Annotated in this window: 107 protein-coding genes and 2 pseudogenes (2 of these 109 running past the window's edge); 59 read left to right on the top strand and 50 right to left on the bottom strand. The window is 61.7% G+C overall.

The features are described from left to right. Positions 1-739, top strand: the 3' portion of a protein-coding gene (locus tag BLT65_RS27455; protein WP_091783333.1) for an aspartate ammonia-lyase. The gene continues 674 nt to the left of window position 1, outside the view; the window shows 739 of its 1,413 coding nt (coding positions 675-1,413); its start codon lies off the left edge, out of view; its stop codon occupies positions 737-739. A gap of 75 nt (positions 740-814) precedes the next feature. Further along, a complete protein-coding gene (locus tag BLT65_RS27460; RefSeq protein ID WP_167306546.1) occupies positions 815-1,318 on the top strand; it encodes a prolyl-tRNA synthetase associated domain-containing protein in 504 nt (167 codons plus the stop codon). A 92-nt stretch (positions 1,319-1,410) separates the two neighbouring features. Here the strand turns inward: BLT65_RS27460 and BLT65_RS27465 are convergent, their stop codons facing one another. Beyond that, positions 1,411-2,322 (bottom strand): LysR family transcriptional regulator, encoded by a 912-nt coding sequence (locus BLT65_RS27465; RefSeq protein WP_091783339.1) that lies wholly within the window; start codon positions 2,320-2,322, stop codon positions 1,411-1,413. Positions 2,323-2,475: 153 nt separating this feature from the next. Here BLT65_RS27465 and BLT65_RS27470 point away from each other — a divergent pair, with 153 nt between their 5' ends. The 4 genes from BLT65_RS27470 (at position 2,476) to BLT65_RS27485 (ending at position 7,577) form a co-directional block, all read left to right on the top strand. Then, positions 2,476-3,345 (top strand): NAD(P)-dependent oxidoreductase, encoded by an 870-nt coding sequence (locus BLT65_RS27470; RefSeq protein WP_244186645.1) that lies wholly within the window; start codon positions 2,476-2,478, stop codon positions 3,343-3,345. A gap of 27 nt (positions 3,346-3,372) precedes the next feature. Continuing rightward, positions 3,373-4,881, top strand: a complete 1,509-nt coding sequence (locus BLT65_RS27475; RefSeq protein ID WP_091783342.1) for an aldehyde dehydrogenase family protein — start codon at positions 3,373-3,375, stop codon at positions 4,879-4,881. 60 nt (positions 4,882-4,941) lie between these two features. After that, on the top strand, positions 4,942-6,282 hold the full coding sequence (locus tag BLT65_RS27480) for a DUF3100 domain-containing protein (protein WP_091783344.1): 1,341 nt from the start codon (positions 4,942-4,944) through the stop codon (positions 6,280-6,282). Positions 6,283-6,383: 101 nt separating this feature from the next. Next, positions 6,384-7,577, top strand: coding sequence for a M20 aminoacylase family protein (locus tag BLT65_RS27485; RefSeq protein ID WP_091783347.1), 1,194 nt, complete (start codon positions 6,384-6,386; stop codon positions 7,575-7,577). 66 nt (positions 7,578-7,643) lie between these two features. Here the strand turns inward: BLT65_RS27485 and BLT65_RS27490 are convergent, their stop codons facing one another. After that, positions 7,644-8,864 carry an acetylornithine/succinyldiaminopimelate transaminase gene (locus tag BLT65_RS27490; RefSeq protein WP_091783350.1) on the bottom strand — a complete coding sequence of 407 codons (1,221 nt, stop codon included), beginning with the start codon at positions 8,862-8,864 and terminating at the stop codon, positions 7,644-7,646. Positions 8,865-9,330: 466 nt separating this feature from the next. On the opposite strand from BLT65_RS27490, the gene BLT65_RS48605 reads away from it, so the two are divergent. Then, positions 9,331-9,621 (top strand): SOS response-associated peptidase family protein, encoded by a 291-nt coding sequence (locus BLT65_RS48605; protein WP_229515796.1) that lies wholly within the window; start codon positions 9,331-9,333, stop codon positions 9,619-9,621. A gap of 45 nt (positions 9,622-9,666) precedes the next feature. Then, a complete protein-coding gene (locus tag BLT65_RS48610; protein ID WP_341865844.1) occupies positions 9,667-9,909 on the top strand; it encodes a hypothetical protein in 243 nt (80 codons plus the stop codon). A gap of 46 nt (positions 9,910-9,955) precedes the next feature. Here the strand turns inward: BLT65_RS48610 and BLT65_RS27500 are convergent, their stop codons facing one another. Beyond that, positions 9,956-10,255: a DUF1330 domain-containing protein gene (locus BLT65_RS27500; protein ID WP_007589537.1), complete on the bottom strand. Its 300-nt coding sequence runs from the start codon at positions 10,253-10,255 to the stop codon at positions 9,956-9,958. 165 nt (positions 10,256-10,420) lie between these two features. Next, positions 10,421-10,723 carry a putative quinol monooxygenase gene (locus BLT65_RS27505; RefSeq protein ID WP_091783357.1) on the bottom strand — a complete coding sequence of 101 codons (303 nt, stop codon included), beginning with the start codon at positions 10,721-10,723 and terminating at the stop codon, positions 10,421-10,423. A 110-nt stretch (positions 10,724-10,833) separates the two neighbouring features. Here BLT65_RS27505 and BLT65_RS27510 point away from each other — a divergent pair, with 110 nt between their 5' ends. Together BLT65_RS27510 and BLT65_RS27515 are read left to right on the top strand one after the other, a co-directional pair. Further along, positions 10,834-11,796, top strand: coding sequence for a GlxA family transcriptional regulator (locus BLT65_RS27510; protein WP_091783360.1), 963 nt, complete (start codon positions 10,834-10,836; stop codon positions 11,794-11,796). A 236-nt stretch (positions 11,797-12,032) separates the two neighbouring features. Continuing rightward, a pseudogene (locus tag BLT65_RS27515) lies at positions 12,033-13,122 on the top strand (IS5 family transposase). 136 nt (positions 13,123-13,258) lie between these two features. Here the strand turns inward: BLT65_RS27515 and BLT65_RS27520 are convergent. Together BLT65_RS27520 and BLT65_RS27525 are read right to left on the bottom strand one after the other, a co-directional pair. Beyond that, positions 13,259-13,996: an SEL1-like repeat protein gene (locus tag BLT65_RS27520; protein WP_091783363.1), complete on the bottom strand. Its 738-nt coding sequence runs from the start codon at positions 13,994-13,996 to the stop codon at positions 13,259-13,261. A 589-nt stretch (positions 13,997-14,585) separates the two neighbouring features. Continuing rightward, positions 14,586-15,278 (bottom strand): alpha/beta hydrolase family protein, encoded by a 693-nt coding sequence (locus tag BLT65_RS27525; protein WP_091783664.1) that lies wholly within the window; start codon positions 15,276-15,278, stop codon positions 14,586-14,588. Between the two features lie 953 nt (positions 15,279-16,231). On the opposite strand from BLT65_RS27525, the gene BLT65_RS27530 reads away from it, so the two are divergent. Both BLT65_RS27530 and BLT65_RS27535 read left to right on the top strand, forming a co-directional pair. Further along, a complete protein-coding gene (locus BLT65_RS27530; protein ID WP_091783365.1) occupies positions 16,232-18,283 on the top strand; it encodes an alkyl/aryl-sulfatase in 2,052 nt (683 codons plus the stop codon). A gap of 105 nt (positions 18,284-18,388) precedes the next feature. Next, the gene (locus BLT65_RS27535) at positions 18,389-18,820 is read left to right on the top strand and encodes a hypothetical protein (protein WP_208545810.1); all 432 of its coding nucleotides are present in this window, start codon (positions 18,389-18,391) and stop codon (positions 18,818-18,820) included. Positions 18,821-19,587: 767 nt separating this feature from the next. On the opposite strand, the gene BLT65_RS27545 is transcribed toward BLT65_RS27535, so the two are convergent. After that, positions 19,588-21,297, bottom strand: a complete 1,710-nt coding sequence (locus BLT65_RS27545; protein WP_091783371.1) for a purple acid phosphatase family protein — start codon at positions 21,295-21,297, stop codon at positions 19,588-19,590. A 414-nt stretch (positions 21,298-21,711) separates the two neighbouring features. On the opposite strand from BLT65_RS27545, the gene BLT65_RS27550 reads away from it, so the two are divergent. Together BLT65_RS27550 and BLT65_RS27555 are read left to right on the top strand one after the other, a co-directional pair. Next, positions 21,712-22,014, top strand: coding sequence for a hypothetical protein (locus BLT65_RS27550; RefSeq protein WP_091783374.1), 303 nt, complete (start codon positions 21,712-21,714; stop codon positions 22,012-22,014). A gap of 108 nt (positions 22,015-22,122) precedes the next feature. After that, positions 22,123-23,280, top strand: coding sequence for a pyridoxal phosphate-dependent aminotransferase (locus BLT65_RS27555; RefSeq protein ID WP_091783377.1), 1,158 nt, complete (start codon positions 22,123-22,125; stop codon positions 23,278-23,280). A gap of 18 nt (positions 23,281-23,298) precedes the next feature. Here BLT65_RS27555 and BLT65_RS27560 read toward each other — a convergent pair whose 3' ends face one another. Together BLT65_RS27560 and BLT65_RS27565 are read right to left on the bottom strand one after the other, a co-directional pair. Continuing rightward, positions 23,299-24,105, bottom strand: a complete 807-nt coding sequence (locus tag BLT65_RS27560) for an alpha/beta hydrolase (protein ID WP_091783667.1) — start codon at positions 24,103-24,105, stop codon at positions 23,299-23,301. Between the two features lie 123 nt (positions 24,106-24,228). Further along, positions 24,229-24,444: a hypothetical protein gene (locus tag BLT65_RS27565; protein WP_042306012.1), complete on the bottom strand. Its 216-nt coding sequence runs from the start codon at positions 24,442-24,444 to the stop codon at positions 24,229-24,231. 229 nt (positions 24,445-24,673) lie between these two features. Here BLT65_RS27565 and BLT65_RS27570 point away from each other — a divergent pair, with 229 nt between their 5' ends. After that, the gene (locus BLT65_RS27570) at positions 24,674-25,438 is read left to right on the top strand and encodes a ParA family protein (RefSeq protein ID WP_091783383.1); all 765 of its coding nucleotides are present in this window, start codon (positions 24,674-24,676) and stop codon (positions 25,436-25,438) included. Positions 25,439-25,551: 113 nt separating this feature from the next. Next, positions 25,552-26,280 (top strand): OmpW/AlkL family protein, encoded by a 729-nt coding sequence (locus BLT65_RS27575; RefSeq protein ID WP_042306010.1) that lies wholly within the window; start codon positions 25,552-25,554, stop codon positions 26,278-26,280. Positions 26,281-26,370: 90 nt separating this feature from the next. On the opposite strand, the gene BLT65_RS27580 is transcribed toward BLT65_RS27575, so the two are convergent. Beyond that, the gene (locus BLT65_RS27580; RefSeq protein WP_091783386.1) at positions 26,371-26,790 is read right to left on the bottom strand and encodes a hypothetical protein; all 420 of its coding nucleotides are present in this window, start codon (positions 26,788-26,790) and stop codon (positions 26,371-26,373) included. 185 nt (positions 26,791-26,975) lie between these two features. Further along, positions 26,976-27,752 (bottom strand): NAD(P)H-dependent oxidoreductase, encoded by a 777-nt coding sequence (locus BLT65_RS27585; RefSeq protein WP_091783388.1) that lies wholly within the window; start codon positions 27,750-27,752, stop codon positions 26,976-26,978. Positions 27,753-27,837: 85 nt separating this feature from the next. On the opposite strand from BLT65_RS27585, the gene BLT65_RS27590 reads away from it, so the two are divergent. Beyond that, entirely contained in the window at positions 27,838-28,731 is an 894-nt protein-coding gene (locus tag BLT65_RS27590; protein ID WP_091783391.1) for a LysR family transcriptional regulator, read from the top strand. 340 nt (positions 28,732-29,071) lie between these two features. Here BLT65_RS27590 and BLT65_RS27595 read toward each other — a convergent pair whose 3' ends face one another. After that, on the bottom strand, positions 29,072-30,154 hold the full coding sequence (locus BLT65_RS27595; protein ID WP_091783394.1) for an alkene reductase: 1,083 nt from the start codon (positions 30,152-30,154) through the stop codon (positions 29,072-29,074). Between the two features lie 372 nt (positions 30,155-30,526). On the opposite strand from BLT65_RS27595, the gene BLT65_RS27600 reads away from it, so the two are divergent. Further along, the gene (locus BLT65_RS27600) at positions 30,527-30,979 is read left to right on the top strand and encodes an Rrf2 family transcriptional regulator (protein WP_091783397.1); all 453 of its coding nucleotides are present in this window, start codon (positions 30,527-30,529) and stop codon (positions 30,977-30,979) included. A gap of 32 nt (positions 30,980-31,011) precedes the next feature. Here the strand turns inward: BLT65_RS27600 and BLT65_RS48040 are convergent. Then, positions 31,012-31,196: pseudogene (locus tag BLT65_RS48040) on the bottom strand (SET domain-containing protein-lysine N-methyltransferase); the annotation flags it as partial. Between the two features lie 169 nt (positions 31,197-31,365). Continuing rightward, on the bottom strand, positions 31,366-32,526 hold the full coding sequence (locus tag BLT65_RS27605) for a PI-PLC domain-containing protein (RefSeq protein WP_091783400.1): 1,161 nt from the start codon (positions 32,524-32,526) through the stop codon (positions 31,366-31,368). A 95-nt stretch (positions 32,527-32,621) separates the two neighbouring features. Between BLT65_RS27605 and BLT65_RS27610 the strand changes: the two genes are divergently transcribed. Then, the gene (locus BLT65_RS27610; protein WP_091783402.1) at positions 32,622-33,131 is read left to right on the top strand and encodes a LysR substrate-binding domain-containing protein; all 510 of its coding nucleotides are present in this window, start codon (positions 32,622-32,624) and stop codon (positions 33,129-33,131) included. On the opposite strand, the gene BLT65_RS27615 is transcribed toward BLT65_RS27610, so the two are convergent. Beyond that, a complete protein-coding gene (locus BLT65_RS27615; RefSeq protein WP_091783405.1) occupies positions 33,107-33,694 on the bottom strand; it encodes a DUF1643 domain-containing protein in 588 nt (195 codons plus the stop codon). The genes BLT65_RS27610 and BLT65_RS27615 overlap by 25 nt on opposite strands. Before the next feature lie 40 nt (positions 33,695-33,734). Between BLT65_RS27615 and BLT65_RS27620 the strand changes: the two genes are divergently transcribed. The 3 genes from BLT65_RS27620 to BLT65_RS27635 all read left to right on the top strand — a co-directional run bounded on the left by BLT65_RS27620 (position 33,735) and on the right by BLT65_RS27635 (position 35,224). Then, positions 33,735-34,001, top strand: coding sequence for a hypothetical protein (locus tag BLT65_RS27620; RefSeq protein ID WP_143036568.1), 267 nt, complete (start codon positions 33,735-33,737; stop codon positions 33,999-34,001). A 593-nt stretch (positions 34,002-34,594) separates the two neighbouring features. Further along, entirely contained in the window at positions 34,595-34,813 is a 219-nt protein-coding gene (locus tag BLT65_RS27630; protein WP_091783410.1) for a hypothetical protein, read from the top strand. 210 nt (positions 34,814-35,023) lie between these two features. Then, a complete protein-coding gene (locus BLT65_RS27635) occupies positions 35,024-35,224 on the top strand; it encodes a hypothetical protein (protein ID WP_042305956.1) in 201 nt (66 codons plus the stop codon). Positions 35,225-35,340: 116 nt separating this feature from the next. On the opposite strand, the gene BLT65_RS27640 is transcribed toward BLT65_RS27635, so the two are convergent. After that, the gene (locus tag BLT65_RS27640) at positions 35,341-36,306 is read right to left on the bottom strand and encodes a helix-turn-helix domain-containing protein (protein WP_091783669.1); all 966 of its coding nucleotides are present in this window, start codon (positions 36,304-36,306) and stop codon (positions 35,341-35,343) included. A 266-nt stretch (positions 36,307-36,572) separates the two neighbouring features. Between BLT65_RS27640 and BLT65_RS27645 the strand changes: the two genes are divergently transcribed. From BLT65_RS27645 to BLT65_RS27655, 3 genes are all read left to right on the top strand, one after another. After that, positions 36,573-37,817, top strand: a complete 1,245-nt coding sequence (locus BLT65_RS27645; protein ID WP_091783672.1) for a DUF1479 domain-containing protein — start codon at positions 36,573-36,575, stop codon at positions 37,815-37,817. A gap of 78 nt (positions 37,818-37,895) precedes the next feature. Continuing rightward, the gene (locus tag BLT65_RS27650) at positions 37,896-39,143 is read left to right on the top strand and encodes an ABC transporter substrate-binding protein (protein WP_091783412.1); all 1,248 of its coding nucleotides are present in this window, start codon (positions 37,896-37,898) and stop codon (positions 39,141-39,143) included. A gap of 122 nt (positions 39,144-39,265) precedes the next feature. Then, on the top strand, positions 39,266-41,158 hold the full coding sequence (locus BLT65_RS27655; RefSeq protein ID WP_091783414.1) for a beta-galactosidase: 1,893 nt from the start codon (positions 39,266-39,268) through the stop codon (positions 41,156-41,158). On the opposite strand, the gene BLT65_RS27660 is transcribed toward BLT65_RS27655, so the two are convergent. The 10 genes from BLT65_RS27660 to BLT65_RS27710 form a co-directional block, all read right to left on the bottom strand. Further along, entirely contained in the window at positions 41,153-43,093 is a 1,941-nt protein-coding gene (locus tag BLT65_RS27660; RefSeq protein WP_091783416.1) for an alpha-galactosidase, read from the bottom strand. The genes BLT65_RS27655 and BLT65_RS27660 overlap by 6 nt on opposite strands. 15 nt (positions 43,094-43,108) lie before the next feature. Then, complete coding sequence (gene hmuQ / locus BLT65_RS27665; protein WP_007583168.1) at positions 43,109-43,423, bottom strand: heme-degrading protein HmuQ; 315 nt, start codon at positions 43,421-43,423, stop codon at positions 43,109-43,111. A 110-nt stretch (positions 43,424-43,533) separates the two neighbouring features. Further along, entirely contained in the window at positions 43,534-44,796 is a 1,263-nt protein-coding gene (locus tag BLT65_RS27670) for an MFS transporter (protein WP_091783418.1), read from the bottom strand. 36 nt (positions 44,797-44,832) lie between these two features. Beyond that, positions 44,833-46,047: a YbfB/YjiJ family MFS transporter gene (locus BLT65_RS27675; RefSeq protein ID WP_091783421.1), complete on the bottom strand. Its 1,215-nt coding sequence runs from the start codon at positions 46,045-46,047 to the stop codon at positions 44,833-44,835. 125 nt (positions 46,048-46,172) lie between these two features. Then, on the bottom strand, positions 46,173-46,883 hold the full coding sequence (locus BLT65_RS27680; protein ID WP_007583165.1) for an SDR family NAD(P)-dependent oxidoreductase: 711 nt from the start codon (positions 46,881-46,883) through the stop codon (positions 46,173-46,175). Positions 46,884-47,000: 117 nt separating this feature from the next. After that, on the bottom strand, positions 47,001-47,927 hold the full coding sequence (locus BLT65_RS27685) for a LysR family transcriptional regulator (protein WP_091783424.1): 927 nt from the start codon (positions 47,925-47,927) through the stop codon (positions 47,001-47,003). A gap of 159 nt (positions 47,928-48,086) precedes the next feature. Continuing rightward, positions 48,087-48,707 carry a ubiquinol-cytochrome c reductase iron-sulfur subunit gene (petA, locus tag BLT65_RS27690; RefSeq protein WP_091783427.1) on the bottom strand — a complete coding sequence of 207 codons (621 nt, stop codon included), beginning with the start codon at positions 48,705-48,707 and terminating at the stop codon, positions 48,087-48,089. Further along, a complete protein-coding gene (locus BLT65_RS27695) occupies positions 48,704-49,159 on the bottom strand; it encodes a hypothetical protein (protein WP_042305946.1) in 456 nt (151 codons plus the stop codon). Before BLT65_RS27695 ends, petA begins: the two co-directional genes overlap by 4 nt. A 363-nt stretch (positions 49,160-49,522) precedes the next feature. Further along, positions 49,523-49,903 (bottom strand): VOC family protein, encoded by a 381-nt coding sequence (locus BLT65_RS27705; RefSeq protein ID WP_091783432.1) that lies wholly within the window; start codon positions 49,901-49,903, stop codon positions 49,523-49,525. A gap of 20 nt (positions 49,904-49,923) precedes the next feature. Then, positions 49,924-51,210 carry an MFS transporter gene (locus BLT65_RS27710; protein ID WP_091783434.1) on the bottom strand — a complete coding sequence of 429 codons (1,287 nt, stop codon included), beginning with the start codon at positions 51,208-51,210 and terminating at the stop codon, positions 49,924-49,926. A 101-nt stretch (positions 51,211-51,311) separates the two neighbouring features. Here BLT65_RS27710 and BLT65_RS27715 point away from each other — a divergent pair, with 101 nt between their 5' ends. After that, positions 51,312-52,184 (top strand): LysR family transcriptional regulator, encoded by an 873-nt coding sequence (locus BLT65_RS27715; protein WP_091783437.1) that lies wholly within the window; start codon positions 51,312-51,314, stop codon positions 52,182-52,184. A gap of 4 nt (positions 52,185-52,188) precedes the next feature. Here BLT65_RS27715 and BLT65_RS27720 read toward each other — a convergent pair whose 3' ends face one another. Further along, complete coding sequence (locus BLT65_RS27720; protein ID WP_091783440.1) at positions 52,189-52,347, bottom strand: DUF3563 family protein; 159 nt, start codon at positions 52,345-52,347, stop codon at positions 52,189-52,191. Positions 52,348-52,636: 289 nt separating this feature from the next. Between BLT65_RS27720 and BLT65_RS27725 the strand changes: the two genes are divergently transcribed. From BLT65_RS27725 to BLT65_RS27735, 3 genes are all read left to right on the top strand, one after another. Next, entirely contained in the window at positions 52,637-54,364 is a 1,728-nt protein-coding gene (locus BLT65_RS27725; RefSeq protein WP_091783442.1) for a serine hydrolase, read from the top strand. A 7-nt stretch (positions 54,365-54,371) separates the two neighbouring features. Next, positions 54,372-55,610: an MFS transporter gene (locus BLT65_RS27730; RefSeq protein WP_091783445.1), complete on the top strand. Its 1,239-nt coding sequence runs from the start codon at positions 54,372-54,374 to the stop codon at positions 55,608-55,610. A gap of 492 nt (positions 55,611-56,102) precedes the next feature. Further along, on the top strand, positions 56,103-56,921 hold the full coding sequence (locus BLT65_RS27735) for a flagellin domain-containing protein (protein WP_091783448.1): 819 nt from the start codon (positions 56,103-56,105) through the stop codon (positions 56,919-56,921). Between the two features lie 75 nt (positions 56,922-56,996). On the opposite strand, the gene BLT65_RS27740 is transcribed toward BLT65_RS27735, so the two are convergent. The 3 genes from BLT65_RS27740 to BLT65_RS27750 all read right to left on the bottom strand — a co-directional run bounded on the left by BLT65_RS27740 (position 56,997) and on the right by BLT65_RS27750 (position 59,905). Next, positions 56,997-57,809: a TlpA disulfide reductase family protein gene (locus BLT65_RS27740; RefSeq protein WP_091783451.1), complete on the bottom strand. Its 813-nt coding sequence runs from the start codon at positions 57,807-57,809 to the stop codon at positions 56,997-56,999. 192 nt (positions 57,810-58,001) lie between these two features. Next, a complete protein-coding gene (locus BLT65_RS27745) occupies positions 58,002-58,751 on the bottom strand; it encodes an SDR family NAD(P)-dependent oxidoreductase (RefSeq protein ID WP_091783454.1) in 750 nt (249 codons plus the stop codon). 38 nt (positions 58,752-58,789) lie between these two features. Then, positions 58,790-59,905: an alkene reductase gene (locus tag BLT65_RS27750; RefSeq protein WP_091783457.1), complete on the bottom strand. Its 1,116-nt coding sequence runs from the start codon at positions 59,903-59,905 to the stop codon at positions 58,790-58,792. Positions 59,906-60,048: 143 nt separating this feature from the next. Between BLT65_RS27750 and BLT65_RS27755 the strand changes: the two genes are divergently transcribed. Both BLT65_RS27755 and BLT65_RS27760 read left to right on the top strand, forming a co-directional pair. Further along, positions 60,049-60,936 (top strand): LysR family transcriptional regulator, encoded by an 888-nt coding sequence (locus BLT65_RS27755; protein ID WP_091783460.1) that lies wholly within the window; start codon positions 60,049-60,051, stop codon positions 60,934-60,936. Positions 60,937-61,130: 194 nt separating this feature from the next. Continuing rightward, positions 61,131-62,231 carry an NAD-dependent epimerase/dehydratase family protein gene (locus BLT65_RS27760; protein ID WP_091783462.1) on the top strand — a complete coding sequence of 367 codons (1,101 nt, stop codon included), beginning with the start codon at positions 61,131-61,133 and terminating at the stop codon, positions 62,229-62,231. Positions 62,232-62,269: 38 nt separating this feature from the next. On the opposite strand, the gene BLT65_RS27765 is transcribed toward BLT65_RS27760, so the two are convergent. Then, entirely contained in the window at positions 62,270-62,866 is a 597-nt protein-coding gene (locus BLT65_RS27765; RefSeq protein WP_042305934.1) for a nitroreductase family protein, read from the bottom strand. Positions 62,867-63,128: 262 nt separating this feature from the next. Here BLT65_RS27765 and BLT65_RS27770 point away from each other — a divergent pair, with 262 nt between their 5' ends. The 5 genes from BLT65_RS27770 to BLT65_RS27790 all read left to right on the top strand — a co-directional run bounded on the left by BLT65_RS27770 (position 63,129) and on the right by BLT65_RS27790 (position 67,243). After that, complete coding sequence (locus tag BLT65_RS27770) at positions 63,129-64,625, top strand: MFS transporter (RefSeq protein WP_091783465.1); 1,497 nt, start codon at positions 63,129-63,131, stop codon at positions 64,623-64,625. 115 nt (positions 64,626-64,740) lie between these two features. Continuing rightward, positions 64,741-64,986 (top strand): hypothetical protein, encoded by a 246-nt coding sequence (locus BLT65_RS27775; protein ID WP_091783468.1) that lies wholly within the window; start codon positions 64,741-64,743, stop codon positions 64,984-64,986. A 31-nt stretch (positions 64,987-65,017) separates the two neighbouring features. After that, on the top strand, positions 65,018-65,848 hold the full coding sequence (locus BLT65_RS27780) for a CmcJ/NvfI family oxidoreductase (protein WP_091783471.1): 831 nt from the start codon (positions 65,018-65,020) through the stop codon (positions 65,846-65,848). Between the two features lie 170 nt (positions 65,849-66,018). Beyond that, positions 66,019-66,930, top strand: a complete 912-nt coding sequence (locus BLT65_RS27785) for an alpha/beta fold hydrolase (protein WP_091783474.1) — start codon at positions 66,019-66,021, stop codon at positions 66,928-66,930. Between the two features lie 109 nt (positions 66,931-67,039). Next, positions 67,040-67,243 carry a hypothetical protein gene (locus BLT65_RS27790; protein WP_091783477.1) on the top strand — a complete coding sequence of 68 codons (204 nt, stop codon included), beginning with the start codon at positions 67,040-67,042 and terminating at the stop codon, positions 67,241-67,243. A 7-nt stretch (positions 67,244-67,250) separates the two neighbouring features. On the opposite strand, the gene BLT65_RS27795 is transcribed toward BLT65_RS27790, so the two are convergent. From BLT65_RS27795 to BLT65_RS27810, 4 genes are all read right to left on the bottom strand, one after another. Next, the gene (locus tag BLT65_RS27795) at positions 67,251-68,090 is read right to left on the bottom strand and encodes a VOC family protein (protein ID WP_091783480.1); all 840 of its coding nucleotides are present in this window, start codon (positions 68,088-68,090) and stop codon (positions 67,251-67,253) included. Positions 68,091-68,211: 121 nt separating this feature from the next. Then, entirely contained in the window at positions 68,212-68,967 is a 756-nt protein-coding gene (locus BLT65_RS27800) for an ABC transporter ATP-binding protein (protein WP_091783483.1), read from the bottom strand. Next, positions 68,964-69,830: an ABC transporter permease gene (locus BLT65_RS27805; protein WP_091783486.1), complete on the bottom strand. Its 867-nt coding sequence runs from the start codon at positions 69,828-69,830 to the stop codon at positions 68,964-68,966. The genes BLT65_RS27800 and BLT65_RS27805 overlap by 4 nt, the downstream gene beginning before the upstream one ends. 53 nt (positions 69,831-69,883) lie before the next feature. After that, the gene (locus tag BLT65_RS27810) at positions 69,884-70,915 is read right to left on the bottom strand and encodes an aliphatic sulfonate ABC transporter substrate-binding protein (RefSeq protein ID WP_091783489.1); all 1,032 of its coding nucleotides are present in this window, start codon (positions 70,913-70,915) and stop codon (positions 69,884-69,886) included. Positions 70,916-71,178: 263 nt separating this feature from the next. Between BLT65_RS27810 and BLT65_RS27815 the strand changes: the two genes are divergently transcribed. The 4 genes from BLT65_RS27815 to BLT65_RS27830 all read left to right on the top strand — a co-directional run bounded on the left by BLT65_RS27815 (position 71,179) and on the right by BLT65_RS27830 (position 76,389). Continuing rightward, positions 71,179-72,363 (top strand): acyl-CoA dehydrogenase family protein, encoded by a 1,185-nt coding sequence (locus BLT65_RS27815; protein WP_091783674.1) that lies wholly within the window; start codon positions 71,179-71,181, stop codon positions 72,361-72,363. Positions 72,364-72,535: 172 nt separating this feature from the next. Continuing rightward, entirely contained in the window at positions 72,536-73,786 is a 1,251-nt protein-coding gene (locus BLT65_RS27820) for an SfnB family sulfur acquisition oxidoreductase (RefSeq protein ID WP_091783492.1), read from the top strand. A 3-nt stretch (positions 73,787-73,789) separates the two neighbouring features. After that, positions 73,790-75,028 (top strand): SfnB family sulfur acquisition oxidoreductase, encoded by a 1,239-nt coding sequence (locus BLT65_RS27825; protein WP_091783495.1) that lies wholly within the window; start codon positions 73,790-73,792, stop codon positions 75,026-75,028. Further along, positions 75,028-76,389, top strand: a complete 1,362-nt coding sequence (locus BLT65_RS27830) for an LLM class flavin-dependent oxidoreductase (protein WP_091783498.1) — start codon at positions 75,028-75,030, stop codon at positions 76,387-76,389. The genes BLT65_RS27825 and BLT65_RS27830 overlap by 1 nt, the downstream gene beginning before the upstream one ends. A gap of 991 nt (positions 76,390-77,380) precedes the next feature. Here BLT65_RS27830 and BLT65_RS27835 read toward each other — a convergent pair. The 7 genes from BLT65_RS27835 to BLT65_RS27865 form a co-directional block, all read right to left on the bottom strand. Beyond that, entirely contained in the window at positions 77,381-77,677 is a 297-nt protein-coding gene (locus tag BLT65_RS27835; protein ID WP_091783501.1) for a hypothetical protein, read from the bottom strand. Positions 77,678-77,802: 125 nt separating this feature from the next. Continuing rightward, entirely contained in the window at positions 77,803-78,135 is a 333-nt protein-coding gene (locus BLT65_RS27840; RefSeq protein ID WP_091783504.1) for a 4Fe-4S dicluster domain-containing protein, read from the bottom strand. Between the two features lie 14 nt (positions 78,136-78,149). Next, positions 78,150-79,718: an FAD-dependent oxidoreductase gene (locus tag BLT65_RS27845; protein WP_091783507.1), complete on the bottom strand. Its 1,569-nt coding sequence runs from the start codon at positions 79,716-79,718 to the stop codon at positions 78,150-78,152. Continuing rightward, positions 79,715-80,578 carry an ABC transporter permease subunit gene (locus BLT65_RS27850; RefSeq protein ID WP_091783508.1) on the bottom strand — a complete coding sequence of 288 codons (864 nt, stop codon included), beginning with the start codon at positions 80,576-80,578 and terminating at the stop codon, positions 79,715-79,717. The genes BLT65_RS27845 and BLT65_RS27850 overlap by 4 nt, the downstream gene beginning before the upstream one ends. Continuing rightward, positions 80,575-81,354 (bottom strand): taurine ABC transporter ATP-binding protein, encoded by a 780-nt coding sequence (locus BLT65_RS27855; RefSeq protein WP_091783509.1) that lies wholly within the window; start codon positions 81,352-81,354, stop codon positions 80,575-80,577. Before BLT65_RS27855 ends, BLT65_RS27850 begins: the two co-directional genes overlap by 4 nt. A 9-nt stretch (positions 81,355-81,363) precedes the next feature. Next, entirely contained in the window at positions 81,364-82,371 is a 1,008-nt protein-coding gene (tauA, locus tag BLT65_RS27860; protein WP_042312009.1) for a taurine ABC transporter substrate-binding protein, read from the bottom strand. A gap of 51 nt (positions 82,372-82,422) precedes the next feature. Next, positions 82,423-82,830 carry a RidA family protein gene (locus BLT65_RS27865; RefSeq protein ID WP_091783511.1) on the bottom strand — a complete coding sequence of 136 codons (408 nt, stop codon included), beginning with the start codon at positions 82,828-82,830 and terminating at the stop codon, positions 82,423-82,425. Between the two features lie 216 nt (positions 82,831-83,046). Here BLT65_RS27865 and BLT65_RS27870 point away from each other — a divergent pair, with 216 nt between their 5' ends. Further along, on the top strand, positions 83,047-83,784 hold the full coding sequence (locus BLT65_RS27870; protein WP_244186647.1) for a GntR family transcriptional regulator: 738 nt from the start codon (positions 83,047-83,049) through the stop codon (positions 83,782-83,784). A gap of 143 nt (positions 83,785-83,927) precedes the next feature. Continuing rightward, on the top strand, positions 83,928-84,179 hold the full coding sequence (locus BLT65_RS27875) for a hypothetical protein (RefSeq protein WP_042311990.1): 252 nt from the start codon (positions 83,928-83,930) through the stop codon (positions 84,177-84,179). Positions 84,180-84,222: 43 nt separating this feature from the next. Here the strand turns inward: BLT65_RS27875 and BLT65_RS27880 are convergent, their stop codons facing one another. From BLT65_RS27880 to BLT65_RS27890, 3 genes are read right to left on the bottom strand one after another with little or no spacing between them, the layout of a single operon-like run. Further along, a complete protein-coding gene (locus tag BLT65_RS27880; protein WP_007576646.1) occupies positions 84,223-84,489 on the bottom strand; it encodes a DUF1488 family protein in 267 nt (88 codons plus the stop codon). Further along, positions 84,490-84,675, bottom strand: coding sequence for a hypothetical protein (locus tag BLT65_RS27885; protein WP_007576648.1), 186 nt, complete (start codon positions 84,673-84,675; stop codon positions 84,490-84,492). A 53-nt stretch (positions 84,676-84,728) separates the two neighbouring features. Continuing rightward, positions 84,729-85,046: a hypothetical protein gene (locus BLT65_RS27890; RefSeq protein WP_042311988.1), complete on the bottom strand. Its 318-nt coding sequence runs from the start codon at positions 85,044-85,046 to the stop codon at positions 84,729-84,731. Between the two features lie 284 nt (positions 85,047-85,330). On the opposite strand from BLT65_RS27890, the gene BLT65_RS27895 reads away from it, so the two are divergent. Together BLT65_RS27895 and BLT65_RS27900 are read left to right on the top strand one after the other, a co-directional pair. Continuing rightward, positions 85,331-86,206 carry a transglutaminase N-terminal domain-containing protein gene (locus BLT65_RS27895; protein ID WP_091783678.1) on the top strand — a complete coding sequence of 292 codons (876 nt, stop codon included), beginning with the start codon at positions 85,331-85,333 and terminating at the stop codon, positions 86,204-86,206. A gap of 24 nt (positions 86,207-86,230) precedes the next feature. After that, positions 86,231-87,040: a transglutaminase-like domain-containing protein gene (locus tag BLT65_RS27900; protein ID WP_091783515.1), complete on the top strand. Its 810-nt coding sequence runs from the start codon at positions 86,231-86,233 to the stop codon at positions 87,038-87,040. A 46-nt stretch (positions 87,041-87,086) separates the two neighbouring features. On the opposite strand, the gene BLT65_RS27905 is transcribed toward BLT65_RS27900, so the two are convergent. Further along, a complete protein-coding gene (locus BLT65_RS27905; RefSeq protein WP_091783517.1) occupies positions 87,087-87,536 on the bottom strand; it encodes a type II toxin-antitoxin system HicB family antitoxin in 450 nt (149 codons plus the stop codon). Between the two features lie 221 nt (positions 87,537-87,757). Between BLT65_RS27905 and BLT65_RS47315 the strand changes: the two genes are divergently transcribed. The 9 genes from BLT65_RS47315 to BLT65_RS27945 all read left to right on the top strand — a co-directional run bounded on the left by BLT65_RS47315 (position 87,758) and on the right by BLT65_RS27945 (position 103,922). Continuing rightward, complete coding sequence (locus tag BLT65_RS47315; RefSeq protein WP_167306549.1) at positions 87,758-87,934, top strand: hypothetical protein; 177 nt, start codon at positions 87,758-87,760, stop codon at positions 87,932-87,934. Between the two features lie 605 nt (positions 87,935-88,539). Beyond that, a complete protein-coding gene (locus BLT65_RS27910) occupies positions 88,540-88,797 on the top strand; it encodes a hypothetical protein (RefSeq protein ID WP_079492561.1) in 258 nt (85 codons plus the stop codon). 12 nt (positions 88,798-88,809) lie between these two features. Further along, positions 88,810-89,241: a hypothetical protein gene (locus BLT65_RS27915; protein WP_091783681.1), complete on the top strand. Its 432-nt coding sequence runs from the start codon at positions 88,810-88,812 to the stop codon at positions 89,239-89,241. Between the two features lie 115 nt (positions 89,242-89,356). Further along, positions 89,357-89,869 carry a CPBP family intramembrane glutamic endopeptidase gene (locus BLT65_RS27920; RefSeq protein ID WP_091783519.1) on the top strand — a complete coding sequence of 171 codons (513 nt, stop codon included), beginning with the start codon at positions 89,357-89,359 and terminating at the stop codon, positions 89,867-89,869. 351 nt (positions 89,870-90,220) lie between these two features. After that, positions 90,221-92,491 carry a DUF6603 domain-containing protein gene (locus tag BLT65_RS27925; protein ID WP_091783521.1) on the top strand — a complete coding sequence of 757 codons (2,271 nt, stop codon included), beginning with the start codon at positions 90,221-90,223 and terminating at the stop codon, positions 92,489-92,491. A 6-nt stretch (positions 92,492-92,497) separates the two neighbouring features. Further along, a complete protein-coding gene (locus BLT65_RS27930) occupies positions 92,498-95,053 on the top strand; it encodes a hypothetical protein (RefSeq protein WP_091783523.1) in 2,556 nt (851 codons plus the stop codon). Positions 95,054-95,060: 7 nt separating this feature from the next. Continuing rightward, a complete protein-coding gene (locus BLT65_RS27935; protein ID WP_091783525.1) occupies positions 95,061-98,657 on the top strand; it encodes a hypothetical protein in 3,597 nt (1,198 codons plus the stop codon). A 13-nt stretch (positions 98,658-98,670) separates the two neighbouring features. Next, positions 98,671-100,263: a hypothetical protein gene (locus tag BLT65_RS27940; RefSeq protein WP_091783528.1), complete on the top strand. Its 1,593-nt coding sequence runs from the start codon at positions 98,671-98,673 to the stop codon at positions 100,261-100,263. Beyond that, positions 100,263-103,922 (top strand): S8 family serine peptidase, encoded by a 3,660-nt coding sequence (locus tag BLT65_RS27945; protein ID WP_091783531.1) that lies wholly within the window; start codon positions 100,263-100,265, stop codon positions 103,920-103,922. The genes BLT65_RS27940 and BLT65_RS27945 overlap by 1 nt, the downstream gene beginning before the upstream one ends. Positions 103,923-104,048: 126 nt before the next feature. Here BLT65_RS27945 and BLT65_RS27950 read toward each other — a convergent pair whose 3' ends face one another. Further along, complete coding sequence (locus tag BLT65_RS27950) at positions 104,049-104,582, bottom strand: tautomerase family protein (protein ID WP_091783534.1); 534 nt, start codon at positions 104,580-104,582, stop codon at positions 104,049-104,051. A 713-nt stretch (positions 104,583-105,295) separates the two neighbouring features. Between BLT65_RS27950 and BLT65_RS27955 the strand changes: the two genes are divergently transcribed. Then, on the top strand, positions 105,296-106,246 hold the full coding sequence (locus BLT65_RS27955) for a LirA/MavJ family T4SS effector (protein ID WP_042311963.1): 951 nt from the start codon (positions 105,296-105,298) through the stop codon (positions 106,244-106,246). Between the two features lie 58 nt (positions 106,247-106,304). On the opposite strand, the gene BLT65_RS27960 is transcribed toward BLT65_RS27955, so the two are convergent. Together BLT65_RS27960 and BLT65_RS27965 are read right to left on the bottom strand one after the other, a co-directional pair. After that, positions 106,305-106,982: a carbonic anhydrase gene (locus BLT65_RS27960; RefSeq protein WP_042311960.1), complete on the bottom strand. Its 678-nt coding sequence runs from the start codon at positions 106,980-106,982 to the stop codon at positions 106,305-106,307. An 88-nt stretch (positions 106,983-107,070) separates the two neighbouring features. Then, entirely contained in the window at positions 107,071-107,763 is a 693-nt protein-coding gene (locus BLT65_RS27965) for a potassium channel family protein (RefSeq protein WP_091783537.1), read from the bottom strand. Positions 107,764-108,171: 408 nt separating this feature from the next. Between BLT65_RS27965 and BLT65_RS27970 the strand changes: the two genes are divergently transcribed. The 5 genes from BLT65_RS27970 (at position 108,172) to BLT65_RS27990 (ending at position 112,885) form a co-directional block, all read left to right on the top strand. Beyond that, positions 108,172-108,423 (top strand): hypothetical protein, encoded by a 252-nt coding sequence (locus tag BLT65_RS27970; protein ID WP_091783540.1) that lies wholly within the window; start codon positions 108,172-108,174, stop codon positions 108,421-108,423. Positions 108,424-108,707: 284 nt separating this feature from the next. Further along, positions 108,708-109,094: a hypothetical protein gene (locus tag BLT65_RS27975; RefSeq protein WP_244186661.1), complete on the top strand. Its 387-nt coding sequence runs from the start codon at positions 108,708-108,710 to the stop codon at positions 109,092-109,094. A gap of 213 nt (positions 109,095-109,307) precedes the next feature. Further along, positions 109,308-110,345, top strand: a complete 1,038-nt coding sequence (locus tag BLT65_RS27980; RefSeq protein ID WP_091783546.1) for a hypothetical protein — start codon at positions 109,308-109,310, stop codon at positions 110,343-110,345. A 312-nt stretch (positions 110,346-110,657) separates the two neighbouring features. Next, a complete protein-coding gene (locus BLT65_RS27985; RefSeq protein WP_091783549.1) occupies positions 110,658-111,839 on the top strand; it encodes a porin in 1,182 nt (393 codons plus the stop codon). Between the two features lie 290 nt (positions 111,840-112,129). Then, positions 112,130-112,885, top strand: a complete 756-nt coding sequence (locus tag BLT65_RS27990) for a DUF2459 domain-containing protein (protein ID WP_229515895.1) — start codon at positions 112,130-112,132, stop codon at positions 112,883-112,885. A gap of 227 nt (positions 112,886-113,112) precedes the next feature. On the opposite strand, the gene BLT65_RS27995 is transcribed toward BLT65_RS27990, so the two are convergent. Further along, positions 113,113-113,412 carry the 3' portion of a LysR family transcriptional regulator gene (locus tag BLT65_RS27995; RefSeq protein WP_042311942.1) on the bottom strand. 624 nt of this gene lie beyond the right edge of the window, so 300 of the gene's 924 nt are visible here — the last part of the coding sequence; the start codon falls outside the window, past its right edge — the gene reads right to left on this strand; the stop codon is at positions 113,113-113,115.

Raw genomic sequence — 113,412 nt, forward strand, 5'->3', positions numbered from 1 at the left:
TGAAAAGCTTCGCACGCTTCCGCTAGGCGGTACGGCTATCGGGACTGGCTTCGGTGCTCCAGCAGGTTATCGCGCGGCGGTGTACGCGCATCTCCAGAGCGTGACCGGCGTCGACTATCGGGCGCCGGCAAATCCATTCGACGCCATGCAGAACATGGATGTGTTCTCGCGCGTCTCAGCCGAACTTCGCACTTGCGCGGTGTCGCTCGCAAAGATCGCTTCCGACCTGACCGTGCTGTCATCCGGTCCTGTCGGCGGCCTTGCGGAACTGAAACTGCCGGAGGCACAGGCTGGCTCGTCGATCATGCCGGGCAAGGTCAATCCCGTCCTGCCGATGGCGATGATCCAGTTGAGCTTCGCGGTCGTTGGAAACGACGTCGCCGTTGCTCAGGCGGTTCAGTACGGCGAACTGGAAATCAATCATTTCGAGCCCGTTGTTGCTTCTCGCGTTTTCGACAGTATCGCGTTGCTGACCAACGGCATTCAGCGCTTTGGCGAAAAGTGTGTGAAGGGCATCGAGGCTGACGTGGCACGCAACGAGAAGCATCTGATGGAGTCGATGGCTGTCGCGACAGCGCTTGTTCCCAGGATTGGCTATGCTCGCGTTAGCAAGCTCGCACGGCAATCGGTGGCCGAGGGTCGCTCGATGGTCGCTATTCTGGACGAGTCCGGATTGCTTTCACCGGACGACACGATCGCCGCTATCCGCAAGGCATCGTATCCTGTGTTTGATGCCTGACCCAATGGTGTATGGAAAACCGGCTCTGAAATGGTTCTGGGGCCGGTATGTTTCTGGAACAACGCGAACGACAGCATGCCAGGAAAAGACGAAGTATTGAAGCTTCTTGAAGATCGGGAGATTCCATTTTCTTGCGAGGAACACGACTCGGTACACAACATGGCAGAGTCCGCAATGTTGACACTTTCAGTCGTAGGGGCTCGCTGCAAGAACCTGCTCCTGCAGGACAAGAAGGGGCACTACTTTCTGATCGTAACAACCGCCACCAAGTCGCTAGATCTGGCTGGTATCGCTGAAACAATCGACAGCAAACGCCTGTCGTTTGCGTCTGCGGATACGCTCTTCGAGTTACTGGGTATACGTACGGGCGCGTTGAGCCCACTTGCGCTGGTCAATGACGAAGCCAAACGGGTGCGACTTGTCATTGATGCCGAATTGACCGAAGAAGAAATCTTTCTGTTTCACCCACTCGAGAACAATGCGAGCGTATCGCTTTCCAGAGGCGCTCTGGACGCCTTTCTTCGCAGCATCGAACATCCAGCAGACTGGCTACCTCTCGCGGCAAGAAAATCAGATTGAAGCCAACGGGGCGTAGCCCGGATGCCGTCGCTTACTTCGGGCGACTGGCTTCAGCAACACGAACGTCACATACTTCGAAAGTGGCCGGTCGTCTAACGAAACGCGCGCATCTGCGAGTGCATCAGCTGGAGTAGCCGGTTCGAGGCGACGGACAGCTTCCGGCCGACGCGCGTCACAAGCTGCGCCTCCGCGTTGATAAGCAGCGGATGATCAATCGGAATCGCGAAGAGTTCCCCCGCGTCCAGTTCAGTCGAGACGGAAAACGCCGGCAAACATGCAATGCCCAGCCCCGATTTGACGAACTGCTTGAGGATGGATATCGAGTTGGTCGTGACGATGGGATCCAGGCGTATCTTTTCGGCAAACTCGACGGCCTCAAGCATCTGCCTGGTACCGAAGGAGGGATGCGCCGCCGCCAGCGGAAAGGACGCCAGCTCTCGCACTGTCATGGCTTTTTCACGTTGCGCGCGAGGAAAGCCCGGGCCGACGATCGCCATCAGTGGCTGCATGCGCGACGCCCGGCAGACGATCTTGGGTTCGGGCGGCGGGTTATAAACGAGCCCGATATCACCCTCGTCCTCGGTAATCTTGCGCATGACCTCGTTCGTTCCGGCGAGGTCGAGATTGACCTTGATTCCCGGATACTGTTTGCAAAACTGCTGCATCGGGCCCGACAGCATGTCGGATACGAATCCCTCGCCAAGCACAACGTTGACGTGCCCCGTGCGCAAGCCGCGCAGTTCCTGCAAGCGGCTGATGAGGTCGTCCTTGTGCGCCATCTGCTCGCGGTAGTACTCGATGACGTACTCTCCCGCCTCCGTAGGTTTCACCCCGCGGGCGTGCCGCTCGACCAGCGCGGCATCGAGTTCACGCTCCAGTAACCCTATCTGCCTGCTCACGGCCGAGGGCGCGACGTTTAGCCAGTCTGCCGCTGCGCGAATGCTGCCGAATCGTACGGCTTCGTAGAAATAGACAATCCTGCTCTCCGTCAGACTCTCTGCCATGAGACCTCACCGTTCGAATTATTAGAACACTTCGCAAATTGGCGTTTATTGATTATAGGTTTTCGAAAGTCCAGTATGGAAGCCATGCAGTCGGAAACGTGGAACAGCAGCCACGGTACGAACTGCGAAATCAAGAGACCTGGAGCTAGAAACATGAAGACGGTTGGTGTAATCGGTCTGGGCAACATGGGGCGCGGGATGGCGCTCTCGCTCAAGCGCGGCGGTTTCAACGTGCTCGGCTATGACGCCGCGCCCGGCGTTGCAGACAAACTGCAGGAAGAAGGCGTTCAGGCGCGCGCTTCGATCGCTGATATCGCGCGTGATTCCGACGTGCTGATTCTTTCGCTGCCGACTTCCGATATCGTCGAGCAGGTCGTGCTCGGTGAAGGCGGCGTTGCCGCCAGTGCAAAGCCGGGCCTGATCGTCGTGGACACGACGACGGCGGAGCCGGGCAGCACGCGCAAGGTTGCAGCCGCTCTCGCCGAATGCAAGGTGGGCTTCGTCGATGGTCCCGTCAGCGGCGGCCCCAAGGGTGCAGCGACCGCCACGATGACGATGGTTCTGGGTGGCGCAGACGAAGACGTCGCAGCCGTTGAGCCCATCCTCGCCGTGATGAGCGCGAAGCGCGTCCACGTCGGCCCCGTCGGTGCGGGTCATGTCACCAAGATCATCAACAACATGTTGACGGGTGTTCATCTTCTGGCCGCGAGCGAAGCCGTTCGGGCCGCCGAAGCGAACGGCGTCGACCCGCAAAAGCTCGTCGAGGCACTCAACGGCGGCTCGGGTAAGAACAGCGCAACGCTGACGAACTACCCGACGTGGATTTTCAACGGCAAGTTCGACTCGGGATTCACGATGAAACTCATGAGAAAGGACGTGCGCCTTGCGATGGCGCTGCTCGAGAGCGCACACGCTACCGCGCCGATTGCCAAAGAAGCCGGCCGTCTGTGGGCTGCGAGTGCGGACACCATCGGCGATGCAGAAGACTTCAACCGCATCGTCCAGTTCGTCGACAAACAGTAATCGCCAGATATCCGGAGCACATTTCAGATGAGCAAGAACGCAGAAGACCTTCTCGTGGCGTTTCAGCACTTCTTCCCGAATGCAAAGACCATCGGTTCGTATGTCGGCGGCGAACTGGTTGAAGGCGCGGGTGAAACGATTCAACTCTTCGACGCCGCTACGGGCGACGAGAGCATCGCGTATAAAGACGGCGGCGCGGCCGTCGTCGAACAGGCCGCCGCCGCAGCCGTGCGCGCGCAGAAACAGTGGTGGGCGCTCACGCATGCGGCACGCGGCCGTGTGATGTTCGAGATCGCCCGCGAAGTGCGCGCGGAAGCGGAAGCTATCGCGAGGCTCGAATCGCTCGGCTCGGGCAAGCCGATTCGTGATTGCCGCGGTGAAGTCGCGAAGGTCGCCGAGATGTTCGAGTACTACGGCGGCTGGGCCGACAAGTTCTACGGCGAAGTGATTCCCGTGCCGACCTCGCATCTGAACTACACGCGCCGCGAGCCGGCTGGCACCGTGCTGCAAATCACGCCGTGGAATGCGCCCGTGTTCACATGCGGCTGGCAGGTCGCGCCCGCTATTTCGATGGGTAACGCGGTGCTGCTCAAGCCGTCCGAACTCACGCCTACCAGTTCTATCGTCATCGGTCTGCTGTGCGAGCGCGCGGGTGCGCCGAAGGGCCTCGTGAACGTGCTGGCGGGTCTCGGACAGACCGTCGCGCAGTCGGCCATCGCGCACAAGGCCATCAAGAAAGTGGTGTTCGTCGGCTCGCCGGCGACGGGTGCGCGGATCGCCGAAGCGGCTGCGAAGCGCGTGCTGCCGTGTGTGCTCGAGCTGGGTGGCAAGTCAGCCAACATCATCTTCGGCGACGCCGACCTGAAGCGCGCGGCACTGACCGCGCAGGCGGCGATCTTCGCCGGTGCTGGCCAGAGCTGCGTGGCGGGTTCGCGCCTGCTCGTGCAGCGCAACGTTTATGACGAGTTCGTCGCGATGGTCGCCACGGGCGCGAAGAAAATCAAGGTTGGCGAGCCGCTCGACGACAGGACGGAAGTGGGTCCGATCAACAACCGCAGGCAGTACGAGCACGTCATGTCGATGATCGACAAGGGCGTGGCGGCGGGTGCAACGCTCGCATCGGGTTCGCAGGAACGCTCGAACGCGGGCTACTTTGTTTCGCCGACAGTGCTTGCGAACGTCACCAACGACATGGCAGTCGCGCGTGAAGAAATCTTCGGGCCGGTGGTGGCAGCGATTCCGTTCGATACGGAAGACGAAGCCATCGCAATGGCCAACGATACCGAGTTCGGCCTCGCCGGCGCAGTGTGGACCACCGACGTCGCGCGCTCGCATCGCGTGGCAGCGCAGGTCAACGCCGGCACTTTCTGGGTGAATGGCTACAAGACCATCAACGTGGCGTCGCCGTTCGGCGGCTTCGGTTTGAGCGGTTACGGTCGTTCGAGCGGTGTCGAAGCGCTCTATGAATACACGCAGACGAAGAGCGTCTGGGTCGAAACCGCGAAGGAACCGCCCACGGCCTTCGGCTACCTTTAATCGGCAAGGTATCCTCCCCGCTCTATCGGGGAGGATCGTCAATCTGGGGAGACCTGACCAATGAATAGCATAACAATGCACTCATCCGGCGGCCAAGGCGTGCGCACGGCCAAGCTACTTGTCTTCGCTGCGGGCGTGATTCTGCTTGCCGAACTGATCGGATCGTTCACGTTCAAGATTGGCCCGGGCAAGGTGGTTCTCTTGCCGATGATCTGGGCGCTTCTGCTCGGTGCGGCAATCGGCGTGGCCAGTGCGCGATCGAACAGCGCCGCGCGCCTCGACGTGAAAACGCAGTTTTACGCTGCGGCCATCCTGCAGCCTGCGTTGCTGCTCTTCATTGCAAAGCTCGGGTTGATGATTGGCAGTGCGTTACCCAAGCTCGCGTCCGCAGGCTGGGCGCTTGCCTTCCAGGAGTTGGGGCATTTTGTCGGCACGATCCTGCTTGGCTTGCCGCTCGCACTGCTGCTCGGGATCAAGCGCGAAGCCATCGGCGCCACCTTCTCGGTCGGCCGTGAGCCGAGTCTCGCCATCATCGGCGAGAAGTACGGGATGGACTCGGCCGAGGGGCGTGGCGTGCTGGCGGAGTACCTCACCGGAACCATCTTCGGCGCGGTCTTTATCGCCATCTTCGCGGGCTTCGTCGCAAGTCTGAATATCTTCGACCCGCTCGCACTCGCGATGGGTTCGGGCGTCGGTTCGGGCAGCATGATGGCGGCGGCGTCGGGCGCTATCGCCGCGCAGCAGACGCCCGAGGTGGCCAAGTCGGTGCTTACTTTTGCGGCTGCGAGCAATCTGATCACGACGACGGTGGGCACGTACTTCACGTTGTTCATTTCGCTGCCTATGGCATTGTTCGGCTACCGCATTCTCGAACCGCTGATTGGCCGCACGACCAGCGCATCGAACGCGTCCGAAGCGGCAGAAGCCAGCCGGCCACAACTCGGCGACGTGCAGACGGAAGCGCCGCATCTCAGCTATGGCGGCAAAGTGCTGGCATGGGTCGTCACCGCCGTGTTCGCACTGGTATGCGACTGGATGGCGCACGGAACGACGCCGCTGGCGGGACTGCCTGGGATGTTGATCATGCTGCTTGCTGTCGTTGTCGGCGACGCGCTTTCCACGCTGACTGGCCGCAAGATCCCCGCGGTTTGCTGGGTCTCGTTTGCAGCGATGTACGCGACGTCTCCCTGGTGCCCCTGGGGCGCACAGCTGGCCGATCTGAGCGCGCGGAACGATTTTCTTGGCGTGACCACGCCGATGCTGGCCTTCGCCGGCCTCTCGATTGCGAAAGACTTGCCCGCTTTCCGCCGGTTGGGGTGGCGCATCGTGCTCGTCTCGTTCGTTGCCAATGCAGGCACGTTCCTCGGTGCGACCGTCGTCGCGCAACTGTTCCACATCTAAGCGGCCGGAACCGCCTGCGGGAACGCGGCGGTCCGGCACACACTAGCTATGCGATCTGACATCGACGTCGATTGCCAGAAGGAATATCTGATCAAGTGAATATGAAGGCTATTGCCGAAATCCAGGCATTCTCAGAGGAGATGACTGCAGTCCGTCGTGACATCCATGCGCACCCGGAGCTGGGATACAACGTGAACAGGACGGCAGATCTCGTCGCCAGCAAGCTGGAGGAATGGGGCTTGCCGGTTGTTCGCGGAGTTGGCAAAACCGGCCTCGTTGCGAGCCTGAAGCGTGGCAACAGCACTCGCGCAATCGGACTTCGCGCGGACATGGACGCGTTGCCGATGCAGGAAGCGAACGTATTCGCGCATCGGTCCACCGTGCAGGGCGCAATGCACGCATGCGGGCACGACGGTCACACGACCATGCTGCTTGGGGCAGCAAGATATCTCGCGAAGTCGGGCGATTTCGACGGCTCCGTGCATTTCATTTTCCAGCCCGCCGAGGAAGAGGGTGCCGGCGCGCAGGCGATGATCGACGATGGTCTGTTCGAGCGTTTTCCTGTCGATGCTGTTTTCGGTGTACACAACTGGCCAGGCATTCCCGAGGGACACTTCGGCGTGCGGTCCGGCCCGATCATGGCATCGACGAGTCTCTTCAGGGTTACGGTGACGGGCGCGGGATGTCATGGCGCGATGCCGCACCTTGGCGCAGATCCGGTGTTTGCGGTGGCGCAGATCGTCAGCGCATTGCAGAGCATCCTGACGCGCAACAAGAATCCTGTCGATGCTGCCGCCTTGTCGGTGACGCAGATTCACGCGGGTGAAGCGCAAAACGTCGTACCCACCGACGCCTGGCTGGGCGGCACGGTGCGCACGTTTTCGGAAGAGACGCTCGACCTCATTGAAAGTCGCATGCGTGCCATCGTCTCGTCGATTGCGTTGGGGCTTGGCTGTCGCAGTGAGATCGAGTTCAGCCGGAACTATCCGCCGACCATCAACGACCCTGAACAAACGGCGCTGGCGGTCCAAGTCATGCGTGAAGTAGTCGGTGATCAGGCTGTCGACGCGGCGATTCAGCCCACGATGGCTGCCGAAGACTTCTCGTTCATGTTGCGTGCCAAACCGGGTTGCTACGCGTTCATCGGTAATGGCGGTGGCGACCATCGCATCGTGGGACATGGAGCAGGGCCGTGCCTGTTGCACAACGCGAGTTATGACTTCAACGACCGCTTGCTTCCCGTGGGGTCGACGTACTTCGCGCGACTCGTGGAGCGGTTTTTGAAGCGCGCCTGAGCCAGTGCAATAGCAGGCGATAAAGGCTCTGAACGCAGAGCCTCGCCTCGCTATGTCCGACGCATCTCAGTCGGACCTGAACGAGTCGATCGCGCGCTCCAGGCGTGCCAACCCTTCGTCAAGACATTCGTACGGAATGTTGAGCGCCGGGGCGAATCGCAGGACGTTCGGACCTGCATTCAGAATCATGACGCCGTGTTCGAGCGCGGCCGTCATGATGTCTTTCGAGCGTGCGTGATACGCGTCGCTCAACTCTGCGCCGATCAGCAAGCCTGCACCCCGCAGTTCGCGGAACACGCCGGTGCGGGAATTGATCGAGCGCAGGCTCGCAAAGATGTGCGCGCTACGCTCGCGCACGCCGTCGAGAACGTGTGGGGTGTTGATGAGTTCGACAACGCGGTCCGCAACGGCGGTCGCCAACGGATTTCCGCCGTACGTCGAGCCGTGTGTTCCAACGGAAAAGTGTTTGCCGATTTCCGCGGTGGTCAGCACCGCGCCGATCGGGAAACCGTTGCCGAGGGCTTTGGCTGCCGTGAGGATATCCGGCGTCACACCGGCGTCCATGTACGCGAAGAGCGAACCGGTGCGGCCGATGCCGGTCTGCACTTCGTCGAAGATGAGAAGCGCGTTGTGCCTGGTGCAGGCATCGCGCAGGCATCGCAGGAAGTCGGCCGTTGCCGGAATAACGCCACCTTCGCCCTGGACCGGCTCCACGATCACCGCGCAGGTCCGATCGTCAATCGCGGCCAACGCTGCGTCGATATCGTTGAATCGGATATGCGAGATGTCGCCCGGCAGCGGGCCGAATCCGTCCGAGTATTTCTGCTGGCCGCCGACGCTGACGGTAAACAGCGTGCGCCCGTGGAACGATTGCTCGAAGGAAATAATCCTGGTCTTCCTCGCCTCGGTTCCAAACCGGTCGATCGCCACGCGTCGGGCAAGCTTGAGCGCAGCCTCGTTTGCCTCTGCGCCGGAATTTGCGAAAAAGGCGTTTTCCGCGAAAGTCGCCTCGGTCAGGCGCAATGCAAGTTTGAGTGCGGGGATGTTCGTGAAGACGTTGCTCACATGCCATAGCTGCTCAGCCTGTCTGGTGAGCGTTTCGACCAGCGCGGGATGCGCATGACCCAGCGCGCAAACGGCGATACCGCTCGTCAGGTCCACGTAGTCCCGGCCCTCTTCGTCCCAGACGCGAGAGCCTTGCGCGCGCACGGGTATCACAGGTGCGGGCGCATAGACGGGGGCCATGACAGTATCGAACGTGTTGCGTGATGGATGTGGTGTAGTCACTGGAGGGTTTCGCTGCAACTGGATAGAGGAGTCGCGGAACAAGGGAGGCGTCGCAGGGGAGGCGGCTGACCCAGGCGTTCGACTGGTGTAGCAAGAGTGTGCCGCTATCCGGCCTGCTTGTGGCTAACTCAAAGTTGGAAACTTGTTCGAAAAAAGCGAACGCAGTGCGGGGCGGCACGCGGTCTTTACCCGGGCGAGCGCAAGCCCAGAATGGCTGCGTTATTCGGCCCTTGCCTCTCCGGCCGTGTACACAGCTACAGCGGGTCGATCAGTGCCCGACGGCATCGGGCACGAGTCGGCCACGAAGAGCCATTCGTTCCTACCGTTGCTCGGACGCTCAGAGGTCTGCTCCGCACCAAAAGCGGCCACTCCAATCCGCGACGATGAACGCTCACGTCTGCGACGATCATTTGACGTACTGGGTTCCCGCGGGATGCTTGATGCTTAGGCGTTGCCTAGCAGGCTGTTGAAATACCCATCGATCGGCCTGAATCCGATCGATGGGTATTTCAACGGCCTGTTAATCAGCTCACGCACAGGCGCTGACGGTTTGGCCAAAGCTGAAAAGCTCTCCACGTTCAATGCTCGATCTGAGACGGCCGCAAAGTCGTTCACTTTCGGCAATGCTTGGCGCCACGGGCAGCATTGCATCATTCCGGTCGAGGCCGTGTATGAACCGGACTGGCGCAGCGGAAGTGCCGTGGCTACACGCTTTTCCCACGTAGACGGCGTGCCGCTGGGCATCGCAGGTCTGTGAGACAGATACAGAGATACAGCGGGCCAGTTGCATGAGAGCTACACAATGCTGACGATCAATGCAGATCAGCACTCTCTTTTTCAAAACTATCACCGCCCTGGCGAAGAAAAGCGCATGGTCGTGTTCTGCGTGCCGGCGCTTATGGCGACTGGCTGGCCGCCGGCGCAGACGACACCCGAGACTTTCTACGCCCCTAACCGGAGTTCGTGGGCGGCCGCTCCGGTCCGCCGACAGGTGCGCTACGGCGCCCCACATACGAGCGCCGTAGCGATGCTGCCGATCAGCTAACCTCGAGCTGGGGCATGACGACAGCCGTGTCGGTCGGACCTGGAAGTTAGAGCCCTTCGGGCCACGACTCCACGATGAATGTGGTGCTCGTGGCCGCGGCCTGACGCATTGCCTTGAGGGGTGCGTACTCAGGGGATTTGTACCAAGCTTGCGCATCTTCGACGGTCGGGAACTCGAGGACAACGCTGGAGTCCACGGGGCCATTTTCCAGCGCAGCGCTGATGACAGGCCCGGCAAAGAATTTCACGCCCTGACTCTTAACGACCGGGATCGCTTCATCGCGATATTTCTGGAGCAATGCTTTGTCGTGAGCACTATGCACGACGAAGATCAGATAGGCACTCATAGTTTACCTCTGTTATTAAGTGAAATTTCTCAACGAGGCACACACTGCCTGGTCGAGCGAACCATCACCGGCTTTCGCGCCAGAAAAGGGCGCGTTCCAGTGAGCTAACTCTAGGCGGCATGCTTCATCGGCACTGTTGCCGTTTCCGTCACGCTGCCATGCCCATTACGCGGGCAGCTTGAAGGCGAGCAGATCCGCCATTTCGATGACCGGATCGCGAACGAAGAGATCCTTGGCGGAGGCCATCAGAGCCGCGGCGGCTTGACCGGTCAGGTGACCATCGCGGCCGGCTTCGTCGTCGAACGCGTCGAAAATGGCAAACGTCGACTTGCCGGTGCGGATCGCGAACCAGGTGACGGTGAACGCCTCCTTTTCCACGAGCCCCTTAGCGCCAGCCAGGAATTCGGCGACGGCCTCTTCCTTACCCGGCTTGGCTTCCATCGTCGCGAGGATTGCGAGCTTGATCATGATTTTCCTTTCGTCCCATATGCGGGAATGTGTGTAAGAAGCCTGTACTTTAGAGAGCTTGGTCGCTCACAATAAGTGGCAAATTTGCCTTTTTGGATATAATTCCTGCCATGGACATCCATGTTATTGCTATCAACGGCGTCGCGGACTTCGGCCTCTCGGCAATCGTGGACACGTTGAACTACGCAAACCAGCTCGCCCCAATGCTGGACCCTTCACCTGCGCCTCTGAACGTCACAATGGTTGGCGTCCGACGACGCGTTCGAACCGCCAATGGACTCATCGTTCCAGTGCAGTCCATCGACCGGCAGTCTCGGCCGGACGCGATCGTCACGCCTGCCCTTGGACCGGTGACGCCTGATGCCATTGAGGCCGCACTCGAGCAGCCAGAGCTATGCGACATCAAGGCAGCGATGGTCGCCAAGTCCAACGACGAGGTGTGGATCGGCGCCGCCTGCACGGCGACCTTACTGCTCGCAGAGACGGGACTTCTGAACGGACACACGGCAACAACATCGTGGTGGCTTGCGCCGCTGTTTCGCCGTCGGTATCCGCAGGTGTCGCTTGACGACTCACGCATGCTCATCGTCTCAGCGCCGTTCGTCACAGCCGGAGCAGCCCTGGCACACGTCGACCTGGCGCTTGGGCTCGTGAGGCGTCGAAGCCCCGCACTTGCAGCGCTCACGGCTCGCTACCTGCTGGTCGATTCGCGCGCATCGCAGGCCGCTTACGCCATCCCCGATCACCTGGCGCACGCCGACCCTTTGGTCGAGCGCTTCGAGGGATGGGCGCGTCGCAATCTTTCGAAGGGCTTTAATCTCGCCGACGCTGCGGCTGCGGTCGGAACGAGCGAGCGCACCCTGGCGCGGCGCATGCAGAGCACGCTCGGCAAGACGCCCCTCGGGTTCTTCCAGGACCTACGCGTCGAGCACGCGGTGCATCTGCTCCAGACGAGTCACGAAAGCGTCGATCGGGTGGCCGAGCAAGTGGGCTACGCCGACGGTGTGACTCTGCGAGGGCTACTTCGTCGCAAGCTTGGACGGAGCGTGCGCGATCTGCGTGCGACGCTCTAACCTGGTCGGAGAGGCCGCGACGGTCAGATGCGTCGCGGCAAGATCATCGCGATGCGTGACACCCAGGCCACGGTGCTCGAGCAAGGCACCAAACGAACATGGAAGCTACCGTGTCTGGCCATGCAGGGCTACACCGAGGTCGAGCGCCGAACGGAGCAAGCGCCTTAGCACGCCGTTGAAATACCCCCGCCGATCCGTCACGACATAGCCATCCGATCCAGAGACACGAAGAGCTCATGCGAGGCACCCACAGCTACACGAATCCCTGTTCAGCACCGTGAGACTGGAGGAGTTCGTACCGCAGACTCATCTGCTGCGCCCGATCCGGACGTGGATGAACAACGCGCTGTCGAAGATGGATACGAAGTTCTCGGCCATGTACGAAGCGGACATCAAAGGCGGCCGTCCGAGCATTGCGCCGGAGAAACTGATGCGGGCAATGCTGCTTCAAGTGCTGTACAGCATCCGCAGTGAGCGATAACGGGTCGAGCAGATTTCGTACAACCTGCTGTTTCGCTGGTTCGTCGGCCTGTCGATTGAGGACGCGGTGTGGAATCACTCGATGTTCAGCAAGAACCGGGATCGGCTGATCGAATTCGATGCGGTGACCGACCTGTTCAACGCGACAGTGGAAACGGCACATAAACGCGGCTTGCTGTCGGGCGAGCATTTCAGCGTCGACTGCACCATGATTCATGCGTGGGCTAGCCACAAGAGTATCCGCCGGAAGGATGGCGGGGACGCCGATCGCCCGCCGGGCAACTGGCATGGCGAATCGCGCAGCAACGAAACGCATGAGTCGATGAGTGACGGAGAAGGTCGGCTCTACCGCAAGAGCCATGCCGCGCCAGCCTTGCCGAGTTATCTGGGCCATGTGCTGACGGACAACCGGCATGGGTCGGTGGTGAACGTTCAGGCCAGCGAAGCGAATGGCCGGGCGGAACGCGAAGTGGCGGCGGACATGCTACGGGATGTATCGGGTTCGGGCGTGCGGATTACGGTGGGTGCGGACAAGGCGTACGACACACGTGGATTTGTGAAGGCTTGCCGTGAATACAATGTAACGCCGCACTTCGCACGTAATACCAGGCGAACGGGCGGAAGTGCCATCGACGGCCGGACAACGTGACACCCCGGCTATGCGCTGAGCCAGCGCAAACGAAATGCATTGAACAGTGTTTCGGCTGGGGTAAGCAGATCGGGCCAATTCGACAGGTGATGGGGCGGGGGCTGGAGAAAGTCGATCAGTTGCTCACACTGACGATGGCAGCCTACAACCTGACGCGACTGCGAACGTTGAGATTTGCGCGTCCAGAGGGCGCGTAATGCAAGAAATCGGTCGGGAAATGCGCTCGTCGGACGGATGCCAGCGCTGAATCCGGCGCCACGCAACAAAATCTCGGTGTCGTTGCGCGAATTCATGTCATCTGCGAGATCGGCCTGAATCCGATCGATGGGTATTTCAACGGCCTGCCAGGCGCGATTCGGCAATCCGCTTCAGCTCATCGGGAGTTGAAGCAGATTCAGCCAGCTGCTTGAGCAAATCAGCGGCTCTGTTTTCGTCTTTTGGTCCACCGTCGCCAAGCGTCAAACTCGTCGCGAGGTTAAGTATTGACCGGGGCATCCCTCGCGCCGCCAAAGCCTCGAGGAGGTGACGGGCCACTTCCGGCTCTCGGGTTCGGTTGCCGCTTAGCAACTCATCAGCAAGCGATTCTACAAACCTCAACGAGCTCTCATTTTTCGTTCCGTGTATGCCAGCGATGAGCGCTAGTTCGAAGTGGCCAACGGGATCGTGGGCGGCGTGTGCCAGCGTGCTCAGCGCGTCCTGGAAATTCAGATCAGCCTTTGAGCCTGCGAACGGCGTTTGTGTCTGGTCCCCGTACTCTTCTTGCGCATGGGCGGCCGATGGTCGCCACCATCGGACAAAGTCGTCCGCGGATTCACCGTGAAGATCAACTGACGATGCGGCCAGTTGCGACGCCTGATATACGCGCCTCTCGGTTACTGTCGCGCCGTCACATGCCTCATCGAGCGCGGAGGCTGCTTTGGTGCCCAGCTTGCTGTGGAGGTCGGCCCAGTCTTTATAGCCGAAGACCTCGGAGGTCACCTGTCGCGCCTGGGATTCCTTTAGCGAAAGGCGGTATTTGAGCCGATCGGCGGCCCGTGTCGGGATCGATGTGCTCTGAAAGTAGATACGCATGCCTTCTCCTAATCTCAGGGTGAGCAGAAACGGGAAACGGGGTCACATATTTTCCCGAACTCGGACCTGAAGTGACGAGCCGGCAGGTCCACCCAAGAGGCTCCGTGTGCTGCGGGGCAACCTTAATGTGGCTAATCACGGACCGGCCATGATAGTTGTCGCACGGGGGGGCAGTCATAATTGACAATCTACGCTTTTACCTTGGAAGCCGCCAATTCCCTTTCGCAGGCTCGAGCGGCCGGAGAGGGTCGGTTTCGGGCGACCGCGTCGGGCAGTGACCGGCCAATGCGCGTTGTTCGACGCTCCGCCATCTGGTTTCGGCCGCATCCCTATGCGGTCGCTCACGGATCGGCGCCGGCCAAATCAAAGCAGATGGCCCTCCGCGATTCCGGGGGCGAGATCACCGCGAGCGGATCTGACAAATTCACTCACTCGGCACTGGGAAAACGCCGCCGACGCGACAGGCGTCGCTTATCGTGGCTATGCGACAGACCATCTGCGGATAGCGAAGGGATTGAGCAGGCGAGTGCAGCACGGCGAGTTCGCCGGATCCCCGTCCCGACTCTGCTACAAGCATTCCTGCGCTTGCTCAGGTAACGCGCACGAACTCTGCTTCGGCGAAGAACCACGCCGCCATCGTCCGTGCTAGTTCGAGCACGACCTCGGCGTCGGTCCGGCCGGAGGACGCGCGCACGTGGAACGAATGATCTGCGTCGTCCACTACATGCAGCGTAGCGCGTGGCCCCAGCGTCTCGACGACGGACCTCAGCAGGTGAAGCTCGGCCAGCTTGTCGCGCGTGCCCTGGAGGAAGAGAATCGGCACCGTGACCTCCGCCAGGTGCCGTGCCCGCTCCACGCCGGGCGCGCCCGCCGGGTGCAGCGGGAACGCGACGAAAGCGAGGCCACGCACGCCGTCGAGCGGGGAGATGGCTTGGGCCTGGGACGTCATGCGGCCGCCGAACGACCTGCCGCCCGCGAAGAGCGGCAGGGCTGGCAGCCGCCGGCGAGCCTCTGCGACGGCTGCCTGCACGGCAGCATGTGCCACGGCCGGCGAGTCCACCCGCTTGGAGCCCCGCTCCATGTACGGAAACTGGTAGCGCAAGGTGGCGACATTGGCCGCCGCAAGCGCGTCGGCCAATGACGACATGCCGGCGTGCTGCATGCCCGCCCCGGCACCGTGCGCGAAGACATATAGGGCTCGCGCGTCCTCCGGCACTCGGAGGAGCGCAGAGACCTTAGAGCCATCGGGCAGTGCCAGGGAAAGCGATTCTGGGTCGTCCATCATCTTCAGGTCGTGTCGTTACGGCCTTTGCGCCGATTCTGCATCAATGAGGCATCGGGGAGCGCTTGTGGCGGCCTCCGGCAAGGCATTGCGCAGGTGGAGTTTGCCGGCCGATCCATGGAGCGCGCCCATCGTGAACGGCGCCGCAGTCGCGATGTGTCGGTTGACGACCGCAAGCCGGACCGCAACGTGATCCGCGCTTTGAGACATTTGCGTAATAGCACGCCTGCATCATTGTCAGCGAGCTGTTACGACACTGCAATCAGCGTCAAAGGAAGTTCTCGAAGGGCAGTTCATTTATCTGGCTCTCTGGAAGAGCATGTCCGGCTGTAAAAAGTTCTGGGTTCGGCCAGAAGCCGCCGTTGGCCGCCATGTCGACTTAAGACAGTTAAATATCCGGTCAAGCCTGAATGCCGACACTTCTTCATAGTCGTTTCGAGGGATTGTGATCGACATCGCCGGTTGTCGCGTGAAGTGAGCGTAACGAAGCAGGGCGAGGTGGCCAGCAGTTTGGCGGTAGAGGCTGCATTTCTAGCATTCTCGCGGGCATCTATATCTTCTTATCGCGTTACGCGCGGGGCACCCTCCCATCGCTAGAGCCCCCGAAAAGCGCGCATCAAACAAAAACCCGGATAGCGCCGAAACTTTTCCGATCCATGAACTTTAACGTTTATCTGTCGGGTCCTATCCTGCGACCGGGCCTCGGGCTATTGGACCAAAGGCCAATACCGAAACTGGCATGCGCTTATTAAGCTAACACAGCAGAAAACCGTCGTCGGCAGCGCGTACGGAGCGGTGTAGCCCAAAGGCGCGATCTTGGGAAGGTGGCGAGCGCTCGGCTCGCCAGCCGCTACCTGTCGGGAGGATTAATCGCAGGAGCAAGTGTTGTTCCTGTTGCTTCGTTGACTTCACTGGTTGTGCATAGCAACCATATACGAAGAGTGGAGGTAGAGATGTCTGAACCGAAAGAACCTGCAGATCCCGGTGCGCGCAGAACATTTCTGAAAAATGTGGCAGTTGCAGGAGCCGCAACCGGATTGTCGGGCGTCGTTGGGGAAACGTTAGCGCAAACCGCCGCTGTCCGGACGACCAGTGCGGCCAGCAAACCCGCGACGCGAGCAACGCTTGATATTAACCGGCAATATGCAGAGTTTCTTTCGTTCGCCGACGCGCAGGATTTCGAGGATGCCAGCCGTGGGTTGGTCGCGACGCTGCCCGAGCCCGTCATCATCAAGGGGACGGGTGACTATCCCGCGTGGAACCTGCAGCAGTTCGCTTTCATTAGCGGGGGCCCGGAAAACAACTCGCCGCCCACGGTCAATCCGAGCCTCTGGCGTAATGCCAAGCTCAACATGCACCACGGACTCTTCCAGGTGGTGGATGGCATCTGGCAGGTACGCGGTTACGACCTGTCCGTGATGAGCATTATTCGAGGCAATCAGGGCTACATCGTCGTTGACCCGTTCGTTACGGCAGAGGTCGCATCGACGGTGTGGAAGGAACTGGTCGTTCCTCATCTGGGCGACAAGCCCATCACGCACGTCATCTATACGCATAGTCACGTCGACCATTACGGTGGCGTGCGCGGCATTGTCAGCGAAGACGATGTGAAGGCTGGCAAGGTAAAAATCGTGGCACCGGTCGGATTCACTGAGGCTGCGGTGGGTGAGAACATCATCGCCGGCAATGCGATGGGACGGCGGGCAAGCTATATGTACGGGTCGCTCCTGCCGCGTAGCCCCACAGGCGGCATCGACGGCGGATTGGGCAAGACAACCTCGGTCGGCACCATTTCCATGATCACGCCGACGACATTCGCCGAAAAGACCGGACAGACCATGACACTCGACGGCGTCGACATCACCGTGCTGATGGCGCCAGAGTCGGAGGCACCGTCCGAGTTCATGTTTTATCTGCCGAAGTTCAAGGCTTTCTGCGCGGCGGAAGACGCGACGCATACGTTACACAATTTATATACGTTGCGCGGCGCCAAGGTACGCGATGCGCTGCTTTGGTCCAAATACCTGCAGGCATCAATCGACATGTTCGGTGGCGATGCGCAGGTATTGTTTGCGTCGCATTACTGGCCGACCTGGGGCAACGATCGCATCGTTTCATTCCTCAGTGCGCAGCGCGACATGTATCGCTATCTGCACGACCAGACCATGCGTCTGGCGAACACCGGCTACACGCCGCGCGAAATCGGCGAGACGATCCGGTTACCGGACAGTCTCGCGAAACACTGGTATTGCAGAAGTTACTACGGCACGGTCTATCACGATGTAGTGGCGCAGTACAACCTGCGTCTCGGCTTCTTCGATGGCGTGCCCGCAAATCTGCATCAGCTGCCACCTGTCGAGAACGGTAAGCGCTACGTGGAATTCATGGGTGGCCCCGCAGCAGTTCTAAGCAAAGCGCAGGCGTATTACGACAAGGGTGAATATCGTTGGGTCGCTGAGGTGGTGAACCATGTCGTATTCAGCAACCCGCAGAATACGGCAGCGAAACAGTTGCTGGCCGATGCCTATGAGCAGCTCGGCTATCAGTCGGAGTCCGCCCCGTGGCGCAATTTCTATCTGACCGGTGCGATGGAACTGCGCGACGGTATAAAGAAGGTGCCTGCTCCGGCGCCTGCAAGTCCCGATACGATTCGCGCCATGCCGCTTGAAATGTTTCTCGACTACCAGGGCATTCGACTGAATGGCGATCGTGCAGCAGGCAAGACCGTGCTTCTCAATCTGACGCTAACTGACACCAAGGAAAATTATGTCGTCGGCGTGGAGAACAGCGCGATTCACTATTCGAAAGGGAAGACAGCCAACAATGCTGACGCGTCAATAACGATGACCCGCGCCGATCTCAACAACGTGATGCTTGGCTCGACTTCAATGCAAAAGCTTGTGATGTCGGGTGGCACAAAGATCGACGGCAATAGCCAGAAGCTCGGCGAGTTCATCTCGTGGCTGGACAACTTCGATTTTTACTTCAACATTGTCACGCCTTGAGGTGTGGAAATGTGCGCAATCTGCAACTTCAAGATCGAGTTCAGCGTTAGTCATCCGCTGGCGCTCAGCGTGGCAGTCGCTACCCGAAACGCGATTGACGCAGGATTGATCGGCGAACTGGACATCGGCGATGGCCCGCTTTCGGCCGCGCGAAAACGCATGTCTGCGGTCGACACCCTGAATCTGCTACAGGCGAAAATCGAAGCCTCACTTACCACAGCGGAACTCCTGGGACTTCCGGACTTCTATGTGCTGCTGATCGAAGACGACACCTGGGGATTCTTTCACCCAACGACGGACGGTTTCGATCCGAATATCGTGCCTGAGATGCCCGACGTAACGACGACTGATGAACTCAAGCGCAGCAACGTCGTCATCACGTCGGAGGCCGCATTGCGTGCCTGGCTGCATGGCGCCTTCGATATCGAGAATGCGCTTCGCGACTCGATCTTTGTGATCGATGCGCCATCCGGCTATCACACGTCCCTGATGCAGATGTTTGTGACGGCAGGGTCAGTTGCTGTTAGCGGTGCCTGATGCTCGATGCGTGGGTAAAAGCGCTGACTTCATGCGGCGCTTGACCGTATTTTGCATCCTCCATGCACCACGCGGCGCGCGAAACGGATCGATGGCTATGAGGAAACGCTGGCTGGCAATCCGGTTGTGGCGCCACCATCATCGCAGATGAGACAAGGCTTCGAGCGGTGGATGTGAAAGGACCGGCGTGCAATTGATGTACTCGATTGGCGACGCGTGGGACAGTCCGCGATCTTGGATCGTCGTGCGAGTGTCCGCAGTACGTCGTGATCGGCCACATTCGCCTCGTTAGGTCGACGGTCCGGTCAGAGTCGATTTCACCCATTGACCAGGAAGATAGTTCCCGTTCGATCTGACTATGTGACCGATGACTGATCTGCATTGTTGAACGGCCGCTGCGCGTTGTTCGTTCAACCTCCGCTTAGGCCAGCGGCTGACTTCGGGCGTCCGCCAGGTTCCGAGGTGGCGCGCAAGCTCGAATGATTGCATCACGCGTTTAAGCGAACGACAGCTATTGTCCGGTTGCACCCGCTCAGCCACGACGCCATAAAACGGCCGCGAACGCACGGCCAATCCGTTCAAACGGCGACGCATCGTGAAACCGGCGAGCGTCAAACCGATTTCCGGCGCAAAGCGCAGGCGCGAGCCTGTGCTTTGCGCGACGTTCCTGATCGTCAAGGCGAGCAAGAACGTAGCCGTGTTTGACGCAGCCCGTCGAAGTCACGCGCTTCGCCTGATCATGCTCGAAGGCGACTCAACGAATTCAGTCAGCGTCGGCGCGGTTTCTCAAACACGATGGTCTCGAACAACTCGTAGTTGGCGGTCGCATTCTGATCCGCGCCCGGCGCGTGGTAGTAGTTCATCGTGATCGACGTGCTGCCATGGCGTTCACCGGGATCGACATCAAACACGGCGATGCCGTAGCCGGTGCCGGTGTCTCTCTGTGCGGACCAGATCGCGTCTTCCACCGCATCGGCGGCGGGCCGGACGAACACGCCCGCCGCTGCGCCCGCGACAGGATGGTTTGGCCTGGTGAAGACCATCGCCTGTGGCAGGCCCGTTCCCGCGTCGGTGCCGTAGACGTCGAGCGGCGCACTGGTGCCGCCACCGCCAAGAATCAGATGCACGGTGCCGCGCGAAGTGTCGACGGGGTCATTCGCGCGGTGCGACGTCAGGACGGGGCGCGGTTGCAGGGTGTCGACGCGATCGCCGGTGGTTGCGTCGCGGCCTGCGTAATGATTGCAGCCGCGCACCGGATGGCTGCGCTCATAGTCGTGGTCGTGGCCGCACAGCACGAGATCAACGCGGTATTGGTCGAACAGCGGCAGCCACGCTTCACGGATGCCCTTGTCCGAGCCATTGCCCGTCTTCGATGAACTGAGCGCGTCCTGATGCATCTGCACGACGATCCAATCGATCCCTTCATCGTGCGAGGCCTCGCGTAGTGTGCGTTCGAGCCAGCGTGTCTGTTCGCCATTGCTGTAGCCCCGCACATAGAACGACGTTCCTGGCTTGATCGGCGGATGACCGGTGCTCGCCGTGGGCACCAGCGCCGACGGTCCTGCGACGAATGCAGCTGCGTCCTGGTACACGACGTCGTCCGCGTCCAGCGAGATGAACAGAACGGAACTCACGCGGAAGCTATACCAGCGGCCCGGAAAGCGCGTGCCGTTGTGCGGTAGCGTATAGCGCGTGAGATACGAATCAAAGCCTTGCGCACCGTTGTTGAATTCGATTTCGTGATTGCCGGGGCACGGCATCCACGGACGATTCGCCGACGACGACTGATTGTTGTTGCCGAAGTCGCGCCAAACGTCCGGCTGATGCGTCGGGTTCAGGTTCGCGTAGCACAGGTCGCCGTTGAGCAGGTGAAAGAGCGGCTGGAAACGTTCGACGGCCTGCACCGCGAAACGGCTTTGCGGCGACGACAGCACCCAGCTGGTGTTGGGTGTCGCGAGATCGCCATAGCTCGTGAAGCGGAACGGAGCGCGGCCGTGCGGCGCGGTCTTGAACGACGCCGAGAAGGGCGTGCCCGCGTTGCTGTCGTTATCGGCTGTGACTTCGTATTGATACGTGGTCCCTGCATTCAGGCCGTGCAGACGCGCGTGATACGTGAACACGACTTCGCCATTCAGGCCGTCCGTGTACGTGCGTTGAACGGCGTGAACGGTTTCCTTCCTGTCGCCGGCTGCGCCGAAGCGCACGTGCGGATTCGCAGCAGCCGCCATCGACGCCCATGACACCACGACTTCGTTCGTGGGATCTCCGCCCCATGTGAGATGGACCTGCTCGGGCGTGCCATCGGGTGTCGACGGATCGGCTTGGGCGGCGCCCGCGAACGTGTTCGCGGCGCTCGCGAATCCCGATGCGCCCGCGAGCTTCAGAAAGCCACGGCGCGAAAAGATGGCGGACTGCGTGGCGGCCTGCGTGTTGTCCGGTTCGTCCGGCGTTGTATCGGGGAAGTTCTTTTTCGACATGTCTTTTGTTCTCGCTTGGGAAGGCAAGCGACGCGCGAATACGCAGCGGCGCGGGCGCGTCGGCGCTGGAAAGGAACGGGAAGGAAGCGTCATTCCGGGCAACACGATATTCCCAAACCTGTTACCTCGCTGTGACAGCGCGATCACGACGCATACGCGTTTGCGGCTGGCGCGGGTGTTGTAATGGGCGCACACATGGCAAGGCAATTGAACGCCGACGTTACACTTCCTCCCCGCACACGGTGAATCGCGCCGCGGAATTCACGTTTGCTTACACACGCACACATTTTCCCAGTGCGATTTGCATAGAGTGTCTCCCGAGATACGAAGCCGGGAGAGCACGATGAAAGCAACTATCACCCTGACGATGTCGCACCGCCTGCGTCGAACCGCACTTGCTGGACGCTGCTGATCATGGCGGGCGCATATGAACCGTCATCTGACGACGATGTGATCGTCAGCGTCGAGGAGCAGCCGTCGTCGAAGGGGACGTGCGTGACCGTGCAGACGAACGGCAAATCGATGTCGGCCGAATACAGCGAACTGACGGGACAACTGTGCCTGAGACGGGACGGCGTGATGGTGCAGGAATGGTTTCCGCCGCATTCGTGGTTCGCGATTGCATCGGTGGCGGGCGCGAGCGGTTGGGGTACGCAGCCTAGTGCTGACGACCTGCATGCGCTGATTCGCAATGAGTTGATGGCGAGGCGGGGGTAGGGCGCTTGCATCGCGTCGATCACGACGCCAACCCAACGCAATAGTATGATGCCCCGCATATCCGTTGATTCAGCGATGAACTCAGCCTGATGCGAGGAGGGCAGCACCGTGACAGTCTCCCGTTTGCGCAATATCCCGGGCATCGGCGTCGACAGAATGGGTGACGCTGCCGACGCAACGAAGAATCGCAACATCTTGCGGCTCGAGAACCTCGACACCGACCTGAGGCCGCCCGCCGAAGCAATCCGCCGCACGCACGAAGCCGTCGACGATGACGACGCGAACAGCTATCTGCCGTTCACCGGGCAGACAGCGTTGCGTCAGGCCATCGTCGCGCGGATGAAGCAGTCGACAGGTATCGACTACGACGCCAGCAGCGAGTGCATCATTTCCGCGGGCGGGCTCGCGGGCATTCTCAACGTGCTGTTGTCGATCCTAGAACCGGGCGACGAAGTCGTGCTGACCGACCCCACGTACGCGGGCCTCATCAATCGCGTGCTGCTCGCGGGTGGCGTGCCGAAGTTCGCGCGGCTCCTGCCTTGCGCCGATGGCTGGCGGCTCGATCTCGAATCGTTGGCGAGCGCAGTGGGGCCGCGCACGCGCGCATTCCTCATCATGTCTCCGTCGATGCCGAGCGGCTTCGTCGCCAACGAAACCGAATGGCACGCAATCGCCGATCATTGCCACCGTACTGATGCGTGGCTCGTCTACGACGCCGCGATGGAGCGCATCCTGTTCGACGGGCGCAGGGTGATTCATCCCGCGTCGTTGCCGGAGATGCGCGAGCGTACCTTCACGGTCGGCTCCGTATCCAAGGAGTACCGGATGATCGGCTGGCGCGTAGGCTGGATCGTCGGTCCCGAACGCATCATGAGCGACGTGCGGCTGACGAGTCTGTCGAACGTCGTTTGCCAGGTCGGTATCGGCATGCCGGGTGCGACGGCGGCGCTGACGTGCGCAGACGATGGCGTCGCGCAAGCGGTCGCCGTATGGCAGGCGCGGCGCGATTTTCTGTTGAGTGCGTTGCGCGATCTGCCGTTGGTGCGTCCCGATGGCGGATGGTCGCTGCTCATCGACACGGCGCAGTTCGGCATCGCGCCGCCCGATGCGTCACGCCTGCTGCTCGAAAAAGGCGAAGTCGCCGCGACGCCGATGAACGGCTGGGGTCCGCAAGCGCAACGGTATCTGCGCTTCGTGTTCGCCAACGAATCCGTCGAGCGTTTATCGGATATCCGCGAGCGCGTGCGCGCGGCATGGAGCGTCTGACGTATCCGGAGAGCGCGTTCAATCCGCGTGCAGCCAGCTCAGCACCTGGCGCCATTGCGTATCGTGCATCGCGCCAAACCAGTCGTCGTGATGCGCGTCGGGCAACACCATCAGCTGCGCGCCGGGATGCGCGCTCGCCAGCCGTTGAGCATGAACGATCGGAATCAGCGAGTCTTGCTGCGCAGCGATCACGACAACCGGTCCACTATAGCGTTCGATTGCGGCCACAGAATCGAATGGATCGTGCAGCATCCAGCGCACGGGAAATAGCCAGTACTTTTCCCCTGCGACGCTCGCGAGCGTGTCCCATGGCGTAATGAGCACGACGCCCGCAACCGCGGCTTCGTTGCCTTTGACGGCTTGCGCCGCCATGCCCGCGCCGAGCGACTCGCCCACCAGATAAACGGGCCCGCTCCATTGCGCGCGCGCTGCGACGAGCGCGTCTCGCGATGCCGCCAACGCCGCCAGCATCGTGCGCTTGCCTTGACGGTTGCCTTGCCCCGGATATTCGACCATCACGACGCGAAAGCCATCGCGTACGAAGACTTCGGCAACGGGCAGCTTGTTCTCCGCTGTTTCCGCGTTGCCGTGAAAGAGGACGAACGTGCCGCGCGGCGCTGTAGCGGCAGGCGTTGCGACATAGCCCGCGTAGAGTCCGTCGACATGCCACGGCTCGACGTCGTAAGCGCCGTGATGCCCCGTCGGTGTACCGGGGATATCGAGCGGTGCAGGCAGCAGCATGCGGTCCTGCATCAGGTAGAGCGCGATCAGCGCGACCACGTACGCGACGAGCGCGAGGCGGACGCAGAACTTGATCATCGACATGTCCGTGTCCGTCACAGGTTGTCATTTTTCTGGATCAACAACACGACGAGCCGTCGAAGCCGATGCCGGCTTCGAACAGCTCGTCGTGGACTGGTCTATGCCCGCCGCAGCGGGCGAGGGCGGTTACGCGTGCGCGTGACGGTCCTCGGTGATGGCCTTCAGGCGGGCGTCGCCTGCGTCTTTCGCGGCGGCTCGGGTCGAGTACTTTTCGTCGGAAACGAGCGTGCGTTTCACTTCGCGCGCACCGAAATCGATCAATGCAATCACCCACACAAAATCGCCCGCCTGCTCGGCCGTTTGCACGAAGGCGCGCACGTCGCCCTTGTCTTCTGCTTTCATCGTGACCTCCTGATATGTTCGCGCAATAGATGGCGCACATCCAGCATGACCGATGCCCGGCACGGTGTTGCGGGGCGTTCGGCCGCGATGCGCCTGAAACGATTCTAGGCCATGAAACCGCGTCACACGACCTGCGCGTCGTCCACGCGCTTTATGGCGCGCCTCGCCCGGTAGTCTGGCTGATGTATGCTGCTGGTTTTTCGGGCAGATCGACAGCAAGAGGGGACATATGCGGCGCGTCGTATTCAATCAGAAGGGTGGTGTCGGCAAATCGACCATCGTATGCAACCTGGCGGCGATCAGCGCGCGTGAAGGGCTGCGTACGCTCGTGATCGATCTGGATGCGCAAGGCAATTCGAGCCAGTATCTGCTCGGCTCGCGGGCGAGCGAAGTCAATCCGACCGTGGCCGGTTTCTTCGAAACGGCGTTGACGTTCAGCTTCAAGCCCGTCGACGTGACGTCGTTCATTCATCCGACGCCGTTCGACAATCTGGACATCATGCCCGCGCACGCGGATCTCGACACGCTGCACGGCAAGCTCGAGTCGCGCTACAAGATCTACAAGCTGCGCGATGCGCTCAACGAACTCGACATGTACGATGCCGTCTACATCGACACGCCACCCGCGTTGAATTTCTACACGCGCTCCGCGCTGATCGCCGTCGAACGCTGCCTGATTCCGTTCGACTGCGACGACTTCTCGCGCCGCGCGCTCTATACGCTGCTCGATAACGTGAAGGAAATCCAGCAGGACCACAACGATGCGCTGCACGTCGAAGGCATCGTGATCAACCAGTTCCAGCCGCGCGCGAGCCTGCCGCAGCAACTGGTCGACGAACTGGTGAGCGAGGGCTTGCCCGTGCTCGATTCGCGGCTGTCGTCGTCCGTCAAGATCAAGGAGTCGCACCAGCACGCGAAGCCTGTAATTCACCTCGATCCGCGGCACAAGCTCTCGCTCGAGTATCTGGCGCTGCATCGCGAGCTGGCGGGTTAGCCGGGGCCAATCCTTACCAGATTCCAGAGACAACTCACCAGATTCGATCTATCGATTAGCACGGTCGTACGCATAGAATCGCCTCCAGACCAACACAACAAAGGAGGAGATCGATGAGGCCATACCGGGCTATCACCCTTGCGGCCGCGTTGCTGACGGGCTCGGCCGCGCATGCGCAGAGCGCGGGCAGTTTCGTGGCGAATGTCGGCTGGTTCCACCTCGCGCCGCAGTCGTCGAGTCAACCGTTCAGCATCAATGCGCTTGGCTCGACGACGACCGCGAGCGGGTCGGGCGCCAGTGTCGACGGCGCCGATACCGTGGGGTTCACGGCGACGTATTTCATCACCGATCACATCGCGGCAGAAGGTGTGTTCGGCGTGCCGCCGAAATTCACGCTGTCGGGCACGGGCACGCTCGCGGGACTCGGCGAACTGGGCAAGGCGTATGAGTGGAGCCCGACGCTGTTGCTGAAGTATTACTTCAACGATGCGCAAAGCCATTTCCGTCCGTACCTCGGTGCAGGCGTGGCCTATGTCTGGTATAGCGGCGTGAAGCTCAGTTCGGCGATGTCGAGCGGCGCGTTTCTTTATTCTTCGACTTATGGCACCGCGCTTGAAGGGCAGACATCGGCGAAGTTGAGCAGTTCGTTTGCGCCCGTCATCAACGCGGGCTTCACGTACAACTTCGACAAGCACTGGTCGGCGGGCGTGTCGCTGTCGTATATGTGGCTATCGACGCGCGCCACGCTGACGACGCATTCGAGCGTCGGCACGGTGACGAGCACGTCGAAACTCCACGTGGATCCTATCGTTTCATTTGTGTCGGTCGGGTATCGCTTCTGACCAGAGCTTTAAAGTCATTCTCCAAAAAAGGCAACCAGGGGCCCGTCGATCGACGGGCCTTTGGCTTTTGGCGAACAGCAATGCGCGACGTCAGTAATCTTCGACAAGGGCGTTATCCAGGCCGAATGTCTTCAATATCCTAAGTGTACGGTCGGAGACGACGAGCCGCGAGTCGTCGGCAATGCCGAGATCGCTGCGTCCCGCCGTGCCCGTCACGCATAGCCATAGAAATTCCGGCAATATCCGCTCCGGATAAATTTCTCTAAAGGAGTCGCTAACCGTTATTTCAACTTCGCGGCATTCGAATCCGCTTGCGCCGGCTTCATTCAACGCCTTGGCGGCTTCGCGCGTGATGATCAACGCAGGGAAGCTCTCCAGTAGCGCATCGCCCAGCCAATTGATAATCTGGTAATGCAGTTTGATGACGGTTGGCGGATGGATGTCCGGATCCAGCACGGTATCCTTTCCAAGGCCGCCAGCGACTTCGGGTTCGACATAGTAAAACGCCATATCGCATCGAGATCGGAGTGATCGCTAGTTTTGGCTCACATTCCGGTTATAGCATAATAGGGATCAGAAATATTTTCTCGATGCGAAAGGCGATGTAATAACGCAGAGTATTTCGGAAATATTACGCATCACGCATAGAGCCCGATTGGCGGAATTGACCGTGGGTCAATGCACGAGCGTAGTCGTCATCCGAGATGCGCGGCGAATCCCGCTTTGCCGGGCGCGATATCGTCGCGTAACGTGAGGGCGGGAATCTCGTATGCCCCGGCATTCTGCGGATGAAATGGAATGGGCGGCACCGTCCATAGATTGTCCAGACGTTGCCCGAGCGTATCGCAAGTGGCTGTGTATCGAGCTTCGTCCATCTTGCCGGTTTGGTAGATCACGAACGGCGGCAGCACGTCGAAGCCCGGGTAGTACAGAATCCCATGATGAATCGGGAACAGGATATCGTCGATCGGGCCGTTGATGCCGCGCGGGCCATAGTGCGATTCCCAACCGCCCGTCGTCACGATCAGCATGGCGCGCTTTCCTGCCAGTGTGCCTTCGCCATAGCGGTCACCCCAGCGCGCGTCGGAATGCTCGCCGACGCCATACGCGAAGCCATACGCATACACGCGCTCCACCCAGCCTTTCAGGATCGCAGGCATCGAGAACCACCACAGCGGAAATTGCAGGATCACCGTGTCGGCCCACAACAGCTTCTGCTGTTCCAGTGCGATGTCCTCGCTTTGCAAGCCGTTTTCAAACGCGTGTTTCGAATCGAGGCTTGGGTCGAAGCGTTCACCGATGGGCGGGCTCACGCTGTCGCTTGCATCGAGCGGTGCCTTCCAGTTCATCGCGTACAGATCCGAGACCTGCACGGTGTGTCCGCTTTCCTCCAGACGTGCGACCGAAAAGTCCTTCAGCGCGCCATTCAGCGAGCGCGGTTCTGGGTGAGCATAGACGAGTAGTACATTCATGATTCGATCTCCGTGATTCACGGAACGCAGCATAAGCAGCGCTCAGGTATATTGGAAATGAATTTCTGATATTCCCGGTATTGCGATGAATAATCTCAGACGGTTGGACCTGAACCTGCTGGTGACGCTCGATGCGCTCCTCTCCGAACATAATGTGACGCGCGCGGCAGAGCGATTGAACTTCTCTCAACCCTCGGTGAGCGTGCATCTGGCAAAGCTGCGCGAGATCTTTGGCGATCCGCTATTGCTGCCCGGTCCGCGAGGCATGCGGCCCACCGCGCGAGCGGACGAGCTGCGAGAGCCGTTGCGCGAAGCCCTCGATGCGCTGGAGCACGTCATGTCGCCTGCGAAGGCATTCGATCCCGCCACGGCGACGCAAACATGGCGAGTGGCGGCGACGGACTACAGCGAATCGACGGTGCTGCTGCCCGCATTGAATGCATTGCGCTCGGCGGCGCCGGGCACGCGGCTTTCCGTTGTCGAGATGGTGCCGCCGCGCATCGCAAAGCAGGCGGAACGAGGGGAAATCGACCTCGCTTTTCATACCAGTGACGAGTCGCCTTTGGGCATGCATCGCCGCGTGCTGTTCATGGAGCGTTATGTGCTGGCGGGCCGCGCGGGCCATCCGCGACTGAAACGTCGGCCGACGCCGGCGCAATTCTGCGAACTGGAGCATGTGATCGTTTCGCCGGATGGCGGCGGGTTTCGCGGCGTCACGGATGAAGCACTCGGGCAACTGGGGCTCGCGCGGCATGTGGTGCTTTCCGTTCCGCACTTTCTGTTCATGTTGTCCGTGCTGGCGAGCACGGATCTCGTCGCGATGGTGCCCGAGCGACTGGTTCGGAACATGAGTGCATTGCGGATCGTCAAACCGCCTGTCGATGTGCCGGGCTATGAAATGGGGATGCTATGGCATGAGCGATGTCATCGCGACCCGGCGCATCGCTGGCTGCGCGAGCAGATTGCGAACGCTGCGTGAAGTCTCTGCCCTGTAATGTGGCGACGACACGAACATAAGACTTTCCTATTGCCCCAGAAGCATACAGTCTTTGCGGCGGATCACGGCACGGCATACCGTTATACCCGCGATGACCGCGCGAGGCTGCCCTGTCCGGCTGCAAGCGTCATCCATTCCCGCAGTATCGGCCGCAGTGCGACGGCCTTCAGTTCAGCTTGACAGATATAACGTGGTAGCGCCGCAATCCCCGCTGGAGCGCGAACAGTTGCACACACAAACATAAACCTAGCCGCATCGGGGGTTGCCCACCGACAGGCCGCCCCTTTGCGCATTCCAGCAGGTACTCTTGTTCCGCGGACTTCTATCCGCCTGCGGCTTCAGCGATTTCACCGAGCAACGGGTAGTCGTTATAGCCCGCTTCGTCGTCTGTATAGATCGTTTCCGGGTTGATGGCATTCAGCGCCGCGCCGCGTCGGAATCGTTCCACCAGATCGGGATTGGCGACAAAGGGACGTCCAAATGCCGCAGCGTCACCTTCTCCGCGTTGAATAGCCTGCTCCCCGCTTTCCTTCGTCAGTCCTTCATTGAGAATATATGCGCCATTGAAGACGCGCCGCACGTCACGCCCGATGCGCTGATCGCCACGATCCAGCGACTCGCGCGCAAAAATGAACGCGATGTGGCGTGCGTTCAGCTGCTCGGCGACATAGCGGAACAGCGCGCGCGGATTCGAGTCGTGCATCGAATACGAACTCGACATCAGGTTCAGATGCACACCGACCCGATTGGCGGGCCACACGGTGAGCAGCGCGTCGACGGCCTCGAGAAGGAAGCGGGCGCGGTTTTCAATCGAGCCGCCATAGCGATCCGTCCGTTCGTTCGAGCCGTCATGAAGGAACTGATCAAAGAGATAGCCATTCGCCGCGTGCAACTCGACGCCATCGAAACCGGCACGCTTCGCGTTCTCTGCGCCACGCCGGAAATCTTCGACGATGCCCGGAATCTCATCCGTCTCCAATGCGCGCGGCACCGAGTAGGCGCGCATTGGACGAATTCGCGTCACGTGGCCTTCCGGGGCGATCGCGCTCGGAGCGACGGGCGCTTGCCCGTTATGGTAGACCGGGTCGGAGACGCGACCGACGTGCCACAGTTGCGACACAATCAGGCCGCCCTCGGCGTGAACCGCCGAGGTGACTTTCTTCCATCCTTCGACTTGCTTCTCGCTCCAGATGCCCGGTGTGTTCGGATAGCCAACGCCCTGCTGTGTCACAGACGTGGCTTCAGTGATGATCAGCCCAGCGCTCGCGCGCAGCGCGTAATGCTGCGCGTTGAGTGGACCGGGCGCGCGTTCGTCGAATGCCCGCATGCGGGTAAGCGGCGCCATGATGATGCGATTCGGCAGTTTCAGTGCGCCGATCTGGATCGGATCGAAGAGTGTGGACATTGCGTGAGCCTCGTCTGGATATTCAATGAGAGGTGGCAATGCGCGGTTGGCTAGCAACTGTCATCACATATCCGCGCATTACAATCAGTCTTGATGTAACTAATGTTGTTACATCGTAGTCAAGTCGAATCGTACCGACAAGAATCAAATTTCGCAATAGACCGATGTTCCTTTGTATGTGGGCGGCGCTGATGGTAATTTATGTTAGAAAAGCCGTGTCTTGGTGTTATAAAATCTCAAATTTAAGCGGAATTGAGCATGACGTACTATTGTCCGCTGTCGGCAACAGGAAGCTGATGCGGTCCGATGGCAATTTGACAGGTTCAGCTGTAACTAATATAGTTATATTTGAATAGATGATTAGGTTGTGATATGAGCGCCAATAGCCGTCTTACGGTGGCAACCCACATTCTGGCCTGGATGGCGCTCGTCGCACGCGATCATCCTGATGACCCCGTCACCTCCGAGCGGATCGCCGCGAGCGTGAAGACCAATCCCGTTGTGATCCGGCGCACGCTCGGCGTCCTGTCTAAAGCTGGGCTTGTGCAAAGCTATCGCGGCATCAATGCGGGATGGCGACTCGCCAGGCCCGCTGAAAAGATCTCGTTGCTCGATGTGTTCGACGCGCTCGAAGAGGGCAGCCAGTTCGGGTTGCATCCGACGCAGCCGAGCCAGGTTTGCCCTGTCGGGCGGGGTATCGGCGCGACGTTGAGCCACGTCTACGATTCGATCCACGAAACCGTGAGAACGACGCTAGCATCGAAAACGGTCGCAGCCGTGCTCGCCGAGATCCTTGAATCCCAGCGTTCGAGCACGCGTCAATGAACTCGTGAATGCGTATGGGCATCAGCGTCACGCACATCATCACCGTCCGCGCTGGCCTCGCAGATCGGGACGCAATCATGGTTCAGGAGTCGTTGTACTGTTGTCACCGCGGCTGCCATCGATCACACGTCCGTCAGACAGAGGCGCGTCGCCAGTTGGTCACTTCACCCTTGCCCTCGACGAGGCGCTCGCCTGCGACGATCGCTACGTAGACAATTGGGCTCGCCGAGCCGCCAGCGGCTGCTCAGGACGGCACGCTCTCTCCGAGCGCAAGCGTCGCAAAGCCCGACAGACGCTGCCGGAGTTCGCGGCGCTGTGGCCGGCCAGTCTTGGGAAAGCAATTGAACGCGAAGTTGCCGGTCCCCACACTCCGGGTCCGGTGGAACTCAGAACAGACCGGGCCGCTGCTGGCGCCGGCCGCCGCCCTGGCCCTGCGCCAGCTTGCGCGCCTGCTCGATCTTGCGTGCGGTCTGGGTGAGCTCCGTGGTCGCCTTCGTGTTCAATTCGAAGATGAACTTGCCCTTGTCGATGTCGGCGAAATCGACCATGACGATGTTGGGCATGAAGACCTTCAGCGCGACACCGTTCGTGTAGTCGGTCGACGAGACGTAGGTCGGCAGTCGCGATTCGATCGCCTCGCCAAAGCCGGCCATCCACAGCTCGGTGAGCGCGGTCGGACGGTTGTCCGGCCCCCACATGGTCGAGTTGCGCTCCCGGATGCTTCGCTTCAGGCCGGTGGTCGTCCAGTACATCATCCCCATCACCTCGGGGGCGGAATTGCGGGCGCCGATCTTCATCAGCCCACTTTGCTTCTCGATGTTGGACGCGATCTTGCCGATGTCGCTGTCGCCGTTGAGGGCGTTCGTGCCGCCCTTGCCGACGAATTGCAGCCCGTCGTAGCCGCTGCTGTAGCCGGTGCCGTCCTCGAGGCGCTTGCAACCCCAGATCCCGGTCGTCGAAAGGTAGCCTTGGCCGGCGACTTCGTCGATGCCCTTCGGAGTGAACAGCACGACGACGCGCTTCTTCAGCTGGTCGAGCGTCTTCTCGTTGAGGCTGCCCGTGCCCGTGTAGAGAGCGGCGCCGAGTTCGCGCACGCAGATCTCCGCGATGATGGCCCAGTTCGTGCATTTGTCGAACTTCAGGAGCAGGAATTCGCTAGTGTTGTATTTCACGAAATCCCTCGCCTGTTGCAGCATGTCCACGAGCCGCATGCCGAACGCGCCGTCCAGCGGCAGCTTGGTGGTGGTGACGTCAGTCTGCCTGCCGCCCAGGTCGAAGACGGCCTTGTTCTTCTTTTCCTTCAGGTGCGTCAGCTTCGGGTCGGCATGGAAGGCCTTCAGCGTCACCGGCGCGGAGGACTTGGTCGAATTCTTGGTTCCCGCGATCCGCAGGTCGAACAGCCGCACGCCGGCCTTGGCCTGCGCGAAGATGTCGAGGTCCTGGGTCTGGACGTTGGCGTCGCCGCCCGTGATGCCCGCGTCGTGGCTGCCGGCGAAGACGATGTCGCAGAGCCGCTTGCCACGGCCCAACGTGTAGTAAAGGATCATGGCCGTCGTACCTCCGATCGAGAGAGTGCGTATTCGACGCAAACCGAACGCTCACTCCACGTGTAAGCGAATGCTGCGGACGTGGCGATGCGGGTCTGAGTGTTTTTACTCCGACGCTTCCTTGCTGGTCAAACCATTTCGGCGTTACCGTGAACTTCTGCAATGAAGCCCGGTTTGATCCGGGCGTACGTTTTCAGGCGAGTTCAACGGATGGTGTCATCGATCGCGTTTCGGCGGGGCGTGGCATCGCGATCGTCCCCGCCTCGGCCGCGACGTTTCACACGAGTTCCGTGACCTTCAGAAGACTCATCAACCCGGCAAGACCGGGCAGTATCGGGTTTCTCTGCCGTACGGGTGACACTGACGTAAGCATTGCGTTCGCGATTCCTGATAAGGCTTCATCGTCACTCGACACTGAAGAGAGCCGCCAGAGCCGAAATCGGTCCACGGATGAATGGGTCATTCTTGTCGAGGCGGTATCGGAGACGAGGTTGCTCGATTTCGTTCAAGCGGAGATGACGCAGCTTCGCCGCGAAAGGTGGGGTCTCTCGCCCGGAGATCTGTCGAAAATCTTTCAGCTTCAGGTGCGAGTGGGCCAGGAATAAGTCTGCGCACGCGATGCGATTAAGGGCAGCTTTCCGCGATAGGTTGACGCTGCACCTCCTTCAGCGATCTCGCGGTCTGCGTATTGGGGCGTCCACCTGATAAGGGGCTGGTCGGAGCGAACGTAAAGCGGATGGCGAGGCGAGCCGTCCTTCGTCGTGCCGAGACACCAGAGGCGCGCGCCGGCATCGATCAAGATGCTGGCGACACGAGCGGCGCGCTGAGGCTTGGCATTCGATCCCCACGCGCACACAACGTCACCACATTCGCGCGCGATGATCCATAGGTAGTCGTCGTTGTCGGGGCCGACTGGATCGTGATGCGCCCACAGCGCGGCTGGGTTGGTCGAGCGCAGCGCATACAGGTTCGCCACCGCGAGGCCATTGCAGTCCCAAAGCTTCGCGAAGCCACGGCACCGACGGACCGTTGGATCGTCGAGCGTGGCGTCCGCTGTGCTCGGGTTGAACATGATGAACAATGCGGTCGACTTCATCGGTGCCATCGATTCGGCCTGACGCTTCAGCAAGTAGCGGTACGCGCCGCAAGGGCTGATGATGGCGTTCATGCTAGGATTCCTGCGGTATGTAACCAGCCAGGAGACTGCCTTGGCCGATAACGTGTTCTTCGAAGAAAACGGTTACTTTGCGTGGGCCTTTGCTGCGCCGCTTGAAAACGGTAAATGGGAGGCTTTCATGTTTTTTGAGCGGAAGGCAGACCATGCGAAGGAGTTTGCGCCCTCTATTAAGCACCGGATCGTCGCCGAATTCGATAGTCGCGACGAGGCAATGTCTGAAGCCGGCTCCTGGGCGATCGAGCCCATGCAGCGCGATGAGACGAAGCTCCAGGGCGGAGGTTTCGTGAACAATGGCTGAGTCCGTTCTGCACATATCTTATATCCCTGCTCGGCGTACGCTGCAGGAGTTCTAACGTGGAACTCTGGATTCAACCGTGCGCACCATGCGCTGATCTTTACGGACAGCCGTCGGCGGTTCGTCCTCACGACACATTGGCTCTGGTCGGAGCCGGGGCAGTGAAAGACGCCCAGGTCGCGCAGCGCTATACCTGCACGCGATGCGGAGCCGCATTTGCGCGTATCCTCAAAGGCGAGCCGCGAAAACGAGTCTGGGTGCTGCTGAACGCGGGGCAACATTGAGTTGAAGCGCGCGCCCTTGCTAGCAAGCTGCTTAAAGAACAAGAGTCCTGAATTGCCGCGCGGCCCCCCGGAACCCAGGCAACCACCCAAGCGGCGCAAACGGCGGCGGAGATAGCCATGTGGACTTGCCGAAACTGCAATGCACGTTTCTCGTTCAATCAGGTCGAAGCCCAAGCCGACGAAAGCGGATTCTTTTTTATTTGTCGCGACTGTGACTACCGAAATAACCTGGTGAACGTGGGTCCAGATGCGGCGGGCCGGCCGCAGCTTATCCAGCGCGACGACAAGTAGAGAAACTTTTCGGAGACGGCCATGCAATTCGACTATAGGGAGTTTCACATCAACGCGTCGCCTCTTGATGAAGGCGGTCGTTACTACGCTCGAGCAAAGATCTACCGGCGTGACTCGGCGACCGGAGAGGCCGTCGAAGTGAAATATTCGGGCGACCTCGGTGACTATCCCTCTGACGCGGACGCTATCGAAGCGGGGCAGCGTTGGGCGATGCAGTGGTGCGACAACAACTCCGGATAGAGTACGCGTACGGTTCCTCGAAACGGCTCAGATATGCCGATGATTTGGTCTCCGTGAGCCGGCTTCGGAAAAGCGCCGCGAAACGGCCTCGCGCGAGTACTTTCTGTTCGTTCTTTATCAGGTTGGGCAGCCACTGCGCGGCATATGGGTCGATCTCGTTGTAATAGGCAGTCATGCTAGGATTTATCCAAAACCCGTGGCGAGACTGTCATGACCAGCAACAATTTCTCGTACAAAGACGTCACCTATAGCGTTTATGTGACGCAACAAAAGGACGGAAGGTGGGACTGGGCATACACGTTGACGAAGCCGCCCATCTACTGGAAAAACCCTGAAACAGCGGCAACCCCAGAGCAGGCGATCGAAGAGGCGCGTTTCGACGCGGAGCGTCGGATCGATGCGATGAAGTGATCTGTCGAAAATGACGCGGAGGTCGGAGTCATAGCCGCCGTTGGACGATGGTCGCGCCAACTGCAGCTCAGGCCGACATTCGGCCGTACGCACGCGTCAGCGTGCCGTGAATATGGTTACGTGCAGCTAGACTCGCGACGGTGTCGTTTTACCGCTGTGTGCTTCACGTCAAGCGATGGCGAGCGCTCGGTGAGTAGTGGAGAAGTATCGTTCTCCTTGCCGAAAAACTGCTGCCGATAGGCGGCGGGCGTCATCAGCTTCGTTGCCTTGAATTGTCGGTTGAAGTTGGCCACGTTCGCAAACCCCGAACGAGCGGCGATCACGGAGATAGGCATATCGGTATCTGTCAGCGTTCGACACGCGTGACCGATTCGCACGCGAGTGATGTATTGCCCCACGCTCTCACCCAAGTGCTGTGTAAAGTGCCTCGTCAGTGTGCGTTCAGACATCCCCGCGGCCTTCGCGAGTGTTATGAGCTTCAATGGACGTGCGAATTGCGTGTCGATCAGTGACAGTACCCGGTTGAGTTGGTCAGGCACGTATCGCGAGGTAGCGCCGATACGAGCGTCGAAGGCGCTGGGTAACGTCAGAGGCTCAGCTGGTACGTCTGACAACCAGACAAGAATATCGAGCACGGAGACCAGCCTTTCACGCGTATTTGCCGAGAGCAACCGGTCAAGCCGTGCGCGCATGTGGGTGCCAGTCCCTTTCTCGAATACAAGTCCGCATGCGGCGCGTCGAAGAAGATTGCGCAGGTCTGCGTACTCGGGGCACAGGTCAGCAAACCGGCGCACCCACGAGCCATCGAACCATACGACGATAGCCACCTGCGGCTGAGAAGCGTTGATGGACCGGTTTGATGACCATGTGTGCGGGAGGTCTGGCGGGACGAGCACCAGATCGTCGTCGCCATAGACTGCGACCGAGTCCCCGATGTAGCGTCTGCCTTGACTATTCATCGTCAAGGTCAGCTCATATTCCGGATGGTGGTGCCGCTCGAACGGAATTAGCGGCAGGCGCCGATGGTAAACACGCACCGAACAGCCTTCGCCGAAATCAACGTGCTCGTAAGCGGCTTTCATAATCCAGATAAGCGTCGCAGTATTCTCTAGAAGACGGATGCCGACTACGGCTCGTCGCTCCTCGCTAGAAAAGCACACATGCTGCAAACTCGAGTTCCGAAATCACGGGGTTTCGGGTAAACCCGGACCGAACAGTCCTCGCCGAACTCGACATGTTCGTAGGCTGGTTTCATGGCCGAAAACGCAAATTAATTGCCTGAATAGTATCACTACGGCTTGCGTGCGCGTCATATGCTACCGGACACGAAATGCAAACGGAGACGATCATGGCGCTGGAAATCGATGACTTGCCGGGCGCAATCCGGCAGGCAAAAAAGGAGCTGCGCGCGGCATTGCCGAATTACCGGGAGGTCTTTGCCGAAGTCGAGCAAGCGATTGGCGAAGAGGCGAAGCGGATTGCCAGCGAGCGCGATCGTGGGGAAAACGTCATTCCCGAGATCCAGTTCTCCGACATCGCCGGACAACGTGTTACTGCGGAACAGATCGCACTCGTCAAAGCACGGGGCGCGTGTGTGATTCGTAATGTCTTCCCCCGCGCGCTGGTTCAGGGCTGGGACGAAGATATCGCCGACTACGTGGAGCGAAACAATCTCGACAAGCGCCTCGAAAACCGCGCCGAAGACAAATATTTTGGCCAGTTGGCCTCGAGCAAGCCGCAGATCTATGGCGTGTACTGGTCGAAGCCACAAGTGCTGGCCCGTCAATCGGAGTCGCTGACGGCGGCACGCGTCTTCCTCAACAAACTCTGGCGAAACGAGAGCGACGGACGCGTTCACTTCGATCCGGAGCATGTGCCCGTCTATGCCGATCGTCTGCGTCGGCGGCCGCCTGGCTCTGCGTCGCTCGGCTTGTCGGCGCATTGCGACGGCGGGTCGGTCGAGCGTTGGATCGAAAGCAATTTTCGTAAGGTCTACCGCCACGTGTTTGCCGGCAACTGGCGCGATTACGATGCGTTCGACGCCGCTTTCCGGCCGGACGTAGAAGAGATCGCTTCGCCCGCCGTCTGCTCGATGTTCCGCACCTTCCAGGGCTGGACAGCGTTGACGCCGCAGGGACCCGGTGACGGCACGCTGCAACTCGTACCCATCGCCAATTCGATGGTGTACATCCTGTTGCGCGCGCTTCAGGACGACGTCGCCGACGACGACCTGTGCGGGGCCATGCCGGGGCGGGCGCTCTCGATCAAGCAGGAGTTTCATGCGCCATTGTTCGAGGCGTTGTCTTCCATTCCCAAAATGGAAGCAGGCGACACCGTGTTCTGGCACAGCGACGTCATTCATGCAGTCGAAGACGAACACAAGGGCGCGGGTTACAGCAACGTGATGTATATCGCCTCGCTGCCGGCGTGCGCCAAAAACGATGCGTATCTCAAGCGTCAGCTGCCGAGCTTCCTGAAAGGCGAAAGCCCGCCTGATTTTCCCACTGACCACTTTGAAGTCGATTTCACCGGCCGTGCGATCCCCGACGACCTGACGCCACTTGGCAAGGCACAACTCGGGTTTGATCTGTAGTAGAAGCGGGCACGCACGCGCGTTCGCTCTGATTGCGAATGCGTTGCTCCAACCATAAAGAAAAATTCGGAGACTGCAATGAAACGATCACTGACATCGGTGGCGACGGCCGCCGCGCTGCTTGTCGCCGGTACGCATGCTGTACTTGCCGCCGAACAGGTTTCGGTATTGCACTGGTGGACCTCTGGCGGCGAATCGAAAGCAATCCGGGTGCTCAAGGACGACATGAGCAAACAGGGCTACGAGTGGAAAGACTTCGCTATCGCGGGCGGCGCGGGTGCGGCGGCCATGACGGCGCTGAAGACGCAGGTTATCGCGGGCAACGCACCGTCGGCTGCGCAGATCAAGGGGCCACTGATTCAGGACTGGGCGGAGCAGGGGTCGCTGGTCACGATCGATCAGGCCGCGACTGATTGGAAAGCGCATATGCCTGCGCGAATAGACAGTGACGTGAAAGCAGGCGGGCACTATGTGGCCGCACCTTTTTCCGTACATCGCATCAACTGGCTGTGGATCAACAAAGCGGACCTGGACAAAGTCGGAGGTACGCCGCCCACGACATGGCCGGAGTTCTTCGCGCTCGCCGACAAGTTTCGCGCTGCGGGCATCACGCCTGTCGCGCATGGCGGTCAACCCTGGCAGGATATGACCATCTGGGAGGCAGTCGTGCTGTCACAGGGCGCGGACTTCTACCGCAAAGCGCTCATCGATCTCGATCAGAAAACGCTGACTTCGCCGCAGATGGTGCAGGTGTTCGAGACGGTCCAGAAGATCCGGACTTACTTCGATAAGGGCTACCACGGCCGCGACTGGAATCTCGCGACGGCGATGGTGATTTCCGGCTCGGGCGGCATGCAGTTCATGGGCGACTGGGCAAAGGGCGAGTTCACCAACGCGAACAAGAAGGCGGATGTCGACTATATCTGCGCGGCGGCGCCCGGCACGTCGAATGCCTACACATACACGGCGGATACGTTCGTGTTCTATCAGCAGAACGGCAAGAAGGACGCGACACCGGGACAGATTGCGCTTGCCAAAACGATCATGTCCGTTGATTTTCAGCAGCAGTTCAGTCTATACAAGGGTTCCATTCCAGTCAGGCTGGATGTACCCATGGACAAGTTCGATAGCTGCGCCAAAAAATCACGTGCAGACGAGCAGGCGACGATTCAATCCGGCGGGTTCCTGCCTTCGTTGGCTTTCGGTGAGCTTCAGTCTCCGGTTACTGCGGGGGCAATCACCGACGTCGTGACGAATTTCATGAACTCGAACGAGGATGCAAAAGAGGGCGTACGCAAGCTTGCTGCTGCTGCAAAGGTCAAGTGAAGGGGAGAAGCGGCTGGTTGCGAGGCGGTTCAACGCCGATTTTGGGTGGCAGGTTGGAACGCACCTGCAGCCCGGCTATGAAATAGGGATGCCATGTCTTCCGTCTGCGGAGCAGAGAGAACATGAAAAAGCGAGCGTCCATACAAGAGGCAAACACGGTCGGGCCGAATGGCCCGCACGTCTTCAGTTTCGCCGCGAATGGCGATGGCTTTCTGCTCGACGGCAAGCCATTCCAGATCCGAAGCGGTGAATTGCACCCCGCGCGCATACCCGTTGAGTATTGGCGGCACCGCATCCAGATGGCGAAGGCAATGGGGATGAACACCATTGCGTTGTATGTGATGTGGAATTATCACGAGCTAACCGAAGATAAATTCGATTTTCACACGGACAATCGCGACATCGAGGCATTCATCCGTCTTTGCCAGGCGGAGAACATGTGGGTGCTATTCCGGCCTGGTCCTTATGTGTGCGCGGAATGGGATCTCGGTGGCATTCCATCCTGGCTGTTGAAGTATGCGGATATCCGGCTGCGCACGGATCACGCTACGGATCCGCGCTACATGCACGCTGTCGAGCGCTACATCAATGAACTCCTGCCTCGCGTTAAGCCCTTGATGGCGGAAAGCGGCGGCCCGATTCTGATGATCCAGATCGAGAACGAGTTTGGATCATTCGACAGCAATTCCGCGTATCTGGAGGAGATAAGGCGGCTCTGGATTAGCGGGGGAATGCATGGACCGTTCTATACAGAAGACGGTCTTGTCCAATTGCAGCAGAACCGCTCATGTGTCGCCGGTGGTGCGATCGCATTGAGCAACGGCAACGCGGCGCAGATCGAAGCCCTGCGCAAGATGTTTCCGTCCGTGCCGGCGATGGCAGGAGAGGTTTACCCGGGTTGGCTCACGCACTGGGGCGAAAGCGCATTTCAAGGCACCTCAGTCGATCTTTCCGCCACGCTCGATGAATTGATGCGCAAGAACCTGTCGTTCAATCTCTATGTGATTCATGGCGGGACGAGTTTTGGCTTCTATGCGGGCGCGAACTTGGATGCGGACTCGGGCGAGTATCAGCCCGACATCACGAGCTACGACTATGCCGCGCCAGTCAGCGAGCAAGGCGTGGCAACTAAACGCTACATGCAGTACCGCAGCATCATTGCCGGATACCTGTCGACGCCTTTGCCGCCAGTGCCTTCTCCCATCGCAACGATTCCGGTGACGGACGCGAACGGGACTCGCCGGTTGATGCCGCAGCGCTATGCGTCCATCTGGGACAATCTTCCTGCCGCACTTCCTTCCGCGCAAACAGCGCATCCGCAGTCATTCGAAATGTACGGTCAGGCGTTCGGTTTTGTGCTGTATCGGAAGAAACTTGCGGGCTATGAAAGCGGTTCGCTGGATATAGCCAATGTCCACGACTACGCGACCGTTTTCATCGACGATCAATACGTGGGCGGGGTGTCGCGCACGCGTATGCCGGAAGAACGCGCGTTGCCGCTGAAGGTGGTGCATCGCGAGCCGGTTGCGTTGCCTGGTGGCTCTTCAGTGCCGGATGATGCCCGAGTGCTGGAAATTCTTGTCGAAGGCATGGGGCGCGTGAATTACGGGCATTCGATGATCGACCGAAAAGGCATTATCGATCCTGTCGTCCTGCATCATGCGTCGGGTGCGCCCGAGGTTCTGACCGGCTGGGAAGTGGTGCTCTTGCCAATGGATAAATCGTTTGTCGAGAACTTACGCCCGCTTTGTTCAAAGCCGGATAAAGCCGGCCTCTTCTTCATTGCGACACTTCCAATCGATGCTGTCGGCGACGTCTATTTCGACATGAGTGAATGGACCAAAGGCATTGTCTGGGTCAACGGGCATAATCTCGGCCGCTACTGGAATATCGGTCCGCAGACGCGGCTTTATTGCCCGGCTCCGTGGCTCAAGCCTGGCGACAACACCGTGTTGATCTTCGATCTGCATCAGTTAGAAGCCAAGCCGGTCAGTCTGGCATCGACCCTCTCATAGGCCGCCAGATACTACTGGCGACAATTCGATCGTCAGAACCTGAAATGGGTCAAGGCGAATTGCTTGCGGGCGGTCCGCGTCCCATAACGTCGGCACGTTCGCATCGCGGTCGACAAACGGGAAGCGCGCGCGGAACTGGCCTTCAATGCCACCCGGCAGTTCGAGATGCGTTCTCAGATCGAGCACGAAATCGTTCGCGCGATCATCCGGATTGCGCAGCGTGACGATTGCCTTCGATGGCGCCCACGCGGCCCATCCGTAGATTTCAAGCTGATCCGGCGCGCCGCCGATCCAGTGGCAATCGCTCAGCACGTCAGCATTGGCGCGCGCCCAGCGGGCAGCCTGCGCGAGCACGTCCCAGTGGCGCTCATCGAGTAACGACGGCGTGACATACAGTTCCTGCAATTGCGTGCCGCTGCCGAAGTACGATTGCACTTCATGGGCAAACGCATGACCGGGATCGGTATTGAGTCGCGTATTTTCCTGCGCGTAGATGATGCCGTGAAGCATCAGCGAATTGAGTGGGAACATCGGACTTCGACACACGACATTGCGATACGTTTGCGCATCGCGATACGTGATCCAGCGCTCGCGATCGCTGCCCGTGCCCGCGAAACCATAATCCGCGCCATCGCGCCAGATCGAATCGACGAAGCGCAGCCAGAACGGCGACGCTTGCGTGCCTGTCGAAAGATTGACGAACACATCGTGCTTGACGCGGCGCATCGCTTCGATGAGTTCGACAGCCGCGTCCCAATCGCTGTTGAAGCGGCTGCCGGGCACGACCCTGTTCGCGTTTCCGGTGCCATCGAGCTTGAAGTGATTGACACCGTGTCGCGTGAGCAGGTCCATCGCGACTTCATGGAAGCGGCGATAGTACGTCGGGCCCGAGAGCGCGAAGCCGTCGCCAATGGTCTCGAATCCGGCGGCGCGGCCGCGCGTCACGCGTTCCGTTCGCGGCGGGCCGTAGCCGCCCCACGGCGACAACCAGACGCCAGGCTCGGCTCCATATCGCGCGGCGGCATCTTTCAAAGGCAGGAAGCCATCGGGAAACGCAGGGCTGAACGACCAGCTGCCGCTATAGTCGTCCCAGCCATCGTCGAACAGGAAGGAGTCGAGTTGCACGCCGCGCTTTTCGTGCAGTTTCTGGCCGACTGCGTGAACGCGTTCGATGGCCTGATCCTGCGTGTACGTCGTCAGAAAGCCGATGTCGTACCACGAGTTGTAATGCAGAAATGGACGGTAGGGACGCGCCCGTTCGCGCTCGATGTAGGCTGCGAAGTCGCGCCGCGACTGGCCGTCGCGAAACACCCCGGCAACAGCCGAATAAGCGAGTGTTTTTCCTTTTTCGAGCGGCAGTATGCGGCTTACGCTAAAGCAGGCGACGCAGTCGCGCACTTCGCTTTCCGACATCGGAAGCTCGAAGCCCAGATAGAGATTGCCGTCGACAACCGGCACTGCCGCGAGGTCGCCGGCTTTTTTTGCATTACGTGTCTGCGCACGCAACAGCGAAACGGACGCGATGGCTTCGTCCTGCAAGAGCGCCGTAATCGACAGATGCTGACGAAGATAGCGCGAGCCCTCGCGCTGCTCCACGCTCCATTCGACACGCAAACGTCGTTCGCTATCGCCGAGCGTGGCAATCACGCGTTTGCCAGCAACACGTTCGGCTTTGCGCAGCGCATCCGGATTGGCAGGCAGTGCTTCTTCGCGCAACGGCGTGACGAGCCGCAAACTGGCAGCGTCGAGCGTGCGTCCATCCGCAAACGTGAGAACGAACGGAGCGTCGATAGCCAAACTACGGCCGTGCGCGCGATCCGCTACGCGAACACCGCACAGAGAACGGTCGGCAATCGTCCAGTGCAGTGCAATCGCGTCATTGCCGAACGCGTAGCTATCGTTTTGCGCCTGAAAAACGGGCGGACCCGCGTGCATGACGCGCCCCGTCCGCTACTTCACGGTCTGGAGTACCTCGAATCCCTCGAACTCCGGATGCCCGAGATAGAGCGCGCGCGACTCGCTCCCTGCATTGCGGTGCGCGGCGCGAAACGCTTCCGACTGCGTCCACGCCTCGAACGCCGGGCGATTCGCCCACACGGTGTGACTCGAATACAGCACGTGGTCGTCGCGTTGCGGTCCCTTCAGCAGATGAAACTCGACAAAGCCGGGCACGTCCTTCAGATGCGTGTCCCGTGTCGTCCATACTTCCTCGAAGGCGCTTTCCGAACCCAACGCCACTTTGAACCGGTTCATTGCAATGAACATGACTGTCGCTCCCGTATGACTGCGATGTCGCGAAGTTGCGGATGCTTCGAAAGTCTACTGGCGAAGTATACGCACAAGATCGCGAACGCGTGCATCAAGAGCGAACCCGGCTACCGTCCGCGCGCCCATTGCGCAAACCCCGCGCATACGACCAGCAGCGAACCGGTGACGAAGAATACGGAATGCATGCCGAAATGGACGGCAATCTGTCCGCCGATCACCGGGCCGATCACCTGTCCGCTGAACTGCGCGGATTGCAGATAGCCGAGCATCTGCCCCGTCTTGCTCTCATCGACGGCATGGCGCGCGAGCTTCGCGATGGCGGGCAACAACCCCGCGAGCGACATGCCCATCAGCGCGCGCAGCGCTGCGAGTTGCCACCATTGATGAACGAACGCTTGCGGAAGCATCAGCAGGCCCGTGACGATCAGGCAACCGATGATCACATTCCACCCGCCGATCCGGTCCGCGAGTGCGCCGAGCCGCGCTGCCGTCAGCATGCTGCCGAACGCGGAGCACGCCATCACGACACCCGCAATGCGCGCCAGTTCGTCCGGCCCAACACCGAGGCTACCGACGTACACGGTAATCACCGGCTCGATCGACATGTTGGCGAGCAGCACCATCATCGCCGTTGCGAGCAATGCGCCGATCACCGCATAGTGAGTGCGAGTCGGGTGCGCGGCTGTCGCGCCGCTGGCGGCTTTGCGCTTGGAGTCGGTGGCGGGGTGGAAGTCTTCCTTGACGACGAAGATCGTCAGCAGCGCCGCCACGGCGATCACCGCACCGCCCGCGAAGAACGTGCCGCGGATGCCGAGCCAGCCCGGCAGAAAGCCGCCAATCAGCGGGCCGACCAGCGCGCCCGCGAGCGCGCCTGTTGACAGCAGGCCGAGCGCCCAGCCGGCGCGCTCGCGTGGCGCCTGCGTGCCGACCATGACCGTCGAGGCCGACGCATAGCCGCCCACCAGACCCGCGATCAGACGCAAGCCGACCAACTCGTACACGTTGTGCGCAATACCGATCAGCGACATCACCACGGCCATGCCGACGGCGGCGCGAATCAGCATCGGCTTGCGGCCATAGCGGTCGGCCAGACGCCCCCACAGCGGCGCGGTGACGGCTGTGCCGAGGAACGTCGCGCCGAACGCGACGCCCGACCACTGGATGACATCCGCCTGCGATTCGACGCCGAGTTGCTTCACATAGAGCGGCAGAAACGGCAGCAGCATGCTGAGGCTGACGAGCGTCGTAAAAGAGCCGAATACGCAGACGAGCAGATTGCGCATCCAGTGCTGCTGATTGCGCTCCGTGTAGCCGAGTGAGGTGACTTCCGGCGCGGTGCGCATCGCAACGGTGGTCGTGGGCTGATTCATGCTGTGATTCCTTCGATCTAGTGTTGCAGGAAAGACTTAGCTGTTCTCCGGGTTGCCGCGAAGCGCGGCGAACAGGTCGACGGACAACGCAAGTGCGAGCGCCGCTGCGCCGATCGTGAACAACATCCGGTAGTTGCCGCCGTTCTGTGTGAAGAGGAACGACATGCCGTATGCAGCGCCCGCCTGCAACACCGCGAAGCCGGTGGTGGCCGTGCTCCATGCGCCTTTTTGCGCGGCGGGGTGATGCGCGAGCAGTTCATTCACACGGCCGAGCGCGAGCGGCACGATGCCCGGCACGGCCGCGCCCATCAGCAAGCTGGACGCGATCAGCAGCGCGGGACTCGTGCCGATCAGCGGCAATGCGACGGCGACGATCTGGATCACGAACGCGACCCGCAACGCAGGGCCGAAGCCCGCGCGGTCGGCGAGGTGTCCACTCAATAACGGACCGGCGATGGCGCCGAGGCCGAACAGCACCCAGTATTGGGCGCCCGTGTCGAGCCCCTTGCCGAGACCGCGCGATACGAAATCGACGAGAAACAGCATGTGCGGGACGAGGCCGATCGCGTTGAGCGCGTACTCCGCATACAGCGCGCGCAAGGTGAAGCCGCTGTGCTTCCGGTGCTTCGCGTGATGTGCGGGCGCCGTATGGGCAGGTGCGTCATGCTTCGGCCAGCCGTTCCATGCGGCGAGGGTCAGCAGCAGCGCGATGGCCGCGAGACCGAGCCAGGTTTGCTTGACCCCTTGAAGCAGCAACAGCGGCACGAGCGTGCCAGACGCCGCGATGCCGAGGCCGATGCCCGCGAAAATCGCGCCGCTCACGAGGCCGCGGCGCGACGGCGGCACATGCGCGAGCACAGTCGGCGCGGCGAGCACCATCAGTGCGCCGCCCGAAAGTCCCGACGCGAAGCGCCACATGAAGAACCACGAAAACGACAACGGAAACGCGCAAGCGACGAAGGCAATCGTTGCCAGCAGCATCATCGCGCGTAATACGTGGGTTGCATTTGCGCGCTTCGCGAGATAGCCGCCGAGCAGCGCGCCCGCCAGATAGCCGCCCAGATTCGCTGCGCCGAGATACGCCGCCGTCGATGCCGCAAACCAGTGCGCGTCGATGATGGCGGGAAGAAGCGGTGTATATGCGAAGCGCGCGAGTCCAATCCCGACGAGACTTGCGCTCGCGCCCGCCACCGTGCCACGCGTGATGTTGAAGGCGGGCGGCTTCGTGATCCTGATAGCTGCGTCCTGCATTGTTATCTCCGTGCTGCTGTCGCTACTGCTCGCTGCGACTCCTCGATTAAAACATTGATCTGAAAAATACTATGGCATCCGAAATAATGAATATCGAGGATGCCATGCCGGTAATACCCGCTCTCTCAAGAACCGACGTTACTGCCGCCGTCGACGTGCAAAATCTCGCCCGTCACGAAGCCCGCCGATTCCAGATACAGCACGGCTTCCGCAATATCCGTCACTTCGCCGAGATGCCCGATCGGGTGAAAGCGCGCGAGCGCTTCGTGCCGTTCGCGCGGGTGCATCGGCGTTTTGATGACGCCTGGCGCGACTGCATTCACGCGAATGCCTAGCGGCGCATACTCGATTGCCAGCGACCGCGTGACAGCATTCAGCCCGCCTTTGGTCAACGCGGCCATCGCCGCGGGCAGTCCGGCGCGTGGCCGGTCGACGAGGCTCGCCGTGATGTTCACCACATGGCCGCTGCGTTTCTTTTTCATCTCCGTCAGCACGCGCTGCGTGATATGAAAGAAACCGTTGACGTTGGTCGCCATGACGGCGTCGTAGTCTTCGGGTGTGTAGGCGTCGAAGGGCTTTGCGATGAAAATGCCCGCGTTGTTGACCAGCGTGTCGATCCGGCCAAAGCGTTCCAGCGCGATGGCGACGACCTGTTGCGCGGTCTTCGCATCGGCGATGTTGCCTTGCACGGTGGCAATGTCAGGATCGTCGCTTGGCTGAATCGAGCGCGACGTCGCGACTACGCGAAAATTGCGGTCGCGATACGCTTTGACCACTCCCGCGCCAATGCCCTGCGACGCGCCCGTAACGATCACCACTTTCTGTTCGGCACCCATTCACCTGCTCCTTTAACCAAATGGGCCGCGTGGCCCGATGTCGATGGAGCAAGTCTAGATTGAGTCGATCGCAGAGAGAATCCACGCAATGCGGCAGACATTCTTCCGCGCGGCGGTTCAATGGGTGTCGGTGATGCGCTGTAACTGCTTGAAATGCCGACGCAAACGCGGCGTGGCGAAATCGACGAAGGCGCGCACTTTTGGGACCGAGAGGCGGCCGTGGGGCGTCAGAAGATGAACGGGCAAGGGCGCATGCTCGCTGTCGCGCAGCACGATGCGCAGCTGCCCGTCCTTTACCTGCTGCGCGATGTGATAGGAGAACATGCGCGTGACGCCGCGTCCTTCGACGGCGGATGCCACGGCGGCGTCGATACTGTTGACGATCAGGCGCGGCGAGAAATGGACGACCTGTGCGACGGTCGAGCCTTCGGCGGGCGGAAAGCTCCATGAGTCGACGCCGAAGTGCGTCATCGAAATGATCTGATGTTGTTCGAGGTCCGCGGGCTCGCGGATCTGCGGGTGCTTCGCCAGATAGCGCGGCGACGCCGTCACGACGCGCCGCACTTCGCCGACGGGAATCGCGATCAGCGTCGAATCGGGCAGATGCGAAATGCGCAGCGCGACGTCGATGCCTTCGTCGACGAGACTGACGGGGCGGTCGAGCATATGCAGGCGCACCGACACGGCCGGATACTCGTCGATGAAGTCGTCGAGGATCGAGCGCAGCATGTCCTGGCCTGCGGCGACGGGCGCGGTGATGTTCAGCAGGCCGCGCGGCGCGGAACGCTCGCCCGCTACCAGCAGGTCGGCTTCTTCCAGGTCGGTCAGGATGCGCCGGCACGCTGCCGCGTAGCGTTCGCCTGCCTCGCTGAGCTTGATCGTGCGCGTGGTGCGGTGCAGAAGCGGCGAGCCGACATGCGCTTCGAGAAAGGCAATGGCGCGGCTCACCGCGGCGGGCGAACGGCCGAGCCGGCGGCTTGCGCCCGCCAGACTGCCTTCGTCCAGCGTCGCGACGAACACCTTCATTGCGTCGATGCGGTCCATGATGCATTGCTCGGGAAATCGTCGGCGAGGCGACGTTGCCCGGAAGTGTACAGCGGCGCGTGTGTTCAGGCCCTTCAAAGGCCTCGCGATGCGTCTGCTAGCGCTGCGCCGTCACGAGCCAGCGGCGCAGATCGACGCCTCAGCGGCCAACACTCGCGATCAGGCTTCGTCCTGTTCGTCTGCGCCGATCACGACATGACTCGCGGATTCAAATCGATAACGCGGCACATCGAGATTTTGCGGCGCGGGTTTGTCCTTGAACACGCGGCCTGCGAGGTCATACGTCGAGCCGTGACATGGGCAGAGAAATCCGCCTGGCCAGTCATTGGGAAGACTCGTTTGCGCGCCTGGCTGAAAACGCGGACTTGGTGTGCAGCCGAGATGCGTACACACGCCGACTACCACTAGCAGATTGCTATGCTCCGGGCGCGACCGGAACTCGTTGTTGCAGTAGGACGGCAGCGGCATCGAGAAAGGGCGCGTCGTGTGCGGGTCGGCGACGAGCGGAACGGCGGAGCGCACATCGGCGAGCATCGCGTCAGTGCGATTGACGATGAAGACGGGCTTGCCGCGCCATGCCGCCGTCAGCATGTCGCCGGGCTGCAGCCGGCTGATGTCGACTGTCACGGGCGCGCCCGCCGCCAACGCCGAAGCCGATGGCCTGAACGATTCAACGAAGGGCGTGACGACGGCCACGCCCGCAATGCCGCCCGCCACCGACGTCGCAATCATCCATCGACGGCGTGCTTCGTCGACGGGCGCGTTCGCGTCGGCGCTCACGACGTGCTCCCTTCTGTGTGCGTCGGCCATACGAACATCGCGCGAACGTGTGCTGATGAGTTGACGTCGACTACACGCTGCTGGGTCTTGCCATCATGGCTTGCGGTGATCTTGTAGCGCCCGTTCGGAAGCGATGCAAGCATGAATGGTCCGTGCGAGGTCGCATTCAAAAGCGTCTTTCCGTTCATGTCGGCGATGTGAACGGGAACGTCGGCGAGGTACTCATTCCCGTGACGCGTCGCGCCCGTAAACTCGAGTACGAGCGGGTATTGGTGCATGGCGTCCTTCAGCGCAGCCGATTGATCGCTGCCGACGCCACCCGAAAGATATGTGACCGCGCCTTGCTGATGAAGCGGCGGCAGATTCGTCGTCGCTGCGAAAGCGACACTGGTTGCGGATTGCGCGAACACGAGCGCGATGGCAACGAGACCTGCTTTGGTGAATGTGTTCATGACGGTTCTCCATCTTGAAGATCAAAGCCGTTTATTGCAGATACTTTGGAGCGCATACCCGGCGTCGTTCAACGAGCGCCGCGCCTTCGTTGATATTCGCCGGACCGGATACATCGGGAGCGCCACCATGCCCGTCGATAGGCCGGTCGCGTGCGCGATACGGCGGAAGATCGCGAACGCGTGTGTACAACGCGACATCGCAAGGGTTTGAGATTCAAGGCATTCACGATGCGACCTCAAAGTCTTCGTGTCTGCAATGTAGGCAACGCGAATTAAACGAGAATTAAAGCGCGTGATACGGACGAGTATGGGGAACACCCGTCGTCGGGCGGATAGCTGACGCAGCGGGCGCCGTGCAGGCGGCTAGCCCATCAGTTCGGAAATCTCGATCAGGTTCAGATCGGGGTCCCGCACATACACGGAGCGGATCTTCTGCGTCGCACCCGTTCGTTCGACGGGCCCTTCGACAATCGGCCAGTTGCATGCCGCGAGATGCGCGATGACCTGATCGAGCGGCACCGATGCGATAAAGCACAGATCTAGCGCGCCCGGCACGGGCAAATGCGCCTTCGGCTCGAATTCGCTGCCGCGTACATGCAGATTGATCTTCTGGTTGCCGAAGCGAAAGGCGATACGCCCGGCGCCGAATGTCTCCAGTTGCATCTGCATGACCTGCGTGTAGAACTTCGCCGTGGCTTCTGCATCGGTGCAGGTCAGCACCAGATGGTCGAGATGGTCGATCATGAAGAGACTCCTTCTGTGAGTCAGCGTGTACGCGCGTGTACGCGAATTTTGCGCGCATTCACGCGCGCAACGTACAACGTAAGCGTGCCGCAGACGGCGAGCATCGCAAAGCCAAATCCGGCGACGGACGGCCATGCGCCGTTTTGCCAGAACCAGCCGCCCCACGAACCGAGCACGCTCGAACCGAGATAGTACGCAAGCAGATACAGCGAGGTCGCGTGACCCTTTGCGCCATCGGCGAGTTGTCCGACCCAGCCGCTCGCCACCGAATGCGTGATGAAAAATCCAATGGTCAGCACGATGATGCCGAGCACGACAGGGATGAGCGCATGCATCAGCGTCAACGCAAGTCCCAGCGCAGCCACCACGACGCCCGCAATCAGGACCGGTCCGCGCCCACAGCGGTCGGCCAGCGCGCCCGCGCCGGATGCGGCGACGATACCGAACAGATACGAACAGAAGATCAGGCCGGTTTGCGTCGCGCTGAGATCGAACGGCGGCGCCATCAGCCGGAAACCCGCATAGTTGTAGACGGTGACGAACACGCCCATGACGAGGCATCCCGTTGCGAACACGGCGGGCAATGTCGCGGCCGTCAGATGCTTGCGCCACAGCGCGATGTGATGAACAGCGGTGAGGTCCGCGCGTTTCACGAAATTGCGTGAGCCTGGCAACAGCAACACGAACGCGATAGCGGCGACGACATCGACGATACCGATGGTCAACATCGCCGTGCGCCACGACAGATGATCGCTCATGTAACTCATGCCCACACGGCCGATCATTCCGCCGAACGCCGTGCCGCCGACATACAGCCCCATCGAAAGCCCCAGCCCGCGCGGATCGATCTCCTCCGCGAGATACGCCATCGCGACGGCGGGCACGCCACCGAGCGCCAGCCCTTCCAGCGCGCGGGCGACGAGAATGCTGTGCCAGTCCGCTTCGAGCGCGGCGCAGACGTTGAAGAGCGCGGCGAGTGTCATCGATGCGAAAATCAGGCCGCGTCTGCCGAACCGCTCCGATAGCGCGCCCGCGCAGAGAATCGAGAACGCGAGAAAGCCTGTCGAGAGCGATAGCGCGAGCGAGCTTTGCGCCGCGCCGATATGAAATTCGCTGGCGAAAACGGGCAGCAACGGCTGCACGCAATACAGCAGCGAGAACGTGGAGAAGCCCGCAAGAAAGAGCGCGATGCTGATACGGCGAAAGTCCGTCGAGCCGGGCCGCACGCCGGACGCGCCGGTGGTATTGAAACGTGTGCTGGATGTTTCGATGCGATCGGGCGTCGCAACGGATGGATCAGAGTTCATGGACAAGATCGGCGGTCGACTATGACGCAGGAATTGTCCTGCGCCAGAGCTATACTGTCCAATATATGAAACTGGCTAACCCGATATGTTTTAGCACTAGCATGGAACTGCGTCATTTACGATATTTCGTGGAGGTTGCGAGCGAGCGCAACTTCACGCGCGCGGCTGAAAAGCTCGGCATTGGACAGCCGCCGCTCAGTCAGCAGATCAAGAGCCTGGAGCGCGAACTGGGCGTCGAACTGTTTCGTCGAACGGCGCATGGCGCCGAGCTGACGGGCGCGGGCGAAGCGTTTCTGATCGAGGCGCAGCGCGTGCTGGGCGGCGCGCAACGCGCGGCGCACGCGGCGCAGCGGGCCGCGCGTGGCGAGACGGGACGGCTGCGTATCGGCTTCACGGGGTCGGCGGCGTTCAATCCCGTGGTGCCCGCGCTGATTCAGCGTTTCAAGAGCCGCTATCCGACCGTCGATCTGACGCTCGAAGAAGCGAATACGCCTGCGCTGCTGCAACGCCTGCTCGATGACGAGATCGATGCCGTGTTTTTCAGGCCCGGGACCACGTCGCCAGAGCACGTGCAGACGCATCGCTTCGCGGACGAGCCAATGAAAATCGTGTTGCCGTCAACGCATCCGCTCGCAGCGAAGAAGCGCCTGCCGTTGACGGCGCTGGCCGATGAACCGTTCGTGCTCGTGCCGGGGCCGGCGGGCGTGACGCTTCACGATGAAATCGTCCGCGCGTGCGGCGAGGCGGGCTTCAGTCCGCACCTCGCGCAGCCTGCGCCGCAGGTGTCGTCGGTGATCAATCTGGTGGCGGCGGGCCTCGGTGTGTCCATCGTGCCCGCCGCGATTGCGCAGGTGCAGGTGAAGGGCGTGCGTTACGTCGACGTGCAGGGCGCGAAAATGCGGGCGCGTCTAGCGTTGGGATGGCGTGAAGGGGACGCGTCCGCGCCGCTCGGCAATCTGGTCGGATTGCTGTGACAGCTTAATCTCTCGCCTCGATCAGCCGCATGCGGCGTTCGAGTTCGAAGAGATCGACGGCCGACGAGAGATACGTGTCACGGCGGCTGTGCTCGGCGCGGTCCAGCAGTTCCTCTGCGCGGTCCAACAGTTCGAAGATGAGCCGGAGGAAGTATGCGAACATGGCGTGCTCCTGTTGCGTTGGTTCAGGCGCAACCCTTTGCATCGAGCGTGCCATTTCGGAGATGTCCTTGTCTGGCGGGCTTGCGGGTTATCCAGCGGCCGTCGACGGATACGAATGTGTTCGGATAGAACCAACTTTCGCCCGGCAACAGTTTGCTTTCACCATGCTTCCATGCGGATAACCGCTCGCCAGATGCGGCCGCATTTCGACGGTATGCATTTGACGCGGCGGCCCGACTTCAAGCGCGTAGAAAGCCGGTTCATGAACATTCGACGCAAGGAGAATCCGATTGACACCGCTGGAGAGACTCGAAGGCTTTGACGACATCGTCGCTTCGCTATTGCAGCAATGGAATGCGCCCGCCGTCGGCGTCGCTGTCGTCGTCGATGACGTGCCGGTTCTGACGCGCGGATACGGCTTTCGCGACTATGACAAGCGCTTGCCGTTCGATGCGTCGACGCTCTTTCCCATCGCGTCAAACACGAAGCTGTTCGTCGCGCTGGCTGCCGGCATGCTGGTCGACGAAGGCAAGCTCACGTTCGACAAACCGCTTTCCCAGCACTTACCGGAACTGCGGTTTCATAACGACATCCTGACGCGCTCCGTCACGCTGCGCGATCTTCTCGCGCATCGCACGGGCATCACGCGTCACGACATGATGACCTACGGCGCAGCAGCGACGCCGAAGGATATATTCGATCGCCTGCATCTGATGAAGCCGAGCGCCGGCTTGCGCGAGACGTTCATCTACAACAACGTGATGTACTACGCGGTGGCGCACGCGATCGAACGGCTGGGCGGCATGTCATGGACGGAGCTGGTTCGCCAGCGCATGCTTGAACCGGCGGGCATGCGCGATACTTCGTTTCTCTATTCGGAGTTGCTGGACGAGCCGAATCTCGCCATCGGCTACACCGAGTGCCGCGACCGCCGCGAACTGCGCAAGCTCGACACGAAGCGGAAAAGCGATTCGCCGTGGCCGTCGGGCAGCATGGTATCGACGCTCGACGACATGTCGCGCTGGCTGTCGTTGCTCGTCAACGACGGCAAGGTTAACGACAGGCAAGTGATATCGAAGACCTTGCTGCGCGAGACGATGGCGCCCGCGATACCGCTGCCGAACTCGGCCCCGGAACTATATGGCTGGTGGGAATCGCTCAACGGCGCATATGGGATGGGAAGGCAAACGGAAGTCTATCGCGGGCATCTGTTGGCTTCTCACGGCGGCGATATTCGTGGGTTTCATTCGAAGGTATCGGTCATGCCGAAAGAGCGGATCGGCGTGAGCGTGTTCGTGATCGGCGACCATTGCGCGGCATTGCGCGACGTCGTCCACTATCAAATCTATGAGCGTTTGCTGGGTCTCGAACTCACGCCCTGGAACGAGCGTCTGCTCGGACTGATCGAACCCGCGCGGCAAGCGATGTCGCAGGCGCGTAGCAGCCGCTACGGAGACCGGATCGACGACACGAAACCATCGCATCTACTCGAAGACTATGCGGGCGACTTCACGCATGAAGCGTATGGCACGATCGCGATTGCGCTCAAGAACGGCCATCTGCGCCTGAAGTTTCGCGATCAGGATTTACAGTTGCAGCACTATCACTACGACCGCTTCGACGCCGAAGTAGAGGATCCCGAAGACGACGCACGCTGGCGCATCAACTTTCTGACGACACATGAAGGCGATATCGACCGCTTCGTCACGAAGATCGTCGAGAACGAAGTCGTGTTCGTGCGCAAGGAGTTTGCTCATGCGCCCGCCGTGTTGCAGCGCTTTGCGGGAGTCTACGAAACGGCCGTTGGTGTGCGCGTCGACGTGTTCCTGCGCGACGACGGCACGTTGTGGCTGCGCGTACCGGGACAACACGACGAGCGCTTCATTGCCGCGCGCGATCGCATGTTTCGCATTGCATCCGCGCCGGGCTCGACCTTGGAGTTCATCGAGCGTGACGGACAGATCGTCTCGCTCGATCAGATGACAGGGGCGGGGCGTTTCATTCTTCGCAAGGTGTGACGGCTATATGGACGAGCATCCAGCGTCCCCGGAAAAGCCGGCGTCCGGCCGGTCCCGCGTCAGCACCCTTCGGCAGATACCCGGCAGCGTCTGGGTGTTGGGCTGCGTGAGCCTGTTGATGGACATCTCATCGGAGATCATTCACAGCTTGCTGCCGATGTTCATGTTGGTGAGCCTCGGCGCGAGCGCGACGACGATCGGATTGATCGAGGGCATCGCCGAGGCGACGGCGCCCATCGTCAAGGTCTTTTCCGGTGCGCTCAGTGATTACCTCGGCAACCGCAAATGGCTCGCCGTCGCGGGCTATGGGCTCGGCGCGCTGAGCAAGCCGCTGTTTGCGATTGCACCGACCCTCGGCCTCGTCGTGACGGCGCGCGTAATCGACCGGATCGGCAAAGGCATTCGCGGCGCACCGCGCGATGCACTCGTCGCCGATGTCACGCCGCCGCCGCTGCGTGGGGCTGCGTTCGGCTTGCGGCAATCGCTCGATACCGTCGGTGCCTTTCTCGGGCCGCTGCTCGCGGCCGCGATCATGCTGATCTGGGCGAATAACTTCCGGCTGGCGTTCTGGCTGGCCGTCATTCCTGGTGTGCTGGCTGTCGCGTTGCTGGCGGTCGGCATCGACGAACCCGCGCGCCAACCTGGCGCGAAGCGCGTCAATCCGATCCGGCGCGACAGCATTCGTCAACTCGGTGGCGCGTTCTGGTGGATCGTCGCAGTCGGGGCCGCGTTCGCACTAGCGCGCTTCAGCGAGGCGTTCCTCGTGCTGCGCGCGCTGGATAGCGGCGTGCCCGTCGCGCTGGTGCCGCTCGTGATGGTCGCGATGAACGTCGTGTATTCGCTATCGGCCTATCCGCTCGGCAAACTCGCCGACTCGACGAGTCATGTCAGGCTGCTGGTCGCGGGGCTCGTGATACTCGGCGTGTCCGATATCGCGCTTGCGCACGCGGTTCACTGGAGCATCCTGCTTGTGGGCGTTGCACTGTGGGGCCTGCATATGGGCGCGACGCAAGGGCTGTTCGCGACGATGGTGTCGCATAGCGCGCCCGCGCATTTGCGCGGCACGGCGTTCGGCTTGTTCAATCTCGCGAGCGGGCTTGTGACGCTGGTTTCCAGCGTGATCGCGGGCGCGTTGTGGGACACGATAGGGGCGGCTGCGACGTTCTATGCCGGCGCCGCATTTTGCGTGGTCACGATCGTGCTGCTGCTGGCACGTCCCGCGCGACGCATCGAGCCGCGCAGCTAAACGGCGCGTGCGAACGAGGCTTGCGTTGCCTCACAGTGAAATAAGTTTGCTAACCCCACGCGGCAAGCGACAGGTTTTCTGCCTGAAAGATTCGCAGATGTAATGTCAACCGGACTGTCAGTAAAAGTTATTACCGCGTCAGCAATAAACGAGGTTTTATCGATTAATGCTTTCACTAAGCTATAAAGCTTGCATAATTATTCGTAACAATAAAAGCAGCGACATTCTCTTTGTAATGCCTGTGAATGAAAATGGAAGAAGTGCGAATGTATGTTAAAATGTGCATACATATCAATATGTTATAGAGCAATTTTCAGATGGAAACGTGGTGCTTCAGCATCCCGGTTCCGTATCCGTGTAAAGCGGAAATTACCGCGAGAAACCTAAAGCAATATTTGGAGACGTCGTAAACCCCGTCGAGTGGTGGCGCGAAATAGTGAATAAATTGCGTTGCCGCTTATGTCGATCTTTCTAGAACCGAAAGGGGTTGAAATGCTTAACATCAATACGAACATCATGTCGCTGACGGCGCAGAACAATCTGTCGGGTTCGCAAAACGCGCTCTCGCAGGCGATCAACCGTCTATCGTCGGGCAAGCGTATCAACACGGCCGCTGACGACGCGGCGGGCCTCGCAATCGCTACGTCGCAAACGGCATCGATCAATGCGTTGACGCAAGGCGCCGCAAACGCGAACAACGGCATTTCGATGGTGCAGACCACGAACGGCGCGCTGCAATCGATCGTCGACAACCTGCAGCGCATCCGCCAGCTGGCAGTGGAAGCAGGCGACGGCTCGCTCGACTCGAACGCGCTCGCCAACCTGCAGGCGGAAGTGTCGACGCGTCTGACGGAAATCACCCGCGTTGCGCAACAGACTACGTTCAACGGTCAGGCGGTGCTGAACGGTGTCGGCTCGGTCAACTTCCAGATCGGCGCGTTCAACGGCCAGCAGATCACCGCGAACTTCGGCACGCAGAGCTGGGACGCAAGCTCGCTGGGCATCAGCGGCTTGAGCGTGGCGACCGCTTCGGGCGCGCAAGCCGCCATGAGTTCGATCGATAGCGTGCTGACGAGCGTCAACACCTTCCAGGCAACACTCGGCGCGACGCAGAACACGTTCCAGGCCGCCATTTCGACGACGCAAACGGAAGCGACCAACATGAGCGCCGCCGAATCGCAGATCACCGACGCGGACTTTGCGACGGAAACGGCGAACCTGTCGAAGGCTCAGGTGTTGCAGCAAGCGGGTATCTCGGTGCTCGCGCAAGCGAACTCGATGCCGCAGCAGGTGCTGAAGCTGCTGCAGTAACGGGAACGGCATTGTGCATCCTGTGTCGGGCGAGCGGGATGCACGGTGTTTTCTTCGCTAAGGCAAGCTATGCGCTCAAGGTCTCGAAGATTCAAGTGACGGATAAAGCCGAGCCAGCATTGCATCGAAAGTCGCCTGCGATACGCGCCCCAAGTGCTTTTCCAGCAATCGTCCGTTGGCATCGTAAAAGAGCGTGGTCGGATACGCGGTGACATTCACGCTCTTTGCGAGTGTCAGTTGCGGATCAAAACGGGAGTTATCGATGTGCAAGTTGAGGTCTGCCAGAAACACCTCGACCGTGTGGCGGTCTTCTCCCTGATTCACGAAAACCAGATCGAGTTCGGGATGGTTTGTCTGCTCGCTGGCAAGCACGGGCATTTCGCCTCGACAGGGTCCACACCATGTCGCCCACAAATTGACGACAAGTGGCTTGCCGGTATTTCGATCAAGGCGCTGCGGCGTACCGGCCTCGTCGAGTAGCGTTATCGACGGCACGTGCGAAGGCTCGTCGGATCGTCCCATCACCGCACCAGCGATGCCCCACGCGACGAAGCCCGATATTACCGTGACGGCTAATGAACGTCGTATTGCCGATCGTCGTATTGCGGCAATCACCGCGACGACGATTCCAGCCGCAATGCCCGGTATCGCCGCGAATCCCGCGTCTCTGATATCGAGCATTTGCAGGAACTCGCCGCGATAGCTCGGCAGGTATTGAAGGACGAACACAGCACGCGCGACGAACAGGCCAATGAGTAACGCCGTAAAGAGGGCGCGCTCGACGTCGGATTGCTTCTCGCCAGAGAATCTACTGACGAGTAACGCTACGGCGATGCCAATGAACAGAGCAAGCGGTCCAGCAGGAAGAGCCAAAGGGCCGATATTCATTCGTTTGTTCCAGGTGCGCCATCGTGTTTCTGAATGACCCGGACTATACCGCCTGGAGCGCAACATCATGAATACCCTGGAGGATCAAGAATATGCTCGTTCGTCTCGTTCCACGCTGCGATCGATTTGCGCTCGTGAAGCAATCAGCAAATGGAGGCGAGCGTGACCGCTCGCCCCGACATCGCGACAGACTCACACCTGCGCGAGGCCACCGTCGACGAACAGGTCGATACCCGCAACGTAGCTGCTCTCGTCGGATGCGAGGAACAGCGCTGCGGACGCGATTTCCTCAGGCCGACCGATGCGGCCCAATGGCGTCGCGGCAGCGAACCTGGCGCGCAGTTCATCTGCTTCGGCGGCCGTCGCAACCTGGCTGTCGATGATCGGCGTGTCGATCGCACCTGGGCTGATGGCATTGACGCGAATGCCGCGGCCCTTCAGTTCGACGGTCCATGTCCGCGCCAGCGAGCGAACGGCTGCCTTCGCCGCGCTGTAAGTGTCGTGCGCCGGCAAGCCTTTGACGCCAGCGACCGAACTGGTCAGGATGATGCTGCTTCCATTGCCCATCAACGGCAGCGCTTTTTGTACGGTGAAAATGAGTCCGCGCACGTTGACGTCGAACGTGGCATCGTAATGCTGTGGCGTAATCGCTTCGAGCGTGCGATGCTCGACCGCCCCTGAATTGGCGAACAGAACGTCGATCTTGCCGCGTTGCTCTCCGACAATGGAAAACAGGCGGTCCAGCTCATCGAGCTTCGTCACATCGGCCTGCACGGCCGTCACGTTGCGGCCAATCTGCTGCACGGCTTTATCGAGTTCCAATTGCCGCCTGCCGACGATGAATACATACGCGCCCTCGTCGACGAAGCGTTGCGCGGTGGCAAGTCCAATGCCGCTGCTGCCGCCTGTGATGACGGCTGTCCTGTTTGCAAGTCGATTCATGATGTTGTCGTTCCTGATTCAAGCGGTATCAAGCTGCTTCAAGCGGTTTCGGTTTCGGCATGAAACGCATAGTCGGTATAGCCTCGCGCATCGCCGCCGTAGAAGGTCGAACGGTCGTAGCGGGTGAGCGGCTTGCCGGTGCGCAGACGGTCGGGCAGATCGGGATTCGAAATGAACATGCGCCCGAATGCGACGAGGTCCGCGTGGCCGTCGGTGACGATCTGCCCGGCGCTTTCGCCCGTAAAGCCGCCCGCGGCGATGATCGTGCCGTTGTAGAGGCGGCGCATGTCTTTCGACGTCACGTCCGACTCGCTCGTCTCCTGCTCGACGATGCCGCGAATACGTGGCTCGATGACATGCAGATACGCGAGGTCATAACTGTTCAGACGCTCTGCGACATAACCGAAGGTGGCATGCGGATCGCTGTCCGACATCGTGCCGTACGTGCCGCTCGGCGACAGCCGCAGTGCGACGCGGCCGGGCCCCCACACGGAGACGACGGCATCGAGCGTGTCGAACAGGAATCGCGCGCGATTCTCGATCGGGCCACCATAGGCGTCGGTGCGATGGTTCGTGCCGTCCAGCAGGAACTGCTCGAACAGATATCCATTTGCGCCGTGAAGCTCGACACCATCGAAGCCCGCCTCTTTCGCCAGCACGGCACTGCGACGGAACTGCTCGACAATGCCCGCAATTTCGTCGATCTCCAGCGCGCGCGGCACGATCAGTTCGGCTTCCGCGACGTTGCCGTTCCCGTCGCGGATGGCCGCATGTTCGAGCGAGCGCAACGCGGAAGGGGCAACAGGCGTGACGCCGCCCGTGTTGGCGGGATGCGCCTGGCGTCCCGCGTGCCACATTTGCAGGAAGATGCGCGCGCCCTTCGCATGCACGGCATCCGTCACGCGCCTCCAGCCCTTTACCTGCGCGTCCGTGTATATGCCCGGCGCGTCGACGTAGGCAATGCCAAGCGGCGAGACGGCCGTCGCGTCGCTAATCAGCAGGCCGCCTTCCGAGGCGCGCTGCGTGTAGTACTCGACCATCAGGTCGCCGGGCACGTTGCCTTCCTCGGTGCGCATCCGCGTGAGCGGCGCGAGCACGATGCGGTGACTGAGTTCGAAAGGGCCGACATGGGTACGGCTGAAGAGCGTGTTCATGCGTGCATCCTCTGGATGAGTGTTGAAGATGACGGGATCATGAGCGCCCGTAAAGCCGCGCAGAAGGGGCCTGGCGGGGATAACTGCCATTCCTTGAGAGAATAGGGCCTGACGACTTCGACGAAACCTGGGAGAGGCGCAGCATGGATCGACTGGCCGCAATGGAAATTTTTGTCAGCGTTGCCGAGGCGGGCTCGTTTTCGGCTGCCGCGAAGCGGATGAACGTGGGGCAGCCCGCCATTTCCAAATCCGTTGCACAGCTGGAAGAACGCCTGGGCGTGCGGCTCATCCTGCGTTCGACGCGAGGTTTGACGATGACGGACGCCGGCCAGCGTTTCTACGAGCATGCGAAGCGCGCGATCCAGGAGGCCGACGACGCGGAGCAGGTCGTGCGCGACGCCTCCGACAGCCTGTCCGGCAAGCTGCGCGTCAGCGCGGCGGTGACGTTCGCGTGCCTGCATGTGCTGCCGTCGCTGGACGCCTTCTTGAGCCGGCATCCCAAGCTGGAAATCGACCTCAAGCTCGAAGATCGCATCATCGATCTGCTCGAAGAGGGCATGGACGTGGCGTTGCGGATGGGGGCGCTGACTGATTCGTCGATGACGGCGCGGCGTATCGGGCGAAGTCCGCGGCTCGTCGTCGGCACGCCGGACTATTTCGCGCGGGCAGGCGTGCCCACGACACCCGCCGAGCTGCATCGACATCAGGCAATCGTCTACTCGCAGCGTGGCGGCGGCGAGACATGGACGTTCCACCAGAACGACAGCGACGTGGATGTGACGGTATCGGGACGTGTCCGCGTGAGCGCGGCGGAAGGCATGCGCACGGCTGTCCTCAATGGAATGGGGCTCGCCGTCGCGTCGCGCTGGATGTTTTCTCCCGAGTTGGCATCGGGCAAGGTCGAGGCCGTGTTGACCGACTGGACCTTGCCCGCGGTCGATCTTTGGGCCGTCTTTCCATCGGGGCGGCTGGTGACGGCGAAAGCGCGTGCATTCGTTGAATTCGTCGAGGAGGCGCTCGCTCGGGCGTAATGGCGAGTCGTATCCGCCAAACCCATCACTTGATGGAATAACTGGAATTCCGCGCCGCCTACTACTGAAGACTCCCGTTCAAAACTACATTTCGTTCGACCGACGGGATGTCGGAAGGACACTCAAACATGCCGCGTGATATGCAACGCGAAAGGTTTGAGTCGAAACGGAATGGATAGAACTGGAGAGCAGGAATGGGCACGAGCAGCAAGGTACTGGTAGCGGGCGCGAGCGGACTGATTGGTGTTGCCGCTATCGAGAGCTTTCTCTCTGCGGGTTGGGATGTGGTCGGCATTTCCCGGCGCAAGCCGGACCTGCCGAGCGGCCGCGAATTTGAATTCATCCCCGTGGACTTGCGCGACGAGAACGCTGCGCGTGAAGCGCTGTCTGCGCTCGGCGGCATTACGCATGTCGCGTATGCGGCAATCTACGAGAATGCGGATGATCTGGTGAGCGGCTGGTCGAACGCCGATCAGATCGAGATCAACAACGCGATGCTCCGCAATGTGATTGAGCCGCTCGTTTCAGGAAAATCGAAAGCGACGTTCAAGAACGTGTCGATCCTGCAAGGCACGAAGGCGTATGGCGTAGACCTGCATCCTATTGCCATTCCGGCACGCGAAAGCGACCCGCGCGACGACCACGCAAACTTTTTCTTCGACCAGCAGGACTACGTTCGCGACGCTGGTGAAAAACATGGGTTCACGTATACCGTGCTACGTCCGCAACTCGTGACGGGAAAAACCGCCGGCGCGCTCAATGTGCTTCCCGCTATCGGCGTCTACGCGGCTATCCGCCGCGAGAAAGGCGAGTCATTCGGCTTTCCGGGTGGCCCGTCCTTCGTCTGGGAAATGGCGGATGCCGATCTCGTCGGCGAGGTGATGGTTTGGGCCGCGCAGTCTCCGCAAGCGGCGAACGAGATCTTCAATGTCACCAACGGCGATGTCTTCGAATGGCGCAGCGTATGGCCGGCGATGGCGAAGACGCTCGGCGTTAATGCCGGAGCCGACGAGCCAACGAGCGTCGCGCAATACATTCGTGAGAATGCGGACGTGTGGGCGCAGATCGTCGCCAGGTACGGACTGGCGAGTGGCGATCTTCTCTCTTTTGTCGGACAGGGCGACCAGCACGCCGATTTTGCGTTTGCCTATGGCGCGCCGGCGGGGCCTGTCGCTTTCGTCAGCACGGTGAAGCTTCGCAAGGCGGGATTCAATGCGGCGGTCGATACGCGCGATGCGTTCTGCGACGCGCTTCAGTCTTTTATCGACCGCAAGCTGTTGCCGCCTGCGTTCTGACGGGTTTGTATTCGCCTGCGCAGTGAGCGCTTTCGCGATCAGAACGTGAACTGTCCTTCCGCGGCAAACGTGGAGAGCGGATTGCGCGGGCTCGGCGTCTCGCGTTTCTGCAGTCCTTCAGGCAACGAGGACTTGTCGCCGGGGCGGCCGATCGCGATCGCCGCTTCGACGGCATAGTCGTCGGGAATTGCCAGTTCTGCACGAATGCGCTCGCGTTCGATACCGGCAAGACCATGAGCCTTCCATCCGGACAGGCTCGCCTGCAGCGCGAAATAACCCCAGGCAGCACCCGTATCGAACGAATGCGACGCCAGCGCGACCTCGTCGGTTGCGCCTGGCGGCGTGAATGACCGCTTCGACAGCACGATCAGAATGGCGGCTGCATGTTGCGCCCAGCCTCGGTTGAAGTCATTGAGAAAGCCGAGAAACTGGGTCCAGTGCTCCGTATCGCGCCGTGCATAGACAAAGCGCCACGGCTGCGAGTTATACGAAGAAGGCGCCCAGCGGGCCGCTTCGAGGAACGTCAGCAGCGAGGCTTCCGGAATCGTGTCTTGCGCGAAGGCGCGCGGCGACCAGCGTTCCAGAAACTGTCTGTCGATGGGATGCTCGGCCGTACGTGTATTCGATGAAGTCATGATGGTGATGTGTAGCGTTTGATCGTCGTAGTTTTCGTGCCTGTGCCGGGATATTCCGAATCACGACGTTAAGTGGCCACACGCGCGAATCCAAACAATGTTTGCGCATATCGAAAGCAGCGAATCGTCGATATACGAGGCGCACAGCGCGAAGCGACGCGCATCGTAGCAACGTCAATTTGCATATATTCAATCGTCGTTTGGAAGACGTGATGGGCGTCGCTAGCATGCAGGAACTTTCTGACTTCCTGTTCGACTCATCATGTCTACCGTCGCTATTCCATCCACTCCGCTGGACTCGTCCGTTGCACACGATTCCGCTCGTCCAGCCGTTATCCGCTCCGCGCAGGACGTATCGCGTATCGTCAATGCGGGCGCGGTGAAAGGCAGTAATGCGCGCATCGTGATCGCGATTGCACTAGGCGGCGTGTTCCTCGATGCCTATGATCTGACCTCGCTCGCCTACGGCATCAAGGACATCGCAAAACAGTTCGCACTGTCGCCCGTGCAGGTAGGTTTCGTTTCTTCCGCGATTACGTTCGGCGCGATTCTCGGCGCGTTGTTCGGTGGCTATCTGACGGATCGGATCGGCCGCTATCGCGTCTTTATGGCAGACATGCTGTTCTTCGTCGTCGCCGCGATTGCGGCCGGTCTCGCGCCGAACGCCTGGGTGCTCGGCGGCGCGCGCTTCCTGATGGGGTTCGGCGTCGGGCTCGATCTGCCCGTTGCGATGGCGTTTCTGGCGGAGTTCTCGCGTGTGGCGGGCAAGGGCAACAAGGCGGCAAGCGTCGCTGCGTGGTGCCCCGCGTGGTATGCCGCGACGAGTACATGCTACCTGCTGATTCTCGGTCTGTACGCGATCCTGCCCGAGCACCAGCTCGGCTGGCTGTGGCGGCTCACGCTCGCGTTTGGCGCGGTGCCCGCCATCGTCATCATTCTGGTGCGCAGCCGCTATATCAGCGAATCGCCCGTGTGGGCAGCGAACCAGGGCGACCTCGAAGGCGCTGCGCGCATCCTGAAGCGTTCGTATGGCGTCGATGCCGTTGTCGAACGCGCGACGGCGCCCGTCGCGCAACCGCGCCGGGCTTCGTGGCGCAACTATGGCGTGCTGTTCAACGCCACATACCGCAGACGCACGATACTCGCGGCCGTGATCGGCAGCGCGTCGTCGTTCGGTTACAACGCGATCATCTTTGGCTTGCCTGTCATCATCACGAGCTTTTTCGCGCAAGGGCCTCTGACGACAATCGTCGCATCGCTCACGCTCAATCTGTTGTTCGCATTCGTGGGCGGGTTGATCGGCGTGCGAACCGCACCGACAATCGGTGCGTGGAAAATGACCGTGCTCGGTCATTCGCTGCAATTCGCTTCGTTGATCGGGCTTGCGCTGATCGGTCGTCCGAGCGGCACCGCGCTGGTGGTGGCGGCGATTCTGCTGCTGGGCGGCTATCTGTTCGGGCAAGGCTTCGGGCCCGGTTCGCATTCGATGACTTACGCATCCCTCAGCTACCCAACTTCACTGCGCGGTATCGGCGTGGGGTTCAACCAGACGCTCGTGCGCACGGCTTCGACGATCTCGCTGTTTCTGTTCCCGGTGCTGGCGGGCGCGCTCGGCACGAAGGTGTTCTGGGTCATCGCGATTGCTCCGCTGACGTCGCTGCTGGTGCTGCTCGCGATCCGCTGGGAACCGTCTGGCTACGATATCGACGGCGAGGATTATGTGAGCGTGCCGTCCGTCACTGAGCGCGCGGGCGCCTGAGGGTTCAGTCCATCCATCGGCGGTGCGTTGCAAAGCATTGCACAAATGCTTGTTTGTGCAATGCGCCGCCACTGACTAGATTCGATGAATATTGCCACGAGCAGGAGGACGCATCATGTCGATGAACCTCGCATCGTTTTATCGTCAGGCCGTATTTCATCCCTTCCAGGCTGTGCGTCAGCGGTTGCACGCGCGATCCGCCCACGCCGCTGAAGAACGCACCGACCGGCAGGCAGAGCACTCGCCGCGCGATGCGGGCGAGCGCCTCGAGCGTATAGCCGTCTATGCGCGAGCGGGCTACTTCAACATGGGCTACACGTTCGAGATGTTTCATGTGATCGGCGAAATAGCGCCGGACTAATTGAGTCGCGCGCATGCATGGAGCGTAAGCAATGAGCGATATCGTCGTCGAACAGCCAGCCGTTGTCGAAGCTGCGTTGAACTATCTCGTCGCGACGGGAGAAAAGCCCGCCACGTATGCCTATGAGCCGCCCGCAGGCGAACCACAGCGCAGCGGCGTGTATCGGACGCAGCGTGTGAATATCGTCAATGCACGCGTGTCGCCGCCGCCAGGTGGCTTGTCGCTGGACCGCAATGGCTTTGAACTGCGGCAGCACGCGAGCGCGCTCAGCGACTTCTCGGACCCAGCGGCGATTGAACGCATCTACTACCCTGAGGCCGAAGCGCTGCTCAAGCGCTGGACGGGTGCGAAGCGCGTCGTCATCTTCGATCACACGCTTCGCGACGGCCAGGCGGCGCGAGCGAGCGGTGTGCGCGAGCCGGTCAAATTCATTCACAACGATCAGACTTTCGTCTCGGGTCCGCGCCGCGTGCGCGATCATCTGCCGCCGCATGAAGCGGAAGCACTGCTGAAAGGCAGGGTGGCGATCGTCAACCTGTGGCGTCCTGTCGGATCGACGGTCGAATCGTCGCCGCTCGCATTGTGCGATGCGCGCAGTATCTCGCTGACCGATCTCGTGCCGTCGGATCTGATCTATCCGGACAAGATCGGCGAGACGTATGCATTCGTTTTCAATCCGCGGCACCGCTGGTACTACTTTCCGTTGATGTCGCCGGAGGAAGTCCTTCTGCTGAAAATCTACGATTCCGCGGGCGACGATATCGCACGGCTGACGGCGCACACCGCATTCGATGATCCGTCGTCGCCGCCCGATGCAAGAGCGCGACGTAGTATCGAACTGCGCTCGTTGCTGTTTTTCTGAGCTTACGCTCGCACCCAATCGGCGTGAATCATTCGTCAGCGAACGCGCTTACCAGAGTGTGGGCGTGAGCAACGCACGCCCGCAAAACACGACGATCGCATAAGCTTCGTCTAGCGCGTCGGTGTGTTCGTCCAGTTCGAGTGCCTGTCGCGTCGCATAAGGAGGTGTCCATGACGCACGGCAATGCTCAGCCTGCCGCAAACCGTTTTTTTTCCGGCTTCTCGAAACTCGACGTTGATACAGAGGACGTGTCGTTCAGTGGCGTGACAGGCGGCTCCGGCCCGCCCGTCCTGCTGTTGCACGGCTATCCGCAAACCCACATCGCCTGGCGAAAGGTTGCGCCGACGCTCGCGCAATCCCATACCGTCGTCGTGCCCGACTTGCCGGGATACGGCGACAGCCGCACGCGAAACGATCAGCCGCGATGGACCAAGCGTCGCGTTGCGCACGCGCTCGTCGCCTTGATGGACCGCCTGGGACATGAGCGGTTCGCCGTCGTCGGGCATGACCGTGGCGCACGCGTCGGATACCGGCTGGCGCTCGATCATCCTGCGCGCGTTGCCGCATACGCATCGCTGACTGTCATCCCCACGCTGGATGCGTTTGCGGGCGTCGACAAGGCCTTCGCGCTGAATGCGTGGCACTGGTTCTTTCTCGCGCAACCTTTCGATCTTCCTGAGCGCATGCTGGATGCGGACCCCGACGCATTTATCGATGCGGCACTGTCGAAGATGGCAGGCGGACTCGACGGAATCGATCCGCTGGCACTCGATGCCTACCGGACCGCGTTTCGCAAGCCCGAAGTGCGTCATGCGATCTGCGAGGACTATCGCGCCGCGACTGCAGAGGACCTTCAGTACGACACAGCCGATTTCGACGCGGGGAAGAAGCTGACATCTCCCGTGCTGGTGCTGTGGAGCGAGCGGGAGCAGAGAGCAAGAAAGACGCTGCCTATCGATGTGTGGTCGAAGTGGGCATCGCGCGTGACGGGAAGGGCGCTGCCTGGCGGTCATCTGCTGCCCGAGGACGCGCCGGATGAGGTGCTGTCTGCGCTCGTGCCATTCCTTGCGGAAGCGTTCTAGATATCCCGGCCGCTGCGCCAGCACGAAGCCTGCACCAGACGCGTCGCGCGTTTATGTATAATTGCGAACGATTCTCAATAACGCGTGCGAGCATCGTCGCTGAACCACTATGCAAAACTTTTTCTGCAAGGATTTGATCGAGCGCTTCGGCTACGGCATGGCCGTCTACATCGCGGGGAAGGCCGCCGCGATGCAGCGAAGCATCGATGCCATCAACGACGAGCGGCGGGTGGTTGGCCGCCGTCTGCTGGAGAACGCGAGCATCGAAGAGGTCGTCTCTGTGTTGCGCAGGAAAGGCAAGCTGCCGGCCTGAAGCGCGCTCATCCGCCGGGCGCGTACACGAATTCGAGCCGCGCGCCGTGACTGAGCGAGCGCGGTAGTTCACGCGCTTGCGCGGCATCGGCAACATGAATCGCTGCGCTGAAGACGCCTTCGCCCCGGATCGCGAGATGCGACCGTAGCGCTTCGGCAAGGGCCGTTGTGTTGCCGGCATCGGGATCATCGTCTGCGCGCGTTCGTGCCACGGGCGACAGCAACGTGACTGTGGTCGGACCTATCGGCAGTGTCGCAAAATACACGCCGTGTCCCGTCAGCGCGCCTCGATGCACAGGCACGTCGCCAAGCAGAATGCGATACCGCGCGATGCTCTTCTCCAGATCCGAAACGGCGACATTGACGGCGGCGAGTCCGGTCGCGCCATTGCGATGCGTGCGCGCTTCGCCTTCCGCGACGCGCAGGAAGCGGGGCGTCAGGTCGCCACACAAGAAGGGCAGGTCGCGCGTCGTCGGGCGGCCGATTTGCCATTCGAGCCGTGTGCCGTCGGGCCGGATGCGGCCACCCGGTATGGGGCCGTCATAGTACAGGCCACGCGCATACGTGGCTTCCACAGTACGCGCAACCGATTCGGGCAGCAGCGCGAAATCGACAAAGCCTTCGCCAGCGCGTTGTTGCTCGTCCCACCAGCGATGTTCCCGCGCGTCTTTCAGGAATGCGATCAGTTCGATGTAGCTGCCGTCGGCAAATCCGATCAGCGCGTTGTGCGTTGTCCCGTCGGCATGCATGCCGCCGCGCTGCACGGTGAAACCGAGTTCGGCGAAATCTGCAATGGTCGTTTTGAGGTCATGCACGCGAATCACAAGATGATCTGGCAGCAGCGGCATCCATCCACTCCTCTCGTTTGTCGTCCGACAGTATGGAGCGGGCAGGGATAACGAGGCCACCAACAATATGTCGATAACTTCTTACGCTGCGCGGTTTAGGATGCGCGTCAGTTCGACACGGTTAGATCGGGATTGATGCGATACCGTCCAGCAAAGTATCTCGCAGTGCATCCATCGCAGGATCTCGGAGATTTCGAGGCCGTGGCGCGTCGACGTGAATCTCGCGCGCGATGTGGCTTGGGCGGTCATCGCCGGGCGGCGACAGCAACAGAACACGATCGGACAGGAGAAGCGCTTCGTCCAGATCGTGCGTGACGAGCAGGATGGTCGTTCCGTGCGCGTGCGCGAGCGCAAGCAACACACGCTGAAGGCGTGAGCGTGTGATGGCGTCGACGGCGCTGAACGGTTCGTCGAGTAACAACAGGTCCGGCTCCGCGAAAAGTCCTCGCGCCAGGGCGACACGTTGTGCCATGCCGCCCGACAGATGCTTCGGCAGCGCACCGCGCACGCCGGACAGACCGACTTCTGCCAGTAAGGTATCGACGCGCGGATTGTGCCCCTGTCGAGGTCCGGCGGCGAACGCGATATTATCGGCAACGCTGAGCCAGGGCAGCAACCGTGGCTCCTGAAAGATCATGCCGATCCTGTCGGATGGAACGCGCTGCAATTGCTGCTCTAGCAGCACGGAACCATGTGCATGCCCGTCGAGGCCCGCAATTGCCCGCAGCAGCGTGCTCTTTCCGCATCCGCTCGGGCCGACCAGACTGACGATCTCACCGCGTGCCAGTTCGAACGATACCTGTTCGAATACCGTGCGCTGCCCAAAGCGCCGCGCGAGGCCGCGCACTTGCAGCAAGGGCGGAGTAGGCGGGTTCATGGCGCGTCTCCCGAGACGTGGCGTGCATCGCGCCAGGACAGCACGCGCGTTTCGAAGAGTTTGAACGCGCCGTCGCTCAGTTTGCCGAGCAACGCCAGCAGCAGGATGGCGCCGAACACGAGATCGGGTCTGCCCGTCTCGCGGCCGTCGCTGAGCAGATAGCCGAGGCCACGTGTCGCGGCGATCAGTTCGGCGGCGACCATGAACATCCATGCGAGGCTGAGGCCCGTGCGCAGTCCCGTGAAGATCTGCGGCATCGACGCGGGCAGCAGAATGCGCGTGAACATCGCGCGCGGTGTCAGGCGGTTGAGCTCTCCGAATTCGATCAGCTTGCGGTCGACACCGTGAATGCCGGCGACCACACTGATCTGCACGGGGAAGAACGCGCCAATCGCGATGAGCGTGATCTTGGGCGCTTCGTCGATGCCCATCCACAGCAGCAGGATCGGCACCCATGCGAGCGATGGAATCGCGCGCAGTGCCTGAAACGCAGGGTCGAGCAGCGCGTCGACGCGGCGGCTCAGTCCCATCGCCGCGCCGATCAGCAACGCGAGCGCCGAGCCGAGCGCGAAGCCCGCGTACACGCGCGCGACGCTCGCGCCGATGTGTCGCGCGACGCGTGTACCGCCGAGATCCCACAGCGTTTGTGCAATCGTGCTGGGAGCGGGGACGAGATGCATCGGCAACACGGACGTGCGAACCAGCGCTTCGATCACGGCGAGAAAGACGACGGGCAATGCATACCCTGCGTAGCGCCATAACCGCATGGCGTCGCGCGGTCGCTTGCGCAATGTGCGTTCGCCTGGTGAGCGCGCGCGTGAATCGCGCGTCTTGAGCGCGAGGGTCTGTTCAGTGGCAGCCATGATTCAAGTCCACGCTAATGCAGACTGCTTGCATGCGTCGTGTTGCGTGCGCGTCATTTCGCGCCGTTGCTCGCGATGACGGGCTGCGCGATTTTCGGATCGATCAGCGCGTCGATAACCTGATTGAGATCGGTGCCGTTTTTCACCAGCTGCTCGTCGACGAGAATCGGCGCGGCCGCCTTGAGCGTCGCGATCTGTTGCGCGCCGGGCTGCGGGTGGCTGAAGTCGTTGCGGCTGAGTTGCAGCTTCGCGACCGCGAGCGACACCTTCGATTCCTCCGAGACGATCTTCGCCGTATCGTCGGGATGCACGGCGATCCACACGCGTGCTTTCTCATAGACCTTCAATACGCGAGCCAGTTGCTCCGGATGCTCGCGGATGAAGTCATCGCGTGCGTTGAGCAGGCCCCACGTATTGAAATCGACATTGCGATAAAGCAGACGCGCGCCATCGTCGATTTGCGCGGCGGCCATGTGCGGGTCGAGCCCGGCCCACGCGTCGACCTGGCTGTTCGCGAGCGCCGTGCGGCCGTCCGGATGCTGGAGATTCACGATTTCGACGTCATCGCGCGAGAGGCCCACGGTATGCAGCGCGCGCAACGTGAAGAGGAACGGATCGGTGCCCTTGGTCGCGGCAATCTTCTTGCCTTTCAGATCGGTGAGACTCTTGATGGGCGAATCTTTGCGCACGACGAGCGCCGTCCATTCGGGGCGGGAAAACACATACACCGCACGGATCGGATTGCCGTTTGCCTTGCCGAGTACGGCAGCGAGACCCGCTGTCGAGCCGATATCAATGGCGCCGCTATTCAGATACTCGAGAGCGCGGTTGCTTCCCAGGCTCAGCACCCACTTGACCTGCGTATGATCGGCGGCGAACTCCTGTTCCAGCCAGCCATTGCGTTTGATGACGAGGCTTTCCGGCGAGTAATACGCGTAGTCGAGCTTCAGCTCCGCAAGCGGCGCAGCCTGCGTGCTTCCGAAATAGCAGAGCGCGAGCGCGGCGGCCGCCGTCGTCATGATGTTGCGCAGAACGTGCGCGCGGCGCGCCCGTGCGAAGAATGCAAAGCCCCGAACCGATGCCATCGATTGTCCTTATGGTCACGTGTGATTTGAGCTTCAATGTAACGAAGCCGATCGCATCTGCGAACCAATTAAAGTTCAGAATCAAAGCAGTCCTGGCGCTATTGCAGAAGCGGGTTTCTGTTTCAGCAGACAATGTGGTGCATCATTTACATTGACGCGCGTGCCCTAAGAAGAAATCTGCATAAGCATTCAAGCACTCGATGGTATGTGTTGCCGTAGTGGCTTTCGTAAACTTGCCAGTCATCTTTCCGGCCTTGCTCATCATGACGACACACGTTGAATCCAATCCCGCTTCGCAGATCCAAATAGCGCAGGCGCTTGCGCAGCAATTTGCCGAGAGTGCCGTCGAACGCGACGAACAGGGCGGCACGCCCAAGGCCGAGCGCGACGCAATCCGTGCCAGCGGCCTGCTGTCGCTGTCGATTCCGAAGCAATACGGCGGAACAGGCGCGAGCTGGACACAGACGCTCGATGTCGTCAGAACGTTCGCGCGAGTCGACAGTTCGATTGCGCATGTGTTCGGATTCCATCATCTGCTGCTCGCTACCGTCCGGCTGTTCGGACGTCCGGATCAATGGGAACCCTGGTTCGAGCAGACCGCGCAGAAGAACTGGTTCTGGGGCAACACGCTGAACCCATTGGATACGCGCACCGTGGTGCAACGCGTCGACAACGCGTACGAATTCTCCGGCAGGAAGAGCTTTTGCTCCGGGGCGCTCGACTCCGACATGCTGGTCGCCTCGGGGCTCGATGCCGTCAGCCGCAAGCTGCTGATCGCGGCGATACCCACTTCCCGTTCCGGCATCACGTTGAATCACGACTGGAACAGCTTCGGGCAGCGGCAAACGGATAGCGGCAGCGCGCTCTTCGAAAATGTGCGCGTTGAAGAAAGCGAACTGCTGCTCGAGCCTGGTCCGTTGAGCACGCCTTTCGCGTGCCTGCGTCCGTTGTTGGCGCAATTGATTTTTACGCAGATGTTTCTTGGCATCGGCGAAGGCGTCTTTGCGGAGATGAAGCACTACACGCGCCATGAATCGCGCCCCTGGTTCAAGTCGCCCGCGGAGCAAGCCAGCAAGGACCCGCATACGTTGCGTCGCTACGGCGAGTTCTGGGTTGAGCTGGAAAGCGTCCGCTTGCTGGCCGGGCGAGCGGTACAACTGTTCGACGAGGCCTGGGCGCGTGGCGCGGAACTCGACGAGACAACGCGCGGGCATGTTGCCGTTGCGATCGCGACGGCCAAGGTTGCCGCCACGCGCGTCGGTCTCGACCTGACCAGCCGGCTGTTCGAGGTGGCGGGCGCGCGCGCCACGCATGGCGCGCTGCGGCTCGACCGGTTCTGGCGCAATCTGCGCACGCAAACGCTGCATGATCCCGTCGACTACAAGTTGCAGGAACTCGGCGAATGGGCAGTGAACGATGAACTGCCCACGCCGTCGTTCTATTCCTGAAGATTCGATGCCGTCGGCCGCATTCGAAAACCGGAACCTGTCATAAGCAATGTCAAATTCGATAGTAGGCCGGGCTCGCCTGGGCTGATCCAATACAGGATTGGCCCTGTCCGCAGCAAGCCGCGACGGTTGCGTCGCGAGCGTAGGGCTTTACTCGTTCGTATGAGCCTCCATGTCTACAGTCGAATCCTCTTTGGCCGCAGCGCAATTGCCGCGGCGTCCGGACCCCGCGCGCGTCAAGCGCATTGCTGGCGATTCCGACGCGCTCGCAGCCGCCCATGCGCTAGCGGCTGTCTTCACAACGGGTGCGGCTGAGCGCGATCGCCAGCGCATCCTGCCTTGGGCCGAACTCGATCTATGGTCCGAAAGTGGGCTGGGTGCGATCACGGTGCCGGGTCAATACGGCGGCGCGGACGTATCGTTCGCGACGCTGGCCGAAGTATTCGTGATTCTCTGCGCGGCCGATCCCGCGTTGGGCCAGATTCCGCAGAATCATTTCGGCGTGTTGGGCGTGTTGCGTGAGATCGGCACGCCGGCGCAGAAAGCGCGCCTGTATGGCGAAGTGCTTGCGGGTCATCGGCTCGGCAATGCGGGCCCGGAACGGCGCTCGGCCGCAGCGTCCACGGTGCTGCAGGGTACGACGCGGCTGCGCGCGACGAAAGATGGGTTGCGTCTCGACGGCAAGCGTTTCTATTCCACCGGCGCGCTGTTCGCTCATCGCGTGCCAGCGCGCGCGACGGACGATGCAGGACGTGCTGTCCAGGTCTGGGTGCCGCGCGATGCAGCAGGTCTCACGGTGATCGACGACTGGAGTTCGTTTGGTCAACGCACGACGGCGAGCGGCACGGTGATTTTCGACAACGTCTCCGTCGATCCACAGGATGTGCTGCCGCTCTGGCAGCTAGGCGACCGTCCTGGGTTGTTCGGCCCAACGTCGCAACTGATTCAGGCCGCCATCGATCAGGGCATCGCCGAGGCGGCTGTCGCCGATGCACTCGCATTCGTGCGCGAGCGCGCGCGGCCGTGGATCGATTCGGGCCTGGAGCGCGCGACGGACGATCCCTACATCATCGCCGACGTCGGCCGCCTGCAGATTGATTTGCACGCTGCGCGCGAAGTGTTGCTGGAGGCGGGCCACACGCTCGATGCAGTTGCCGCCGCGCCCATCGATGCCGAGGCTAGCGCACGAGCGTCGGTAGCCGTGGCCGAGGCAAAGGTGCTGACAACACGCATCGCCCTCGAAGCGAGCGAAAAGCTGTTCGAACTGGCGGGTTCCGCTTCCACCCGCGCCGTACATTACCTCGACCGTCATTGGCGCAATGCGCGCACGCATACGCTGCATGACCCCGTGCGCTGGAAGCTGCATCTGCTCGGCAACTATCACCTGAATCATGTGCTGCCTGCGCGGCACTCGTGGAACTGAAGCATGAGCCTCGATATTTCTGAAGAGACGCGCGACATCGTGGACCCTGACCAGGGGACTCCCGACCGCATTACCGACGACGCGCACGCGATACGTGTAGCGAAGCGACTCGCTGAAGACTTCGCGCCGGATGCGGCGGCGCGCGACCGCGAGCGGCGGCTGCCGTGGGCCGAACTCGATGCGTTCGTTGCAAGCGGGTTGTGGGGCATCACCGTGCCGCGTGAATTCGGCGGCGCGGGCGTGAGCAGTGGGACGCTCGCGGAAGTGACCGCGACGATTTCAGCGGCCGATGGCTCGCTCGGTCAGATTCCGCAAAATCATTACTACGCGCTCGAAGTGCTGCGCGTCGGCGGCAGCAGCGCGCAGCAGCGCTTTTTCTATGATCGCGTGCTGGCAGGCGAGCGCTTTGGCAATGCGCTCGCCGAAACCGGCCACAAGGATTTCAAACGCCGCACGCGTCTCGCGCGCACGGCGGCCGGGTGGCATATCGACGGCCGCAAGTTCTATTGCACGGGCGCACTGTACGCGCACTGGATTCCCACGCTGGTGATCACGGAAGAGAAAGGGCGCGACATCACGTGGCTCGCTTTCGTGCCGCGCGACGCCGACGGCGTCGAGGTGATCGACGACTGGGATGGTTTCGGTCAGCGTGTCACGGGCAGCGGGACGGTGCAGTTCAGTCATGTGCGCGTCGAGCCGGAATGGGTCGTGCCGTTTCAGGCATCGTTCGAGCGCCCGACGACGATCGGACCGCTCGCGCAGATCATTCACGCGGCCATCGATCTCGGCCAGGCGCGCGGCGCGTTCCAGGCCGCATTGCAGTTCGTGCGGGAGCATTCGCGACCGTGGATCGACGCAAAGATCGAGCGTGCCGCCGACGACCCGCTGACCATCGCGCAGTTCGGCGACCTTGCGGTGCGGCTGCGCGCGGCGGAGGCATTGCTGCGCCGCGCGGGACGCTTTGTCGATGCCGCGCAGGCCGGGCCGACGGAACGCTCGGTGGCGCAGGCATCGATTGCCGTCGCGGAGGCGCGCGCGCTCACCACGACGGTATCGCTCGATGCGGGTTCGCGCCTGTTCGAACTCGCCGGCACGTCGGCGACACTCGATGGTCTCGGACTCGACCGTTTCTGGCGCAATGCCCGCACGCATACGCTGCACGACCCGGTGCGCTGGAAGTATCACGCGGTAGGCAACTACTATCTCAACGACAAGCTGCCGCCCCGGCATGGAGCCTTGTAATGGCGAGGAAACAGATTCTGCTCAACGCGTTCAACATGAATTGCGTGGGCCATATCAACCACGGTCTGTGGACGCATCCGCGCGACCGGTCGACGGACTATCGGCTCTTGCCGTACTGGACCGACCTCGCTCGCACGCTGGAGCGCGGATTGTTCGATGGACTCTTTCTTGCCGACATCGTCGGTGTATACGACGTCTATCAGCGCAATGTCGACGTGACGTTGCGCGAGTCGATCCAGTTGCCCGTCAACGATCCCTTGCTGCTTGTTTCGGCGATGGCTGCTGTGACTAGTCATCTGGGTTTCGGCGTGACTGTCAACCTCACCTATGAACAACCGTATCTGCTCGCACGCCGTTTCTCGACCCTAGATCATTTGACGCAAGGTCGTGTCGGCTGGAATATCGTCACGGGGTATCTCGACAGCGCGGCGCGCGCGATGGGGCTGAGCGAGCAGCTTCCACACGACGAACGCTACGAGCGCGCGGACGAGTACCTCGAAGTGCTCTACAAGCTGTGGGAAGGCAGTTGGGAAGCGGATGCGGTGTTGCGCGACAAGGGCGCGCGGGTATATGCCGATCCCGCGAAGGTTCATGAGGTTCGGCACGCGGGGCGGTACTACAACGTTGAAGGTTATCACCTGGCGGAGCCGTCGCCGCAGCGCACGCCTGTCCTGTTTCAGGCGGGTAGTTCCGGGCGTGGCCAGCGCTTTGCCGCGCGTCATGCCGAATGCGTGTTCATTTCGCCGCCGAACCGGAATGCTGCGCGAGAAACGGTGAAGGCATTGCGGGAGCAACTGGTGCTGGCCGGGCGTCGGCCGGATGACGTTAAGGTGTTCGCCGGCGCGGCCGTTGTTGCGGGTGCCACCGAGCGCGAGGCGCGGGAGAAGTACGCGGATTATTTGCAGTATGCGAGCCGTGAAGCCGGGCTTGCGCACTTTGCCGCTAGTACTGGCATTGACTATGCGCAATATGATCTCGACGCGCCTGTTGATTATGCGCCGGGCAATGCTATTGAATCGGCTACGCGGACGGCGAAGCAGCATGGGTGGACGCGGCGCAAGTTGCTCGAGATGTTTGAGCTTGGCGGGCGGTATCCGGCGATTGTGGGCAGCGCTGCCCAGGTCGCGGATGAACTGGAGGGCTGGATCGAGGAGACGGGGATTGATGGGTTCAATCTGAGCCGGACTGTGGTGCCCGAGAGTTATGAGGATTTTATTGATCTCGTTGTGCCTGAGTTGCAGAGTCGGGGGCTTTATAAGACTGCGTATGGCGATGGGACGTTGCGGAACAGGTTGTTTGGGGAGGGGGATCGTTTGCCTGCGCGGCATGCGGCGGCGGGGTTTAGGCGGGACTTGGGGTAGCCGTTGCCGGGCGGTGGAGCGGTGGCTTCTGCGTTTGCGCCTTCGCGGCGCGGGCGGTTTGGTGTATTTGCGTCTGCGCTGGCATCCGCGTTTTGCCTTCGCGCTTCAGGTGTCGCTCCTGTGGGTTTGCCTTTGCGCTGGCATCCGCGTTTTGTTAGCGTGCTTCACGCGTCGCCCCTGTGCGGGGCGGCACCTACTTTTCTTTGCCGCCGCAAAGAAAAGTAGGCAAAAGAAAGCGGCTCACACCGCCAGCTCTTGTGCTTGCCTGAGGGCCCCCAACCGGTCCTACGCTTCACACGGTAGTGCCCTGGTTGGTGCTGGCTGCCAACGCTTCGAATGAACGCCTCACCCGCTTCGAATATCCGTACTTGGGCAAGCGGCAGCGAATGGTCTGCGCCGCCCAGGTGGCAAACTGTGTGTAGGTTGTCGCGTCGTATAGCTCGGCGCTCTTACATCGAGGCGTGCGCTATCGGTCCGAAGTGAGGCGCGCGAGGCACTACGGCCTACACACAGTTTGCCACCTGGGCGGCTGTGGACTGTCTGGCACGGCGTGGTGCGACGCGGACATATGAAGCGGGTGAGGCGCACCGCAAGAGCGCTGGCAACGTACATGGGTCACGTGATTGCCGTGTGAAGCGTAAGACCCTTTGGGGGCCCTCAGGCAAAAACTAGAACTGGCGGTGTGAGCCGCTTTCTTTTGCCTACTTTTCTTTGCGGCGGCAAAGAAAAGTAGGTGCCGCCCCGCACAGGGGCGACGCGTGAAGGGGTAAGTCATAACGCGGATGCCAGCGCAACGACCAAAACACCAAACGGCGACGCCTGAAGCACGAAGGCAAAGCGCGGATGCAGGCGAAAAGGCCAGAACACCAAACGGCAACGCATGAAGCAGGAGGGCAAAGTACGGATGCCAGCGCAGACGCCAATACTCCAAACTGCCCGCGCCGCAAAGGCGAAGGCGAAGACGCAAACGCGGCCAGTACGTTTCGCGGCTTTATACGACCACTAAGGTTTCGGCATGAAATCGCACATCGACGGCCTGCGCGCAATCAGCCGCGACATCCTCGATCATTCGGGTCAATCGCGCCTTATCTGCCAGATAGAGGTCGGAGTTCATCCGACTCGCCAGAAGCATCCACACAAACAGGGCCTCGTTTGCGGCAGCAGCGAAGAACACCCGTTCGCTCGCTTCATTTCGTGACCGCTTTTTCCTGGCGGCTTTCGCGAGGGTGGCAATCCGCTTTTCCATCACCAGCGTTAGCGCTTCGTAGTCTATGGTGTCTGCGTTCATACCCGTTCCCGTCTCCTGTCTTGCGAACGCTGCAATGATAGGAGCGAAACAAGTCATGACTTGACAGTGCGTCTCAGTTTGCACGCGAGCATGGAGCCGGAACACAGCAGCACATCATATTTGCGTCAGGTCACGCCAAGTTCGAAAAGGCGATGCGTTTCGTCACGTTCGGTGCCGCCAGCGCGCGCTTTTGTCCAGCCGAGCGCGCGGCTGTAAGCGCCGAGCGCGCCGTTTTGCACAAGTTGTGTCTCGTCGACGGCAACGTGGCCGGCTGCGAACGGATGCACGTACATGGCATCGGCCGGGCAATACAGCTCGCACATGAAGCACGTCTGGCACTCGTCGGGGCGCGCGATGACGGGGATGCCCCCCTTCACCGCATCGAAGACGTTGGTGGGGCACACATCGACGCAACGGTCACACGCGGTGCAGCGTGATTCGCTGATAAGTTCGATCAAAACGATAAGTCCTGTCAGGCGATCTCAGGTTGAACGATGGGCTTCCAGCGGATAGCTGGCGCTTTCACGCCGCCGATCAGCACGCGCGAGGCGTCTTCGGTTCGCAACGGGAAGTCGTCGCGCCGGTGCAGGCCTCGCGTCTCGCGCCGCGCGAGCGCACTCGTGTACGACAGTTTCGCCACGTACAGCAACGCATAGGCGCTGCGGCTTGCGGCGAGCGACGCATCGTCGCTGGAACGGGCGGCGAGTGCGTCGTCGATCGCGCGCAAGGCGGCAGAGAGACGCGGCTCGCTTCGAAACAACTGCACAGCGGGCGGACGCACCTCGCGTTCGAGTGTGGCAGCGGCGGCGCGTGGATCGCTGGTCGCGAGTTGCGCGTAGTGCGGGTCGATGTCGACGGGCGATGCGCTGCCATGCAGCTTCGCAAAGCGGCTTGCTGCCTCGCCCGACCAGCTTCCCGTCGCGATCGCCCAGGCCGCGTTCGGCGAGCCGCCGCCCGTGCGCGCGCCGACGATTGCTTCGCGCGATGCCGCATCGCCTGCCGCATAAAGGCCGGGCACATCGGTGCGGCCGTCGGTATCGACGAGACGGATGCCGCCCGTGCCGCGCACCGTGCCTTCGTGGCGCAGACCCACGGGAAAGCGCGTGCGGAACGGGTCGATGCCCATCCGGTCGTAGGGGAGAAACGCATTCGCCTGGCCCGAGCGCAGCCATCGTTCGACGTCGGGTGTCGCGCGATCGAAGACGGCGAGCACGGGCTCGTTCATCAATGCCTTCGCGACCGGGATGAACGCGTCGTCCTCGTCGATATGGATGGGACGGCCGTCGCCCGTCGAATAACTTGCCCAGATGAACGGCAAACCTTTGGTGACCGACGAGAACGCCGCCGCGAGGCCGTACTGGCTGGAGAATTCCATCCCCGAGAAGAGCGCGCCCACCTCAGCCGCGGCGAGATGACCGTCGCCCGTGCAGACATTGGTGCCGAGCGCACCGCCCAGAAACGCGCAGCCTCCTGTGGCGATCACGCAGGCGTTGGCGCTCACGCGCCAGCGCGAGCCGTCGCGACGCTCGCCGAAAGCGCCCGTCACGCGGCCTTCGCGCTCGTCGTGGACGAGTCCGAGCAGCGGCGCATGGTCCAGGATAGTCACGCCGGCGCGTTTGATCTGCTGACGCATGAAGCGCATGTAGTCCGGACCGCGCAGCGTCGCGCGGTTCGGCGTGCCGTCGTCCTTGCGCGGAAACGGGTAGCGCAGCGCTTCAAGCAGACGCAATTGGCTCGCGGCGGTTTCAAGAATCTGCGAGGTCCATGACAGTTCGCTGAGTTCGCCGCCAGTGCGAAAGCGTTCCTTGAAATGACGCTCGTAGTCGTTGGGGTCCGGCACGTACCAGACATTGTTGTTCGATGCCGCCGCGGCGCCGGAGGTGCCGCAATAGCCCTTGTCGGCGAGTACGACCGTCGCGCCGCTGCGTGCCGCCATCAGCGCGGCCCATGTGCCTGCCGGGCCGCCGCCCGCGACGAATACGTCGGCGCGCAGCGCGATCTGGTCTGCATGAGCGTCTGCATGAGCGGATGACGTGCTCATGCGTGTCCATCCCATGGTACGAGTGCTTTTTGCAGACGTCGCAGTCCCCATTCGATTGAAGCCGCGATCAGCGCGATCACGATGATGCCCATGATGACCACGTCGGTCTCCAGGAACTGTCCGGCGGACTGGATCATGAAGCCGAGTCCGCGCGTGGCCGCGATCAGTTCCGCTGCCACCAGCACCGACCAGCCGACGCCGAGGCCGATGCGGATGCCCGTCAGCACGTCGGGCGCGGCAGAAGGAACCACGACGTAACGCACGATCTGCCAGCGTGTCGCACCGAGCGCCCTTGCGCCGCGAATGCGCCCTGGCTTCACGCGGCGCACGCCTTGCTGCGTGGCGATCGCGAGCGGGGCGAACACCGCGAGCCAGATGAGCAGCACCTTCGACGGCTCGCCGATGCCGCACCAGATCACGATAAGCGGCAGATAGGCAAGCGGCGGAATCGGGCGATAAAACTCGATCAACGGATCGACGATGGCCTGCGCGACGCGGTTCATGCCCGTGAGAATGCCCACAGGAATCGCTGTGACGACTGCGAGTAACAGCGCCGCCAGCATGCGGTGCAGGCTCGCGAGCGTGTGCTCGAGCAGGGTCGCGTTGCTGGAGCCGTCGATAGCCACGATCACGAACTTCTTCGCCACGGCCGCAGGCGATGGCATGAACACAGGGCTCACGAGTTCCAGACGGGACGCAATGCCCCACGCCGCGATCAGCACGATCACGGTCGCCGCACTGATCCAACGCGAGCCCGCCAAAGACCAGCGCGGCACCCGCGTCGCGCGCGGCGCGCCTGAACGGGCGGTAGCCTTCGGCAACGCGGAAGGGGCGCGCGCCGGGTGATCGGCGGCGTTCATATCGTCTCTCCTTCATCGGCGAAGAAGCCGGTTTCGAGTTCGTCGCGCAACCGGACGAACGCCGGTTCGTTGCGGATGGCACGCGCGTTTTCGCCCGCCGCGAAGCGACGGCCGAAGTCGAGCCCGCGCACGGATTCGATACGGCCCGGATCGCCTTTCATCAGCACCAGATCGGTCGCCATGAAAAGCGCTTCCGTAATGTCGTGCGTGATCATCAACATGCCTTTGTCGTAGCGCGTCCACAGTTGCAGCAGATATTCCTGCATGCGTTGGCGCGTTAATGCATCGAGCGCACCGAGCGGTTCGTCGAGCAGCAGATAGCGCGGATCGACGGCGAGCGAGCGCGCGAGGTTCACGCGCTGACGCATGCCGCCCGAAATCTTCCAGAGCGGATAGTCCGCGTAACCGCTGAGGCCCGTCAGCGCAAGCAGCGAATCGACCTTTTCGCGCAACAAGCTGCGCGGCACGCCTCGAAGCTGCAAGCCAAAGCCGATGTTCTGTTCGACGTTCTGCCAGGGCAGCAATGCGTCATCCTGCGAGACGACGCCGCGTTCCGCGCCCGGCCCGGTGACGGCGACGCCATCCAGCGTGACCTTGCCCGCAGTGGGCGCGATGAACCCCGCGATCACGTTGAGCAAGGTGGTCTTGCCGCAGCCCGAAGGACCGAGCACGACAGTGAAGCTGCCGTCGCGCAGATCGAGATCGAGGTTCGACAGCACGGTCCGGCGTCCCGCGCCGGTATCGAAGTCGACGCTGACGGATTCGACGCGGATCATCGCTTGACCTTACTGTTTGCTTGCCTGCTGCACATAGGCCGAGGTCACCGTCGGTCGATAATCGGGCAGCACGGCATCGAGGCGTTTCTGCTCCTTTAGGAATTTCGACGTGTCCGCGAGGGCGGTTGCCGTGCCCCCGCCGAGCAGCGCGCTACCCGACTGCTCGGCGAGCAGCGGATAGGTCGTGCCATGCAGCAGTGGCGGCACGTCGGCAGGGTCCGATCCGCTGACACGCGCAATCGCCGTCACTTCCGGCGAACTCGCCGTCCAGTTCGCGCCGTTCTTGCGATAGTCCTCGTTCACCTGGCCCGTCACCTTCGCGAAGCTCACCAGAAAGTCGGGATGCGACTGCGCGAAATCCTTGCGCGCGACCCAGGCGAGGAAGGTCGGCGCGCCCCATTTGCGTACGTCGGCGGAGGTCGTGAAGACCTTGCCCGTCTTCTGGATCTTGCCGAGCGCGGGCTCCCACACATACGCGCCGTCGATGTCGCCGCGCTGCCACGCCGCTGCGATTTCGGGCGGCGCGAGATTGAGGATCGTCACGCGATCCGCAGGGATGTTCCAGTGCTTCAGTGCGGCGAGCAGGCTGTAGTGCGTGGTCGACACGAACGGCACGGCGATCTTCTTGCCGATCAGGTCCTGCGGTGTGTTGATATTGCTGCCGTTGCGCACGACGAACGCTTCGGCGGAGCCGATTTCCGCCGCGACGAAGAACGTCTCGATCGGCAGGCCTCGTGTGACGCCCGCGGCCAGGGGACTGCTGCCTGTGAAGCCGACCTGCACGTCACCCGATGCCATCGCGGCGATCACGTCGGCGCCCGTGTTGAACTTGCGCCAGTTGATCTGGTAGCCGCTGTCCTTCTCGTAGAGCCCTTTGGCTTGAGCGATCTTCGAAGGCTCGATGTCGGTCTGATAGCCGATGGTGACCGTCTTGTCGGCGGCATGCGCGGGCGACGCGCCGAGAATCGCGCTGGCGAACAGCGGCGCGATGAGGCGAACGAAAAACCGTGTATTCATTGGATGGTCCCCAGAGTGGTAAGCGAATACCGTTAATTTGCGGCGCGACGCTCAGCGCGCGGAATACAACACCGCATCGATCTCGACGCGGGCATCGCGGCCCAGTTGCGCAACGCCGATCGTGGTGCGCGCAGGCAGCCGCGCCGCATCGTCGAAGTAGCGGTCATAGACACGGTTGAAGCCGGCGTAATCGGCGTTGAAATCGCGCAGATAGATCCGCACGAAAACCGTATCTGACAGCGCAAAACCCGCGTGTTGAACGATTTGTTCGATGTTGTGAAAACACAGCTTCGCCTGCGCTTCGATGCCCTCAGGCAAGGGCTTGTCTGGCGCGTTGGGATCGACGGGAAGCTGGCCTGTCACATGCAGCCAGCCGTTGGCCTCTACCGCATGGCTATAACGTGCCGATGGCGGCGGCGGGGCAGCTGTGGGCGACTGATGAAACACGATGGAAGACATGCAGTTTCGACTCCCCGGACGGCTTGAGTGCTGGATAATCGATGCGTCGTTGTTATAACAACGTCACGATGAGGCGAGTATAGATTTGCGCTCATCGCACGCTAAACGATCATTTCTGACATGCTTATCTGGCCGCTGGATTTGGCTCGGGGTTGGGCTGTTTGGCACAATGACGCAGACAGCAGCGGAAGGGTCGCTGCAACCATTCACATATCGATGAGAAGAAACAGACAATCCACCGCGCCCCTCTACGAGCGCATTCGCGACGCGCTGCATGCACGCATTCTCGACGGCACTTATCCGCCTGGAACGCGTCTGCCGATCGAGCATGCGCTGTGCGAGTCCTACGGCGTGAGCCGGATCACGATTCGTCAGGCACTGGAGCGATTACGTCAGGAAGGATGGATCGAAAAGATTCACGGGCAGGGCACCTTCGTGCAGAGAGCGCGCGCCGTGCAGAACATCAGCGCGCTGCAGAGCTTCTCCGAGGCGATGATGCCGCTCGGGCACCGCGTATCGAACCGCGTCGAGGGCGTGCGTGTGGTGAGCGTCAACAGCCAGCTCGCGAGCCGTCTGCAACTGGAAGCAGATGCGCGCGTGACGGAAATTCAGCGCGTGCGCTTGCTCGATGGCCTGGCCGTATCGTTCGAATTGACGTATGCGGCGCGAGAAGTAGGGGAGCAGTTGCTCGTTGCGGACCTCGAGAACCGCGATATTTTTCATGTGATCGAGCAGGATTGCGGCGTGCGCATTGGCCATGCCGATCTGTCGATCCGTTCAATGCCGGCGAGCGAAAAGGTCGGGCTCGCGCTGGGCGTCGGGCCCGGAAGTGCGTTGCTCGGTATCGAAAGGCTCGTGTACAGCCGCGATGGCGCGCCTGTTCTCTTCGAAGCGCTGAGCTATCGCGGCGATGCGTTCCAGTATCAGTTGAGTATCGAGCGGGCGAAGCGGTAGATCGAGGGGACTTGCCGGGTATAGCGCGTTACCGCGAACAGTCAATGCGCTGTTATCCTGAACATGGCGCATCCGACGCGAAAATGTGTCGACGCGTCGATGTAGGTCAAATGGAATGTGGGCATACAGCAAGGGAGCACAGCATGGACATGGAAAAGCCCATCATCACGCCGGAAGAATTCGTGGACGAGATCAACCGTCGCCTGCCGGAACACGACTGCTATACGCAGGGCTTGCAGATGTTTCTCGTACCGAGGGGCGCAATGCCCGATGAGGCGATTGGAATCGACTGGGAACCGCGAAATGCACGCAACGGCGTGATCGCAGTCAGCGAAGTTCACAGAGAGGTTGCCAGCGAGTTTTCCGTCAGCAAGCACCTCGGGCGTCGACACTAGGGAGCGTCGCATTGCCCCACATGCACTCGGCGAGTCTCTCTGATCAGGAGATTGTGTACTTGTTCTGAGGGCCGCCGGTGTACACCGTTCTCGCGATCTCCAGGATTTTTTCGCGGTTGTGGTCGAACGCGGCGAGCAACGAAGATTCGTCAGAATCCTTGTTGGGGTTCAGTTTGACGAGCACCACATCGTCGACCTGGAAGACAATCTCACGGGCATTGTCATAGCCCCAGAAGCACACACAATGTCGCGACGCATCGTGGATCCGGGCCGGATTGGGAAAGTTGATTACCGCGCTGGCTTTTGCCATTTATTCACCCTTACAGACATATCGCCACTTGCTCGCGTTGACATCGAGGCGGGCATCCATCTCCAGACGCTTCTGCGCGCGTTCGTTTTCCGCCTTCTGTTGCGCCGAGACACGCGCCGCCTGCTGGCTGGCGTAGTCGCTTTGCTTTGAAGGAGGGGCCGGATACACCTTGGTTTGCTTTTGCATATGGATTCCAGAAAGTAGTTGCAGAATGATTTTGATGCTGTGACATATACGGCTTACTGCATTGGGCGCTTCATTCCCTCTGCCTCGATCGCAGCGTTGCGTTCCTCGCTCGCCTCAACGGGTTCCATTGATTCGTCGAGAGAAGCGATCGCCCGTTCTGTGACAGACCTGGTTTCAGTGAAAGCTGCGCCAGATGCGCCGTCTTCGTCGACGGGAGGTGCCAGCATGTCGTGGAGCATCGCGTGTAGCTCGGGCGTGTTCCAGGGCGCGCTGCGCTGTTTTCTCTGTTTTATGTAATGCCGCACTTCCGCGTCCTGTTCGGCGGTCAGTGGCAGGCCGCGGAACGTATTTTGAGGCGTGGCTTCGAACATGAGAGCCTCCTTCGTTCACTATAGTTCGAGTGTAATCCTATTGTTCGATAAGCGCGAACTGTTGGTGACCGTGTGGCGTAATTCGTTCATCTGCAGATTCGAACGCGCCAGTCATATTCCCGCAATCTATACCGATTCCTGCGCAAAGCGCGCGATTTACCGATGCTATTCGTGCTGCCGTATCGCCCATGCCGCAACCCGAAAAATTGAGGAGTTTTGACTTTGTAAAGCAGTGTATGCTGAACCGCACGTCTTTCGGTGATGGACGGATGGGGAAGAAAGACATGAGTGGACCGCGATGCCTCACGGTGCGGCACAAAAGCGTTTATCGCTATTCCGAGCCGGTGAGCTTCGGCGAGCACAGGATGATGTTCCGCCCGAGGTCCAGCCACGATTTGCGTCTGGTTAGCTCGGAATTGCGTATTGTGCCGACGCCTTCGCGCCTGCACTGGATGCACGATGTCTTCGACAATTCAGTCGCGGTCGCGACGTTCGCCGAAGAGGCGTCCCAACTCGTATTCGATAGCAGCGTCACGCTCGAGCATTACGAAGCGCCCGCGCCCGAGTATGCGATCGAGCCGTATGCCGCAACCTGGCCATTCGCGTACACCAACGATGAAGCAACGGAACTGGTCAACGCACGAAGCCGACGGCATCCCGATGCAGATGTCGACAAATGGGCCCAGTCTTTCATTGCGCAAGGCCGCGACACCTCGACGATGGCGTTGCTCAGAGACATGACGGCTGAGATCAAAGAGCAGTTTCTTTACGCGCGGCGCACGGAGAAAGGCGTCTACCGTCCGGCTGATACGCTGAGTTTTCGTAGTGGGAGTTGCCGGGATTTCGCGGTTTTGATGATCGATGCCGTTCGTTCTCTCGGACTCGCTGCACGGTTCGTCAGTGGCTACGTTTTTATTCCGGATCATGACGCCACGTCAGGAGGCGGTTCCACTCACGCGTGGCTGCAGATATTTCTGCCCGGCGCAGGATGGGTGGATTTCGATCCGACCAACAGCATTATCGGAAATCAGCATCTGATCCGGGTTGCCGTGGCTTGGGACCAGCACCAGGCGTTGCCCTTGTGGGGAACATGGACGGGGGCACCCGCGTCGTTCCGGGGTCTGGATGTCGACGTCAGTGTCACCGAGGACGGCTGTTGAATTTTTCTTCGAGGGGCCGCTGTAATGATGCTTCGCGTAGGCTATAGACTGATTTACGAGTGCGAGCAGCATACGCCGATGATGCTGATGCTCAACACGCACTTCTCGTGTGTGCAGAATGTGCTGTCGGCCGACCTTCTTGTCGTTGATCCACCCGTCGGCATTGCTCAGTATCGGGATGGTTTCGGTAATCTCTGCAGCCGGCTAGTTGCGCCGCCGGGCCGGTTCGAGATGTCGACGACCGCGTTGCTCGATGTCTCCGATCGGCCCGAGGAAACGGCATTTTTGGGTCACCAGCATCCCGTCGAGGAATTACCTGACGAATGCATGGTGTTTCTGCTGGGCAGCCGCTACTGCGAGACCGATTTGTTGTCCGAGGTTGCCTGGGAACTGTTCGGTAAGGTGCAGCCCGGCCGTGATCGCGTGCAGGCAATCTGTGATTTCGTGCATCGGCATATCGACTTCGGCTATGAGTTTGCCCGATCGACGAAGACAGCATGTCATGTCTATCGCGAACGACGCGGGGTGTGCAGAGACTTTGCACATCTGGCCGTCACGTTCTGCCGCGCGATGAATATTCCCGCGCGGTACTGTACGGGCTATATCAGTGACGTCGGTGTGCCGCCGCCTCATAGTGCGATGGATTTCGCGGCCTGGTTCGAAGCTTATGTGGGCGGAAGCTGGCAAACATTCGATCCGCGCAACAACGTGCCACGCATTGGACGGATCCTGATGGCCCGAGGACGGGATGCTGCCGACGTCGCAATCAGCAATACGTTCGGTCCGGCCAAGCTCGTTGAATTCACCGTGCATTGCGCGCCTGAAGAGGGCTAGGCGGACGGGCAATGGGACGTGAGGCTCGGTCCCGGCACATGTAGGGTCATCCGTCCGTAAAACGCCGCAGGGCACCGGGCGTAGTCGCCGACTGCACACCATAACGGCTGCGAAGTTCGTGCATCGCGGCGAGCGTGATATACGCGGAGCGGGTCATGTGACGCTCCTTTGCGTCGCCATCGATTTGCCGCAACAGATCTTCGAGCAGACTGATCTGTACGCCTACTGCTTTCGACGTCACACGCGCAAGATTGATGTCGATAAACATCCAGAGTCCTTCCCCGTCATCCATATCGAGCTCGTGCAATTCCGATGTGCTGTTGGTAGGCGCCGGTATGAGTTGCTCGCTTTGGTCATACATCAACTCGACGACCTTCTGCGCATTGCGCTTCAGTTCGCCAAACGATTTTCCTTGCGCTTCGGCGCGGGGAAAATCAGGGAAACTGGCGCGAAAGCCAGCGTCGCCATCGCGGCATACATAAACGGGATATTGCATAAGTGCTCCTCAAATGATCCTCGCAGGTGCAGCCACGCGGATCCGGAACGGGAAATGGTGGGAAGGCGAAGGGATGAATTGACGATGCGCGTAAAGCCGAGGAAACGCAAACTAAATCGTGATGAAGCGGGGAAGGAGCCGCATTGGGCGGGAACGTCCATTGCGCTACTGTTTTCTCTAACCCACTACGAGGAATTCCCGGGCATCGGGAGGGCGTATTCATGAAAAATCCATGGCTGAAAAAGAACCCGTTCTTGAGCATGTGGCTGAGTGGCGCGAATGCCGTGGCTGGGTCCGCGCGTGGACGCGTGGCAGCCGCCGCGAAGCGTGAGACGGTCAACTTCTGGACCGCGGCGCTGACGCCGCCAAAGCCGAAGAAGCGTCGGCCGCGTCGCTGATTGGATGAAAGCGGATCGCAGCCGGCAGGGCAGAGCGCTGGTCACGGCGGCGAGACGCCCGGAGAAAATAGCTGGCAAAAAAATAGATCGCGACAGCCGCAATAAATGCGCACAGAATGACGGGATAACGTAGCCGCACCCGCGGCTGGGCGAAAATGGGAGAATCATGATGGCAAAGGGTCAACTGCGCGGTAATCGCGAGGCAAAGAAGCCTAAACAGCCGAAAAAGCCGTCTCCTGCCGCGAACCTTTCTACCTGGAAGACTGCGCCGAAGGCAACAGCACGAGACGAAGAAGGCGCGCACAAGAAATAATCTGTGGCTCCTGGCGTTGAGAACGTGGACGTTCTCATGCATTCGCCGGGAGCGAATCAGACAGGTAGTCGGGGAAAGCGAATTAGCGAAGGGGATTAAGTCAGAGATCGGATTATCACTGCGAGTTCGGGTAAATCGGGGAGAGTCTTATATTCTCGCCAGCGCTTCCGTTTGCCCGCACCTTATTCATATCATGATTCAGCTTTTTCCCCTGACTTCGCGATGCAGCTTCGCGCTATCGAAAAGGCGTGAATGCCAATCGACCTTTGATTGCCTTGAAGAGGGAGTCACCATGAGTAGCCAGTCCTGTGAAGCATATCGCGGCTACAGCATAGATGTTGAAGTCACGGCCAACAACGTCGTTTCGCTCAGCGGAAGAGAGCTTCGGTACTCTGTGTCTTGGTCGATAATCTCACTCCACGTGCTGTCCACACCCATTGCCAGTCTTCCCGAGCGACTGGAGTTTTTATCGCCGGATGACGCCTTCTCATACGGCGAACGGCGGGCGCGCACGTTTATCGACGGCTCGTTGTTATCCGATGTTCAATGAACTGGTATGCGGCTGAAACGACTATTACTCGCTGCGCTCGCAACCTGCCTTGTCGCGACTTACGTTCATGCGCAAAGCAACGCGTCCGGCCCGTTCGTCACGCCCTCGGGCACACTGCAATTCTCGCGTGCAGACCGCGATTTCGTGGGGATGCTCGACAAGGTTATTTTCGATCGCTTCGGCGCGAACACGCTCGCGCATTTCGATGACGTCGACGACGCCAGTCAAACTGTCACGCGTACGCTTGTGCAGACCGATTCCGGCCCGGTGCTGTACGATTTTCGCCGTCAACCACCACTCGTGCAGCGCTCGGGTAAGCGCATGACGGTCAAGCGCGTGTTCTGGCAAGGTGATGAAGTCGTGATGCAAAGCTCGCAAGGCTGGTTCCGGTTCAAAAGCGGCGTGTTGACGAAGCTCCAGTCGTCCAAGAGTACTTACCATTGATCGCACGCAGCGCAAACACACGCAAGCCAGCCATGGATTTCTATAAGGCCTTCTCAATGTAAAATGCGATGCCGAGCTAATGGGCAGTCAATAACTAGAATAGACGGGATAGAGCATGCGATCACCAGATGCGGGGTCATCGTCATTTACTGGCGATACACTATTCGAACTCGGACTGAATATACCGCCGTGGCTGATGATTCCTTTGGCGCTGTTAGCCACCGAGTTGTTGCCCCTGCCGCTCGACTATGTTGCCAATGTGTTCTTCCCGGATCAGCAGATTGGCGGCCCGGGTCTAGGCTCACACGGCATCGTCTCTGCCTTGATTCTCGGTTGCCTGATCGCGCCTCTGGCTGAAACCGCATTCAACCAGTGGGGATGCATCACGTTACTTCGCAAGAAATTAGGTGTCAGCCCTTGGACAGCGATCGTGTTGTCGGCAGCGCTCTTTGCGGCTATGCATACCTATAGCTGGAAATACGTGCTCACCACGTTTCCCATTGGTGTCGTGCTGGGTTATGTATTCGTAGTCGAACAAATGCGTCGGGGCCGGGCCTTCTGGATGGTCGCGTTGATTCATTCGTTGCGCAACGCCATTTCTATCGCGCTTGTCCATTACCTGCCGTGAAAATCGCGCGGGCGAACGATTGTCTTTCTTCCCCGCCGTAGCTATGCGAACTCACGTACGAGCCCCCAGGGCATCCCCAGAAACAAAACAATTGACGTGATTGGTTCGGTTCCCGCGCCTGGCCCGAACGATGTTTGCATTCAGCTTGCAATACTCGAAAAGTTGCCTATCGTCAGTTGTCGGGGCGTTCGTTCCGCGCTTCCAGGGAACAGTCGCGCGGGCGCATAGGGCGCCGGGCTTGAAATGACAGTCGCGTAGCCAACAACAGAGAGGTCGTCGTGAAGCCGGTTCCTCCCGCGGTGCTGTTTTCCGTTTCCGTTGTCGGCGCTGCGGCCGGAGCGTGAGGTGTCCATGCCCGGCGCCGAAATCAACCAGTATGCGGCCGAGCTGGGCACGCAGCTGTCGGCTGTAGGGACGCAGCCGGCAAACCGGATTGCCTCGCTCCTGCAGGCAGCGACGGCACTTGCGGCGTTGGCCGATCGTTCCGCTGGCTCGATGACCAGCGCCGAATGGAAGACGGCTGTGTCGCAATGGGAGGCAGCCCGCGACGCCTTCGGCGCCGCGCTGGCGAAGGCACTTCTCGGTCCTCTCGCGGACATCCCGGGGGTCGCCGCGCTAGCGGACGATCTGGGCAAGCTGTCCACCGAGGGCGTCCACGGCAGCGTTGACCTTGGCCCGGTTCATCTCGAAGTCGCCTCGTCGATGCTGGTGATCCAGCCGCCCGAGTTTAGCGACCTGGTTGGCACGCCGGACCCGGTGACGATCGGCCCTTACCAGGTCGGGGAGGTTGCGGCCAGCATCGCGTCGCCATTCGGCGGCGGAGGGCCGGGCGGTGGATCGCTGGTCAGGCTGCCCGCAGCGGGCGGGTTCGGCGGCACGCTCGAACTGCCGCTTGGCGCCGTGCAGGTGACGGCATCCGCAGTGCTCGCGACCATCAACGGCCAGCCGTCATTCATCGCCGTCCTCGGCGTGCAATTCCTGCCGCCCGTCCAGTTGTCCTTTGGCTTCTCGCTCGACCGCGTCGGCGGGATTGTCGGCGTCAACCGCCGCCTCGATCCCGAGGCATTGCGCGCGGCCGTGCGCACGGGCGGCGCCGGCGATGTGCTGTTCGCCGTGAAGCCGCCCGCTTCGCCGTTGTCGCTCGTGACGGCGATCGATCGTTTCTTCCCCGCCCAGCCCGGCACGCATCTGGTCGGCCCGACGCTCAAGCTCGCGTGGCTCTCTTTCGGTCCGGCCGGGAGCCTGCTCGGACTGGACCTGGGCGTGATCGTCGAGTTGCCGGCGGGCCGTGTGGCCGTGCTCGGCGTGGGCCGCATCGCGATTCCTGGGCTCGACGTACTGCTCAATCTGCGGCTCGATGTCCTTGGCCTCGTCGATCCCGTGGAGCAACTGGTCAGCGTGGACGCGAGCCTGGTCGACAGCAGCGTGCTTGGCATCTTCGAGGTCTACGGTGACGGCGCGATGCGGCTCAGCTGGGGCAGCTCGGCATACTTCGTGGTCAGCGTGGGCGGCTTCTTCCCGGGCTTCAATCCGGAGCCGGCCCGCCTTCCGGCACTGCGGCGTGTCGGCATGACGGTGAACAATCCGGTGCCCATCATCGACATCCGCACCGAGGGCTATTTCGCCTTCACGACCAATACCCTGCAATTCGGTGGCCGGATGGAGGTCTCCATCTCGCTTGGCATCGAGGCGCATGGATTCGTCGAGGTCGATGCACTCGTCCAGTTCCGCCCGTTCCATTTTGAAGCGCATATCGCGGCGGGTTTCGGTGTGTCGGTGGAGGGCTTCAGTTTTGCGTCGGTCACGCTGTCGGGCATGATCGGTGGCCCGGGTCCCATCGTGATACGCGGCACGCTCTCGATCAGCGTGTTCCTCTTTTCTCTGGACTGGGACGAAACCTTCACGTTGGGCAGCGGGCCCGCCGATGCGCTGCCCGCGCCTGCCTCTCTGCTGAAGCTCATCGCTGAAGAGCTTGGCAAGCCGCAGAGCGTGCAGAGCGCGAGCATCGCGGACGCGCAGGTGGTGCTGAAGCCGCGTCCCGGCACGCCGGGACTGGCGGCCGTGCCGGCGACGGGCGCGCTGCAGGTCTTGCAGCGCCGCGCACCGCTGGGCTTGCTGATCGACCGTGCCGATGGACGTCCGCTGGGTGGGCCGCAAGGCGTGAAGGTGGACGGCGGAAGCGGCGACGTGACCGAGCGCTTCAGCCCCGGAAGCTACATCACGCTGACGCAGGCGGAAGCGCTGAACCGGCCTCCATTCGATGTGCTGCCCGCCGGCCGCGTGCTCTCGTTGGCCGATCCGCTGCTCGATGCGAACCGAACGCCCGAGGACCGCGAGGTCGAGCAGATCGTTATTGTCGGCAGCCGCATCGTGCGCGAACACGCGTGGACGCTGCTGACGCCGCTCGGCGAGCTGTCCGCGATGGTGGGAGCGGCAGCGCGCCCGCCTGCTCTTAGCGACGCCGCGCCGGTCATCACCGCGACGGCGGAACAATGGAGCGCGTCGAACACCGCCGAAGTCTTCGGCAGCGCCACGGCAGCGCATCAGTCTGCCCGCTATCGCGGCGGCATTGCGCTTGCCGCCAGCGATGCGGCGGCACCCGTCGACCTCGCCACGGTGTAGCGGATCATGGCAAACAACAACTTCTTTTCCCACTTCGACAAGGCGCTGCGAGCCGGTGCGACGGCCGCCGGCGGCGGCAGGCTGCAGGGCCAGGTCGAGGTGAAGCTGGTCGATCTCAACGATGCGACGAACCAGGCCACCGCCAATGCGAGCTACGAGCTGTTCGGCCCGGGCGACGTCGAGCGGCTGGCGGCGGGCGCGATCACGCGGCGGTTTCCCGCGCCGTTCGCAAGCAATGCCGAAGTTACCAAGCTCGCCCTGGTGGAATTTTCGGCAGTCGACCTGCCGTGGCGCTACACGCCGCAGCTCGCCGGCGCGGATGGCTTGCGTCCGTGGCTCGTGCTGGTGGTCGGCCAGCGATCGGCCAACGATATCGTGCTGCGTCCCGATGGCCGCGTCACGCTGGGGCTCGTCGCGCAGTTCAATCATCGGCTCGGCGAATCGCTGAAGTGGGCGCACGTCCATGAGGTGGCGGGGCACGCGACGGTCGCGCGGCTGCTGGCGCCGACGCCTGCCGGCGCGGGCAATTATCTTGACGACACGGAATATGTCGCCTGCCTTGTGCCCGCGTTCACTGCATCGGGCGACGACGCGTGGGACGGCACCCGGCCGGTGACATGTGCGCTCTATGACTGGTGGTCGTTTCGTACGGGGCCCGCCGGGGACTTCCGCGATCTGGCGCGCAAGCTTCACAAGGCCGCGCTCGTCCCCAAGCCCGGCGGCAAGCCATTCGGCATCGCGCAGGTGAGCTACGCCAGCCGCGCCGCGCCGCAGAAGACGACCCAGTTGCAGACGGCGGGCGCACTGCGCCTTCCTCGCGTGCCGGGCGACCCGCCCGATCCCGCCGACGATGCGCCGCCCAACGATGTCGTCCAGGAGACGGCGGCGCTTGCGCGCCGGATCGTCACGCCAGACGGTCGTCCCGTCGTGACTTCGCCGCGCTACGACGCGCCCTTCGGCGATGCGAACGGACCTGACGATCCCGTGGATAACGGCTGGATAGCGCAGCTTCGCAACGATCCGCGACTGCGCGGCGCCGCTGGCCTCGGAGCATGGAACGCGGTCGAATGGCAGGACAGGATCAGCGCCGCCGCGGCTTTGAAGGCGGGAGACCTCGCGATAGCCGCCGGCCGTATCCGTCATGTGGCGCTGGGTGTCGAGGTGAGCCGTTCGCTATGGCGCCGCCGGCTGCCGGCCGATTCGCCCGAGCGTATCGCCGTGCTGATGCCTTCGCTGGGTCGATTGCTGACGACGGCTGGCCGATCCGCACTCGACGAGGTCGCTGGCCGCACCCCGCAGTTGAGCCGCGCGTTGCTGTCGTCGGCGGCGCGGCGCGCGCTGCGTCCCGGTCCTGCGCGCACTGCGCTGTCCGCCGATGGCCGTGCGCCGTTCGGGGCCGTCATCGTCGCCGCCAACCAATGCCCGGACGACCGCGCGGACCCCGCCGGCATCCGCTCGACCGGGCGTGATCCCGATGCCGCCGTCAAGCAGGCGATCGTCGAGGCTGCGCGCGGCGACATGGGCCTTGCCGACGCCGTCCTGCAGCACCTCGGTTCGCACCCGGGGCCGGGCGCCGTCGCCGCGGCGCTCCGCGCGCTTGCCGCGGGGCCCGGCGGCAAGCCTGATATCGAGGCGGTGAAACGCTTCCTCGGCATGCGAGCGTTTCCGGAGCCGGACCTCTCGGTTCTCGAGTGGGACGGCTGGATGAACGAGCATGCGTCGCACGAGCCCTGTCGCGCGATCGATCTCGAGGCGTTCGCCGGCATCGTGTCCAAAGCGATCGACCCCACCGTGGCGCGTCCGCCTGCTGTCGAGCGCGTGCTGGCGACGCTGCCCGGCATCGAGCACATCGGTCCCGTCGAGATCGAGCCTGAACTCGATCTTCCGCTCTGGAGCTTCGTGTCCGAACGGGCGCCCGACTGGATGCTGCCGGGGGCAGGCGACCTGCTCGACGGCGACGTGGTCGCGCTCGGGACCAACCCCGTGTTCGTCGAGTCGTACCTGGTCGGCGCCAATCATCAGGCGAGCGCCGAGCTTCGCTGGCGCAACGTTCCGCTCGTCACGCGCTGGTCGCCGCTGCGAAAGTTCTGGCAGCGCAAGAGCAGCGTGCTGGACATCGTGCCGATCCGCCAATGGAAAGCCGCCGACCCACTCGGCAGCGCGGCGTTGCTGCCGCCGGACCATCCGGGCGACGAGGCCGTGGTCGCTTTCCGCACGACGCTGTTTCGCCGCTACCCGTCGACGGTGGTCTACCTGTACCAGCAGGAGAACGACTGGGCCGCGCCGGCCCTGGACCTTGCGCTCGATCTGAACAAGCGCGTGGACCCGAGCTTCACGGGCACGATTGGCCGCGACCTGACCTTCTTCGGCTTTCCCGTCAAGCCGCAGGAACTGCTCGACTACTGGGTGGTGCTCGAAGAGCCGCCCGCCGGCTACCGTTTCTATCACGTTCCGGACCCGCTCTTGCCGGGTTCGGAGGTCCACTCCGCCGACTACGCTCACCGCCGTTTTGCGGTACCCGTGCGCGTGATGATCGGGCGGCTTCTTCACGATCCGGTGTGAGGCGCGCATGAGTACGGTCGAAGTGCTTGCCCCGCTCCGGCTCGAGACGCGCTTCGTGCCGCCCGCGCAGCGGACTGATGGCGTCGCGCAGTGGATGCTGCGCCTGCGCGTCTACCCGGATGAATTCTCGGTGCCGCGCATCGTTGCGCCGCCCGTCAAGGACGAACTCGACCGGCTCGCGGAGGCGATCGGCCGCATGGCGGGGCCGACGCCATTGTCCGAAGCCGATGCGTTTGGCCTGTTCGCGGGTTTTGTCGGCGCCGGCCGCGCGCTCGCGCTGTGGCGTCAGCACGTGATCACGGACAGCGAAGGGCAGCTCGCACTCGATCGCACGGGCGAAACCGGCCACACGTCGTTCCGGGTGTATGGCGCCGTGGGGCTGCCCGAACAGATCGACGTCTGGTTCGTCCACGCGGACGGCACGCGGCAACTGGCTGCAACGCTCACGCCGGACCGCGCCGCCATCGTGGCGGACCTGGATCTCGCACAGTTCACGGCGGGTGGCCTTGCGAGCGGCACGCTGCCGGATACCTGGTGGCTCTCGTATCCGCGCGCCGTCAAGGTCGGTCTCGGTATCGATATCGATGTGGGCGCGGTGCCGCCTACGCTGGATGCGCTGGTCGTGCTCGGCATCGGAGAGGCCGATGCCGCTGAACTCGTCGATGCGCACAACGCGTCGGCCAGAATGGCGGTGCTCGCGCCAGGCACGCCGACCAACACCGTCGCCGGCGAGCCGACCACGGACTTTGGTGAGCATGCCGAAACGCTCTATCCGCTGTTGCATGCGAAAGCCGCCGATCAGATGTCGACGGAGTCCGTGCTGAGCGGCCTGACGGGCCGTGTTGCACCCGCTGCGTTGCCGATGCTCGGCGGCGAGCTCGATTACTACGGCCCGGGATCGCTGGCAGTGCAGGGGTTCTGGCCCGCGCTGTGGGGACGGTATCTGCGGGATGTGACGGGCGCGGGCGAGACGGAAATCGAACTCGCGCGCTGGGCGATCCGCTACCTCGCCGTCGAAGGTCCTCGCCCAGCATTCAGGGTGGGGGAGCAGCCCTATGGTCTGCTGCCCGCTTCCGCTTTCGCGAACTGGATCGATGAGCCGGGCGACGCGCTCGCCGCGATCGAAAGCCGTATCCGCAGCTGGGCCCTGCCGTGGCGGCGCGCGACGGCCAGCGCGAATCGCGCAGCGCGTGTGCAGGTGAACGGTCAGGATTCGCGCGGCCTCTTGAGCGTGCTCGGTCTACATGCGCCGAGCCGCTACTGGGGCGTGCGCGCGACCGCCGATCTCTACCAGTTGCAGGCGCTGCGCCTTTCGCACGGCATGCCGCCGCTCGATCATCAATGGGATGACGCGGCCGCCGACGCGCTGCGCGGTGTGCCCTCGCCGCTGCATCCTGTCGCACGCGCGCCCGGACGCGGCGCCATACCCGGCCCGCCTGACGACGAGCAGGAGAAGATCGAACTCCTGAAACGCCTGCCGACGATGGACCCGGAACTGCTTTTTGGCTTGCGCGCCGATCTGGGTCTGGTCGGGCATCTGATGCGCGAGACGCTGATCGCTGGCCGCGCGATCGTCGGTGATGCCTTCCGCCGGCTCCAGCAGGGGATACCCATCAGTCTCGGGCAGCCACTCGCCTGGGACGACCAGGCGGCATATCGCGACGCGCTTTTTGCGGGCAGCGACGCTGCCGTCCAAACACTTCGGACCGCGAGCGATCCTGCGGGCCGGGTGCTGGCGCAGCGCTTTGCCGATGTGCAAGAGGCCCTGGAGGTGATCGCCGATCTGTGGGACAGGATGGCGCGTCCGCTGTTTCGCGCCGCGCTGGCCGCGCTGGATACCGCCGCCTTTCGCGTCGATCCGTGGCTCACGGGTCTGGCGGAACGTCGGCTGCAGCGGCTGATCTCGGTGCGTGCGCCGTTCCGCCTCGGCGTGTACGGCTGGGTCGATGCGCCCGCGCCGTTCGACGCCGCGCCAGACGGCACGCTGGCACCCGGACCGACCGTGGCAGGACTGCTGCACGCGCCGTCCTCTGCGCAGGCCATGACAGCTGCGTTGCTGCGCGACGCGGCCGTCCGGCATCCGGGCATCGACCGCTGGCGTCTCAATCTCGACAGTGCGAAAGTGCGCGCGGCTGCCGCACTGGCCGAGCGCGTCCGGCTGGGCGTGCATCCGTATGAGGCGCTGGGACTCGAGGTCGAAAGGATTGCGGGCGATTGGGACGTCGTCCGTACGTTAAGGGAAACCTATCCGCTGGCCGCCGACCAGCAGCAGCGCCGCGTGTGCGACGGTCAGAAGGTATTGGCCGCGGCGCGCGACGGCACGCTGGCCGCGGGGCTGCCCGCCGATCTCGCCGCGCGTCTCGCGCCGCTGGACGAGGTGCTCGACACGTACGCCGACCTGCTCGTGGCGGATGGCGTCCACGCGCTCGTCACCGGCCATGCCGATCTTGCCAACGCCGCAATGGAAGCGGCCGCCGGTCTCGGCGCGCCGCCGGAGTTGCGTGCGATCCGCACGCCGCGCGAGGCGACCACCGTCAGGGTCAGCGCATGGGTGCTTCTGCCTGCTGCCGCCACGCCCACCGGCCCCGATGCGGACCCGGCCGCCGTCGCCGACCCGACGTGGGATGCTGCCCTCGCTCCCATACTCGGAGGAACGGACGACGGTGCGTCGAGCGCCTCGCTCACGGGGGGCGCCTATGAAGGTCTGCCCAACACGGCCGATGCCGACCTGCGCGCGGCCATCGCCGCCGATCTCGGCACGCGGCTTGTCCAGCTCGTTGGGCTCGCGCAGTCCGCGTACGACGCACTTGCCGCGCTCGATCCCGACGCCGCCGGGGCGAGCCAGGCCGTGACGGACGCGGCGGCGCGCTGGAACGTCGATCTGGGCGCCACGCCCCCGACCAGTTCCGCCGATGCCGGGCCCGGCACGGCCGAACAGCGCGACGCGGTCGTCGCGGCGTTGGCCGACCGCCTTCAGACGGCAGCGTCGCTGCCGCCCGCCGACGTGCAGCGCGGGCTGCGCACGCTGGCCGGCCGTCCGGAACTGCCGGTGCTTCCGATCGTGCCGCGCGCCGTCTTGCCCGTGCTGCGCTCGCGCCCAGGCCTCGATCGGGAGTGGCTCGAAATCGTTGCCGCCGTGCGGCCGCGGCTGGCTGCGCTGGAGGCGCGTCAGCTCGATGCGGCACAACCGGCATGGCCCAGTGCGATCGCCGCGCCCGGTGGCTCCACCGACCCGTGGCATGCGGCAGGCCCTGTCGTGCTCGCGTATGGTCCGGGGCTGTCGAGTTTTGGAAGCAAGGTGGCGCTCGCCGCAATCGACGGCTGGAGCGAATCGGTCCCGAGCCGCCGTCATACGACCACGGCGGCGTTCGGCTTCAATGCGCCGAAATCGCGGGCGCCGCAAGCGGTGCTGGTCGCGGTGCCACCCGATCTGACACAGCGGCTCGACAACGCTGGCCTGCTCGACGTAGTGCTCGAAACACGCGAAATGGCCCACGCGCGCGCGCCTGCGCAGAACAGCGCGGGATCGTTGCCGCACGCGATGTCGACGGCGCTGGTGAGCGCGCGGTCGCCGTTGTCGTTTCTCGCGAACTGGCCTGCGTGAAGGAGCATGCACGATGAGCGATCCGTTCTACCTTGCTCTCGAGCCGCGTCGCGCGGACAGCGACGAGGGGCTGCGTGCGCGCGTCGCCGATCCTGTGTGGTTTCTGTCGCGCCAGTGGCAACTGGGCGAGCATCAGGGTGAGGATGCATCGTCGCCCGTGGCCGTGCGCTGCGCGCCGCGGCACATTCCTATCAGCTACGACCGCGCGCGTCCGGACCTCGATCCCACCGTGATTCCAGCCGAGGCGTTGCTGGAAGCGGAACCGGGCGACTGGCGGACGATTGGCCGCCGCGTGCGCCTCGGGCGTGCCGCAGCGCCGCTGCTCGACGCAACGGTGATCGGGCGCCTGAAGATGGGCCGCCTGCCGGCACCGTACGAAGCGCTGGCTGACGAAGTGGACGGGCGCGCCGTGTTCCTCGCCGGTCATCTGGCCGGTCACACGATGTGGGCGGAAGTGCCGTCGCCCGCCGCTGACCGCTGGTCATCATCGCAGTTGCACTTTGACGCGCGCTTCGAGGCGGGCGGCACCGCGTTGCAGGTGCGTGAGCATCTGGGCGGCAATGTCGAGTGGTTCACCGTGGACGGCGCGCCTGGCACACTGACCGTAACGCGCGCCGTCGCACCCGCCGATCCGCATGAAGTGATTCCCGGCCGGCTCGATTACCCCGGCGCGCCGCAGCCGCGGTGGTGGCAACTCGAAGACCACGCCGTCGATATCGGCGGCTTCGCGCCCGACCGCTCGCATTTCCCGACCATGCTGCTGCTCGATGCCGTGCTCGCGCATGCGGACGACTGGTTCACCTTCCCGGTCCGTCCACCTGCCGATCCCAGTCAGAATCCGTCGAGCGGCGTATTGGTGACGCTCGAAGGCGTCACCGTGCGCGACAGCTTCGGCGAGACGTGGAATCTGTCGGCACCCAGCGCAAGCGGCGCCGACGCGTGGTCGCTGTTCCACACAGCCGGGCTGGCCGAGTCGTCTCTCGTCGTGTGGCCGGTCGCAGTCGCGCCGCTGACGGGCCCTGCGCTCGACGAACTGCTGATCGGCGTCGATGAGGACGCCAACCTCGCGTGGGCCGTCGAGTTGCGCGCGGATGGGCTGCAAGTGCTAGCGAGCGCCGATACGTCGACCGCGCTCGCCCAGGGCACGCGAACGGGCACGCGCGAATTTCGCTATTTGCCGTCCACCACCTTGCCGGAAGGCTGGCATCCGTATCAGCGGATTCGTATCGGCGATCCGACGCCAGGCGGCGCGGTAGCCAGTACGGCAAACGATCCGGGCGCGGGCGATGGGCGCTCGGGTGGCTGGCGCCAGGGCGTGCTGGCCGACCTCACCGGGATGTATCCGCGGCCCCGGCCGGGCCCCGTATCGCGGCTGATCGGCGGGCCGTCGGGCGCGGGCCTTGGACGCGGGCACATGCTCGCTTCGCGCGCGATACCCAGCAACGGCGTCATGCTGCGACGGCGCGCGATGCTCGCGCGCGACACATCCGGCCGACCGGTCCTGTGGGTCGAGCGCAGCGCGGCGCCCGTGGCCGGGCCGCCGACATCGCGCCTGCGGTTCGACGTTTTCGCCGAGAACCCGGTCTCGAAGCGGGGAGGCGGGTGATGGCCTTCGTCGACGTGCAACTGATCGATGGACTCGGCTTGCCGTATATCGCGGGCGCCGAGGCGGGGCTCGCCGATCCTCAGCTCGATCCTCTTTTCGACGCTGCATGGCAGGCCCTGCTTGCGGCTTTTCCGGGCCTGAGCCTGCAGCCCTTGTTCGATAGCTTGCCCGTTGAGCAACTGGCTGACCTCGTGGATGCCGTGCGCCTTGGCGGCAACGAACCGCCCGACCCGTTCGTGTGGTTCACGTTGCCGTGCGAGGACGCCGCAGCACAGGCGCTCGCCACAGCCGCGAGCGCGCTGCCGATGGTGCGCTTTGCCGGCGTGCGCGACAAGACGTACCTGCCCGTTTCTTATGGCACGAACCCCGACGCGCAGCGCACGCTGCAGATCCAGCCGTCGCCGAACGGCGTCGATGCCGTCTATGCGTGGGACGTCGCCGGAGGCGCCGGTGACGGCGCGCGTGTCGCCGACATCGAAAGCGGCTGGCTTCTGACGCACGAGGAACTGATCGGCGCGCGGGTGCGCAAGCTGTCGGTGTTCGGATCGGCTTTCGTCGATCACGGTACGGGCGTGGTTGGCATCGTGGCCGGCTCGGACAACGGCGTCGGGACAATCGGCATCGCGCCCGGCGCGGCCGTGGACCTTGTAACGGAGGATCGCGGCGGGGTCGTGAACCGTGCCGCAGCCATCGCCGTGGCCACCGCGAACCTCTCCAGCGGCGATATCCTGCTGATCGAGGGCGCGCTGCCCTTCACGCCGGCACCCGAGCCGGCCATCCTGGTGGAGTTCGATCCAGCCGTGCAGGTGGCCATCGGCATCGCCGTGGGCCGTGGCATCACGGTGATCGAGCCGGCGGGCAACGGCGGCGTCGACCTGGACAAGTTCCCCTTCCTGGCCCACACGCGGCCTGATTCGCCCACCTTCAGCGGTGCGATCGTGGTTGGCGCGGGTGAGTTTTCCGGCCCGCCGTCCGAGCAATGGGCGCGCACGTTTTCGTCGTTCGGCAGCCGGGTCGACTGCTTTGCGGCGGGCGCCGCGATTCGCGCGCCGGCGGCGAGCGCGCCCAACGCTTATCAGAGCTTCAGCGGCACGTCGGGGGCATCGGCGATTATCGCGGCGACCACGGCGCTGCTGCAGTCGATGACGCGCGCCGCGACGGGAGGGACGCTGCCGCCCGCCGACGTGCGCCGGCTGTTCCGGAGCGCGTCGCTGGGCGTGCTGCCCGCCGATCCGCTCGGCGCGCGCATCGGCGCGATGCCGGACCTGCGCAAGATCATCCGCGCGCAAGGACTCGTGCGTGTGCTGCCCGTGGCGGGCGCAACGTCCGGCGGGGACGCGCTGTTCATCGTCCATCTCGACGCCGACAACCGGATGGTGCGGCGGCATTGGACCTTCTTCACAGGCTGGGGTCGGCCGCTTGCGGCCGACCCGCCGAACGACCGCTTCGAACTGGTCGCCGCGCAACCCGCTGCGATCTCGACGGAGGAAACGCAGCCGCTCGCACGGCTGCGGCACGACGCGTTCTTCGGCGGCGCGGGCGGCATCCAGCATATGTTCTGGGATTCGCTGGGCCAGCAGGGCGATGTCTCGAAGCCGGTGGTCGCAAGCGGGCTGGTCGCGGACGGTCGCGCGGTCGCGGTGGCGCTGCCGACACCGGACCGGCTGCTGCTGGCGGCGACCAATCCGCAAGGGCGGCTCGTCGTGTTCGTCGGCGACCCGCAAACGCTGCTGGCGGGCATGAGCGCGCCGTTGGTCCTCGATTCCGTAGCCAGCTACCGGCGTGTCGCGGGGCCTGTATTGGTCTCGCGCGGCGCGGGCAGTGCAGACGTCGTCGCGATCGAAGACGGCGGCAGCTTCAAGTGGTACACGGGCAACGTCCTCGCGACGGTCGGGACGGGCTGGAGCGGAGCCGTCACCGAACCGGGCGGCGTGGCGTTCGAGCCCGGCGCGCGGCCGGCGCTGCTGGCGCTCGGCGGCAGGCTGATTGCCGCAGCGGTTGGCCCGGAGGGCTGGTTGCGGGCGATCGACATCGATCCCGCCTCGCAGACGATCGCCGAGCCGGTGGTCGTCGACGTGCAGGCGACCATCGACACGCTCGGGCCGCTCGCTCTCGCGCTGGCTGGCAACCGCGTCGTGGTCCTCGCCGTCGACACCGAACGCGTGCTGCGTGGCGCGACACGCGCCATCGCCGGCGGCGACTGGACGCCGCTGCTGCCGATCGTCTCCGATACCGCGATCAGCCCGCTCGGCGGCGTCACGGCGGTGTCGATCGATCTGGGCGTGATGGCGATCGCGGTCGACGTCGGCGGGACGATCCGGTCGGCGCTGTCGGCTAACGGGCTCGAATGGACCGCGCTCGCTCCGCTGTCCCCGTTGGCGGAACCAGCGGACTTCACCGAGACGTCGCCGCTCCGCTCCGCGCGCCTGACGGGTGATCCCGTGCTGCGGTCGTGCCTCGCTGGCGAGCACCGCATGATGGCGGGTGAAGATGGTCTGCCTGTCATGCGGCTTCAGCAGGCCCTGATCGATCTTGGCCGGTCCGTGGGTCCGACGGGTGCGGATGGTGTGTTCGGCCCGGATACTGGCGCCGCCGTAACGGCCTACAAGACGGACAAAGGCCTGGTGCCTGATGATCCCGTCGTTGGGCCAGGAACGACGCGGGCGCTCGACGCCGACCTTCTGTTCGAGCCGCCGGGACTTGATCCGACTTTCGCTGAATTCAGCCCCTTTGTCGTCGAACATCGGCTCGAGCAGTTCGTCGCGCTGGAGCTTGCGTCGCTCCTGCATGCGCCGCTCGATTCCTGGCGACACATGCTCGGCCGCTCGGCGCTGGCGCTTCTGAGTTCGGGAGCGCTTCTCGGGATCGTTGCGCGCAGCCGCCTGGACGATCTGAAAGAGCGCTTCACGCGGACCGCCGACTCGATGCAGCGCGGAATAAGCGCCGATACGCTGTTCAGCCAGGCGGCCGATTCGAACAATCCGGCCGTCACGATGATGTTCTCAAGCGGTGGCACGATCAAATCGTTCATTGTCGTGAGCGACGCGACGATTCTCGGACGTGAAACGATCGTGCGCCGTGTCGATGGCACGCATGCGCCCGTGACCTTGCAGGGCGTTCTCGTGCATGAACTGACGCACGCGCGCAATGCACCGGCTCTCGAAGCACTGCGGGCGACGGCCGATACGGATGCGCTGGTGTACGCCGACACCGCCCTGGCGCAGGCTCGTTCCGCCACGGGTAGCCCAAGTGCGAATGTGTTCCGGTCATTCGTTTCCGAGCTGACCGCGCGACATGTTCACTGGGTCGTGCTGAAGGAACTCGCGGGCACGCCAGGCAGCCTTGCGGTGCTGTCATTGCCGGCGGATCAACTGGCCGAGGCGGCGTTGATCTACTTCGTCGAGTTTTTCCCTCTGTTCGATTCGAATGGCTACATTGCTGGCATCAATGCGCAACACGACGCAAAACGGTTCAGCCAGTTGGCTTTGTGGCTGAAGCATTGCGCCGATCAATCGTTCAGTGATGCAGATGATCAGGACAGGCAGTCGACGCTAGTGTTTCAGGCGGCCGCGCGGGTTTGTGCCGATTGGGCTGTGGATGGGCCTCTGGATGTGCCCGACGAGAGCGGTCTTTATCCTTTGCCTAACGATTTCGCATAGCACTGCGTGTTGATTTGACGAGGAGCCGCTTTCGATCGTGTTCATACGGGAAGTGACAGGCTTCGTCTATCTGCTGGTAGTCATCCTCCAGCCAGATCTGTGGCCCCGTCGACCAGCGAGATCGTGCTAAGCGTCTTCGTTCGCACGTTGGAATACATCGACAGTGGCCTCGAGCGTCATTCGTGCCTTTTCGCGCCGTCTGCGCGCGAGTCGCTCCGCGCCGGCGCTGCGTTCGGCGTCACCCGCAAGCAAAGCATGAATGTCGGGTAGCGTAAAGATGGTGCCAAGACTGCCCCAGGTGCCATCCGGAATCTCCGTCGGGAAGACCCAGACGCGCGATGCGACCTCTTCGAACGGTCGGTTCTCGGCGCGGGCCACCGCTTCCGTGATCGCCTTAACGAGCGCTCTACGCGACTCGTTGGTGTATTGGCCTTCGGGCGCCGATGGAATGATCCGGTAGCGTGCCGCTTTCGAGCGTTCCCCACCGACGAATACGGCAGCAGGTCGATGGAGATTGAGAACAGATACGCGCTGTGCAGTCGGATTGGCGGGATCATACCCTTCCGCCTTGATCAGAATGTCAGTCAATTCTTTGATCAGATGGGCTTCCGCCTCTCGGGTCAAGGCATCTTCGGGCCAGAGTGCGTCGATCATTGGCATGGTGCTGCTCCTTCATAAGGTGTATTGGCCTTGCGGTTCGCAAGAGAGCTTTTCTACTCGTTCGGGTATGCATTCCGGTTAAATGGCGTGCGGCAGCGACGATGCGATAGTCGTGTTGACGGATGCCCTTGACCAGTTCTGCGCCGATGCCTTGCGATGCGCCAGTGACGCGACTTTTTGCGAGTTGCTCATGATTGCCCTCCGGGAGTGTCGGCATTTTGCTGTCGGGAGTCGGCAGCGCCGTTGGGTTGTCAATCTAGGCTTACTCGACCCGGTTGCGTACACCTGCAATGGACAAACAGTTTTGATCTCCAGGAACAAATGCAGCTGGCGCGGCGGTATCGGGCTGACGAGCAGACGACGGTAGCGTGCGGCGATGAACGAGACGAAATCGCTTTATCACGGCCAACGCGTGATTACGCGTGAAGCCCTGCTCATAAGCCGGCCGGATAAATGTTTGCAAACCATTTTTCACTATCGAAAGAGAGCTTGTAAAAAAGGGCGCCCAGGCCATACATACAAAAGTCGATTACCCTTGGAAAGAAGATCAAGCTAAATGAGGGAATTCCGACAAGCTTCCCGTACGCCGACGACGTGCATCTTCAACGCTCGCGGATTCGACTCACCGCCATTCACCCCGGGTGAGCATCGAAACCAGATGCTTTGCCGACGCCGCCAGCGTGATGGTTATTGCAGTCCTGTGGAGGTTCGAGATGAAACAGCCAGACGAAATTCGCAAGGAACTGACAGACGCCTTCGATGACAAGGACCTGAAGGTCAACGGCGCGCTACTGAGCGCGTCCCCCCATTTCGGCGACTACGTGAGGATGGGCTACTATCTCTCGTGTGGCCCACGAGGAACGATCAGCGGTGAGCCGGTCATGCGGAATGCATTGATCGCGCTGGACGCGGACATGACGAGTCGGATAGACAAGTACTATTCCCGCGAATCGCGCGCAGTCAAACATTTCGGTCAACAACAGACGGCCTACGCAACAAAGACCGCTCAGCCGGACAAGGACCGGGATTTCTCCAAGCTTCTGACTGGCTCGCTGGAGGAGTTCGAGCGGAATCACGGATTCGTCGTCGTTGGCGAGCGGCTCCCGAACTATGCCGGCTTCGTCTTCGGAAATGTATTCAAGGAATCGCTGGCGCTGAAACAGCACTGGAAAGATGTCGGTGCTGGCCCGGCGCACGGTGAATACAGCCACCGCCTGCAGTGGTACATCCTGATCAGGGCGGGCGCGATCAAGACGGTGCCGGTGAACCAGGAGGCGACGGTGTTCGCCAGCATCGCACCCTGGCAGAAGGGCAAGACCAATCTGTGGACCTTCATCTTCGACCAACTGGCCAAGGACGCGTCGATCGGCGGCGACACGCTGGACTTCCGGTCCCCGGAAAATCTCAACCTCTGGCTGGTCGGCGACGCCTCGCCGGATTTCTGTCCTGTTCTGCGTGCGTTTCTGCGTTCCCGCATGGCCAAGCGCCAATCCACCTACGACATGGAAAAGTATCTCGCCAAGAAGCTGAGGAAATCGGAGGAGGAGATCGCGGGAATCATGGAATACATGCGCGACGAAACCATCGCGAAGCGCAATCCATCAGCGCGCATCGCCTATCCGAAAAATGCCAAACCCGAGTTCGTGCCATATGTGAAAACCTGACGCCTGGATGGCCGGCGCTAGAACCGGAAAGGCACATCAAGAGAAGAGCGCCCCGCGCTTACCGCGCGCGAAAGGCGAGGCGCTCGGCAAGCCGCTCAGCTAGCGCACGGTCAATGACTTCGAATGAGCGGCTCGCTCGCTCATAGGCATACATGTCCCCGGTCGCAATGTCGAACCACCAGCCGCTCAATACCAACGCCTTGGCCATGACCTGCTGGCGGACGATCGGGTAGGTCATCAGATGCTCGAGTTGCACAAGGACATTGAGTTGCGACAACTGGTCGTGTGGCTTCAGTCTGTCGTCCAGCGGGCCTTCGTGTTCGAGACGAAACGCCGCGTTGTTGGCGTGGTATAGCCATTTATCGAGGTTCGGCGTTTTCAGCTTTGGGTTACGTGCATAGACGGCTTTCATCGCACCGCATTCGGAATGTCCGCATACGACGATATTCGCGACTTTAAGCACCAGCACTGCGTACTCGATCGCGCCTGCCTCGGAGAGGTCGCCAGTCGAAGTGCCCTCTGCGGTCGCCGGTGGTATCAGGTTGCCGACGTTGCGCATCGTAAACAGATCGCCCGGATGAGTCGATGCGAGCAGGTCCGGCACAACCCGGCTGTCCGAGCACGTGATGAAAAGTGCATCAGGCGTCTGGGCGAGCGCAAGCTTACTGAACTGTTCTGCGTAGTGCGGCAGCATTCTCTCGCGGAATTCGACAATGCCCATGATGAGTTTTCGCATGGCGCGTCTCCGAAACAGTATGCACGACAGGACTGCCAGATTCGAATGCCGGAACTCGGCTGACGCGCGCAGCCCACTCATTGACCGCCTACGGCACTCTGTCGTCGACGTAGCTCTCTCGTGGCGGATAAACTCCCGCCAACCGGGCGATGAGTATCGCGACGAATAGCGCTCCCGTTATCTGCTCGATCATGCACAGGCCGCGCGCCTGACGCGTCAGCGGCGTGATGTCTCCGAAGCCGGTACTGGTGAGCACGGTGATGCTCAGGTAAAGGGCATCGGCATAGACCACTCGCCCCGGTTGGCCGACGATCATGTACGAATGCGGATAGAAGAATCCGACGAGCGCGTAAAGGTACGCCCAGAGCACACCGATCAGAAGATAGGCGGCCGCAGCACCAAACAGCTTATCCTGCGTCATGATCCTGGGCTGGAAAACGTAGCGGAGCAGGTAGGCGGCGCTCATGAAATAAAGTACGGCGCAGAACATCCACGACCTTGCCAGGTCCGTGTCGCTGTCGTGCCAGAGACCGAGATACTGGAACCACACGGCGGGAACGGCGATTAACAGCGCGACGATGAACGACCGCGTCGTACGCCCGACAGCTGCGATCGTCGCGATGAGGAGGAACATGTTGACACTGTTCAGAATCAGGCGGCCGTAGTCGCTCGCGGGGACGAACGACACCGCGCCGATGAGCACGAGCAGAACGAGAAACAGCCAGAAGCAGCGCTGGAAGAAAATATTCGACAGGGCGTTGCGCGTGGCATGGATAGCCATGTTGATCTCTCGCTCGATTCGTCATGCTGCTGACTCGTAAGGTCGCATGTGCGCCATGCGAGCGCAATCGCTTTGTTGCAATCGCGGTGGACCCTCGTTGGTCAACAGCGACGCTCGCCAGAATTTCATCGGTGAAGCGCCGATCCTTTGTTCGTAACTAGCGGAAGCACTAATTTGGCTTTCGTGTGGAAAATATCCGGTAGAAAACAAATCAAATGAGACGATTTTGCTTTTTTGCTGATGCCGCCTTCAGGCCGCCGTTTGGTGGCTAAACTTATTATGAAAGTGGAAAGATCTGTATAAGCCGATTATCGCTTGCAACGGGGGCGTGTCAGACAGAGTCGTGCAGGAGAAAGCGGACGCCAGCCCACTCGCGAGCACGGCCTACCAGACCGGTAAGGCAATCCCATGGAATTTCTCTTATTGGCCACGATTTTCTTCACGTCGAGTGCATTTCTTTTCGGCGCGGCGGTGGCGCCGTCCCCGCCGGCGGCGAACGAGCCAGCCTCCGTTTCCAGATATATCGAAGACGGGGCCACGGGCTCCCCGCTGATTTCCCAATTGCAAGGAAGGAATGGCCTGCCCGCTCAGCAAGCTGGCGGGGCGACCTTCACCAACACGATGTCGGACGAGCGCATAAGCAAGGATGCGAACAACTGAACCGCTAGTTGGACGCAGTGACGATTACCGTTTCTCTCGTGCGGCTTTCACGGTACATTGCGTGGGCTTTGCTTCCGACGAAAGACCGTCTCGTCGATTCTGCGCCGCCGGCTTCATCAGATGATTTTCACTCTGCCGCAGGAATTGCGTGTTTTCAAACAGCCGCTTTGAACTAGAATCTTGACTGGTTGGTAGAGAGCCGACCGCCGGGTTCACAAGCAATGGCAGTGAATGCTTGTGTTGCAGCGAAGCTTCGTGACTATTTCATGAATCAGGGGATCGTGATGCGCGCCCACCTTGCTCTCGTTGTCGTGCCTCTTCTGCTTCTTGGTTGCAACACACCACCCATTCCCCCAGGAAAGCCCGTCGATATTCCCACCGCATTGGAGCAGGTCATGACGGGCCTGTGCAACTTCAAGAAGGAACAGGCGGCGCGCGGAAAGGACTGGGGCGTCGCAATAGAATCGATTACCGTGGAACTCGACCTGACCGTGGACGGCGCGAGAACTCCGGCCGTGGCCGTGGCACCCGATATTCAGTTTATTCCGACCGTCAGCTACGGGCAGATCATCACAGCCAACAGGGGCAGCAAGATCGCGCTTACGTTGAAGAACACTGGCGGCGGCAGTGTTCCAACCGGCGAATGCGCTCTGTCCAAAGCCGAAAAATAGGCGATGTCGAATCGCACTGCGTCATTCGCATTGCGGACAGTCACAACCACCACCAGTAACAGGCGTGTGAACCAGCAGAACTTCGTGCCCCAAACTGGGCCTCTATCCTCGCGGTAAAGCGGCCACATAGTTCCACTTGAATCGAAAGTCGTGCATTGCTCCGGCTGGAAGGCATGGGAAGATTTCCCAACGCTCCAACAACGGGACTGCGTCATGTATATCCGGTTCGACAAGGCGAGGTGCAACCCGCCGCAGTACCTGCCAGATCGACTGAAGCGTCCGTCGTTGTCGCGATACATGCGGGCAGCTGCCTGCGGCCTTATCGTGACCCTGCATCCTGTACAAGGGTTCGCGCAGGCCACGCCAGGACCTCTGTCCAGCCAAGCCGTCGTTGGTGGCAACGTCAAACGGCATGCCGATGCCGTGCTTGCCGTCATGACCTACACGACGGTGCCCGATGTTACGACCAGTTCGCTCTCGATCAATAGCGGCACCACCGGCAACCCCAGTTTCGGTCAGTCGCAACTCGGAGGCGGATTCACGATCAGCAAGTCCTTTCCGTTGTATGTTGAAGGGACGATCGCCTACAGCCGCTACGATCCGACCTTCGTCGCCACGGACGGTGCCGAGCAGCGTCCCGTGCCGACAAAATGGAACACCTTCAGTGGCACGGTCGGCATCGGCTGGGATTTCCGGATTACGAACGAACTGGTATTCCGCCCGATCCTGAACGGTACGATCGGCCGCGTGTCGAGCGACCTGAAGGTAGGGCAGTCAATCTTCAATCGCGTCACCGACCGCGACCTTCAGTTTCTCGAGAACGGGTCGCTGGACGCATATGGTTACGGCGGCTCGTTGATGCTCGACTATGAGCACTATCGCGATAACTATGAAATCGACGCTGAACTGCGCGCGACCGATATCTATCTTCGCAGCTTCGGGAGTTCATCCGATGCCGTTCAGGGCTCGGCCATGGCGCAGCAAGTGAGCCTGTGGACACGCTGGCGTGCGCCAACCGGCTGGCACGCGCTGGACCGGCCAGTACGTTACGTGCTCGAGTTCGCCTACTCCCATTATTTCGGTGACAGCGCGGGGGTGCTCGGCTTCAACGAACTGACTTCACTCGGCGTCGGCCTGGAGCTTGATAGCAGCAGATATCCGATCATCGTCACCAGAACACGCGCAATGGTGCGGTACGTGTTTGGACATAACGTCCACGGCGTGTCCTTCGGATTCGCCATGAGTTTCTAAGCGGGAATTTACCCGGGGAAGGGACTACGGGCGTCTCGTGGGCCTGCCAACGCAGACAAAAGCCACCGGACGAGGGGATGTCCACGGCTAGCTGCGTTGTCGCGATCTGGGGGTAGGTGGGGGATCTTCCAGGACGCAGTTCAACCGCCATATCTGAAGTTGGCGGTTCTGACTTCGGTCGCATAGAGTTTAAAGAACATCGCGCCTTTTCCTGACGATGATCCCCACGGTGCCGCGCCCTGCAGGCATCTACGTCGGCGTTCAAAGCGTCGCAGGAGAATCGTTTCTCGCGGTCTTGGGCTGGAGCAAAAAATGAATAAGTTACTTATAACCGGCGCGACGACGATGATCACACTGGCCAGCGTAGCAGCGCATGCGCAAAGCAGTGTCACGCTTTACGGGCTAATCGACGCGGGTCTAACCTACACGAACAGTCAGATCACCGGGACGGGTGGCGGACACAGCAACTGGGAGATGACGAGCAATGCGGTTCAGTACAGTCGCTGGGGCTTGCGCGGGGCTGAAGACCTCGGCGCGGGGTTGAAGGCCGTCTTCACCCTGGAGAGCGGCTTTAACCTGAACAACGGGCAGTTCTCGTCGAGCAACCGCATCTTCAATCGTCAAGCGTATGTCGGTTTGTCGAGCCGCGAGTATGGCGCGCTCACGCTGGGCCGCCAAACCGACAGTATGGTCGATTTTGTCGCGCCGCTTTCATTGACGGGCACGGAGTTCGGCGGTACGCACTTCGCGCACCCGCTAGACAATGACAACCTGAATGATTCGTTTCAGATTAATAATTCCGTGAAGTATATGAGCCCGGATTTCGGTGGCCTCAGGTTCGGTGGGCTTTACGGCTTTTCCAATCTGGCGGGTGGATTCGCGAACAATCGCGCCTATAGCTTTGGCATGTCCTATGTATGGGGCGCACTGAACTTCGGTGCGGGTTACCTCCAACTCAACAGTTCTGCGCGCACGCCGGGACAGTTGAATACAAATGGCGCAGTCACCGACACAACGGGATCGTCCTTGCAGGGCGCGCGCTCGCCGACCGATGTGCCTTTGGGCGTGCTGGCCAGCAGTCAGAAGACCTTTGGTGCTGGCGTGAACTACACCTTTGGCCCGGCTGTGGCGGGTTTCGTGTACTCGCACAGCAAGTTCGCCCAATTCTTCCAGACCGGGCTGAGTGGAACTTTCCAGAACTTCGAGGGCAACTTCCGCTATGCGCTGACGCCGGCGGTCGAACTTTCGGGCGCATACACCTATTCGCGCGCGGGCGGAAACGGAGGCGGCGGCATTCCCCATTGGAACCAGGTGAGTGCGATGGGCGACTACCGCTTCTCGCGGCGCACCGATGTCTACATTCAGGGAGTGTGGCAACGGGTGAGCCCAAGTGGCACTTCGCCATTGGGCGTGGCGTGGATTAACGGCGTCACCGCGCCGTCATCCACGAGCAATCAGGTTGAAGCAACCGTGGGCTTGAGGCATCGCTTCTAATACCTCAGGAACGACCGCATTGCCTGAAAAACCGTAGTTCACTATGGATTCGGTCGTCGAGGTCACTGAGAATATTCACAATTGTCGTCTTCACACGCTGGTCAAGGCGGCTTAAGGATGGTCAGCAGACCTTAGAGCGGCCGTGTTGCTGGACTGCGCAATGACGGCTTGTAGCCGACTGTACGCGTTCAATGCCAAGCCTCATGATCTACCCGTCAGAAACATTCGCCTGGGCCAGTGGCGCCTTTGTGACGGCATGTCGAATGCCTCTTGCCTGAGTGTCTTGGTGGTTGCGTGAACTCGCCCGTGCCGGCGCTGACTACACTTCTGGGATGCGCGACGCCCATCATCAATCCCATATGACGCGAACGGTAAGGCGGCTGGCCGGGTTCGCGCTCGCCCACGCCGCCTTTCTTGCTGGCTGCTCGACCATCCCGCTCACGCCCACCAGCGGACCGCCGGTGACCACCATCGACGTGGTCGAGCGCGGCTGGCATACCGATGTCTGCGTGCAGGTGCGGGACGTGCCGGACCTGCAGGCCTGGCTGGCACAGGACTTCGTCGGTGCGACCCATCTGTGCTTCGGCTTCGGCGAACGTGAATTCGCGATGACGCGGGAGCACAGCATCCTGGCGACGCTGTCGGCCCTGTGGCCCGGCCCCGGCGCGATCCTGATGACGGTGCTGCGCGACACGCCCGTCGCCGCCTACGGTGCCGACAAGGTCGTCACGCTGCAGGTGGCCGCGGCCGGCAAGGCGGGCCTGGCCGCCTACCTCGACCGGTCGGTGCAGCGCGACAGGCTATCGCACCCCGTGCGGCTCGGCGACGGCCCCTATGCCGGCAGCCTGTACTTCGGCGCCACAGCGAACTACGCGGGCTACTACACCTGCAATACCTGGACCGCCGACGCCCTGAGGTCCGCGCAATTGCCGGTGGACGGCGCGATACTGTTTGCCAGCACCGTGTTTCGACAGGCGCGCGACGTTGCCGCCTGCCAGCATCCCGGCAACTTCATTGGCACGGACCCGGCGTGCATACCACGGTAGAACCTGCCGGCACGACGACCGTGTGAGAGTTCGGCTGAGGCGAGGAGTCGCTGCTGCTCAACGAGATGCAGCCGGTCAGGGTCAGCAGAGGTAGCAATGCCAGCGAGCGCGCAAAGAATCTGAACCTTGCCATGACGATCTCCTGGTCAGGTCGGGCGGGTGCCGATGCGGGCGTCCGGAACCTCGCCTATGCCTGTCTGGAGTATAGGAAAGTCCGTCGACAAACATCACACAGCATTCCCGTACAACGGAAGAATCTTCGCTTCCAGCATCGCAATCGCCTGGATCGCCAGTTGCGACAACGTATGCTTGCTGCTAGTCGCTATCGCGAGGCGGCTGAAGAGCGTCGGTTCAGTGATCCGCATCACTTGAAAGCGGCGCTTGAGCGCATCGCTTGTCGTTGCGTTCAGCGATAACACCGCGTACCCGATGCCCTCGGTGACAAGGTCGAGAATCGACGTGACAGCATCGACCTCCAGTTCGATCCGCAAACGTACGCCTTGCTCCGCCGCTGCCGATTCGACCAT

Origin of the sequence: Paraburkholderia steynii (genome assembly GCF_900100565.1) — a bacterium.
Taxonomy (GTDB): domain Bacteria; phylum Pseudomonadota; class Gammaproteobacteria; order Burkholderiales; family Burkholderiaceae; genus Paraburkholderia; species Paraburkholderia terrae.

Excerpts from the sequence above, each read along its gene's own strand:
- BLT65_RS27980 (WP_091783546.1), top strand. The coding sequence starts at position 109,308 with ATGTATATCCGGTTCGACAAGGCGAGGTGCAACCCGCCGCAGTACCTG.
- BLT65_RS27945 (WP_091783531.1), top strand. The coding sequence starts at position 100,263 with ATGGCCTTCGTCGACGTGCAACTGATCGATGGACTCGGCTTGCCGTAT.
- BLT65_RS27545 (WP_091783371.1), bottom strand. The coding sequence starts at position 21,297 with ATGTCGAAAAAGAACTTCCCCGATACAACGCCGGACGAACCGGACAAC.
- BLT65_RS27865 (WP_091783511.1), bottom strand. The coding sequence starts at position 82,830 with ATGTCTTCCATCGTGTTTCATCAGTCGCCCACAGCTGCCCCGCCGCCG.
- BLT65_RS47315 (WP_167306549.1), top strand. The coding sequence starts at position 87,758 with ATGAAAAATCCATGGCTGAAAAAGAACCCGTTCTTGAGCATGTGGCTG.
- BLT65_RS27615 (WP_091783405.1), bottom strand. The coding sequence starts at position 33,694 with ATGAACGCCATCATCAGCCCTTGCGGCGCGTACCGCTACTTGCTGAAG.
- BLT65_RS27985 (WP_091783549.1), top strand. The coding sequence starts at position 110,658 with ATGAATAAGTTACTTATAACCGGCGCGACGACGATGATCACACTGGCC.
- BLT65_RS27925 (WP_091783521.1), top strand. The coding sequence starts at position 90,221 with ATGCCCGGCGCCGAAATCAACCAGTATGCGGCCGAGCTGGGCACGCAG.
- BLT65_RS27550 (WP_091783374.1), top strand. The coding sequence starts at position 21,712 with ATGGCGGGCGCATATGAACCGTCATCTGACGACGATGTGATCGTCAGC.
- BLT65_RS27920 (WP_091783519.1), top strand. The coding sequence starts at position 89,357 with ATGCGATCACCAGATGCGGGGTCATCGTCATTTACTGGCGATACACTA.
- BLT65_RS27880 (WP_007576646.1), bottom strand. The coding sequence starts at position 84,489 with ATGGCAAAAGCCAGCGCGGTAATCAACTTTCCCAATCCGGCCCGGATC.
- BLT65_RS27575 (WP_042306010.1), top strand. The coding sequence starts at position 25,552 with ATGAGGCCATACCGGGCTATCACCCTTGCGGCCGCGTTGCTGACGGGC.
- BLT65_RS27685 (WP_091783424.1), bottom strand. The coding sequence starts at position 47,927 with ATGGACCGCATCGACGCAATGAAGGTGTTCGTCGCGACGCTGGACGAA.
- BLT65_RS27875 (WP_042311990.1), top strand. The coding sequence starts at position 83,928 with ATGGACATGGAAAAGCCCATCATCACGCCGGAAGAATTCGTGGACGAG.
- BLT65_RS27730 (WP_091783445.1), top strand. The coding sequence starts at position 54,372 with ATGGACGAGCATCCAGCGTCCCCGGAAAAGCCGGCGTCCGGCCGGTCC.
- BLT65_RS27635 (WP_042305956.1), top strand. The coding sequence starts at position 35,024 with ATGACCAGCAACAATTTCTCGTACAAAGACGTCACCTATAGCGTTTAT.
- BLT65_RS27800 (WP_091783483.1), bottom strand. The coding sequence starts at position 68,967 with ATGAACCCGCCTACTCCGCCCTTGCTGCAAGTGCGCGGCCTCGCGCGG.
- BLT65_RS27930 (WP_091783523.1), top strand. The coding sequence starts at position 92,498 with ATGGCAAACAACAACTTCTTTTCCCACTTCGACAAGGCGCTGCGAGCC.
- BLT65_RS27935 (WP_091783525.1), top strand. The coding sequence starts at position 95,061 with ATGAGTACGGTCGAAGTGCTTGCCCCGCTCCGGCTCGAGACGCGCTTC.
- BLT65_RS27705 (WP_091783432.1), bottom strand. The coding sequence starts at position 49,903 with ATGATCGACCATCTCGACCATCTGGTGCTGACCTGCACCGATGCAGAA.
- BLT65_RS27855 (WP_091783509.1), bottom strand. The coding sequence starts at position 81,354 with ATGATCCGCGTCGAATCCGTCAGCGTCGACTTCGATACCGGCGCGGGA.
- BLT65_RS27710 (WP_091783434.1), bottom strand. The coding sequence starts at position 51,210 with ATGAACTCTGATCCATCCGTTGCGACGCCCGATCGCATCGAAACATCC.
- BLT65_RS27645 (WP_091783672.1), top strand. The coding sequence starts at position 36,573 with ATGGCGCTGGAAATCGATGACTTGCCGGGCGCAATCCGGCAGGCAAAA.
- BLT65_RS27785 (WP_091783474.1), top strand. The coding sequence starts at position 66,019 with ATGACGCACGGCAATGCTCAGCCTGCCGCAAACCGTTTTTTTTCCGGC.
- BLT65_RS27810 (WP_091783489.1), bottom strand. The coding sequence starts at position 70,915 with ATGGCATCGGTTCGGGGCTTTGCATTCTTCGCACGGGCGCGCCGCGCG.
- BLT65_RS27970 (WP_091783540.1), top strand. The coding sequence starts at position 108,172 with ATGGAATTTCTCTTATTGGCCACGATTTTCTTCACGTCGAGTGCATTT.
- BLT65_RS27955 (WP_042311963.1), top strand. The coding sequence starts at position 105,296 with ATGAAACAGCCAGACGAAATTCGCAAGGAACTGACAGACGCCTTCGAT.
- BLT65_RS27795 (WP_091783480.1), bottom strand. The coding sequence starts at position 68,090 with ATGCCGCTGCTGCCAGATCATCTTGTGATTCGCGTGCATGACCTCAAA.
- BLT65_RS27650 (WP_091783412.1), top strand. The coding sequence starts at position 37,896 with ATGAAACGATCACTGACATCGGTGGCGACGGCCGCCGCGCTGCTTGTC.
- BLT65_RS27975 (WP_244186661.1), top strand. The coding sequence starts at position 108,708 with ATGCGCGCCCACCTTGCTCTCGTTGTCGTGCCTCTTCTGCTTCTTGGT.
- BLT65_RS27680 (WP_007583165.1), bottom strand. The coding sequence starts at position 46,883 with ATGGGTGCCGAACAGAAAGTGGTGATCGTTACGGGCGCGTCGCAGGGC.
- BLT65_RS27890 (WP_042311988.1), bottom strand. The coding sequence starts at position 85,046 with ATGTTCGAAGCCACGCCTCAAAATACGTTCCGCGGCCTGCCACTGACC.
- BLT65_RS27485 (WP_091783347.1), top strand. The coding sequence starts at position 6,384 with ATGAAGGCTATTGCCGAAATCCAGGCATTCTCAGAGGAGATGACTGCA.
- BLT65_RS27500 (WP_007589537.1), bottom strand. The coding sequence starts at position 10,255 with ATGAGTGCCTATCTGATCTTCGTCGTGCATAGTGCTCACGACAAAGCA.
- BLT65_RS27630 (WP_091783410.1), top strand. The coding sequence starts at position 34,595 with ATGCAATTCGACTATAGGGAGTTTCACATCAACGCGTCGCCTCTTGAT.
- BLT65_RS27600 (WP_091783397.1), top strand. The coding sequence starts at position 30,527 with ATGAGCGCCAATAGCCGTCTTACGGTGGCAACCCACATTCTGGCCTGG.
- BLT65_RS27825 (WP_091783495.1), top strand. The coding sequence starts at position 73,790 with ATGAGCCTCGATATTTCTGAAGAGACGCGCGACATCGTGGACCCTGAC.
- BLT65_RS27940 (WP_091783528.1), top strand. The coding sequence starts at position 98,671 with ATGAGCGATCCGTTCTACCTTGCTCTCGAGCCGCGTCGCGCGGACAGC.
- BLT65_RS27480 (WP_091783344.1), top strand. The coding sequence starts at position 4,942 with ATGAATAGCATAACAATGCACTCATCCGGCGGCCAAGGCGTGCGCACG.
- BLT65_RS27585 (WP_091783388.1), bottom strand. The coding sequence starts at position 27,752 with ATGAATGTACTACTCGTCTATGCTCACCCAGAACCGCGCTCGCTGAAT.
- BLT65_RS48610 (WP_341865844.1), top strand. The coding sequence starts at position 9,667 with ATGCTGACGATCAATGCAGATCAGCACTCTCTTTTTCAAAACTATCAC.
- BLT65_RS27775 (WP_091783468.1), top strand. The coding sequence starts at position 64,741 with ATGTCGATGAACCTCGCATCGTTTTATCGTCAGGCCGTATTTCATCCC.
- BLT65_RS27885 (WP_007576648.1), bottom strand. The coding sequence starts at position 84,675 with ATGCAAAAGCAAACCAAGGTGTATCCGGCCCCTCCTTCAAAGCAAAGC.
- BLT65_RS27965 (WP_091783537.1), bottom strand. The coding sequence starts at position 107,763 with ATGGCTATCCATGCCACGCGCAACGCCCTGTCGAATATTTTCTTCCAG.
- BLT65_RS27845 (WP_091783507.1), bottom strand. The coding sequence starts at position 79,718 with ATGAGCACGTCATCCGCTCATGCAGACGCTCATGCAGACCAGATCGCG.
- BLT65_RS27715 (WP_091783437.1), top strand. The coding sequence starts at position 51,312 with ATGGAACTGCGTCATTTACGATATTTCGTGGAGGTTGCGAGCGAGCGC.
- BLT65_RS27895 (WP_091783678.1), top strand. The coding sequence starts at position 85,331 with ATGAGTGGACCGCGATGCCTCACGGTGCGGCACAAAAGCGTTTATCGC.
- BLT65_RS27660 (WP_091783416.1), bottom strand. The coding sequence starts at position 43,093 with ATGCACGCGGGTCCGCCCGTTTTTCAGGCGCAAAACGATAGCTACGCG.
- BLT65_RS27780 (WP_091783471.1), top strand. The coding sequence starts at position 65,018 with ATGAGCGATATCGTCGTCGAACAGCCAGCCGTTGTCGAAGCTGCGTTG.
- BLT65_RS27735 (WP_091783448.1), top strand. The coding sequence starts at position 56,103 with ATGCTTAACATCAATACGAACATCATGTCGCTGACGGCGCAGAACAAT.
- BLT65_RS27900 (WP_091783515.1), top strand. The coding sequence starts at position 86,231 with ATGATGCTTCGCGTAGGCTATAGACTGATTTACGAGTGCGAGCAGCAT.
- BLT65_RS27805 (WP_091783486.1), bottom strand. The coding sequence starts at position 69,830 with ATGGCTGCCACTGAACAGACCCTCGCGCTCAAGACGCGCGATTCACGC.
- BLT65_RS27510 (WP_091783360.1), top strand. The coding sequence starts at position 10,834 with ATGGACATCCATGTTATTGCTATCAACGGCGTCGCGGACTTCGGCCTC.
- BLT65_RS27770 (WP_091783465.1), top strand. The coding sequence starts at position 63,129 with ATGTCTACCGTCGCTATTCCATCCACTCCGCTGGACTCGTCCGTTGCA.
- BLT65_RS27590 (WP_091783391.1), top strand. The coding sequence starts at position 27,838 with ATGAATAATCTCAGACGGTTGGACCTGAACCTGCTGGTGACGCTCGAT.
- BLT65_RS27570 (WP_091783383.1), top strand. The coding sequence starts at position 24,674 with ATGCGGCGCGTCGTATTCAATCAGAAGGGTGGTGTCGGCAAATCGACC.
- BLT65_RS27580 (WP_091783386.1), bottom strand. The coding sequence starts at position 26,790 with ATGGCGTTTTACTATGTCGAACCCGAAGTCGCTGGCGGCCTTGGAAAG.
- BLT65_RS27950 (WP_091783534.1), bottom strand. The coding sequence starts at position 104,582 with ATGCCAATGATCGACGCACTCTGGCCCGAAGATGCCTTGACCCGAGAG.
- BLT65_RS27830 (WP_091783498.1), top strand. The coding sequence starts at position 75,028 with ATGGCGAGGAAACAGATTCTGCTCAACGCGTTCAACATGAATTGCGTG.
- BLT65_RS27640 (WP_091783669.1), bottom strand. The coding sequence starts at position 36,306 with ATGAAAGCCGCTTACGAGCACGTTGATTTCGGCGAAGGCTGTTCGGTG.
- BLT65_RS27850 (WP_091783508.1), bottom strand. The coding sequence starts at position 80,578 with ATGAACGCCGCCGATCACCCGGCGCGCGCCCCTTCCGCGTTGCCGAAG.
- BLT65_RS27695 (WP_042305946.1), bottom strand. The coding sequence starts at position 49,159 with ATGAACACATTCACCAAAGCAGGTCTCGTTGCCATCGCGCTCGTGTTC.
- BLT65_RS27465 (WP_091783339.1), bottom strand. The coding sequence starts at position 2,322 with ATGGCAGAGAGTCTGACGGAGAGCAGGATTGTCTATTTCTACGAAGCC.
- BLT65_RS27595 (WP_091783394.1), bottom strand. The coding sequence starts at position 30,154 with ATGTCCACACTCTTCGATCCGATCCAGATCGGCGCACTGAAACTGCCG.
- BLT65_RS27560 (WP_091783667.1), bottom strand. The coding sequence starts at position 24,105 with ATGTCGATGATCAAGTTCTGCGTCCGCCTCGCGCTCGTCGCGTACGTG.
- BLT65_RS27960 (WP_042311960.1), bottom strand. The coding sequence starts at position 106,982 with ATGCGAAAACTCATCATGGGCATTGTCGAATTCCGCGAGAGAATGCTG.
- BLT65_RS27790 (WP_091783477.1), top strand. The coding sequence starts at position 67,040 with ATGCAAAACTTTTTCTGCAAGGATTTGATCGAGCGCTTCGGCTACGGC.
- BLT65_RS27520 (WP_091783363.1), bottom strand. The coding sequence starts at position 13,996 with ATGCGTATCTACTTTCAGAGCACATCGATCCCGACACGGGCCGCCGAT.
- BLT65_RS27910 (WP_079492561.1), top strand. The coding sequence starts at position 88,540 with ATGAGTAGCCAGTCCTGTGAAGCATATCGCGGCTACAGCATAGATGTT.
- BLT65_RS27755 (WP_091783460.1), top strand. The coding sequence starts at position 60,049 with ATGGATCGACTGGCCGCAATGGAAATTTTTGTCAGCGTTGCCGAGGCG.
- BLT65_RS27750 (WP_091783457.1), bottom strand. The coding sequence starts at position 59,905 with ATGAACACGCTCTTCAGCCGTACCCATGTCGGCCCTTTCGAACTCAGT.
- BLT65_RS27470 (WP_244186645.1), top strand. The coding sequence starts at position 2,476 with ATGAAGACGGTTGGTGTAATCGGTCTGGGCAACATGGGGCGCGGGATG.
- BLT65_RS27460 (WP_167306546.1), top strand. The coding sequence starts at position 815 with ATGCCAGGAAAAGACGAAGTATTGAAGCTTCTTGAAGATCGGGAGATT.
- BLT65_RS27720 (WP_091783440.1), bottom strand. The coding sequence starts at position 52,347 with ATGTTCGCATACTTCCTCCGGCTCATCTTCGAACTGTTGGACCGCGCA.
- BLT65_RS27835 (WP_091783501.1), bottom strand. The coding sequence starts at position 77,677 with ATGAACGCAGACACCATAGACTACGAAGCGCTAACGCTGGTGATGGAA.
- BLT65_RS27605 (WP_091783400.1), bottom strand. The coding sequence starts at position 32,526 with ATGATCCTTTACTACACGTTGGGCCGTGGCAAGCGGCTCTGCGACATC.
- BLT65_RS27565 (WP_042306012.1), bottom strand. The coding sequence starts at position 24,444 with ATGAAAGCAGAAGACAAGGGCGACGTGCGCGCCTTCGTGCAAACGGCC.
- BLT65_RS27655 (WP_091783414.1), top strand. The coding sequence starts at position 39,266 with ATGAAAAAGCGAGCGTCCATACAAGAGGCAAACACGGTCGGGCCGAAT.
- BLT65_RS27475 (WP_091783342.1), top strand. The coding sequence starts at position 3,373 with ATGAGCAAGAACGCAGAAGACCTTCTCGTGGCGTTTCAGCACTTCTTC.
- tauA (WP_042312009.1), bottom strand. The coding sequence starts at position 82,371 with ATGAATACACGGTTTTTCGTTCGCCTCATCGCGCCGCTGTTCGCCAGC.
- BLT65_RS27815 (WP_091783674.1), top strand. The coding sequence starts at position 71,179 with ATGACGACACACGTTGAATCCAATCCCGCTTCGCAGATCCAAATAGCG.
- BLT65_RS27820 (WP_091783492.1), top strand. The coding sequence starts at position 72,536 with ATGTCTACAGTCGAATCCTCTTTGGCCGCAGCGCAATTGCCGCGGCGT.
- BLT65_RS27525 (WP_091783664.1), bottom strand. The coding sequence starts at position 15,278 with ATGGACGACCCAGAATCGCTTTCCCTGGCACTGCCCGATGGCTCTAAG.
- BLT65_RS27740 (WP_091783451.1), bottom strand. The coding sequence starts at position 57,809 with ATGAATATCGGCCCTTTGGCTCTTCCTGCTGGACCGCTTGCTCTGTTC.
- BLT65_RS27745 (WP_091783454.1), bottom strand. The coding sequence starts at position 58,751 with ATGAATCGACTTGCAAACAGGACAGCCGTCATCACAGGCGGCAGCAGC.
- hmuQ (WP_007583168.1), bottom strand. The coding sequence starts at position 43,423 with ATGTTCATTGCAATGAACCGGTTCAAAGTGGCGTTGGGTTCGGAAAGC.
- BLT65_RS27760 (WP_091783462.1), top strand. The coding sequence starts at position 61,131 with ATGGGCACGAGCAGCAAGGTACTGGTAGCGGGCGCGAGCGGACTGATT.
- BLT65_RS27870 (WP_244186647.1), top strand. The coding sequence starts at position 83,047 with ATGAGAAGAAACAGACAATCCACCGCGCCCCTCTACGAGCGCATTCGC.
- BLT65_RS27530 (WP_091783365.1), top strand. The coding sequence starts at position 16,232 with ATGTCTGAACCGAAAGAACCTGCAGATCCCGGTGCGCGCAGAACATTT.
- BLT65_RS27765 (WP_042305934.1), bottom strand. The coding sequence starts at position 62,866 with ATGACTTCATCGAATACACGTACGGCCGAGCATCCCATCGACAGACAG.
- BLT65_RS27905 (WP_091783517.1), bottom strand. The coding sequence starts at position 87,536 with ATGCAATATCCCGTTTATGTATGCCGCGATGGCGACGCTGGCTTTCGC.
- BLT65_RS27505 (WP_091783357.1), bottom strand. The coding sequence starts at position 10,723 with ATGATCAAGCTCGCAATCCTCGCGACGATGGAAGCCAAGCCGGGTAAG.
- BLT65_RS27675 (WP_091783421.1), bottom strand. The coding sequence starts at position 46,047 with ATGCAGGACGCAGCTATCAGGATCACGAAGCCGCCCGCCTTCAACATC.
- BLT65_RS27670 (WP_091783418.1), bottom strand. The coding sequence starts at position 44,796 with ATGAATCAGCCCACGACCACCGTTGCGATGCGCACCGCGCCGGAAGTC.